This window comes from Vibrio sp. SCSIO 43137 (genome assembly GCF_028201475.1).
Taxonomy (GTDB): domain Bacteria; phylum Pseudomonadota; class Gammaproteobacteria; order Enterobacterales; family Vibrionaceae; genus Vibrio.
The window spans coordinates 2,537,544-2,652,886 of the sequence record NZ_CP116383.1 but is presented as its reverse complement, the minus strand read 5'-3'; the positions used below and the strand labels follow the sequence as shown (position 1 = coordinate 2,652,886).

At 46.4% G+C, this 115,343-nt stretch carries 104 protein-coding genes, 2 pseudogenes and 2 riboswitches (2 of these 108 cut by a window edge); of the genes and pseudogenes, 54 read left to right on the top strand and 52 right to left on the bottom strand.

The genetic code is table 11. The features are described 5' to 3' along the window. A protein-coding gene (gene deoD / locus PK654_RS12420; protein ID WP_271696088.1) for a purine-nucleoside phosphorylase crosses the window boundary here: on the top strand, nucleotides 1-28 show its 3' portion. The gene continues 692 nt to the left of window position 1, outside the view; the window shows 28 of its 720 coding nt (coding positions 693-720); the start codon falls outside the window, past its left edge; the stop codon is at nucleotides 26-28. An 87-nt stretch (nucleotides 29-115) separates the two neighbouring features. Here deoD and PK654_RS12415 read toward each other — a convergent pair whose 3' ends face one another. Then, nucleotides 116-730: a YtjB family periplasmic protein gene (locus tag PK654_RS12415; RefSeq protein WP_271698873.1), complete on the bottom strand. Its 615-nt coding sequence runs from the start codon at nucleotides 728-730 to the stop codon at nucleotides 116-118. A 106-nt stretch (nucleotides 731-836) separates the two neighbouring features. Between PK654_RS12415 and serB the strand changes: the two genes are divergently transcribed. Further along, nucleotides 837-1,787, top strand: coding sequence for a phosphoserine phosphatase (gene serB, locus PK654_RS12410; protein WP_271696087.1), 951 nt, complete (start codon nucleotides 837-839; stop codon nucleotides 1,785-1,787). Between the two features lie 41 nt (nucleotides 1,788-1,828). On the opposite strand, the gene PK654_RS12405 is transcribed toward serB, so the two are convergent. Then, nucleotides 1,829-4,177: a PilZ domain-containing protein gene (locus tag PK654_RS12405; protein WP_271696086.1), complete on the bottom strand. Its 2,349-nt coding sequence runs from the start codon at nucleotides 4,175-4,177 to the stop codon at nucleotides 1,829-1,831. A gap of 144 nt (nucleotides 4,178-4,321) precedes the next feature. Here PK654_RS12405 and radA point away from each other — a divergent pair, with 144 nt between their 5' ends. The 3 genes from radA to PK654_RS12390 all read left to right on the top strand — a co-directional run bounded on the left by radA (nucleotide 4,322) and on the right by PK654_RS12390 (nucleotide 8,661). Further along, nucleotides 4,322-5,701, top strand: a complete 1,380-nt coding sequence (gene radA / locus PK654_RS12400; RefSeq protein WP_271696085.1) for a DNA repair protein RadA — start codon at nucleotides 4,322-4,324, stop codon at nucleotides 5,699-5,701. 212 nt (nucleotides 5,702-5,913) lie between these two features. Continuing rightward, nucleotides 5,914-8,001: an elongation factor G gene (fusA, locus tag PK654_RS12395; protein WP_271696084.1), complete on the top strand. Its 2,088-nt coding sequence runs from the start codon at nucleotides 5,914-5,916 to the stop codon at nucleotides 7,999-8,001. A gap of 189 nt (nucleotides 8,002-8,190) precedes the next feature. Beyond that, nucleotides 8,191-8,661 carry an ASCH domain-containing protein gene (locus PK654_RS12390; protein ID WP_271696083.1) on the top strand — a complete coding sequence of 157 codons (471 nt, stop codon included), beginning with the start codon at nucleotides 8,191-8,193 and terminating at the stop codon, nucleotides 8,659-8,661. A 60-nt stretch (nucleotides 8,662-8,721) separates the two neighbouring features. Here PK654_RS12390 and PK654_RS12385 read toward each other — a convergent pair whose 3' ends face one another. Both PK654_RS12385 and PK654_RS12380 read right to left on the bottom strand, forming a co-directional pair. Beyond that, nucleotides 8,722-10,431 (bottom strand): AMP-binding protein, encoded by a 1,710-nt coding sequence (locus PK654_RS12385; protein WP_271696082.1) that lies wholly within the window; start codon nucleotides 10,429-10,431, stop codon nucleotides 8,722-8,724. A gap of 160 nt (nucleotides 10,432-10,591) precedes the next feature. Then, nucleotides 10,592-11,362, bottom strand: a complete 771-nt coding sequence (locus PK654_RS12380) for a helix-turn-helix transcriptional regulator (RefSeq protein ID WP_271696081.1) — start codon at nucleotides 11,360-11,362, stop codon at nucleotides 10,592-10,594. 172 nt (nucleotides 11,363-11,534) lie between these two features. On the opposite strand from PK654_RS12380, the gene PK654_RS12375 reads away from it, so the two are divergent. The 15 genes and pseudogenes from PK654_RS12375 (at nucleotide 11,535) to PK654_RS12305 (ending at nucleotide 24,746) form a co-directional block, all read left to right on the top strand. Then, nucleotides 11,535-11,693: a Flp family type IVb pilin gene (locus tag PK654_RS12375; protein WP_271696080.1), complete on the top strand. Its 159-nt coding sequence runs from the start codon at nucleotides 11,535-11,537 to the stop codon at nucleotides 11,691-11,693. Between the two features lie 598 nt (nucleotides 11,694-12,291). Next, nucleotides 12,292-12,492, top strand: coding sequence for a Flp family type IVb pilin (locus PK654_RS12370; protein WP_271696079.1), 201 nt, complete (start codon nucleotides 12,292-12,294; stop codon nucleotides 12,490-12,492). A gap of 97 nt (nucleotides 12,493-12,589) precedes the next feature. After that, nucleotides 12,590-13,087 carry an A24 family peptidase gene (locus PK654_RS12365; protein ID WP_271696078.1) on the top strand — a complete coding sequence of 166 codons (498 nt, stop codon included), beginning with the start codon at nucleotides 12,590-12,592 and terminating at the stop codon, nucleotides 13,085-13,087. 18 nt (nucleotides 13,088-13,105) lie between these two features. After that, nucleotides 13,106-14,452 (top strand): ATP-binding protein, encoded by a 1,347-nt coding sequence (locus tag PK654_RS12360; RefSeq protein WP_271696077.1) that lies wholly within the window; start codon nucleotides 13,106-13,108, stop codon nucleotides 14,450-14,452. Beyond that, the gene (gene cpaB, locus PK654_RS12355; RefSeq protein WP_271696076.1) at nucleotides 14,449-15,201 is read left to right on the top strand and encodes a Flp pilus assembly protein CpaB; all 753 of its coding nucleotides are present in this window, start codon (nucleotides 14,449-14,451) and stop codon (nucleotides 15,199-15,201) included. Before PK654_RS12360 ends, cpaB begins: the two co-directional genes overlap by 4 nt. A 12-nt stretch (nucleotides 15,202-15,213) precedes the next feature. Next, complete coding sequence (locus PK654_RS12350) at nucleotides 15,214-16,665, top strand: type II and III secretion system protein family protein (RefSeq protein ID WP_271696075.1); 1,452 nt, start codon at nucleotides 15,214-15,216, stop codon at nucleotides 16,663-16,665. 8 nt (nucleotides 16,666-16,673) lie between these two features. Beyond that, nucleotides 16,674-16,952 carry a hypothetical protein gene (locus tag PK654_RS12345; RefSeq protein ID WP_271696074.1) on the top strand — a complete coding sequence of 93 codons (279 nt, stop codon included), beginning with the start codon at nucleotides 16,674-16,676 and terminating at the stop codon, nucleotides 16,950-16,952. Between the two features lie 19 nt (nucleotides 16,953-16,971). After that, nucleotides 16,972-18,186, top strand: a complete 1,215-nt coding sequence (locus tag PK654_RS12340; protein ID WP_271696073.1) for a pilus assembly protein TadG-related protein — start codon at nucleotides 16,972-16,974, stop codon at nucleotides 18,184-18,186. 1 nt (nucleotide 18,187) lies between these two features. Beyond that, on the top strand, nucleotides 18,188-18,607 hold the full coding sequence (locus PK654_RS12335) for a TadE/TadG family type IV pilus assembly protein (protein WP_271696072.1): 420 nt from the start codon (nucleotides 18,188-18,190) through the stop codon (nucleotides 18,605-18,607). After that, nucleotides 18,604-19,095, top strand: a complete 492-nt coding sequence (locus PK654_RS12330; protein ID WP_271696071.1) for a TadE/TadG family type IV pilus assembly protein — start codon at nucleotides 18,604-18,606, stop codon at nucleotides 19,093-19,095. The genes PK654_RS12335 and PK654_RS12330 overlap by 4 nt, the downstream gene beginning before the upstream one ends. An 11-nt stretch (nucleotides 19,096-19,106) precedes the next feature. After that, the gene (locus tag PK654_RS12325) at nucleotides 19,107-20,321 is read left to right on the top strand and encodes a nucleotide-binding protein (protein ID WP_271696070.1); all 1,215 of its coding nucleotides are present in this window, start codon (nucleotides 19,107-19,109) and stop codon (nucleotides 20,319-20,321) included. A gap of 161 nt (nucleotides 20,322-20,482) precedes the next feature. Then, nucleotides 20,483-21,793 (top strand): annotated as a pseudogene (locus tag PK654_RS12320) (CpaF family protein); the annotation flags it as partial. A gap of 9 nt (nucleotides 21,794-21,802) precedes the next feature. Further along, nucleotides 21,803-22,768, top strand: a complete 966-nt coding sequence (locus PK654_RS12315) for a type II secretion system F family protein (RefSeq protein ID WP_271696068.1) — start codon at nucleotides 21,803-21,805, stop codon at nucleotides 22,766-22,768. 1 nt (nucleotide 22,769) lies between these two features. Further along, on the top strand, nucleotides 22,770-23,720 hold the full coding sequence (locus tag PK654_RS12310) for a type II secretion system F family protein (protein WP_271696067.1): 951 nt from the start codon (nucleotides 22,770-22,772) through the stop codon (nucleotides 23,718-23,720). Between the two features lie 15 nt (nucleotides 23,721-23,735). Beyond that, nucleotides 23,736-24,746 carry a tetratricopeptide repeat protein gene (locus tag PK654_RS12305; protein WP_271696066.1) on the top strand — a complete coding sequence of 337 codons (1,011 nt, stop codon included), beginning with the start codon at nucleotides 23,736-23,738 and terminating at the stop codon, nucleotides 24,744-24,746. 329 nt (nucleotides 24,747-25,075) lie between these two features. Here PK654_RS12305 and PK654_RS12300 read toward each other — a convergent pair whose 3' ends face one another. Further along, nucleotides 25,076-26,230 (bottom strand): HD domain-containing phosphohydrolase, encoded by a 1,155-nt coding sequence (locus tag PK654_RS12300; RefSeq protein ID WP_443088711.1) that lies wholly within the window; start codon nucleotides 26,228-26,230, stop codon nucleotides 25,076-25,078. Between the two features lie 303 nt (nucleotides 26,231-26,533). Beyond that, nucleotides 26,534-27,619, bottom strand: coding sequence for an ABC transporter ATP-binding protein (locus PK654_RS12295; RefSeq protein WP_271696065.1), 1,086 nt, complete (start codon nucleotides 27,617-27,619; stop codon nucleotides 26,534-26,536). A 303-nt stretch (nucleotides 27,620-27,922) separates the two neighbouring features. Between PK654_RS12295 and PK654_RS12290 the strand changes: the two genes are divergently transcribed. The 9 genes from PK654_RS12290 (at nucleotide 27,923) to galM (ending at nucleotide 41,287) form a co-directional block, all read left to right on the top strand. After that, nucleotides 27,923-28,843, top strand: a complete 921-nt coding sequence (locus PK654_RS12290) for a carbohydrate ABC transporter permease (RefSeq protein ID WP_271696064.1) — start codon at nucleotides 27,923-27,925, stop codon at nucleotides 28,841-28,843. Then, nucleotides 28,843-29,694: a carbohydrate ABC transporter permease gene (locus PK654_RS12285; RefSeq protein WP_271696063.1), complete on the top strand. Its 852-nt coding sequence runs from the start codon at nucleotides 28,843-28,845 to the stop codon at nucleotides 29,692-29,694. The genes PK654_RS12290 and PK654_RS12285 overlap by 1 nt, the downstream gene beginning before the upstream one ends. 194 nt (nucleotides 29,695-29,888) lie before the next feature. Beyond that, nucleotides 29,889-31,115, top strand: a complete 1,227-nt coding sequence (locus PK654_RS12280; RefSeq protein ID WP_271696062.1) for an ABC transporter substrate-binding protein — start codon at nucleotides 29,889-29,891, stop codon at nucleotides 31,113-31,115. Between the two features lie 156 nt (nucleotides 31,116-31,271). Further along, nucleotides 31,272-33,389 (top strand): alpha-galactosidase, encoded by a 2,118-nt coding sequence (locus PK654_RS12275; RefSeq protein WP_271696061.1) that lies wholly within the window; start codon nucleotides 31,272-31,274, stop codon nucleotides 33,387-33,389. Between the two features lie 12 nt (nucleotides 33,390-33,401). Then, a complete protein-coding gene (locus PK654_RS12270) occupies nucleotides 33,402-36,533 on the top strand; it encodes a beta-galactosidase (protein WP_271696060.1) in 3,132 nt (1,043 codons plus the stop codon). A 331-nt stretch (nucleotides 36,534-36,864) separates the two neighbouring features. Then, nucleotides 36,865-37,875, top strand: coding sequence for a UDP-glucose 4-epimerase GalE (gene galE, locus PK654_RS12265; protein WP_271696059.1), 1,011 nt, complete (start codon nucleotides 36,865-36,867; stop codon nucleotides 37,873-37,875). A gap of 53 nt (nucleotides 37,876-37,928) precedes the next feature. Next, a complete protein-coding gene (locus PK654_RS12260; protein ID WP_271696058.1) occupies nucleotides 37,929-38,984 on the top strand; it encodes a UDP-glucose--hexose-1-phosphate uridylyltransferase in 1,056 nt (351 codons plus the stop codon). Between the two features lie 59 nt (nucleotides 38,985-39,043). After that, a complete protein-coding gene (gene galK / locus PK654_RS12255; RefSeq protein WP_271696057.1) occupies nucleotides 39,044-40,198 on the top strand; it encodes a galactokinase in 1,155 nt (384 codons plus the stop codon). Nucleotides 40,199-40,228: 30 nt separating this feature from the next. After that, complete coding sequence (gene galM / locus PK654_RS12250; protein WP_271696056.1) at nucleotides 40,229-41,287, top strand: galactose-1-epimerase; 1,059 nt, start codon at nucleotides 40,229-40,231, stop codon at nucleotides 41,285-41,287. Nucleotides 41,288-41,345: 58 nt separating this feature from the next. On the opposite strand, the gene PK654_RS12245 is transcribed toward galM, so the two are convergent. From PK654_RS12245 to PK654_RS12215, 7 genes are all read right to left on the bottom strand, one after another. After that, nucleotides 41,346-41,759, bottom strand: a complete 414-nt coding sequence (locus PK654_RS12245; RefSeq protein WP_271696055.1) for a C-GCAxxG-C-C family (seleno)protein — start codon at nucleotides 41,757-41,759, stop codon at nucleotides 41,346-41,348. Continuing rightward, nucleotides 41,759-42,760, bottom strand: coding sequence for a substrate-binding domain-containing protein (locus PK654_RS12240; protein ID WP_271696054.1), 1,002 nt, complete (start codon nucleotides 42,758-42,760; stop codon nucleotides 41,759-41,761). Before PK654_RS12240 ends, PK654_RS12245 begins: the two co-directional genes overlap by 1 nt. Before the next feature lie 250 nt (nucleotides 42,761-43,010). Further along, nucleotides 43,011-44,147: a glycerate kinase gene (locus PK654_RS12235; protein WP_271696053.1), complete on the bottom strand. Its 1,137-nt coding sequence runs from the start codon at nucleotides 44,145-44,147 to the stop codon at nucleotides 43,011-43,013. A gap of 116 nt (nucleotides 44,148-44,263) precedes the next feature. Then, nucleotides 44,264-45,400, bottom strand: a complete 1,137-nt coding sequence (locus PK654_RS12230) for a sugar diacid recognition domain-containing protein (protein ID WP_271696052.1) — start codon at nucleotides 45,398-45,400, stop codon at nucleotides 44,264-44,266. Nucleotides 45,401-45,596: 196 nt separating this feature from the next. After that, nucleotides 45,597-46,628 (bottom strand): 2,3,4,5-tetrahydropyridine-2,6-dicarboxylate N-succinyltransferase, encoded by a 1,032-nt coding sequence (dapD, locus tag PK654_RS12225; protein ID WP_271696051.1) that lies wholly within the window; start codon nucleotides 46,626-46,628, stop codon nucleotides 45,597-45,599. A 211-nt stretch (nucleotides 46,629-46,839) separates the two neighbouring features. Next, entirely contained in the window at nucleotides 46,840-47,481 is a 642-nt protein-coding gene (locus PK654_RS12220) for a MarC family protein (protein WP_271696050.1), read from the bottom strand. Nucleotides 47,482-47,664: 183 nt separating this feature from the next. Next, nucleotides 47,665-47,967 carry a YebG family protein gene (locus PK654_RS12215; RefSeq protein WP_271696049.1) on the bottom strand — a complete coding sequence of 101 codons (303 nt, stop codon included), beginning with the start codon at nucleotides 47,965-47,967 and terminating at the stop codon, nucleotides 47,665-47,667. A gap of 204 nt (nucleotides 47,968-48,171) precedes the next feature. Further along, nucleotides 48,172-48,316: riboswitch (FMN riboswitch) on the top strand. Between the two features lie 116 nt (nucleotides 48,317-48,432). Between PK654_RS12215 and ribB the strand changes: the two genes are divergently transcribed. From ribB to recD, 4 genes are all read left to right on the top strand, one after another. Next, nucleotides 48,433-49,095 (top strand): 3,4-dihydroxy-2-butanone-4-phosphate synthase, encoded by a 663-nt coding sequence (gene ribB / locus PK654_RS12210; RefSeq protein WP_271696048.1) that lies wholly within the window; start codon nucleotides 48,433-48,435, stop codon nucleotides 49,093-49,095. Between the two features lie 284 nt (nucleotides 49,096-49,379). Next, nucleotides 49,380-52,805: an exodeoxyribonuclease V subunit gamma gene (recC, locus tag PK654_RS12205; protein WP_271696047.1), complete on the top strand. Its 3,426-nt coding sequence runs from the start codon at nucleotides 49,380-49,382 to the stop codon at nucleotides 52,803-52,805. A gap of 16 nt (nucleotides 52,806-52,821) precedes the next feature. Then, nucleotides 52,822-56,484 carry an exodeoxyribonuclease V subunit beta gene (recB, locus tag PK654_RS12200; protein WP_443088747.1) on the top strand — a complete coding sequence of 1,221 codons (3,663 nt, stop codon included), beginning with the start codon at nucleotides 52,822-52,824 and terminating at the stop codon, nucleotides 56,482-56,484. Next, entirely contained in the window at nucleotides 56,477-58,369 is a 1,893-nt protein-coding gene (recD, locus tag PK654_RS12195; protein ID WP_271696045.1) for an exodeoxyribonuclease V subunit alpha, read from the top strand. Before recB ends, recD begins: the two co-directional genes overlap by 8 nt. A 614-nt stretch (nucleotides 58,370-58,983) precedes the next feature. On the opposite strand, the gene argA is transcribed toward recD, so the two are convergent. Then, a complete protein-coding gene (gene argA / locus PK654_RS12185) occupies nucleotides 58,984-60,321 on the bottom strand; it encodes an amino-acid N-acetyltransferase (protein ID WP_271696043.1) in 1,338 nt (445 codons plus the stop codon). A 160-nt stretch (nucleotides 60,322-60,481) separates the two neighbouring features. On the opposite strand from argA, the gene PK654_RS12180 reads away from it, so the two are divergent. The 4 genes from PK654_RS12180 (at nucleotide 60,482) to csdE (ending at nucleotide 63,450) form a co-directional block, all read left to right on the top strand. Further along, entirely contained in the window at nucleotides 60,482-60,901 is a 420-nt protein-coding gene (locus tag PK654_RS12180) for a DUF2850 domain-containing protein (RefSeq protein ID WP_271696042.1), read from the top strand. Nucleotides 60,902-60,931: 30 nt separating this feature from the next. After that, a complete protein-coding gene (gene mltA, locus PK654_RS12175; protein WP_271696041.1) occupies nucleotides 60,932-62,080 on the top strand; it encodes a murein transglycosylase A in 1,149 nt (382 codons plus the stop codon). A 109-nt stretch (nucleotides 62,081-62,189) separates the two neighbouring features. Beyond that, nucleotides 62,190-62,999, top strand: coding sequence for a tRNA cyclic N6-threonylcarbamoyladenosine(37) synthase TcdA (gene tcdA, locus PK654_RS12170; RefSeq protein WP_271696040.1), 810 nt, complete (start codon nucleotides 62,190-62,192; stop codon nucleotides 62,997-62,999). 31 nt (nucleotides 63,000-63,030) lie between these two features. Next, entirely contained in the window at nucleotides 63,031-63,450 is a 420-nt protein-coding gene (gene csdE / locus PK654_RS12165) for a cysteine desulfurase sulfur acceptor subunit CsdE (protein ID WP_271696039.1), read from the top strand. On the opposite strand, the gene csdA is transcribed toward csdE, so the two are convergent. The 8 genes from csdA to PK654_RS12125 form a co-directional block, all read right to left on the bottom strand. Beyond that, on the bottom strand, nucleotides 63,445-64,653 hold the full coding sequence (gene csdA / locus PK654_RS12160; RefSeq protein ID WP_271696038.1) for a cysteine desulfurase CsdA: 1,209 nt from the start codon (nucleotides 64,651-64,653) through the stop codon (nucleotides 63,445-63,447). The genes csdE and csdA overlap by 6 nt on opposite strands. Before the next feature lies 1 nt (nucleotide 64,654). Beyond that, nucleotides 64,655-65,251, bottom strand: a complete 597-nt coding sequence (locus tag PK654_RS12155) for a DJ-1 family glyoxalase III (RefSeq protein WP_271696037.1) — start codon at nucleotides 65,249-65,251, stop codon at nucleotides 64,655-64,657. Further along, entirely contained in the window at nucleotides 65,248-66,141 is an 894-nt protein-coding gene (gene panE / locus PK654_RS12150; protein ID WP_271696036.1) for a 2-dehydropantoate 2-reductase, read from the bottom strand. Before panE ends, PK654_RS12155 begins: the two co-directional genes overlap by 4 nt. Nucleotides 66,142-66,251: 110 nt before the next feature. Then, nucleotides 66,252-67,052, bottom strand: coding sequence for an outer membrane protein OmpK (locus PK654_RS12145; RefSeq protein ID WP_271696035.1), 801 nt, complete (start codon nucleotides 67,050-67,052; stop codon nucleotides 66,252-66,254). Between the two features lie 647 nt (nucleotides 67,053-67,699). After that, nucleotides 67,700-69,049, bottom strand: coding sequence for an AmpG family muropeptide MFS transporter (locus PK654_RS12140; RefSeq protein ID WP_271696034.1), 1,350 nt, complete (start codon nucleotides 69,047-69,049; stop codon nucleotides 67,700-67,702). Nucleotides 69,050-69,138: 89 nt separating this feature from the next. Beyond that, entirely contained in the window at nucleotides 69,139-69,687 is a 549-nt protein-coding gene (locus tag PK654_RS12135; RefSeq protein ID WP_271696033.1) for a peptidylprolyl isomerase, read from the bottom strand. Further along, nucleotides 69,687-70,259, bottom strand: a complete 573-nt coding sequence (locus tag PK654_RS12130; RefSeq protein WP_271696032.1) for a YajG family lipoprotein — start codon at nucleotides 70,257-70,259, stop codon at nucleotides 69,687-69,689. Before PK654_RS12130 ends, PK654_RS12135 begins: the two co-directional genes overlap by 1 nt. Before the next feature lie 48 nt (nucleotides 70,260-70,307). Continuing rightward, complete coding sequence (locus PK654_RS12125; protein WP_271696031.1) at nucleotides 70,308-71,447, bottom strand: methyltransferase; 1,140 nt, start codon at nucleotides 71,445-71,447, stop codon at nucleotides 70,308-70,310. A 193-nt stretch (nucleotides 71,448-71,640) separates the two neighbouring features. On the opposite strand from PK654_RS12125, the gene bolA reads away from it, so the two are divergent. From bolA to PK654_RS12065, 12 genes are all read left to right on the top strand, one after another. Beyond that, nucleotides 71,641-71,949: a transcriptional regulator BolA gene (gene bolA / locus PK654_RS12120; protein ID WP_271696030.1), complete on the top strand. Its 309-nt coding sequence runs from the start codon at nucleotides 71,641-71,643 to the stop codon at nucleotides 71,947-71,949. Nucleotides 71,950-72,446: 497 nt separating this feature from the next. After that, nucleotides 72,447-73,787: a Na(+)-translocating NADH-quinone reductase subunit A gene (locus PK654_RS12115; RefSeq protein WP_271696029.1), complete on the top strand. Its 1,341-nt coding sequence runs from the start codon at nucleotides 72,447-72,449 to the stop codon at nucleotides 73,785-73,787. A 3-nt stretch (nucleotides 73,788-73,790) separates the two neighbouring features. Further along, entirely contained in the window at nucleotides 73,791-75,032 is a 1,242-nt protein-coding gene (locus tag PK654_RS12110) for an NADH:ubiquinone reductase (Na(+)-transporting) subunit B (protein WP_271696028.1), read from the top strand. After that, a complete protein-coding gene (locus PK654_RS12105) occupies nucleotides 75,022-75,792 on the top strand; it encodes a Na(+)-translocating NADH-quinone reductase subunit C (protein WP_271696027.1) in 771 nt (256 codons plus the stop codon). The genes PK654_RS12110 and PK654_RS12105 overlap by 11 nt, the downstream gene beginning before the upstream one ends. Next, nucleotides 75,792-76,427 carry an NADH:ubiquinone reductase (Na(+)-transporting) subunit D gene (locus PK654_RS12100; RefSeq protein WP_271696026.1) on the top strand — a complete coding sequence of 212 codons (636 nt, stop codon included), beginning with the start codon at nucleotides 75,792-75,794 and terminating at the stop codon, nucleotides 76,425-76,427. The genes PK654_RS12105 and PK654_RS12100 overlap by 1 nt, the downstream gene beginning before the upstream one ends. A 5-nt stretch (nucleotides 76,428-76,432) precedes the next feature. Further along, entirely contained in the window at nucleotides 76,433-77,029 is a 597-nt protein-coding gene (nqrE, locus tag PK654_RS12095; RefSeq protein ID WP_271696025.1) for an NADH:ubiquinone reductase (Na(+)-transporting) subunit E, read from the top strand. Between the two features lie 35 nt (nucleotides 77,030-77,064). Continuing rightward, nucleotides 77,065-78,291, top strand: coding sequence for an NADH:ubiquinone reductase (Na(+)-transporting) subunit F (gene nqrF / locus PK654_RS12090; RefSeq protein WP_271696024.1), 1,227 nt, complete (start codon nucleotides 77,065-77,067; stop codon nucleotides 78,289-78,291). A 125-nt stretch (nucleotides 78,292-78,416) separates the two neighbouring features. Then, nucleotides 78,417-79,421 (top strand): FAD:protein FMN transferase, encoded by a 1,005-nt coding sequence (locus PK654_RS12085; RefSeq protein ID WP_271698870.1) that lies wholly within the window; start codon nucleotides 78,417-78,419, stop codon nucleotides 79,419-79,421. A 27-nt stretch (nucleotides 79,422-79,448) separates the two neighbouring features. Next, a complete protein-coding gene (nqrM, locus tag PK654_RS12080) occupies nucleotides 79,449-79,703 on the top strand; it encodes a (Na+)-NQR maturation NqrM (RefSeq protein WP_271696023.1) in 255 nt (84 codons plus the stop codon). 215 nt (nucleotides 79,704-79,918) lie between these two features. After that, entirely contained in the window at nucleotides 79,919-80,995 is a 1,077-nt protein-coding gene (gene dinB / locus PK654_RS12075; protein ID WP_271696022.1) for a DNA polymerase IV, read from the top strand. Further along, nucleotides 80,992-81,474, top strand: a complete 483-nt coding sequence (locus tag PK654_RS12070; protein ID WP_271696021.1) for a transcription elongation factor — start codon at nucleotides 80,992-80,994, stop codon at nucleotides 81,472-81,474. The genes dinB and PK654_RS12070 overlap by 4 nt, the downstream gene beginning before the upstream one ends. Nucleotides 81,475-81,544: 70 nt before the next feature. Further along, complete coding sequence (locus tag PK654_RS12065; protein ID WP_271696020.1) at nucleotides 81,545-82,297, top strand: DUF2884 family protein; 753 nt, start codon at nucleotides 81,545-81,547, stop codon at nucleotides 82,295-82,297. A 121-nt stretch (nucleotides 82,298-82,418) separates the two neighbouring features. Here PK654_RS12065 and PK654_RS12060 read toward each other — a convergent pair whose 3' ends face one another. The 15 genes and pseudogenes from PK654_RS12060 to metN all read right to left on the bottom strand — a co-directional run bounded on the left by PK654_RS12060 (nucleotide 82,419) and on the right by metN (nucleotide 95,041). Beyond that, on the bottom strand, nucleotides 82,419-82,610 hold the full coding sequence (locus PK654_RS12060; protein WP_271696019.1) for a DUF4250 domain-containing protein: 192 nt from the start codon (nucleotides 82,608-82,610) through the stop codon (nucleotides 82,419-82,421). A 2-nt stretch (nucleotides 82,611-82,612) separates the two neighbouring features. After that, nucleotides 82,613-82,816 (bottom strand): YaeP family protein, encoded by a 204-nt coding sequence (locus PK654_RS12055; RefSeq protein ID WP_271696018.1) that lies wholly within the window; start codon nucleotides 82,814-82,816, stop codon nucleotides 82,613-82,615. Nucleotides 82,817-82,957: 141 nt separating this feature from the next. Further along, nucleotides 82,958-83,641, bottom strand: coding sequence for a tellurite resistance TerB family protein (locus PK654_RS12050; RefSeq protein ID WP_271696017.1), 684 nt, complete (start codon nucleotides 83,639-83,641; stop codon nucleotides 82,958-82,960). Between the two features lie 281 nt (nucleotides 83,642-83,922). After that, nucleotides 83,923-85,638 carry a proline--tRNA ligase gene (locus tag PK654_RS12045; RefSeq protein WP_271696016.1) on the bottom strand — a complete coding sequence of 572 codons (1,716 nt, stop codon included), beginning with the start codon at nucleotides 85,636-85,638 and terminating at the stop codon, nucleotides 83,923-83,925. A 91-nt stretch (nucleotides 85,639-85,729) separates the two neighbouring features. After that, nucleotides 85,730-86,428, bottom strand: coding sequence for a tRNA (N6-threonylcarbamoyladenosine(37)-N6)-methyltransferase TrmO (gene tsaA / locus PK654_RS12040; RefSeq protein ID WP_271696015.1), 699 nt, complete (start codon nucleotides 86,426-86,428; stop codon nucleotides 85,730-85,732). Nucleotides 86,429-86,516: 88 nt separating this feature from the next. Beyond that, nucleotides 86,517-87,140: a thiamine phosphate synthase gene (thiE, locus tag PK654_RS12035; protein WP_271696014.1), complete on the bottom strand. Its 624-nt coding sequence runs from the start codon at nucleotides 87,138-87,140 to the stop codon at nucleotides 86,517-86,519. Between the two features lie 90 nt (nucleotides 87,141-87,230). Next, nucleotides 87,231-88,035 (bottom strand): annotated as a pseudogene (gene thiM, locus PK654_RS12030) (hydroxyethylthiazole kinase). 13 nt (nucleotides 88,036-88,048) lie between these two features. Beyond that, complete coding sequence (tenA, locus tag PK654_RS12025) at nucleotides 88,049-88,717, bottom strand: thiaminase II (RefSeq protein WP_271696013.1); 669 nt, start codon at nucleotides 88,715-88,717, stop codon at nucleotides 88,049-88,051. A 14-nt stretch (nucleotides 88,718-88,731) separates the two neighbouring features. After that, complete coding sequence (locus tag PK654_RS12020) at nucleotides 88,732-89,709, bottom strand: ABC transporter substrate-binding protein (protein ID WP_271696012.1); 978 nt, start codon at nucleotides 89,707-89,709, stop codon at nucleotides 88,732-88,734. 32 nt (nucleotides 89,710-89,741) lie between these two features. Next, nucleotides 89,742-90,497: an ABC transporter permease gene (locus tag PK654_RS12015; protein ID WP_443088746.1), complete on the bottom strand. Its 756-nt coding sequence runs from the start codon at nucleotides 90,495-90,497 to the stop codon at nucleotides 89,742-89,744. 52 nt (nucleotides 90,498-90,549) lie between these two features. Continuing rightward, a complete protein-coding gene (locus PK654_RS12010; RefSeq protein ID WP_271698869.1) occupies nucleotides 90,550-91,296 on the bottom strand; it encodes an ABC transporter ATP-binding protein in 747 nt (248 codons plus the stop codon). Between the two features lie 7 nt (nucleotides 91,297-91,303). Next, complete coding sequence (thiD, locus tag PK654_RS12005; RefSeq protein WP_271696011.1) at nucleotides 91,304-92,128, bottom strand: bifunctional hydroxymethylpyrimidine kinase/phosphomethylpyrimidine kinase; 825 nt, start codon at nucleotides 92,126-92,128, stop codon at nucleotides 91,304-91,306. Nucleotides 92,129-92,210: 82 nt separating this feature from the next. Next, nucleotides 92,211-92,333, bottom strand: a riboswitch (TPP riboswitch). Nucleotides 92,334-92,470: 137 nt separating this feature from the next. Beyond that, complete coding sequence (locus PK654_RS12000) at nucleotides 92,471-93,280, bottom strand: MetQ/NlpA family lipoprotein (RefSeq protein ID WP_271696010.1); 810 nt, start codon at nucleotides 93,278-93,280, stop codon at nucleotides 92,471-92,473. Between the two features lie 59 nt (nucleotides 93,281-93,339). Further along, on the bottom strand, nucleotides 93,340-94,017 hold the full coding sequence (locus tag PK654_RS11995) for a methionine ABC transporter permease (RefSeq protein WP_271696009.1): 678 nt from the start codon (nucleotides 94,015-94,017) through the stop codon (nucleotides 93,340-93,342). After that, on the bottom strand, nucleotides 94,007-95,041 hold the full coding sequence (metN, locus tag PK654_RS11990) for a methionine ABC transporter ATP-binding protein MetN (RefSeq protein ID WP_271696008.1): 1,035 nt from the start codon (nucleotides 95,039-95,041) through the stop codon (nucleotides 94,007-94,009). Before metN ends, PK654_RS11995 begins: the two co-directional genes overlap by 11 nt. A gap of 291 nt (nucleotides 95,042-95,332) precedes the next feature. Between metN and gmhB the strand changes: the two genes are divergently transcribed. The 4 genes from gmhB (at nucleotide 95,333) to treC (ending at nucleotide 100,320) form a co-directional block, all read left to right on the top strand. Continuing rightward, entirely contained in the window at nucleotides 95,333-95,890 is a 558-nt protein-coding gene (gmhB, locus tag PK654_RS11985; RefSeq protein ID WP_271696007.1) for a D-glycero-beta-D-manno-heptose 1,7-bisphosphate 7-phosphatase, read from the top strand. A gap of 40 nt (nucleotides 95,891-95,930) precedes the next feature. Next, nucleotides 95,931-96,875 (top strand): trehalose operon repressor TreR, encoded by a 945-nt coding sequence (gene treR, locus PK654_RS11980; protein WP_271696006.1) that lies wholly within the window; start codon nucleotides 95,931-95,933, stop codon nucleotides 96,873-96,875. Nucleotides 96,876-97,124: 249 nt separating this feature from the next. Next, entirely contained in the window at nucleotides 97,125-98,549 is a 1,425-nt protein-coding gene (gene treB, locus PK654_RS11975; RefSeq protein WP_271696005.1) for a PTS trehalose transporter subunit IIBC, read from the top strand. Nucleotides 98,550-98,646: 97 nt separating this feature from the next. After that, nucleotides 98,647-100,320: an alpha,alpha-phosphotrehalase gene (gene treC / locus PK654_RS11970; RefSeq protein WP_443088710.1), complete on the top strand. Its 1,674-nt coding sequence runs from the start codon at nucleotides 98,647-98,649 to the stop codon at nucleotides 100,318-100,320. Here the strand turns inward: treC and PK654_RS11965 are convergent. Together PK654_RS11965 and PK654_RS11960 are read right to left on the bottom strand one after the other, a co-directional pair. Next, complete coding sequence (locus tag PK654_RS11965) at nucleotides 100,317-101,468, bottom strand: amidohydrolase (RefSeq protein ID WP_271696004.1); 1,152 nt, start codon at nucleotides 101,466-101,468, stop codon at nucleotides 100,317-100,319. The genes treC and PK654_RS11965 overlap by 4 nt on opposite strands. A 68-nt stretch (nucleotides 101,469-101,536) precedes the next feature. Further along, on the bottom strand, nucleotides 101,537-102,145 hold the full coding sequence (locus PK654_RS11960; RefSeq protein WP_271698867.1) for a YitT family protein: 609 nt from the start codon (nucleotides 102,143-102,145) through the stop codon (nucleotides 101,537-101,539). A gap of 327 nt (nucleotides 102,146-102,472) precedes the next feature. On the opposite strand from PK654_RS11960, the gene glyA reads away from it, so the two are divergent. Beyond that, on the top strand, nucleotides 102,473-103,723 hold the full coding sequence (gene glyA, locus PK654_RS11955; protein ID WP_271696003.1) for a serine hydroxymethyltransferase: 1,251 nt from the start codon (nucleotides 102,473-102,475) through the stop codon (nucleotides 103,721-103,723). 82 nt (nucleotides 103,724-103,805) lie between these two features. On the opposite strand, the gene PK654_RS11950 is transcribed toward glyA, so the two are convergent. The 13 genes from PK654_RS11950 to leuS all read right to left on the bottom strand — a co-directional run. Then, nucleotides 103,806-104,132, bottom strand: coding sequence for a hypothetical protein (locus tag PK654_RS11950; protein ID WP_271696002.1), 327 nt, complete (start codon nucleotides 104,130-104,132; stop codon nucleotides 103,806-103,808). A 173-nt stretch (nucleotides 104,133-104,305) separates the two neighbouring features. After that, nucleotides 104,306-105,271 (bottom strand): lipoyl synthase, encoded by a 966-nt coding sequence (gene lipA, locus PK654_RS11945; protein ID WP_271696001.1) that lies wholly within the window; start codon nucleotides 105,269-105,271, stop codon nucleotides 104,306-104,308. Then, nucleotides 105,268-105,927: a lipoyl(octanoyl) transferase LipB gene (gene lipB / locus PK654_RS11940; RefSeq protein ID WP_271696000.1), complete on the bottom strand. Its 660-nt coding sequence runs from the start codon at nucleotides 105,925-105,927 to the stop codon at nucleotides 105,268-105,270. The genes lipA and lipB overlap by 4 nt, the downstream gene beginning before the upstream one ends. 219 nt (nucleotides 105,928-106,146) lie before the next feature. Further along, nucleotides 106,147-106,416, bottom strand: a complete 270-nt coding sequence (gene ybeD / locus PK654_RS11935; protein WP_271695999.1) for a DUF493 family protein YbeD — start codon at nucleotides 106,414-106,416, stop codon at nucleotides 106,147-106,149. A 137-nt stretch (nucleotides 106,417-106,553) separates the two neighbouring features. Next, entirely contained in the window at nucleotides 106,554-107,726 is a 1,173-nt protein-coding gene (locus PK654_RS11930; RefSeq protein ID WP_271695998.1) for a serine hydrolase, read from the bottom strand. A gap of 125 nt (nucleotides 107,727-107,851) precedes the next feature. Beyond that, nucleotides 107,852-108,640 carry a septal ring lytic transglycosylase RlpA family protein gene (locus tag PK654_RS11925; protein WP_271695997.1) on the bottom strand — a complete coding sequence of 263 codons (789 nt, stop codon included), beginning with the start codon at nucleotides 108,638-108,640 and terminating at the stop codon, nucleotides 107,852-107,854. A 12-nt stretch (nucleotides 108,641-108,652) separates the two neighbouring features. Then, nucleotides 108,653-109,774 carry a rod shape-determining protein RodA gene (gene rodA, locus PK654_RS11920; protein WP_271695996.1) on the bottom strand — a complete coding sequence of 374 codons (1,122 nt, stop codon included), beginning with the start codon at nucleotides 109,772-109,774 and terminating at the stop codon, nucleotides 108,653-108,655. 3 nt (nucleotides 109,775-109,777) lie between these two features. Beyond that, on the bottom strand, nucleotides 109,778-111,661 hold the full coding sequence (mrdA, locus tag PK654_RS11915) for a penicillin-binding protein 2 (RefSeq protein WP_271695995.1): 1,884 nt from the start codon (nucleotides 111,659-111,661) through the stop codon (nucleotides 109,778-109,780). Nucleotides 111,662-111,667: 6 nt separating this feature from the next. Beyond that, complete coding sequence (gene rlmH / locus PK654_RS11910) at nucleotides 111,668-112,138, bottom strand: 23S rRNA (pseudouridine(1915)-N(3))-methyltransferase RlmH (RefSeq protein ID WP_271695994.1); 471 nt, start codon at nucleotides 112,136-112,138, stop codon at nucleotides 111,668-111,670. A 3-nt stretch (nucleotides 112,139-112,141) separates the two neighbouring features. Then, on the bottom strand, nucleotides 112,142-112,459 hold the full coding sequence (rsfS, locus tag PK654_RS11905; RefSeq protein ID WP_271695993.1) for a ribosome silencing factor: 318 nt from the start codon (nucleotides 112,457-112,459) through the stop codon (nucleotides 112,142-112,144). A gap of 53 nt (nucleotides 112,460-112,512) precedes the next feature. Continuing rightward, nucleotides 112,513-113,550, bottom strand: a complete 1,038-nt coding sequence (gene holA / locus PK654_RS11900) for a DNA polymerase III subunit delta (RefSeq protein ID WP_271695992.1) — start codon at nucleotides 113,548-113,550, stop codon at nucleotides 112,513-112,515. A gap of 9 nt (nucleotides 113,551-113,559) precedes the next feature. Next, on the bottom strand, nucleotides 113,560-114,129 hold the full coding sequence (locus PK654_RS11895; protein ID WP_271695991.1) for an LPS-assembly lipoprotein LptE: 570 nt from the start codon (nucleotides 114,127-114,129) through the stop codon (nucleotides 113,560-113,562). A 132-nt stretch (nucleotides 114,130-114,261) separates the two neighbouring features. Next, nucleotides 114,262-115,343: the end of a leucine--tRNA ligase gene (leuS, locus tag PK654_RS11890; protein WP_271695990.1), read on the bottom strand. The gene runs 1,492 nt beyond the window's last position; the window shows 1,082 of its 2,574 coding nt (coding positions 1,493-2,574); its start codon lies off the right edge, out of view; it ends in the stop codon at nucleotides 114,262-114,264.

Genomic DNA, 115,343 nt, shown 5'->3' with positions numbered 1-115,343 from the left:
TTCTGTTCTTCTGGGTGACGAAGAGTAATCTTCTGACATCCTGAAATGTAGCTGGTTTAGCTAACTATAAATAGAAAATACCCCCGCTTTTCAGTGGGGGTATTTTTTTACTCTGTTACTGTGGTTTTTTCAGGTTTTGTAGTAGTAAGTTATCACCGCGAACTTTGGCTTTACGCCGCAGGATCAGGGTAATCAAAACACCACTGATAAAGCTCATTATGATCATAAGATACATATAGCGGTCACTTTTTCTGTAGTGGTGATCCGAAATGGCGGTTACCATTCCTTTCTCAAACGTAATCCTTACATAACCAATCAGCCGGTCTTCATCCAGAATCGGTTCAACCAACTGAAGGCGGCCTATACTGGCGGTCTCAAGCGGGGTATCCAGTCCGAGGATCTCTCTGGCAGATTTAGCATCAGAGCTTGAGGCCAACTTTACCCCTTCCGAATTATAGATGGTGGCATCAAATACCAACCGTTCTTGGGCTAGCTGGTTGGTCAGTTTCAGCAGACGTTCCTGATCACTACCGGCTATCATACTACTGGCAGACATAGCGGCTTGAGTGGCAAGCAGTTTTGTCAGGGTTTCCAGTTGGCGGGACTGAATCTGTTCGTTTCCCTTACTGATACGCACGCTATTCTGGGCAGTATAAGCAAACATCAGAATCAGCAGTAAAATCGCGATTCCTTTAAGAAACAGTCGCAGGGAGAACAGAGAGGTTTTCATAGGCATTTAACGGTATTAGGCTCTTTTTTTAAGCTTTGAACATATTGGCGCTTGCCTTTTGAAATTGCAATAGGGTAACGTTCTATTAATTGTAAAACTGATAGGCATGGATGCAGTGAATAAACTCGATATTAATAAACCAACTGAGCTTAAAGAGCGTTTCCCGTTAACCCGCTTCTCCTTCAGAACCGAAGAACGCGGAGCCGAATGGATTCTGTTTGCGGAGTCTATCCCGTCCAAACTGTTTGAAGAGATGGATTTTGAACTGGGCTGCTACAACCCTGTCGCTGATATATGGACAGTGGGTAAGTATGAAGTGGCATTAATGGCCGGCGAAATAACCTCGCAACATGAGCATTTTCTGCAGTTGAAAAAGATTGATTATGCAGCCTTAATCGATATTCCCGATCTCACTGAACCCGGTTTAGTGGTGTTCGATATGGACTCTACTGCTATTCAGATTGAGTGTATTGATGAAATTGCAAAGCTGGCTGGTGTTGGTGAGCAGGTTTCTGAAGTGACAGAAAGGGCAATGCAGGGCGAGCTGGATTTTGAGCAAAGCCTGAGAGAGCGGGTGGCTACCCTAAAGGGAGCGGATGAGAGCATACTGCAACAAGTGAGAGAGAGTTTACCTCTGATGCCTGATATGGCGGAGTTGATTATCAGCTTCAAACAGTATGGCTGGAAAACGGCTATTGCTTCAGGAGGCTTTACTTACTTTTCTGATTACCTCAAAGATATTCTTGATCTGGATTTTGCCCGCTCTAATGTTTTGCAAATTGAGCAGGGAAAGTTAACGGGTAAGGTATTAGGTGATGTGGTCAGTGCCCAGACCAAGGCCGATATTCTGCAAATGTTGGCCGAAGAGAACGGCATTGCATTAGAGAACACTATCGCGGTTGGTGACGGGGCTAATGACCTGCTGATGATGGGCAGAGCAGGACTGGGTATCGCTTTTCATGCTAAACCTCGGGTTGAACAACAAGCTCAGGTATCCGTCCGTTACACCGGATTGGGTGGGGTAATGTGTATTCTCTCTGCAGGGGCTATAAACTAAGGTTTTGGGTTACACCTTATTCAGGTGTAACCTTTTTGATATCAGGTTAGTTCGAGCCGGATCAACACTTCTTCTGTAATATCAATAAACTCACCACAACCGACAATAGCAGCAAATTCCTTTTCCAGAGACTTAGCCTGATGGAATGTCGTTGAAGCCAGTTCGGTGAGTTTCTTAGCCAGAATTTTGGTTACTGCACTCTCTACCGGAATAGCGGAAATACGTAGTGCATAGAAATCGCCCAGCTTTTGAGATTTCTTAATAAAGCGTATTCGTTCCTGTAGGTTAGTAAACTCGCTTTCCAGTTTGGTATGTATAGTATCTATTTCACCAAACTGGTTTTTAATAACCGCAATGTAGATGTTGTTATAAGTGACGCCGGCACCAACAACCGGCCTCAGGGGATCTTTTAATAGGCGTGCACTACGTTTTCTGAATATAGGCTTCAGAGTGAGCTTACCTTTCTGCCCCAATGTCTGAAACGCTTTCAGAAGTGAGGATAATGGGTAGTTCACCCCAACGGCAGTCAACTGAAGGGCACCACTATGCTTGGCGGCATAATAAGGTGTACTGACCAGCCGGGTGAGTACAGCATCGTAGGTGATAGTGAGCATCTCTTCCGCCGGCAGCGTTTCACTTACCGGTTCAAGCTTGTTTCTGTTGTGAGCAATCAGCTTTTTAAGAAAATTGGTTGTCCGGGCCGTCTTGCTGCTGTCCTCAATGGCAAGATGCATATTCAGGCCGTCAGTGCTGATACAGACCAGCTCATAGGGAACTTTGGTAAGCGGCGCTTTTTCATCATAGAACTGCAGCTCACTAAAACTGACTTTGGTAATCTCTTCTGCCTTAGCTTTGACAGGAGAGTTTAACTGTACGTACAGTCCCTGTGAGGAGAAGTTAACTGTAGTACCTGTTACCACTGGACCTGAACTCAGCTCAAGTTCAAGGGGGGATTTAAACCAGAACCTTGGCTCCTTTCTGCGAGATTTTGTATCAAAATAGATTCCGCTGGGTCTGCCCTCAATTCGTCTGGAGTGGCGGAATTTATTCAGAACAGATGTGTTTAGATCCGGCTTCTCGGTAAGCTGGTAATCTCTTTGTGAACTAACGTCTGATATTTCCTGCAAAATACCCAGGTGAGTCAGAGTATTTTCTTCCAGATCAATATCAGGGCTAGAGTTAGCAAATCTGGCTCTCTCTTCATAGGTCAGTTCATACATGTGGATGCGGAATACCTTCCAGCTGCTACGCCTTGCACCTGTATGCCAGAACAATTGTCGCTCTTCCCGGTTGGCTTCCGGTAGCATCATGGAGTAGAACAGGGTCTTATCCTGATGCTCATGGGTGAAGGAGTAGATCACGTTGCTGGAATTTTTTACTCCCGGCTTGGCCAGCTCAGCCATTCTGTCCGGATTGAACAGTGTTCCCAGAGCCTGTTGGAAGCGTTCGTCATGCCAGTAACTCCATGTCTGGTAGTTTTTATCATTTAACAGGGCATATCTGAGCTGGTTTCCGTTAAACAGAAGAGGAAGGTTAGGCGTGTGCTTTATATAGGTATGTTCGTAACCGTGGGTTCGGGCTTGTAATACCTTATCCTGATTATCGTGGTTAGCTTTTTTGCCGTTGGTATCCAGTGCTAATTCTATCGCCCGGCCGATAATGTCTGTATCTGATAAGCGAAGTGCCCTTAACCAGCGAATACTCTCATTTTCGTAGCACTCATCAATGCCAATGATTCGGTAGTTAATGGCTTTATTCAGGTCTGACAACTCGGTTTGCTGCGCCAGTTCGATAAACTGTGCCTGAACCACTGCGCCAAGGCTATATTCAAATGCGCTTGGCACTTTTAGTTTTACGCCTGAGTTGGAGAGATCGACACTAGTGGCATGGATTTGCTGGTCTCCCGGCAATGTGAGTTCAACCTGACTTGATATCTTTAATCGCTTCTCCTGCCGGTTTAGGACAAAGCCTAGTTTAATCGCTTCAACGGAAAACGGGCTCTCTTCATCGGTTGTATTAGAGAGCTGTCCTTCTTTTTCTTTCTGTTGCATCACCCGGAAATTATTGCGGGTGTTGACCATAGCTTCATACACCCCTTCGGTGTATCCGCCGAAACGCTTTATCTTTTTGTGATAGGAGTTAATGGCAACATCATCAAGCCAGTGAGTGCGACCATCTAGCTGGTACTCCCGACACTCTCCCTGAACTTTTCCCCGTAAGTCGATAGATTTTGTACACGGAGCCATCAGGCGATTCAGCTCCATTTTCGCAATCACTTTGGCAGACGGTGGGGCGTCCTGTGTCAACTGACCCAAGACAAGATCGAAATCCGGCGCCCCGTAAACCGGGATAAGCTTTTCTACTAATGAGAGTAATTCAGATTGCTGCATTATTTTGATAGAGTTCTGCTAATATGTCGTCTCTTAATTAGAACTATCGGCCAACAGGCTGATAAGTTTAACAGTTTGTATAACGGACAGTATCACAGAGATAATGTTCCTTAACTATCATTATAATGCTTTTCTTGAGGTCCCATGGCAAAAGTAAAACGAGCTTACGTATGTAATGACTGCGGTGCGGATTTTCCCCGCTGGCAGGGGCAGTGTAATGCCTGTGGATCATGGAATACCATTACAGAAGTGCGTATGGCGGCTTCACCTCAGGTTGCCAGAAATGAAAGGCTGTCAGGTTATGCTGGTTCGGCGACAGAATCTACCGTTCAGGTTCTTTCGGAAATCGACCTTCAGGAGGTTCCGCGCTTTACCAGTAGTTTCAATGAACTGGATAGGGTGCTTGGTGGGGGAATCGTTCCGGGTGCGGCTATTTTGATAGGCGGTAGTCCGGGCGCTGGTAAGTCTACCTTATTGCTTCAGACCATGTGCCGCCTGTCTGCGCAGATGTCTACCTTGTATGTAACCGGTGAGGAGTCCTTACAACAGGTGGCCATGCGGGCATCACGACTTGGCCTGCCAAAAGAACATCTGAAAATGTTGTCGGAAACCAATGTAGACAAAATTATTCAGGTTGCGGAAAAAGAGCAGCCGCGCATTATGGTGATTGACTCCATTCAGGTGATGCACGTTGCTGATGTGCAATCCTCCCCCGGTAGTGTTGCTCAGGTGCGGGAGTCAGCAACAGCACTGACCCGTTACGCCAAAATGAACAATGTAGCGGTCTTTATTGTCGGTCACGTAACTAAAGACGGCACACTGGCCGGACCAAAAGTACTGGAGCATATTATCGACTGCTCTGTGCTACTGGATGGCGGCACAGACAGCCGTTTCCGAACCCTTCGCAGTCATAAAAACCGTTTTGGTGCGGTAAACGAGTTAGGCGTGTTTGCTATGACTGGGCAGGGGCTGAAAGAAGTGAGTAACCCGTCTGCTATTTTTCTCTCCCGGGGAGAAGAAGACACCTCAGGTAGTTCCGTAATGGTGGTCTGGGAAGGGACCAGACCCCTGCTGGTGGAGATTCAGGCTCTTGTTGACTATTCGCAACTGGCTAACCCGAGAAGGGTAGCTGTCGGGCTGGAGCAAAACAGGCTGTCACTTCTATTAGCTGTTCTGCACAAACACGGTGGTTTGCAGATGGCCGATCAGGATGTGTTTGTCAATGTTGTTGGTGGCGTTAAGGTGACAGAAACCAGTGCCGATCTGGCGCTGATAATGGCGCTGCTATCCAGTTTCCGTGACAGGCCACTGGCTAAAGATGTAGTGATTTTCGGCGAAGTTGGTCTTGCCGGAGAGATTCGTCCTGTTCCTAGTGGGCAGGAGAGGCTGATGGAAGCCTATAAACACGGCTTTAAAAAGGCAATTGTTCCTATCGCCAATCTACCAAAAGGTGGTATTGAGGGAATGCAGTTGCACGGGGTAAAGAAGTTGTCAGAAGCGATAGAAGCTTTTGATGAGCTTTGATTATCAACGCCCAGAAAGACGAAATCAGCGATTTCAAAAGAGCTTGAACTGAGCGTTTTTTACAGGAAAGGCTATTATTTCCTTACTAGACTGCCCGTGGCGTGGTAGTATAAAAAACTTTTTTTTAACATGTACGCTTGCAAGGGTATCAGTCCTCTGGGATTGTGATATACTCTGCGCGCATTTTTATACCTTATTAACAGAGTAAGACAATGACTGACTTATCAAAATACAGAAACATTGGTATTTTCGCGCACGTTGATGCGGGTAAAACTACCACAACTGAACGTATCCTAAAACTGACCGGTCAAATTCACAAGACTGGTGAAGTACATGATGGTGAATCAACTACTGACTTCATGGAACAGGAAGCAGAACGTGGTATTACGATTCAGTCAGCTGCTGTAAGCTGCTTTTGGAACGATCACCGTCTAAACGTTATCGATACTCCTGGACACGTTGACTTTACAGTAGAAGTATACCGTTCTCTTAAAGTACTAGACGGTGGTGTTGGTGTTTTCTGTGGTTCAGGTGGTGTAGAACCTCAGTCAGAAACAAACTGGCGTTACGCGAACGAATCAGAAGTATCTCGTCTGATCTTCGTAAACAAACTAGACCGTATTGGTGCTGACTTCTTCAACGTAGTTGAGCAAGTTAAGAACGTTCTTGGTGCAAACCCACTAGTTATGACTCTGCCTATCGGCCGTGAAGATAACTTCGTAGGTGTTGTTGACGTTCTTACTCGTCAAGCATACGTATGGGATGACTCAGGTCTTCCAGAAAACTACGAAATCAAAGAAATTCCAGCTGACATGGTAGATGACGTTGAAGCATACCGTGAAGAGATGATCGAAACTGCTGTAGAGCAAGACGACGATCTAATGGAAGCGTACATGGAAGGTGAAGAGCCTTCTATCGAAGATATCAAGCGTTGTATCCGTAAAGGTACTCGTGACCTTGCATTCTTCCCAACATTCTGTGGTTCTGCATTTAAGAACAAAGGTGTTCAACTGGTTCTTGACGCAGTTGTTGACTACCTGCCTGCACCAACAGAAGTTGATCCTCAGCCTCTGACTGACAAAGAAACTGGTGAGCCAACTGGTGAAGTTGCAACTGTTTCTCCAGACGAGCCACTACGTGCTCTTGCGTTTAAGATCATGGATGACCGTTTCGGTGCCCTGACCTTTATCCGTATCTACTCTGGTGTTATGAACAAGGGTGACACTATTCTTAACGCTGCTACTGGTAAAACAGAGCGTATCGGCCGTATGGTTGAAATGCAGGCGGATGAGCGTAACGAACTGACTACTGCACAAGCTGGTGACATCATCGCTGTTGTAGGTATGAAGAACGTTCAGACTGGTCACACTCTATGTGATCCTAAGCACGAATGTACTCTTGAACCAATGATCTTCCCTGATCCAGTAATCTCAATCGCGGTAGCACCTAAAGATAAAGGTTCTACTGAGAAGATGGGTATTGCTATCGGTAAGATGGTTGCAGAAGATCCATCATTCCAGGTTGAGACTGATGAAGATTCAGGCGAAACAATCCTGAAAGGTATGGGTGAACTTCACCTGGACATCAAGGTTGACATCCTTAAGCGTACTTACGGTGTAGAACTGACTGTTGGTGCTCCACAGGTTGCTTACCGTGAAACAATCACTCAAGCTGTTGAAGATAGCTACACGCATAAGAAACAGTCTGGTGGTTCTGGTCAGTTCGGTAAGATCGACTACCGTATCAAACCAGGTGAGCCAAACTCTGGCTTCACGTTCTCTTCAACTGTAGTTGGTGGTAACGTACCTAAAGAATTCTGGCCTGCAGTTGAGAAAGGTTTTGCATCTATGATGGAAAACGGTGTTCTTGCTGGCTTCCCGACTCTTGACGTTGAAGTTGAACTGTTCGACGGTGGCTTCCACGCAGTGGATTCATCTGCAATCGCATTTGAAATCGCAGCGAAAGGCGCATTCCGTCAGTCTATGCCAAAAGCTGGTGCACAGCTTCTTGAGCCAATCATGAACGTTGACGTGTTCACTCCGGAAGATCACGTAGGTGATGTTATCGGTGACCTTAACCGTCGTCGTGGTATGATCAAAGACCAGCAAGCTGGTGCAACTGGTGTTCGTATTAAAGCTGACGTTCCTCTATCAGAAATGTTTGGCTACATCGGTCACCTGCGTACAATCACTTCAGGTCGTGGTCAGTTCTCTATGGAGTTCGCTCACTACGCACCTTGCCCGGCAAACGTTGCTGAAGCAGTAATTGCTAAAGTTAAAGAAGAGAAAGAGAAGAAGTAATTCTTTTAATCTGATTAACTAATAAAACCCGGAAGTGAAAACTTTCGGGTTTTTTGTTTCAGGCAAAGGAAACCAGCTTGCGTCTGGGGTATCTTTGCTCTCCCCTTATCACCCTAAAGCAGAACTTAAGCCAGATTAGCCTAAAATTATATTGTCAGGCGGACTGTTTTGAACTGCGGAAATGAGAACATGAAAGCACATCATCAAGCTTATTTAGAGCAATACTTACAAACCCTCTCAGAGGATGAGAAAGGTAAAATTGGTCAGGTAGTTGCTGAATATTTCTGCGCCGATGAATGGAATGCCAATGAGTGCGCAAAACTGGTATTAGAAGGGATCAAAACCGCCACCTGTAGCCTGCATGCTGCGTATGCGGTTGATGGCGAGCCTTTACCCGAGAAAGGACGACTGATGATCGTACTCGACTGGGAAGAGCAGCCAGTGTGTATTATAGAGACCACAGAAGTAACAGAAGTGCCTTTCTATAAGATTACCGCCGAATTTGCTTATGCTGAAGGCGAAGGTGACCGAAGCTATGAGAGCTGGCGTAAAGCTCATATCGGCTTCTTTGAGTATGTTTGTGAAGAAGTAGGGCTGGAATGGAGTGAAGATAAACTTATTGTCTGCGAACGTTTTAAAGTGGTTTATCGCGGAGAATAACTAAAAAACCGAGCTCAGGTTAAAAAGGCTGGCATAAATGCCAGCCTTTAGTTAGCGAAATTACTCTTCCCAGATCACCACTTTATCCGATGGCCAGTTAGCGCCTATTTCATGGTATTTCTTTTCAAGCACATGGCGTTTTATTTTAAGTGTCGGCGTCAGAATACCGTTTTCAATGCTCCACGGTTCCTTAATCATTAGCACCCCTTTAATCTTCTCATGAGATTCAAGATCCTGATTCATCCGTTTTATCACCCGCGCCGCCCGGCGTTCATATCTCTCTTTATCAAAGTTTGGGAAAGCGTGCGGGACGGCAAGCAGGATAGGTGCAGGCATACCGAGACCGATAAGGCACATCATCTCTACCCGGCTATACTCGTACAGTTTTTTCTCGATAGGTACAGGCGCGACAAACTTACCTTTGGCCGTTTTAAAGGTGTCCTTTTTACGCCCCTGAATTGTCAGGTAGCCTTCGCTATCTATATCACCAATATCGCCGGTATGTAGCCAGCCTTCTTCATTAAAGGACTCCTTGGTCGCCTTTTCATTTTTGTAGTAACCGGCAAACAGCCCCTCACTTTTCACCAGAATTTCGTCGTCATCGGCTATTTTGATTTCAATTCCCGGTCCCGGATTACCAACACTGCCTATTTTGTCTGCCCTGAATGGATAATTAAGCGTGCTGTAAGCAAAAGACTCCGTCATCCCCCACGCTTCGGTAATATTAAGCCCGACACTGTGGTACCACTCCAGCAGTGCAGGAGATACCGGAGCAGAACCGCAGCCGAGTACCCGGCCCTGATCTAAGCCGAGACCTTCGGCAATTTTCTTCTTGATTAAGCCGTTGACGAAAGGAATTTTCAGCAGGAAATTGAGCTTTTTCTGCGGCAGTTTATCCTGAATTCTCTGCTGGAACAGAGCCCAGAGACGCGGCACAGAGATAAATAGTGTCGGTCTGTGCATCTTTACATCTTCGATAAAGGTATCGAGTGATTCAGGGAAAGCAGTCTGAATACCACCGGCAATAGATGAGCCGAAAATGTAAACCCGCTCAGTAATGTGAGCAAGAGGCAGATAAGAGAACAGGCGGTCGCCCGGCTCTATGCCTATGTGCTCTATTAACTTTTGTGAAGACCAGCTAAAAGCGCCGTAAGTGAGTAGGGCACCTTTTGGTACGCCAGAGGTGCCTGAGGTATAGACGATACTCATCACCTTATCATCATAGTGCTGAGGACGCGATTCACTTGGCACTGACTGTTCGATCAACTGGTTAAACTGGTACTGGCATTCAGCGGCACTGTCATAAGGAAGAGAGATGGTCAGTAGCTGAGGCATCTCTTTAATTACCTCTGCAACGGCATCACTGCTATCAAGCTTTCCGACAATCAGTGCCTTACTCTCACTGTGTACTGCGCAGTATTCGATAGTCTCTGCGCCGGCAGTAGGGAAAATCGGCACGCTGACATAATCACCCAACATTAATGCGAGGTCAGTGATAAACCATTCAGCACAGTTTTTAGAGACAAGGGCTATCTTATCGCCCGGCTGCAGACCTTTTTCACGTAGTGCAGTTACCAGTCTCAGGGCTTTATCGGCAACATCTGCATAGCTGTATTCGACAAACTGCCGGTTTATGATCTGTTTTAGGTAGATTTCATCTGAACGGGTCTCTGCCCACTTCAGTATCAGTTCATTGGGGGGCGGAAGGGTACATTTGGGCTGAATAACGTCATCTTGTCCGTTGGTATTAATCGCTTGTGTTTGGTTCATGCTCGTTCCATCCATGGCTAACGGTCTTTTGTTATAAAAATGTTAACATAAGTGTAACACACTACAATAAAAGCAGTTATATTTAAACGTTTGTTTGAAAAAAATATCGGGAGCAGCCGTGCTTCCGGTTAAGTAAGCCCATAGCCGCTATAGCTAGCTTTTATATATGAGAGTGGGGATGTTGGTTGATTTTGCGGTAGTTTCCCGGTGTCATACCTGTTTTTTTCTTAAAGATACGCGAAAAATAAGAGACATCGTTGTAGCCACACTGATAAGCAATAGAGGCGATTTTCTCGTTGTGCTGTCTGGCAAGAAGGTGCTTGGCTTTGTTTATTCTTTTACTGGTCAGGTAATCTCTGAAGCTGATACCGATAACACTATGAAAAAGTTTAGAAAAATAACTGACAGAGTAGTGGCATAAATCGGCGACATCCTCTTCCCTGATATCTTTTTCCAGATTCTCCTCTATATATTTAAGGGTTCTGAAGATATCAATGCGGTTACCTGACTGTGAGTTAACCCCTTCTGTGGCGGCGATTTCTGTCACGGCTTCAGGCTTCATATTTGAGTGCTGCAGAGAAAGCTGCAAGGCGCGGGCTTTAATGCGGTTAATGGCATCAGGTTCAGAGAGATCTATCTGCTCTTCTACAACTTCCTGATAAGCCTTGGTTCTGGGCAGTTGTTCGTAGTGTAGTATGATAATTCGCTTGTTCAGGTTTAAAGCGATTTTAAGGGCGGTATTTAATAATTTGTTGTTATTATCAGTAAGATAGAACAGAACGTAATTAATGTCCGGGTCGGTAAGAACGGAGATATCATCCTGACAATCGAAGAGAGAAAACTCCTGTTGTAAAACAGAAGAAAAGCGTTCAGGCAGTGACTCTATGGTGGGGCCAATCCAGTATCCATAAGGGGCATGAAACAATTCCATAAAAATAATTTTGTGGCGATCTATATCTTGAGCCTAGTTTATGGATAAGAATGTGCAACTTTTTCCGATAAATGTCCTAACTCATGCAGCAGCCGGGTTCTAACCTGAATTTAGGGACGTCTATTCTACCGTCTCCTTAGGTAACATAACGATAAAACAGGGAAGCGATACTATGAAACGCGCAATTTTAAAGTTTATTCATGACGAACAAGGTTTGACTGTGGTCGAGTATGTAGTGGGAGCCGGAAGCATGGTGATCGGCTTTTCGTTACTGTTTTCAGATTTCTCAACCATATTGAGTAACACAATGAACGATCTCTTCTCTGAATAAAGATTGGAGTAGTCATACTAAGGTAGACACCGCTTCCAAAACTACCAATCGTGTAGCAAAAGCTAGTTTGAACGTCAGAAAAAACGGATGTTTTCCGCTTTTTCTGACGTTGGCTGGCATTTTTCGTTTTATTAATAATGTAAAGCTTCTTATTTAACTTGTTGATTTGGTTAAACTAAATTAGAAAATAATTGAAAGCTAAATTGATATTGAAATGCTGTGCAATAAATTATCATTAATAAGAATATCAACAATTATGTAATCCTGTTTGAGAACAGGTTTTCTTGAGTGAATATAATAAAATGAAACTGATTTCTTATGGTGGTTTTTTTATTTTTATATGAAAAGTTTTCTTTGAAATTAGTAGTTTAGCTTTTCTAGTTGAGTATTTATTCTAGTTTTTATTTTCTATTTTTGAATTGAGAACAATATTAATACTTATTTAAACAAAAATATTTATAAGGCGTGTCTGGATAAAAAAATCCTAGTGCATAACAGAAAAGTCCTAACCTAAATTTAGCCATGATCCTAGATTAAAAGTGAAGTCATCAGAAAGCATGACAACTATGTAACTATTCAGAATCAGGAGTAACAAGTTATGAGTAAGTTTATCAAATTTTGTCAGGATTTTTATCGCGATGAAGAAGGTCTGACCGTAGTGGAATACGTAGTAGGTGCTGGTTTGCTGGTAGCTGGTTTCTCCGTACTGTTTAGCAGCTTCAGTAGTACTCTGGAAAGTAAACTGGGTGTTATCGCAGGTAATATCAACGACGGTGGTACTACTTCTAGTACACCTTAGTAACTGGGAAAACCTTCTAAACAATATAGTCTTTACTATAGCTTAAGAGACTCTGAACAATACTCTTGTTCAGGGTCTTGATTTCTGGAGAAAGACATTGCAAATAATTTGGTTGTCTTGCTGGGGAGTATTATTCGCTATCTCTCTGGTCGATCTAAAAGAAAACCGGATTCCAAATCGTCTGGTTGCAATACTGTTTATTCTCACTCTGGTCGGTAATGCACTTTCAGCTTCTCAGGGATGGATTCTCGATTCAGTTTTAGGTGGTGTTGCTATTTTCGCCCTTGGCCTATTTTTCTATTTTGTAAAAGCGATGGCTGCCGGGGATGTAAAATTATTAGCCGTTATTGGATTCTGGCAGGGATGGAATAATCTTCTGGACTTGAGTTATTACATTATAATTGCCTCAGCCATAGTCGGAAGTTTCTATTTTATTTACAACAGTATCTATTTTGGTTCTATGCTTAATTTACGCAAGTTAGCTTATTTGACCAATAAACAGACTCGTCAGTATGTAGATGTGCATTTAACAAAAATGCCTATGGCTCCATCCATAGCGATTGGGATGGCGATGTACAGCTACTTTACACTTTAACGGGTGAGGAGAGACATTATGGGCGCTGGCATGGAAGCAGGGTTTAAACCCAAACTAACTCCTCAGGTAGAGCCGCCTAAGGTGCCGGTTTCAGTTGAAGAGCTGGATGTACCTGCTGCTGTACTGGAAAACTTGGTGATCAAACATTTGGCGGCTTACCCTAAGTCTGATGTTCTGGAGCTGTCTGCTTATCTTGGTGTGATCAGTCATTTTGTCGAAAATATTCTGGCGGTGCTAAGAAAACGCTCCATGGTTGAAGTGTTTCAGGCAGAGTCCCATTCGCTGTTTGCTGACAGTGCGAAAGGCAATGTACGTTATGCTTTATCAGAGTCAGGGTTCGCTGAAGCTGATAATGCCTTTAAAAAAGATGCCTATCTGGGGCCAATGCCCGTTTCATTGAAGCAATATACCAAAATGGTAGAAGAACAGGACGTAAGAGCTCAGTTTGTTACCAGAAAAGATGTTGATCGTGCTTTGTCTGATGTTTATGGCTCGGAACGTTTGGCATCTGTGCTGGGGCCGGCAATCAACTCGGGCAGGGCGCTTCTTCTGTACGGGCATGCTGGTACAGGTAAAAGTTATGTGGCGGCTAGAATTCTTAATTCTCTCAACACATCGGTTTATATTCCTTACGCTGTATTTGCGGCCGGAAATATTATGCGGGTGTTTTCTCCCCAGCATCATATTCCTATCAATAAAAACTATACCGAGCAGTCAGCCTCCCTTAAAGATCAGCATGACAGGCGCTGGGTACTTTGCGAACGGCCCAATGTTCAGGTGGGTGGTGAGCTGACCATGGATATGCTGGAAGTAAACCATACTGAACACAGTAAGGTCTGGCTGGCACCACTGCAGATGATGGCCAACAACGGCATCTTTATTATCGATGACCTTGGCCGTCAGCCAATGCCGGTGGACACTATTTTGAACCGCTGGATTGTGCCTATGGAATACAATATTGACCACTTAGGCCTGCCTAACGGTCAGCAGATATCGGTTCCCTTTATTTTAACTCTGGCATTTTCAACCAACCTGAATCCGCAAAAAATTGCTGACCCTGCTTTCCTGAGGCGATTAGGTTACAAAATTCAGTTTTATGCCCTGAGTGAAGAACATTACCGCCAGTTATGGGGGACGGTTGCCGACAAGATAAAGCTTACCGTTCTGGACGGAGCGTTAAAAAAACTATTCGAATTACATCAGAAAAACAGTGTCGGGCTTTACCCGTGCCTGCCAAAAGATATAGCGGGAATTGGCAGGGATATCGTGGTGTTTGAAGAGCTGGAACCGATAATAACACCCGAAATTATGGAAAGAGCATGGGATCTTTATTTTACCGCTGACGAACAAGGAGAGACATCATGAGCCGAACTCAAGTGATTTTCCTGCTTCTCTTATCGATTGTATTTGGTTTGGCTGCAGTGTTTGTTGCCCAGCAGTGGATGGAAGAGCAGCGACAACCTGAAACCAAGGTAGAGGTGATTGAGAGGCACCCTGTCGTGGTCGCTGCACAGGATATTCCGGCAGGTGTTGAGATGAATGAGAACCATCTCACCACACGATTAATGGAGATCGGCTGGATCTCAGATAATAACTATGCTGCACCGGAAGAGCTGTACGGATTGATTAGTAAAGACAATGTTTTCTCCGGAGAAGTAATTAATGCACAGCGGATGGCCGGGCCGGGTGAGGGAACCACTCTGGCCTCCCTGATACCGGAAGATAAGCGGGCGATTACCATAAGGGTTAACGACGTTATCGGGGTGGCGGGCTTCCTGTTACCGGGTAATAAAGTGGATATTCTGAACACCATTAAGTACAGCGATACCTATGTAAAAACCTCCACTATTTTAAAAGATATCAGGGTGTTGGCAGTGGATCAGACAGCGCGTACCGACGATAACAAACCAGTTATTGTTCGGGCAGTAACACTGGAGCTAAGCCCGGTACAGGCAGAAAAGCTTCTGTCTGAGAAGAATAAAGGCAGTATTCAACTGGCGTTGAGGAATCCGAAAACCATCGAAAAACGAGTGGTTCGCAGAAAGTATGTACCTAAACCCAGCGTAACCATCATCAAGGGAACAGAAACTACTAAAGTGAATGTCAAGGATTGAGGAAACTAAGCCATGAAAAGAATAATAGTACTACTGAGTCTGTTGATGTTCTCCTGGTCTGTCATTGCGGCTCAGACCGGCAGAACCATCACTATTCCTCACCATAAATCGGTGCAGATTAAGTTACAGGGAAAGGCAGATAAAGTTTCCCTGGGTGATCCTGAAGTCTTGGATATTGTAATACTGAAGTCGAGTGAGCTGTTTCTGATTGGTAAAAAGCTGGGATCTACCAATCTAAGTGTCTGGGACCGAAGCGGCCGCCTGATTGAAACGCTCAATATTGAGGTTTCTCATGACCTTAATAATCTCAAGGCTAAGTTATATGAGTTTTTGCCTGACGAGACCATTAAAGTACATAGCTCTAAGAAGAAACTGATCCTAAGCGGTCAAATCAGTAATCAGGAGAAGATGAATCTGGCGTTGAAAATCGCCGAGACGTATGCGGGTGGCCTTGCAGCTGATACGGAAGCCAAAAAACAGGTGAATACTTCCAGTATTATTAATCTGATGACCATAGGTGGTGCCCAGCAGGTGATGCTGGAAGTTACTGTTGCAGAGGTGCAAAGAAGCCTGACTAAGCGCTTTGAATCCAATTTCAACGTCTTCCAGAACAACGGTAACTTCGATATTGGTGGTGGTACTGTCGGTGGTAATTTTGTCACTGAGAATTCAGTACTGAAACCGGTATTTGGTGTACCGGGCTTTGAGTCCAGCGGTTTGCTGAGTTCCTTTGTTGATGGTGACACACTATTTACTCTTGCCCTTGATATTGCTAAAGACAACGGAATTGCCAAGGTGCTGGCTGAACCTAACCTGACCACCTTAAGCGGCTCAAAAGCTGAGTTTCTGGCTGGTGGCGAATTTCCGATTCCTGTTCCTGATGAGGACGGTATTGTTATCGACTACCGTAAGTTTGGTGTCGGAGTGAACTTTATTCCTACCGTTCTGAGTGATAAGAAAATCAATCTTAATATGTCGGTATCAGTTAGTGAACTAAGCAGTAGTAATGCCGTTTCTCTTGCAGGTGGTACCACTAATGCTACTTATATTATTCCGGCACTGACCATTCGCTCTGCCTCTTCAACACTGGAGCTGGCTGACGGACAGACCATAGGTATTGCCGGCCTACTAAGTGAAAATACCCGTGAAAAAGTGAGTAAAGTACCGGGGTTGGGTGATATTCCGATTCTGGGGCAACTGTTTACCAGTAAAGAGTTTGTTTCCGGTGAAACGGAACTGGTTATTCTGGTGACACCAAGGCTGGCGAAACCTATTGACCGTAGCAAGGTGACTCTGCCAACCGATGGTTTTGTTGCTCCTTCAGATGTGGAATTCTATCTGCTTGGTAAGAACTCACACTTTGAAAAACAGAAAAAAATGGTGATGCCGAATCAGGTAGAACAACTGGCACCGGTATCAACTGAAACAGGTGGTTCGGAAGGAACCTTCGGCCACAGCTTATAGGGGATGAAATGATGAAATTAGCAGTGTATCGAATGGCGGGTGTGATTGTGACCTTACTGTTAGTTGGTTGTGCCAGTAATCACCCCCCTATGGGCAGTTCTGTCGCTCTGTTACGGGCGGAACAGACCTACAATCCAAATGCGACCGTTGAGAATATGAATGTGATTCCTACCGGTAGCGGAGAAAGAATGCAGGCAACATTAGATATCTATCATAAAGAAACAGCCAGTGATAAGAACGACTCTATCAGTGCAGAGAAAATTCTTGCGATTCCGATATCAAATTAATGCCTGAAGGAAGGCAAAGATGAACAGGCGAAAAAAAGTACCATCCAGTTATCGCCGGCAGGCAGGATTAGTATTGGTTCTGGTTACGCTGGGGATGACAGTACTGTTAGGGTTTGCGGCTCTCAGTATTGATATTAATCATGCACTGCTGAACCGTTCGAAACTGCAGAATGCAGTCGATGCGGCTGCGCTGACGGCGGCATCCCTTGCAGATGAACTGGATGATACTGTCGCGGCTACTACGGCAGCAAAGCAGACCTTTACTAATATAGCCGGTGCTGGTGGTGGCGGTGAATTTGATACCACAAAGGGAATATTCTCGTTTACCTATACCAATGATCCAGAGGTGTTTCCTGATAATACTTTTACCACGACTGAAGATATTTATGTACGAATATCGGTAAGCAGCTACCCGCTAACCAGTTATTTTTTGCAGATATTCGGCATCAATAAAGAGGTGACAGTAAGTGCCGTTGCCGGCCCCAGTCCGGGCGCCAATAAGATATGTAATATCGTACCTATGGCGGTTTGCAATAATGGTGGTTCTGCTGAGGATGGCTGGGGATATGGAACGGGAAACATTACCGCTCTTAAGCTGCCAGATAGTACATCCAGTCCTATGGGTTCAGGAAACTATCAGTTGCTGGACTTCGGTTCCGGTGGTTCGGATGTAAAAAACTACCTGGCGGGTGACTATGCCGGTTGTGTCGATATTGATGGTGATGTAACCACTAAGCCGGGTAATACCATTGGCCCTGTTGGTCAGGGGCTGAATACCCGCTTTGGTGATTATGGCGGCGGACTATCTTCATCCGATTATCCTCCTGATATTTATGTTGGTGAGCCTACAACTGAAATTACGGTTGATACCAATGGTGTCGTAGTAAATCCTGACAACTGGACATCGGCTGATTATGAAAGTGGTAAACAAGCCTGTCTGAACGGTAGTGGCTCTTCCTGCAGTAGTAACCCGGGGATAGATCGCCGTATGCTGGCAGTACCTGTTATTGATTGTGCTAACCCTTCCGGTGGGGTAAACGACTATCCTGTTGATGGTGTAGGTTGCTTCCTGTTGATGCAGAGAGCACCAAATAATAATGGTGGTAAACAGCATGTATTCGGGGAGTTTCTGAAGGATTGTACCGCGGATAACTCCTTCAACAACGGCAGTTCTGATGCGGAAGGAATTTATAAGATTGTGTTATATGAAGATCCGTTAAGAGAGGGCTCTTAATATGAAACAGTCTAAACAAAAAGGCATGGCTGCCATAGAGTTTATCTGGTCACTGCCTGTGTTGTTGCTGATTTTGGCCGGAATATTTGATTTTAGCCGGGCATTTATTGAATACACCGTTCTGGATAAAGCTGTGCGTAGCGGAGGTCGTTACGCCATTGTAGGTAAACCTAATACAGCCAGTACCATTGCTGACATATCTGAAATTGAGAATATGGTGGTTTACGGAAATATAGCCGGAACAGGTGATACAAAGCTTAACGGGTTAACCACCGCTGGTGTAAACGTGGTTGAATCTACAAACTATGTCACGGTAACGGCTACTTACCAGTACTCACCGCTGTTCTCTCCGATTCCTTATACCGGTATCACTCTGGATATACCTCTGGTGGCTTCTTCTGTGATGAGGACAAAACCATGAACAGAATTCATAGCAAGGTACGGCAATCAGGTATCGCAGTGATTGAATTTACCATAGTGGCAACGGTGCTGTTACTGGTTTTGTTTACCATAATGGATGCCGGCAGATATATGTATACCTCGCAAATTCTTAACGATATGACCCGGCAGGCCGCAAGGCTGGCAACAGTTTGTCAGGTTGGCGATCCTGATATCGCCACCAATGCCAGCGTAACAGCCAATGCGCCAAGTTCATACCAATCAACCAGTATGGTTATCGAGTATCTGGACAAAGATGGCGTTAAGTTAACCTCGCCAGAAACAAAATATGATGAAATTGCGTTCGTACGAGCTACAGTTAAAGATGTGGGGTATCAATCTTTTTCATTATTACCTCTGTTTACTTCCAGTGATGCATTTCCGGATTATGTAACAGAAATTCCGGCAGAGAATTTGGGAGTGCTTAGGGAAACCAAAAACCGAACGGGTGATAAAAAAACGGATTGCTAGGGAGAACCTATATGGGTGAAGCGGTGAAGCTATCAATAAATGAAGATAAAAAGTTTACATTAAAAGCAAACTTATGTGTCTGGCTGGTTTATGCGACAGAAGTGTTCCGTAACCATATGCAGGCCGAGTTAGCCCAGTGCCGCAATCTGAATGTTGAACTGATACCACTCTCTTCATTTACTGTGGATGGTATCTCATCTAAAACCCAACCGGATATTGTCTATATTGAAACCGGGGTGAACTGGGCTAAGAAGATCATCGATTTGCAAAATGAAGATTCAAACCTGCAAGGCCATGAAGCTTCTTTAGTGGTGTTTGGTAACGAGGCTGACAACGGTGCGTTGCGGATTGCCCTGCGTATGGGGGCATCGGACTTTCTTTCTGATAAAGCTAGCATTGGCGAACTAATGCCTATGCTGAAAAAGACCGCAGAAGAGAAGGTGGCCAGCAGGAACCTTGGTGATCTGATCTTATTTATCAATACCAAAGGGGGCGCAGGTGCTACCACTCTGGCACTGAACACCGCCTGCGAGATAGCCAGTTATCATAAGGAAGAAGTACTGTTGGTGGATCTTGACCTGCAGTTTAGTGTGATCCCCGAGTATCTGGATGTAAAACCCAAATACGGTATTGTTGATATTCTGGATGTACTACCGGAGCTGGATGAGGTGTCACTGGACTCCATGGTCTCTAAACACAGTTCAGGCGTCCATTCACTTAGTTTCCTTCCCGGGACGGCATCGGACAACTATAAACATGCCAAAAATTTCAGCCGTCTTCTGCCGTTGCTGAGACAGTTTTACTCTTATGTGGTGGTAGACTTGTCTCGGGGCATAGACAGCACCTTTGCCTCTATCGTTGCGCCTGCAACTGATATCTATCTGATTGCTCAGCAAAACCTTATCTCAATTAAACGGACTAACCAGCTTATCAACGCTCTGCAGTTTGAGTATGGTCAGCCTAAAGACAATATTGAAGTGGTTCTTAACCGGTTTGAGAAGAGGTTGCCTATTCGACTTAAAGATATTGAAAACACCGTTGCTGATGTTCCCCTTCACCTTGTTCCCAACGAGTATAAGGTAGCAATTGAATGTGCAAATCTTGGTCAACCTATTGTTATAAATAAGAAAAAAAGTGCTATAGCAAAATCTGTTGTAGAGATTTCACACCATATTTCATCACCAGTCCGGGAGAAAAAAGGCTGGTTTGGACGCCTGTTCTCGTAACCGGCTAAGGGGCGAAAATGTTTTTCAAAAGAAAAAACGTCAATCCAGAATTTGAAGACAAGATGCAGCAAACAAGTATACAAGAAGCGAAAGAGATGAAGCAGGAGCTGGATGAAGCCAACTCCGGTGAGAGTGCGTTAGATAAGAAAATCCGTGAGCGTGAAGAGAAAGAGAAGGCCATCGATGAGAGCCGTAAGATCATTGAGCAGGAACTGGATACTAAACACTACTTTCATAAGCGTTTGTTAGAGACTCTGGATCTCGGCCTTCTGGCGAATCTGGATGAGCGCAGGGCAAAAGCCGATCTGCATGAAGCCATTGTGCACCTAATGTCCGATGACAATACTCATCCCCTGAGTGCGGAAGGGCGTAAGCGCATTATCAAGCAGATAGAGGATGAAGTATTTGGTCTGGGGCCGCTGGAACCTTTACTGGCAGATTCAACGGTTTCCGATATTCTGGTAAACGGCCCGAAAAGCATCTATGTTGAACGTTTCGGTAAGCTGGAGAGAACACCACACACCTTTTTAGATGATCGCCACTTGCGTAATATTATCGACCGGATCGTAAGTCAGGTTGGCCGTCGTATTGATGAATCATCGCCTATGGTGGATGCCCGCTTGCTGGATGGCTCCCGTGTCAACGCCATCATTCCTCCTCTGGCCATCGATGGCCCGTCTGTCTCTATACGTCGCTTCGCCGTTGATAAACTGACCATGGAAAACCTGCTTAGCTATAACTCTCTCTCTCCTGAGATGGCGAGGTTTGTTGAAGCCGCGGTAGAAGGGGAGCTAAATGTACTTATTTCTGGCGGTACTGGTTCGGGAAAAACCACTACCCTTAATATCTTCTCCGGCTTTATTCCCAGCGATCAACGCATTATCACTATTGAAGACTCGGCGGAGCTACAACTGCAGCAGCCCCACGTTATCCGTCTGGAAACACGGCCAGCTAACTTAGAAGGCAAAGGCGAAATTGGTCAGCGTGAACTGGTAAAAAACTCGCTGCGTATGCGCCCTGACCGAATCGTTCTTGGTGAGGTGCGCGGTAGCGAAGCGGTAGATATGCTGGCAGCGATGAACACCGGTCACGACGGATCACTGGCAACGATTCACGCCAACACCCCGCGTGATGCCTTAAGCCGGGTAGAGAATATGTTCTCCATGGCTGGCTGGAATATCTCCACAAAGAACCTGCGTGCTCAGATTGCCTCTGCCATTCACTTAGTTGTACAGATGGAACGTCAGGAAGATGGTAAACGTCGCATGGTAAGCGTTCAGGAGATAAATGGAATGGAAGGGGAGATTATTACCATGTCAGAGATTTTTAAGTTTCAGCGTCAGGGAATTGATGAAGAGGGCAATATTATTGGTTTCTATACTGCCACAGGTATTGTGCCTGCCTGCCATGATCAGCTAAGGCGACGCGGACTTGACCTGCCATTTGATATTTTTAATGAGTCAAATCAATAGGAGCAGAGCATGCAAGACACAACTCTATTTCTGATACTGCTGTTTTTCTCTATTGTATTTATCTCTCAGGCACTGTTATTACCAGCCGCTGGTCAGAAGGCGAAACATAAAGAGCTGGCAGCTCGCTTACGGGAATCACAACGGGATCTGGATGAAGAGAGTAAATCTCTGTTGCAGGAACAGTATCTTAAGGGATTAACACCGTTTGAAAAACGACTGATAAAATTTACGTTTTTTTCCGATATGAAAAAAATGCTGGAACTGTCCGGTACTGGCTGGGGGTTAAGTAAAACTCTGGGATCAACCCTTTTAATCAGCCTGATTGTGGTACTGCTTCTGATTTTAATTGGCCAGGTTTGGATCGTGGCGTTGGGGGCGGGTATTTCAGTCTGGATCCTGATGTTTGTTTTCCTTAATAAACGAATATCCGGCCGGCTGGCCATGTTTGAAGAGCAACTCCCTGAAGCGTTGGATATTATTCGCCGTGTCTTGCAAGCCGGGCAACCCCTCAATCAGGCTTTTAATGAGGTGGGTGAAGAGATGCCGCCGCCAATCGGCGTGGAGTTTAAGAACACCTTTAACCTGCTTAACTACGGTTATGATCTCAGGTTGGCAATTCTGCAGATGGCTGACCGCACACCTACGGTATCCATGCTGGCCTTTTCCAGTGCAGTGCTGTTACAGAAAGAGACCGGCGGTAACCTGACAGAGAACCTTCAGAAGGTATCTGATGTGTTGCGCGGGCGCTTTAAACTGGCAAGGAAAATCAAAACTTTGTCTGCTGAAGCACGGATGTCTGCATGGATTCTGACACTCTCTCCATTTATTCTTTATCTGGGCTTACGTCTTGTCAGCCCTGATTATGTAGCGCCGTTGCACGAAGAGCCGATAGGTCTTCAGATGGTAATGGGCGGCATCGTTTTGCTGTTTTTAGGCTCACTCTGGATACGTAAGATTATTAATATAGGGGTGTAGTATGGACAGACTATTCGGATTGCTCAGTCAGATAGATCTTAGTAGCTACGGCCTGAATCAGCAGTGGGTAGTACTCGGCGCCATTCTTCTGGCCACCTCGCTGTTAGTTATCTCTATTGGTTTTCTGTTTATGGGGGTAAAAAACCCGCTGAAAAGAAAGTTAGAGGAAGCCTCTGCCGCTGAAATAAGTAAAGCGAAAAAAGCGCATAAGCTGGAGAATACTCTTGAGTCCCTCTCTCCGGTATTTACTCCTTCAAGCAGCAAAGAGCGGGAAACGGTAAGCGTAAAACTGATGAATGCCGGATTCCATCAGAAGAGTGCCCTTTCCACTTACTATGCGATTAAAACTCTCACAGGGGTAATGGGGGTGGTTATTGCCGGGCTGATCTACTACTACCTGACGGATTTTAAATACACCAATCTGCTTATTATCGTAACTCTGGCTGCCGGCTTTTTCCTGCCTAACTTTATTCTGGAGAAGTACGTTAATAAACGTAAAGAGAAGATGCGCGCAGCAGTACCTGACGCTCTTGATTTGCTGGTGGTCTGTACCGAATCTGGTCTTGGCTTTAATGCTGCTATGCAGCGGGTGGCCAATGAGCTAACAGTTTCACATCCTGATTTTGCTGATGAGCTGGATACGGTTTGTGTCAAGATTCAGGCAGGCGTTTCGATAAAAGATGCTTTCAATGAGTTGATTCGCCGTACCGGCTTAATTGAGATTACCGGCTTAGTGAAAATGCTTAACCACGCTTCAAGGGTCGGGGGCAGTCTGGCGAAAACTCTGCGTGATTATAATGAAGATTACCGTGACCGACGCCAGCAGGAGGCGGAAGAGGTGGCGGCAAAAATACCGACTAAGATGCTATTTCCTATGATTCTGCTGATTTGGCCCTGCTTCTTTATTGTGGCTATCGGACCGGCATTGATCACCATCTTCACCCAACTATAAAGTACAGAGGTCAATATGATTATGATGAAAAGGATTTTAATACTGTTTTCGACCGTTCTGCTTATGACGGCATGTGCCTCTAAAGACGATAATATGTCTGCTTTTGACAGCGAGCTGTACGATGGTGATCCGATAGAGAGCCTGTTGGCAGAAGAGCCGCCTCTGAATGAAGTTGAAGCGATTCAGCGTGGCGATTCAGCTCTCGAAATACGCAATTACGATCTGGCTCTGTATGAGTACCTCCGCTCTGTTAGCTATCCTGATGCTAAGTTTCAGGATCGTAGCCTACATACCGTCGGAGAGATCCATAAAATTCGTGGCAATCAGACATTGGCAGAGAAGGCCTTTCTTAAAGCTCTGGAATATAACCCAAATAATGTAAAAACATTGGAGAGTCTTGGGGTTTTATACAGTAAAAGAGGCATGATTCCTGAAGGCAAAGACTACCTGTTCCGCTCAATCAGTGTTGATCAAATCCGGCTGGATAATCCGAATATGGTTGAACGCTACGAGTTGCTGATTGAATCTGATGTGGCCAGCCTGAATGTGGATAATGAATCACCAGAGAAAAGCTATATGGGGCTGGGAGTCCTTTCTGATATTGATGCCAGAAACGACCTTGCAAAACGCTTTTATGAAAAGGCTCTGGAGATAAACCCCAGATCCACTCAGACCATGATAAATTTAGGTTACTCCCACTATATGAGTGGCAACTATCATATTGCTAAACGGCTGATGACATCAGCACTACAGTTTGAACCGGATAATGAACGGGCTCAGAACAATCTGGCACTGACTCACCTTGCTTTAGGTGAAACCAATAAGGCATTGAATGTGTTTATGCGTCAGATGGGACCGGCAGAAGCACTAAATAATGTCGGCTATTTCCTGATATTGCATGGCAAACCTGAGCAAGCTATCCCTTATCTTGAAGAAGCGATAGATAAAAAACCGTCTTACTATAAAGTGGCCAACGAGAACCTGAACCGTGCGTTGGCAGAAGTGAGGGCAAAGGCAGCTAACTAGTTTTCAGTTTGATATTTATCGCTCCTTTGCACGTGCACAGGAGCGATTTTTATTGAATCTCTCTAGCTCCAACTGCATGTATTTTTCCTCGCTCTCATGTTCTTGAAGTGGCCTCGTCAGATTGTTTAGATTTTTTGGATATTGGCAGAGCATATTAAGTTCTGACCCACCTATTTGTTTCGCCCTTGTCCGGGCGAGTAACTTTTGCCTGCAGCGGCACTTTTTGGCTACTTTTTCTTGCTGAAGAGAAAAAGTGGCTCGCTCCCCGAAGGGGAGTGAAATACCAATAACGGAAAGGCTTTATTCAACTAACAGAAAATAAATAGAAACTAATGCATATCACAAGGATCCGACTCAGGGTGCTGACGAATCACATCACTCAGGTACTGCTGGTGGTATCGCAGGGCAGAAACACAGTTGCCGTCCAGCTTTCCTGCCGAAACCATCTTCTCCAGCTCCAGAAGGGCTGAGGCGACAGAGCAGGCCTGTTTATAAGGTCTGTGGCTGGTCAGGGCATCAAAGATATTGGCGACTGTAGTGATTCTGGCCGGAATGGGGATATCGCTATGGCTAAGGCCGTTCGGGTAGCCGGAACCGTCGAGAAACTCCTGATGGCAGGCAATAATACCTTTGAGTACTTCGATACAAGGGTGGATAGGGGAACCAAGGTTTTCAATAATCTTATCCACCAGTTCGATGCCATCTTCGACATGGTTGCGCATTTTGGCTTTTTCATCGGATGCCAGTGAATCAGGTTTAAGCAGGATATCTGTTGGTAACGCAGCTTTGCCAATATCGTGCAGACGTGAGAAGAGGTGAATAGTTTCAATCATCTCATCATCAAGTTGATAGAGATCGGCCACCTCTTTTGCTATCACTTTCGCATAGCAACTGATGCGCTCCATATGCTCTTTCGACTCTCTTTTATAGCCGGGTGACAGCTCTCTGGTTAGTTCAGCAGAAGCAACAATGGCATGAAGCAGGGAGTACTCAGCATTCACTACAAAGCTAATCAAATCACAGAAAGGAGTCAGTTCAAGCTGAACTTGTTCGGTGAACAAGTCCTTTTTATGAGAGTTAAAAAACACAAAACCGATAAACTGCTGAAAGTTGTATATAGGGACGGTATAAGAAGAGCGATACCCTTGCTCAATCAGCCATTTAGAGTGAACAGAGTCAGGCTTAAGCACCGCCGGGATATCATTTATAACCCGTGGTTCAGAGTTTTCCGCACACTGCTTCAGGGCGGCACTCTCCGCAAGAGGGAACTCATGATGAGAAAACAGATCCAGAGCCTGAGTACTTTCTGCATAGGTTTTCAGGTTATCGGTTTTATGGTCATAGGCGACAACGGCAATACGGTCTAACTCGGGCACTTTTTTCATCACTCTGGCGTGTAGATCCGCCAGCTCATGGTGAAGAGAGTTAAGCTGATTCGGATGTGAATGCATTAGATTGAGTTTATTATCCTTGTCTGTGCGCATAGTTCCTGCCTAAAACATCAGGTAAAGATTCCGTTTTAATGGCTGTTATTGATAAAAATGTAATAAGCCTAATTAATTTTAGTCCTGAATCTGGAATAGTGACCAGTTTTCCCACTGGTTATTGGTTAACTCTTGCGCTGGATCTAGTTTAGTGCAGGTTGCCCTTAATAGGCGTTGCCCGGGCTGATTAAGTTATTCCGCAGGGGAAGCTTCTTTCTGTTTTATATCAGACAAAAAAAGGCGGACATCAATGTCCGCCAAAACGTAGAGAAAAATACCAACCTTGTAACCCAAACAAATTTCTTAACTGGTGATACAGACACCATCAGAATTAAACAGGTGTACATCACTGCCTGCACAACTCAGGGCGACCTTTTCAAAACTGTTTACTGCCTGATCGCCCGGCAGGTGTACTTTAAAGTTGTCGACACCTGATGACTGACCAAACATATAGGTGCTGTTACCCAGTCTTTCTACCACTTCACTCTGGAAGTTGATTTTGATTTCTCCTTCATTATGAATAAGCAGGTGTTCAGGGCGGATACCAAAGGTGATCTGCTCGTCAACGGCCACTGTCTGCTCAGGTTTGGCTACCTCAAACTGCTGATTATCTAAGGTGGTCAGGGTAATGCTCTGCTCATTTACCGCGCTAACCGTGGTCGGAATAAAGTTCATTTTCGGCGAGCCGATAAATCCGGCCACAAACTCATTGGCAGGTTTGTGGTACAGATCTAATGGTGAGCCGACCTGCTCAACACGCCCGTCACGAAGCACCACAATTTTATCCGCCAGCGTCATGGCTTCTACCTGATCATGGGTTACATAAATCATGGTGTTTTGCAGTTCCTGATGCAGTTTGGCTATTTGCAGACGCATCTCTACCCGCAGTTCTGCATCCAGGTTAGAGAGAGGTTCATCAAACAGGAATACCTTAGGATTACGCACAATGGCACGGCCGATTGCTACCCGCTGACGCTGACCACCGGAAAGTTCTTTTGGTTTTCTTTTGCGCAGATGGTCCAGTTGCAGAGTTTTGGCTGCCATAGAAACTTGTTTTTCGATTTGCTCGGCCGGTACCCCATTCATTTTCAGGCCGAATCCCATATTCTCTTCCACCGTCATATGCGGATAGAGAGCATAAGACTGGAATACCATGGCGACCCCACGTTCGGCGGGATCAACATCATTAACCAGTGTATTTCCGATATGAATCTCACCTTCAGTGATCTCTTCCAGTCCGGCAACCAGACGTAACAAAGTGGATTTACCACAACCTGACGGGCCGACAAATACAACAAACTCGCCGTTTTCAATCTCTAGATCTACACCATGAATGGTCTGTACATCACCAAAACGTTTAATGACTTTCTTTAACGTAATGTCTGCCATTACTGACTCCTTTGTTGCAGTTTGGCGGTTGCTCTGTGTTTGTATAAAACATACTCGTTTTGTTAAGTTTTGTTAGCAGAGGAATGTGAATTGTTGATCTTTGTCATACTTCTTACACGATATTGATCGTTTTTTGTGGAAACGTTTACAAAATGACATCTTGGCTGTGCAAATTTTCTACCCCGGTTCTATTATAAATTCGTAAGCTGTCGAAACTATGGCTGTAACTAACTTATATCAGCGATATTTGAAGCAGAATTCCAGTGTATATAAATTCGGCAAATTTAGTGGGAGCGTCGGAAAATGGAGCCTTCAGTGAAAACGATATACCCGGAGAACCGTATGCCTTCGGTCAGTAAGAAAAGGCGAGTCAGTTCTAAGTTATCGCCTTGGCTGTTCTTAGCCCCCGCCATGGTGGTATTTGCCATCTATGTGGTTTATCCGATCATCGACAGTATCCTGCTCAGTTTTTATGACTGGGATGGACTGGGTGAGAAAACCTGGGTAGGTCTGGCGAACTACGAGGAGCTATTCGACTCAGAAGCGTTTTATACCTCTCTGAAAAATAACTTTTTATGGCTGGTGTTTTTTATGCTGGCGCCCCCTATCGGTATGGCGATAGCCCTTTTCCTTAACCAGCAGGTTAGAGGCATACGGGTGGTTAAGTCGCTGTTCTTCTTCCCTTTTGTTATTTCTCAGGTGGTAGTAGGTTTGGTGTTCGCGTGGTTTTATGACCCGAGCTTCGGCTTGCTTAATATTGCCCTTGGCTGGTTTGGTATCGAACCTATTTCTATTCTGGCCAATGAGGAGTATGTCACCTACGGCATTATCGTTGCCGGCCTCTGGCCGCAAATCTCTTACTGCATGATTCTTTACCTTACAGGTCTGAACAATCTGGACCCGGAGCAGTTGGAAGCTGCACGTCTTGACGGAGCTAAAAAGCTAAAGATGCTCTGGTACATAGTGATTCCTCAGCTTCGTCCGGCCACCTTTATCGCAATTGTGGTTACCGTAATCGGAGCTCTGCGTTCCTTTGACCTTGTCGCCACCATGACGGCCGGCGGCCCGTGGGGCAGCTCTACGGTACTGGCTTACCAGATGTATGAAGAGTCTATTTTTAACTATCGTATGGGTTACGGTGCTGCTGTCTCTGTTGTTCTGTTCCTAATCATGGATGTTTATATCGCTTACTTCCTGTGGCGTATGTTGAGGAGTGAAAAATAATGTATCCGCAACCAATTCAAAAATCAGGACGCTTTACCAATATCAGCTATCGCGTCGCTCTGCCTATCTCTATTGTGATGTGGCTGTTGCCTCTGATTGCCGTAATGATGACCTCGATTCGCTCGATGGAAGATATCAACAAAGGTAACTACTGGGGCTGGCCGAGTGAGATTCAGTTTATTGAGAACTACACTCAGGTATTTACAGCCACTCCTATGGGGCAATACTTGCTGAACAGCCTGATGATCACGCTTCCGGCGGTAGCAGGTGCGGTCGCTCTTTCAACTCTGGCGGGCTTTGCGCTGGCGAAATATAACTTCAAAGCCAATATCTGGATTTTTGCCATGTTTATCGCTGGTAACTTTGTACCTTTCCAGATTCTGATGATTCCGGTGAGGGACCTGACCATCAGTTTTGGTCTGTATGACACTCACTGGGCACTGATCTTTTTCCATATCGCCTTCCAGTCGGGCTTCTGTACCCTGTTTATGCGTAACTTTATCGTCGGTATTCCTGATGCCCTGATAGAAGCGGCGCGGGTAGAAGGGGTGAACGAGTGGAAAATCTTCTGGCACGTAGTTCTGCCGCTGGTACGTCCGGCTCTGGCTGCACTGTCTGTGCTGGTATTTACCTTTATCTGGAACGACTTCTTCTGGGCACTGGTACTGGTGCAGAGTGATGAAGTACGTCCGGTTACGGCGGGGTTGAGCTCACTGCAGGGGCAGTGGCTGGCATCATGGCAGTTTATGTCTGCCGGTGCGGTTGTCGCAGCGATTCCGCCAGTAGTGCTGTTCTTTACTATGCAGCGCCACTTTATTGCAGGATTAACTTTAGGTGCAACCAAAGGGTAATCGGACAGGGCTGACAGAGGATGCCAGCCCGCCGAACGTTGTACTGATACCAGAAACCTTGCCCGTATTACTGGCTTCAACTGTCAATGAAAAGCAATGGTTTCAGTGTATTAACCCAGTCGTTGAGAAATGAAAGCTAAAACATAATTAGTTGGACCAACATGAGCTCAGGCTCTAATAACAAGGACCTCAATATGAAATATGTGAAACACATTGCCACCTCAGCAATGCTAACGGCAACTCTGTCAGCAACCTCCTACGCGGGGACTCTGGTGATTAACTCGGATGCCTCTGACCCTGCGCCAAAGCAGGCGTGGGCGGAAATCGTTAAACGTTTTGAAGCAGAGAACCCTGACATCACGGTTAAGTACAACCTGTATGACCACGAAGCGTACAAGACAACCATACGTAACTGGCTGGTGACTTCTCCGCCGGATGTGGTGTTCTGGTATGCCGGTAACCGTATGAAAACCTTTGTTGACCGCGGTTTGTTTGAAGATGTCAGTGATATCTGGGCTGAAAACAATATGCAGCAGGACTTTAAGTCAGCGGCACCGGCAATGACGGTAAACGGTAAGCAGTGGGGTGTGCCTTACACTTATTATCAGTGGGGTGTCTACTACCGCAAAGACCTGTTTGAGAAGTACGGCATTGCAGAGCCGAAGACATGGGAAGAGCTGAAAGCGGCAGCAGCAACTCTGAAGAAGAATCAGGTTGCTCCGTTTGCTATCGGTACCAAATATCTGTGGACCGCAGCGGGTTGGTTTGACTATATCAATATGCGTACCAATGGTCTGGACTTCCATATTGAGCTGATGGACGGAAAGGTTCCTTATACCGATGAGCGTGTTAAGAAGACCTTTGAAAACTGGAAAGAGCTGGTTGAGCCTGGCTACTATCTGGATAACCACGCTTCATACTCATGGCAGGAAGCGCAGCCGTTCCTGTATAACGGTAAAGCCGCCATGTACCTGATTGGTAACTTTATCACGCCGAGTTTCCCGAAAGAGCTTGACGGTAAGATGGGCTTCTTCCAGTTCCCTGTGATCGACGCTTCAGTTCCTCTGGCAGAAGATGCGCCTATGGATACTATCCATATCCCTAGCAAGGCGAAAAACAAAGCTGACGCCCGTAAGTTCCTTGAGTTTGTTGCCCGCGCTGAAACTCAGCAGCTAATCAATGAGAAGATGCTGCAGATTCCGACTAACAGTAAAGCCAAAGCTAAAGACAATGAGTTCCTGAACAAAGGGGTAACTATGCTGGGTTCAGCAGCAGGTACAGCTCAGTTCTATGACCGTGATACTTCTCCGGCAATGGCGAAAGAAGGCATGAAAGGATTCCAGGAATTTATGGTGAAACCTGAGCGTTTGACCAGCATCCTTAACCGTCTGGAAAAAGTACGTAAGAGAGAGTTTAAATAAGCTCACTTCAAGCCGTGGTGTAATGCCACGGCTTTTTCAGTCACTCCACTCAACAGCAATTTTTTCATCGTGAGAATAGTGATTTGATTAGCGAACTGGGGAGTATCCAGTTTATTAATTCAATTATTATTTCCCGCAAACTCAGGCCAGAAGATTATGGATAGTCAACCCGTTCATATGCGCTGCCGGCAAGTCAGCCTTGTTATTAACCCTCAACCTTTCCCGCAAATTATCTACTGGGGTAAACCGCTTTCCAGTGTCGATGAGTCCCTGTTTACCATGGCAGAGAGAGCCGTGCCACAGGCGCGTCTGGATATGGATATCCCATTGACCCTGTGCCCGGAAAATGGTCGCGGGCTGTTTAGTAAGCCGGGAATCGAAGGTTTCCGCAGTGATAAATCGGGTCGCTCGCTGGACTGGGCTCCGGTGTTTAAAACGGTTTCTCAACAGGTAAAAGATAATCAGGTGCGATTTCTCTGTAGTGATGAGCAGGCAGAGATTGAGTTGGTTATTGAACTCTCCCTGAGTGATTCCGGCGTACTGAAAAAGAGCATGACTCTGACCAACTTGTCGCAGCAGGGCTACCAGCTTGCCCATCTTGCTAATACGCTGCCGTTGCCGTTAAGAGCCAGTGAAGCGATGAGCTTTTACGGTCGCTGGAGCCGGGAGTTTCAGAGTCAGAGGGTTAAACTGGATCACGGTGCATTTGTTCAGGAGAACCGCAGAGGCAGAACCTCGCACGAATATTTCCCCGGAGTATTGATGGGAAGTGACGGCTTTACCGAGCAGGCCGGCGAAGTGTGGGGTTTTCATCTTGGCTGGAGTGGCAACCATCAGATCCGCTGTGAAACTAAAAGTGACGGCCGGCGGTTTGCCCAGCTGGCAGAGCTTCTTCTGCCCGGTGAGGTTCAACTGGAAAAGGGAGAAAGCTATACCACACCTGAACTTTTCGCCTGTTACAGCCAGAGCGGTATAAACGGAATTCGCCAGCAGTTTCACCGCCACGTCCGCCAGCATATTGTCCGTTTCCCTGCAGAACAAACCCGTCCGGTACATCTGAACACCTGGGAAGGTATCTATTTTGACCATAACCCTGAATACATAAAGCAGATGGCAACACAGGCAGCAGAGATAGGCGTTGAGCGTTTTATTATCGATGACGGCTGGTTTGTCGGCCGTGATGGTGAAAGAGCTGCACTGGGAGACTGGTACCTCGATAAGGAGAAATACCCTGATGGATTGGAACCTGTTATTGAGCATGTCAACCAATGCGGTATGGAGTTTGGATTATGGGTTGAACCTGAGATGGTCAATAAAGATTCGCAACTCTACCGTAATCACCCTGAGTGGCTGTTAGGTATTGAAGGCTATTCTCAGCCAAGTGGCCGCTGGCAGTATCTGCTGGATCTGCAAAATCCTGACTGTTTCCGTTATCTGTTCCGCTGTCTGGATGATCTATTGAGCCAATACAATATCGGTTACCTGAAATGGGACATGAACCGCGAGCTGGTACAGCCGGCTCATCTCGGCTCGCCGGCGGTGCACGGCCAGACCAAAGCTTACTACCAGTTGATTGATAAGCTGTCAGAGAAACACCCTCTGGTGGAGATTGAATCCTGTGCGTCTGGTGGTGGCCGGATAGATTTTGAAGTACTTAAGCGGACTCAGCGATTCTGGACTTCAGATTGTAACGACGCCCTGGAAAGACAAACCATTCAGAAAGGGATGAGTACCTTCTTCCCGCCGGAAGTGACCGGTGCCCATATCGGTCCTTATGAGAGCCATACTACACGGCGTAAACACCATATTAACCTGAGAGGTATCACGGCTCTGGGCGGCCATATGGGAGTAGAACTGGATCCGGTTAAGGAGAGCCCGCAGGAGCTGGAACGTTTCTCCCGCTATATCGGGCTGCATAAAAGTTACCGGGATCTGCTTCACTCTGGTGAGCAGTTTTATCTTGATAGCCATGATGGCAGCAGAAATGTGTATGGTGTGAAAAATGACCATGAAATGTTGCTGACCGTATGCCAGTTGCGTATGCCTGACTTTGCCTTGCCTGAGCCGGTAAAACTAAGTTACCTGCAAAATGACCGGCGCTACCGGGTTAAGGTGGTTGAATTTCCTGAGTCGAGTAAATCTCTGATGAAAAAACTGCCGCAATGGATGGAAGAGGAGTGCGAGCTCAGTGGTGAATTACTGAATGAAGTTGGATTAGCTATGCCGGTACAAGATCCGGAAACCGCCATGCTTATTTATATAACAGCGGTATAAGGAGTAACCTCTATGACAAGTTTTGAATCTGTAATTGCCCGTCGTGACTGGGAAAACCCGCTGGCATTTCAGCATAACCAACTGGCAGGACATAGCCCGCTGAACCATTATGTTACTCAGGAGCACGCCTTGAAGGGGGAGAACTCTTCCCGGGTGAGCCTGAACGGTGTCTGGAACTTTTTTTTATACCCACAGCCGGAAGTGGTGCCGGCGGAATTTATTCAGCCCGGATTTGATGATAGCCACTGGCATAAAATAGAGGTCCCTTCTAACTGGCAACTTCAGGGAGAATCTCTTAATCAGCTTGGTGACGGGAAAGTTGATAACCCTATTTATGCCAATATCAAATACCCTTTTGAGGTCAATCCTCCCTATGTACCTAAAGATAACCCAACGGGATGTTACCGCACCCGTTTCGAGGTGAGTCAGGCGGAACTTGAGCAGCAGACGCGCATTATCTTTGACGGAGTAAACTCAGCATTTCATCTCTGGTGTAACGGCCGTTGGGTCGGCTACTCTCAGGACAGCCGGTTACCGGCAGAATTTGATCTGTCTGATTTTGTACAAGCGGGAGAAAACAGCCTGTCGGTAATGGTGCTGCGCTGGAGTGACGGCAGTTATCTGGAAGATCAGGATATGTGGTGGCTGAGTGGTATTTTCCGTGATGTAACCTTGCTCTCTAAACCCCATCATCAGATCCTTGATGTCTTTGTTACTCCGCAACTGGATGCCTGTTACCGTGATGGCAAATTGAGTGCTGAAGTGACCATTCAGGCAACGGCTGAGCATAAGGTTCAGATACAGCTGTTCGACGGCTTGACGCCGGTAACCGAACTGGCCAGTGCCTCTGTTCAGAACCGTATTGTTGATGAGAAAGGGGGCTGGGACGATAAGGTGTTCCTCTCCCTCGGTATTGAACGGCCTAAGCTCTGGAGTGCAGAGTCACCAAATCTTTACCGTTGCGTAATTACCTTGCGTGACGCTGAAAATAAGGTGGTGGATATAGAGGCCTATGACGTTGGTTTCCGTCAGGTTGAAATAAAGTCCGGCCAACTGATGCTTAACGGAAAACCCTTGTTAATTAAAGGGGTAAACCGCCATGAGCACGATCCGCTAAAAGGCCATGCTATTGATGAAGAGAGCATGCTGGCTGATATTCGTTTACTGAAGCAGTCAAATTTTAATGCGGTGCGAACTGCTCATTATCCCAATCATCCCCGTTGGTATGAACTTTGTGATCAATACGGACTTTATCTGGTGGATGAGGCGAATATTGAAACTCATGGCATGTTCCCTATGGAACGTTTATCGGCCGATCCTCAGTGGGCCGCCGCCTATATGATGCGTTTTACCAAGCTGGTGGAAAGGGATAAAAACCACCCCAGCGTGATTATCTGGTCGCTGGGTAATGAGTCGGGGCAGGGTAGTAACCATAATGCTATGTATGCATGGGCTAAGGATCGTGACCCTTCCCGCCCTGTGCAGTATGAAGGGGGCGGTGCCGATTCAGCGGCAACAGATATCATCTGTCCTATGTATTCCAGAGTGGATCAGGACCAGCCGTTTCCTGCGGTGCCTAAATGGGCGATTAAAAAGTGGATCAGTATGCCAGATGAAAACAGGCCTCTGATTCTGTGTGAGTACGCCCATGCCATGGGTAACAGCTTAGGCAGTTTTGATAAGTACTGGCAGGCATTCCGTCAGTATCCGCGACTGCAGGGCGGCTTTATCTGGGACTGGGTAGATCAGGGAATAAGCAAAACCACTCCCGAAGGCGAGAGCTATTGGGGCTACGGCGGTGACTTTAATGATAAGCAAAATGATCGCCAGTTCTGCATCAATGGCTTGATCTTTCCTGACAGAACGCCGCACCCGACCCTGATGGAAGTGAAATATTGTCAGCAGCCGTATCAGTTTAAGCAGGTTACCTGTGAGCAGAAATCAGACTCTGTGAGCTGGCAGGTTTCGGTAACCAATGAACAGCTATTCCGCAGCAGTGATAATGAATCCTTTGTCTGGACTCTACTTGAAGATGGTATGCCGGTAGCAATGGATGCCGATACATTACCATTGAGTGCAGATTCAGAGCAGATGTGGGCGATTCAGTGTAACTATGCGTTAAAAGCGGGTTGTGACTACTACCTGAATCTGGATGTAAAACTGCAACAAGATACAGCGTGGGCAGAGAAAGGGCATGTTGTCGCCACTGAGCAATTTAAGGTTGATAACCCAGCCAGCCTTGTTATTGATAAAGGGTGTCGGAAGCTGGCAGAGATAGAGCTTAGGGAAGAGCCACAGCAATGGCTGGTTACTCTGGGGCAGCAGCAGTGGTGCTGGTCTAAACTGACCGGAGAGCTGTCGCAGTGGCGCAGCGATGGTGAATCTTTGCTTTCAGAACCACTGAGAGATAACTTCTATCGTGCACCATTGGATAACGATATCGGCACCAGTGAGGCTGATTTTGTCGATCCTAATGCCTGGGTGACCCGCTGGCAGTCTGTTGGATTGGGAAGCTGGGAGAAAGAGCTGCTTAGTTGCATTGCTTCACATCGTGGTGATGAAGTAGTGCTGTGTAGCCGTTTTGCCTACCGCTATGGTGAACAGTTGATGGCGATAACGGAATGGCGCTATAGGCTGGATCAATCTGGCAAGGTCACTCTGGATGTTGAAGTGAAGTTAAGTGAACAGTTGCCGCCTATGCCGCGTATCGGTGTCGAGATGGCAGTGAGTGCTTCTCTGGGTGACAGTGTTGCCTGGTATGGTCTCGGCCCATGGGAGAACTATCCGGACAGGCTATCGGCTGCAAGGGTTGGTTACTATCAAAGCTCAGTGAATGAATTGTTTACCCCTTATATATTCCCGACAGATAACGGTCTGAGATGTCATACCACAAACCTGCAAGCCGGAAAGCTAGCGGTTAAGGGAGATTTCCATTTCTCTGTCAGCCGCTATTCTCAGCAGCAACTGGCACAAGCTAAGCATCCGGTAGAGCTGACGGAACAGCCACATCTGTATTTGCGCTTAGATCATCAGCATATGGGCGTTGGCGGAGACGACTCATGGAGCCCGAGTGTTCATAAGGAGTTTCTTGTTGAGCAAAAATGTTATCGCTACCAGCTTAGTTTTGCTGTGAGTAACGATTAGCAGAAATTAGTCACTCAGCCGGCTGCTTATAAACGGCATGCCGGCTGATTAAGTGAAAGTTAAAACAGGGGTTATAAGGAAAACCGTTACACTTAACAGCATCATTTTTCTTTTCTTTTCAAGCCTAAGTCCAGCAAGTGTTTTGTTAGTTATTGTTTTAACCGCATTATTATCAATTAAGGCTAAATGTGATTTTTTGTGGAAACGTTTACACAACTTTGATTTTGATCACAGCATATCGAACGGATAGACTCTAAACTTCATACTGTTCTATAAAGCAGCAGTTATAGATTAAACCAATTGCATGCAAGTCATGCGAAGAGAGGCGAATGTGAAAGTTTTAGTGACAGGCGGAATGGGCTACATAGGCAGCCATACATGTGTACAAATGCTGGAAGCCGGTATTGAGCCCATTATTGTAGACAACCTGAGTAACAGTAAAACTGAGGTACTGGACAGAATCGAAGCATTAAGTGGATCCCGTCCGGTGTTTTATCAGGGAGATATTCGTGATGAATCTCTGCTGGATAGCATTTTCAGCGAACACAGCATCTCTTCCGTTATTCACTTTGCCGGTCTTAAGGCGGTTGGTGAATCTGTCGCCAAGCCTCTGGAGTATTACGACAACAATGTAAACGGCTCACTGGTACTGGTCCGTGCTATGCGTAAAGCCGGAGTTAAAAGTATCGTGTTTAGTTCTTCTGCGACGGTTTACGGCGATCCGGAAGTGGTGCCTATTACAGAAGACTCACCGGTTGGTGCCACCACAAACCCGTACGGCCGTAGTAAATATATGGTGGAAGGTGTACTGAGTGACTTCTTTGAAGCTCAGCCGGACTGGAGCATTACTCTGCTGCGTTATTTTAACCCTGTAGGTGCTCATCCTTCAGGAACAATGGGAGAAGACCCTCAGGGTATCCCGAATAATCTGATGCCGTTTATTGCTCAGGTTGCTGTCGGAAGACGGGAAAAATTATCGGTGTTTGGAGACGATTATCCGACTCCCGACGGAACAGGTGTACGCGACTATATCCATGTTATGGATCTGGCTGACGGCCATATTGCTGCCCTTAACGCTGTTGGTGAGAAAGCCGGACTGCATATCTATAACTTAGGTACGGGCAAAGGTTCCAGTGTTCTTGAAATGGTACAGGCGTTCTCTGACTCCTGCGGTAAACCGGTGGCTTATGAGATTTGTCCACGCCGTCCGGGCGATATTGCCGAGTGCTGGGCAAGTACCGAGAAGGCCGAGAAAGAGCTGGGCTGGAAAGCGACCCGCAGCGTAAAAGAGATGACCGCTGATACTTGGCACTGGCAGTCAAAAAATCCTAAAGGGTACTAATTCCTCCGGCTGCCAGCCCGGCGGCCGGAAAATCTATCTTATTGAGAACTAGTATGTCTGATATGAAATTTAATCCTGTAGATCATCCTCATCGTCGTTATAACCCGCTGACAGGACAGTGGATTTTAGTCTCACCTCACAGGGCTAAACGCCCATGGAGTGGTCAGGACGAAAAGCCGGCAACGGAACAGCTGCCTGCTTATGATGAAAACTGTTTTCTTTGTGCGGGTAACAGCCGGGTTTCCGGTGATAAAAACCCGGACTACAAAGGGACTTATGTGTTTGCAAATGACTTTGCTGCACTGATGGTTGATTCTCCGGATGCTCCTCAGTCAGACAATCCTCTGTTTAAAGTGCAAGGTGTACGCGGCCTTAGCCGGGTGATCTGTTTTTCACCTGATCACAGCAAAACGCTTCCTGAACTGCCGGTCGATAAAATTCGTGCCGTTGTTGATACATGGGATGAACAGATCGAAGAGCTGGGTAAAGACTTTATCTGGGTACAGGCTTTTGAAAACAAAGGTGAAACCATGGGCTGCTCTCAGCCTCACCCACACGGTCAGATTTGGGCCAACAGCTTTTTGCCAAATGAAATCGAGCGAAAAGAGCAGCACCTGAAAGCTTATTACCAGCAATACGGCAGTAACTTGCTGCTGGACTATGCTCAGGCGGAAATGAAAGATGGTGAGCGTACTGTGGTGGAAACAGAACACTGGCTGGCCGTTGTTCCTTACTGGGCGGCATGGCCGTTTGAAACCATGTTGTTGCCTAAGACACATATCCGCAGACTAAGTGAGCTCTCTTCCGAGCAGCGTGATGACCTTGCACTGGCGATTAAAAAGCTGACTAGCCGCTACGACAATCTGTTCCAGTGCTCTTTCCCTTATTCAATGGGCTGGCACTATGCGCCTTTCTTTGAAGAAGGCACGGATACGGATCACTGGCAGCTACATGCCTTGTTCTATCCGCCTCTACTTCGTTCCGCCACGGTGCGTAAGTTTATGGTGGGTTATGAAATGCTGGCTGAATCACAGCGTGATCTGACAGCAGAGCAGGCAGCACAAAGGCTAAGAGACCTTAGTGACGTGCACTATAAAGAACAGAAGTAACGCTATTTAAGGCCTGCGCTTTATTGGCGCGGGCCGCAAAAGATAGAAGAGATATGACAATGATGACTTTAACAGACAGTGTAAATGCAGCCTTTAGTCAGGTGTTTGGCTATCAGGCCAGCCATGAAATTCAGGCGCCGGGACGGGTGAACCTTATTGGTGAGCATACCGACTATAACGACGGCTTTGTGCTTCCGTGTGCTATCGATTACCAGACCCTAGTTGCTGCGGCGAAGCGTGATGACAGTATAGTGCGGGTAATCGCCGTTGATTATGGCAACGAAGTTGATGAGTTTGATCTTACTCAGCCGATTGAGTTTCAGCCGGATCGTATGTGGGCAAACTATATCCGCGGTGTGGTTAAATGTCTGTTGGAGCGTGGTTATCGTTTTAATGGTGCAGATATCTCTGTCAGCGGCAACGTTCCTCAGGGAGCCGGGCTAAGCTCTTCTGCAGCGCTGGAAGTGGTTATCGGTCAGACCTTTAAAGAGCTTTACCAGCTTGATATTTCTCAGGCAGAAGTTGCCCTGAATGGCCAGCAGGCAGAGAACGAGTTTGTTGGTTGTAACTGCGGCATTATGGACCAGCTGATTTCTGCAGAAGGCAAAGAAAACCATGCCTTGCTGATAGATTGCAGAAGTCTTGAAACTAAAGCCGTCTCTATGCCTGACGATATGGTGGTAATGATCATCAACTCGAACAAGAAGCGTGGATTGGTAGATAGCGAATACAACACCCGTCGTGAACAGTGTGAAGAAGCCGCACGTATTTTTGGTGTTAAGGCACTGCGTGATGTTTCCATTGAACAATTTACTGCCCGTGAAAGTGAGTTGAGCGAGCTGGTGGCTAAACGTGCCCGCCACGTTATTACTGAAAATGACCGTACGGAAGAAGCTGCGCTGGCACTCAGCCGTGGTGATATTAAACGTATGGGCGAGCTGATGGCTCAGTCTCATGCCTCTATGCGTGATGACTTTGAAATTACCGTTAAGGAAGTCGATACCCTGGTGGATATGGTAAAAGAGGTTATCGGAAATGAAGGCGGTGTACGTATGACCGGCGGCGGCTTTGGTGGCTGTATTGTTTCTCTGGTTCCGCCATCACTGGTTGATAACGTAATCAAGGCAGTAGAGGAAGGCTATCAGGCTGCAACTGGACTAAAAGAGTCCATCTATATCTGCAAAGCAAAAGATGGTGCCGGCTTGGTCAAGTAACCTGAGCCCGGGCTAAAGTAGGGAGCCGTTATGGCAACAAGTTTACTGGAAACAATGACTGAGCAGGTGGCCTTTGACGGCCAGCCTGCCAGATTATTCAGGTTGGTTAACAGCCAAGGCATGTCCGTCACTCTGATGGATATCGGTGCAACCTGGTTAAGCTGTACTCTGCCGGTTAACGGAGAAGAAAGAGAAGTACTGCTGGGCACATCCGACATGGAAGACTTTAGCAGTATGAAAGCTTACATGGGCGTTACAGCAGGCCGTTATGCTAACCGGATTACCGGCGGACAGTTTGAACTGGATGGTGAGCAGTATCAGCTAGAGGTTAATCATGCCGGAAATACTCTGCATGGCGGCGTAAAGGGGTTTGATAAATATCGCTGGAGAGTGGATAGTCAGGGTGAAAACTTTGTAGAGTTCTGCCATTACTCGCCTCATGGCGATCAAGGCTTCCCCGGTAACCTTAAGGTTAAGGTTCGTTATACCTTGTCAGAGCAGAATGAAGTGATTATCCGCTATCAGGGTAGTACTGATAAAGCGACTCCTTGTAATCTGACTAATCACGCTTATTTTAATCTGATGGGGGAAGATTCTCAGACCGACTGTCTGTCCCATCAACTTGAGATTAAGGCCGATTACTATCTGCCGACCAACGAGAACGGTATTCCGCTCGGCGGGTTGGAAGAGGTCTCGGGCACCAGTTTCGATTTTCGTACTGCTAAAGCGATTGCAAAGGATCTAATGTCCGATGAGCAGCAACGCAATGTCAGCGGTTATGATCACTCTTTCTTGCTGAATCCGGAAACTGTCGATGCTGGCGACTATATTGCCAAAGTAATAACGGAAGACGGAGCGGTTAGTATGGAGGTGTTTACTGATAAGCCTGCTGTTCAGCTCTATAGCGGTAACTGGATGCAAGGGGAGCCAAATCGTCGTGGAGAGATGTATCAGAACTACGCAGGGTTAGCTCTTGAAACTCAGTTTCTGCCTGACTCGCCTAACCACCCTGAGTGGCCGCAAGCGAGCTGTATTCTGCTGCCGGGGGAGAAATATCACTCACAGACCAGCTATAAGTTTGAGTTTTAAACCAATTGGATTTTTAAACAACCGGCTAACCTGTTTAAGCAGAAACGGGTTAGCCTTGTTACTCCTTTACCTGAGGAAGCATTTCTACCTCTCTTTTCTCTCTGGAGCTGCGGTATTCTTCATCTTCACCGTCCACCTTTTCCAGATAAGGTGTTGTCAGTTCACTGACCATGCTGACAAAGTTACGACAGCCACATTCCGTTTTTCTGATATCACTACAACGGACTGAACCGGTATTTTTCTGAAAAGACTCCGTAATTTCATCACTGGCGTCACCCGGTCCCAGAATAATCTGAGCCGCGTAAAGGGCGCCACACACACCATCTTTAGCCCGCCCGCCTCCGGCAACCGTTGCAGATCGAATTGTCAGTTCTGACATACCTGATTCCGGCTGGAAGGCTTTCAGTACGGCCTGAGCACAGTTGTAGCCCTCTTCGCCATGAAAATAGTGTGCAGCTTGTTTCGATTTCATCAACTGGTCTTCTCTACAGAGTCGCGCCTCACAATGGTGGGTGAGAAGCGATTGGCTTCGGGCTCAATATCCTCTTCTTTGGCGAGGGACAATGAGAGTTTTGCCGCTTTCTCAGCCATCAGCTGAATCGGGTAGCGGATGGTAGTGAGTTTAGGATGGACATAGCGGGCGATCAAGCCGTCATCGAATCCGATAATAGACATCTGCTTCGGTAACTGGATACCGTTCTCCTCAAATACGGAGATAGCACCAGCGGCCATATAGTCGTTATAGGCCACTACGGCACTAAACTGGACAGATTTGGTTAACAGGTTAGTTGCGGCGTATTCGCCTCCTTCACTGTTAGGTTCGCCATACTCAATATAGCTTTTTGGTGCTTTAAGGCCATTGTCATGCATGGCCGCCAGATAGCCTTTAATACGTTCATCGGCATCTTCAATTTGATGAGATGAGGCGATACAAGCGATGTTCTTATGGCCATGACGGATAAGAAACTCAGTGGCCAGATAGGCACCTTTCTGGTTATCAAGGGAGATACAGCGATCCGCTAACTCAGGAATAAAGCGGTTTACCAGCACCATTCCCTTTACTTCTTTGGCAAAGCCGATTAACTCTTTATCAGACAAGCTTTTGGCGTGGACAATAAGTGAGTCACAACGGCTGTTAATCAGTAGCTCAATGGCTTCTTTTTCTAAAGCGGGATCGTGATAGCCGTTACAAATAAGAATATGTTTGCCATTGGCTTGAGCAATGGTGTCTATCGCCTTGACCATGGTGCCGAAAAAGGGGTCAGACACATCACCCACCAGTACACCAACGGTATTAGTGCTCTGATTAACTAAAGCTCTGGCATTGGCATTAGGGCGGTAACCAAGTTTGCTCATGGCTTTCTTTACCGACTCTACGGAAGCAGCACTCGCTTTCGGTGATTTGTTTATCACCCGGGAAACCGTTGCAACAGAGACACCGGCCTCTTTTGCTACATCTTTAATTGTGGCCATAGTTACCTTACAGCTATTGTTTCTGCGGGTCAGCTAAGTCGCAGAAAGTAGGGAAGTTATTAATATCTGTTATTAAACTATGTGTATGAAAATAACGCAACGACAAGTGTCGCACATCATAAAACTTATTGTAACTAAATGATTATAAAGAAAATAATGGTGTGTAAACGTTTCTTTTATACCCTTGGGCGATAAAAAAGGCTATCACCTTGTACAAAGTGATAGCCTGTTAGCTGTATCCCTGTGCAGATTAACGGTTTGCTACGCTCCAAGTGCGGGCAATATTTTCAGCCTGATTAGCAAGGTTTACCGATGCTTCTGCAAAAGCGGCCGGTAAATCCATTGGTCGCGGCAGTGCGGTAAATACTGCATCAATGCCGCACTTATAAACTGCCTGATAGTCATCGCCTACACAACCGGCAATGGCGATAACCGGGATGCTATATTTCTTTGCAGCCTGAGCTACTCCCATAGGCGTTTTACCGTGTGCCGTCTGCCAGTCAATTCGGCCTTCACCTGTAATAACAAGATCGGCGCCTATCACTTTCTCTTCCAAACCGACGGTTTCTACAACAATATCGATGCCAGGCTTTAAGCGTCCGTCAGTAAAGCCAAGGAAAGCGCCACCCATACCACCGGCGGCTCCGGCTCCCGGTACATCAAGAATATTACGGTTTAACTGCTGCTGAACCTTAGCGGCAAGATTTTTTAAACCGGCATCCAGTAGATTAATATCTGCTTCAGTAGCGCCTTTCTGAGGGCCGAATGTGGCAGATGCGCCACTAGCACCACAAAGGGGATTATCCACATCGCAGGCGATCATAATTTCACACTCTGCCAGACGGCTGTCCAGTGCGGAAACATCAATAGAGTCAACCTGGTTAAGGCCAGCACCATTGGCGGTTACCGGGTTAGCGTAACTATCTAAGAAACGGGCACCCAAGGCCGTCAGCATACCGATACCGCCGTCATTGGTGGCACTGCCGCCAAGACCAATAACAAGACGATTGATACCGTTATCCAGAGCGTGGCGGATTAGTTCACCGGTACCAAAGCTGGAAGTCAGTTTCGGGTCTCTTTTTTCCGGGATGACATGATGAAGGCCGCTGGCTGCTGCCATTTCAATGGCTGCGGTTTTTCCGTCGCCGAGAATACCGTAGAACGCATCAACCTTTTCATCCAGAGGCCCCTGAACCTGTAGCTCAACCAGATGGCCGGCTGTCGCGTCTACAAGAGACTGAACAGTACCTTCACCACCATCAGCAACAGGAACGTGAAGGATTTCGGCGTCCTGCCACACACGTCTAAGTCCGTTTTCAATGGACTGGCAAACTTCTTTGGCGGAGAGGCTCTCTTTAAATGAATCTGGTGCGATAACGACTTTCATGATATTTCCGTCTGTTTAATTGGGGAGTAGCAATAGTGTCTGACAGAACAGAGATAAATACACTGTGCAAATTAATAAATAATAAGGTTATTTATGTCTTGTTTTTGTGCCTTTTGTTAATCTTGCTGAAGTTTGGCTAACTGGCTGGCAAGATAAAGTTCAACCAGACCAGAGAAATCAGAAGTATCGATACCAGTAACTTGCTCAATTTTTGCAAGCCGGTATCTGAGGGTGTTGCGGTGAATCGATAGAGTTTCAGCGCACTGCTTCAGGTTACCGCTCTGTTCAAACAGGGTATTGAGGGTTCTTTGTAGCTGGCCGTTTGTATCACAGGCAATCAGTTTTTGATAAGGAAGCATAAGCTCCTTCTCCTGCCACTGATTTTTAATAGGAGATATCAACATTGCCATACGGTAGTCGTTGAACAGGTGACACTGCTTAGAGGGGAAATGTGATTCGCCGAATGCCATTACCTGACGGCTGCTTTTAAAGGCAAGGTGCAGCTGTGAAGCGTCAGCAAAGCTCTGGCCAAGAGCCAGCTTAAACTGGTAACAAAGACTCTGGCTAATTTGTCGGTAGAGTTTTTCCAGCAGCTGCTGTTCTCCTGCTTCTGGTTTTGCTGGCAATGTCTTAAGCAGAACCACTTCATCAAGGGAGATCATAGCAATAAGGGAAGATGTTTCGTTTCGCTCTAACAGGCCGATAAGTTGCCTTACGGCGTTTTGTTGCTGTGCAACGGAAGGGGCGGTAACTTTAATTAGTATTGCCAGCCGGGGAGAAGCGACATCTATCTCCAGCATGCTAGCCTGATGTTCCAGCTGGCTGGCGGAGAGTTGATTGTTAATCCAGCTTACAATCAACTCTTGTTTGTGTCTTTTATCCCATTGCAGCTGCTCGGTGAGGCTGGCTTGTTCAATGGCCATCTCTGCGGTCATTTTTACCAGTCTGGCGTAATTTTTCAGTGTCACCGGGTCACCGGTAATACCAACTACACCGATAATATCGTCATTGTGTTTTAGTAGCAGGTTAACCCCTTGTTTTACACCTTTTAAAGCATCGCTGCTCTGCCGGGTTACCTCTACGGTATCCTTTCGTTTAAGTGCAAGTAAGGCTCCATCGTGCAGTTCACCGATTCTCTGCTTATCTCCGCTGGCAATAATGATTCCGGCCTGATTCATCACATTAATATTGTTGTCGATGATCGCCATAGTGCGATCGACAATTTGCTGAGCCAGTTGATGGTCTAAAATCATAGCTGCCGGAGATAGTGGGGTAATGGTGATGTTATAGCGACTGGCTGGTTAAAAGTCTAGAAGAGTGTAAGGGTGATACAGAATAGTGTGCCCGGAATAAAAAAGAGGCTGATTTTTCAGCCTCTTTTAACATCATGAATGGTGTTACATGTGTTTGTGTTCGCTATTTGCCATAGTGACTCATATTCAGCAACAGTTAGTTATTACTATGCAGTTCACTGTTTAGCTCTACCGCAGATTTATTGGTCAGGCACTCAATCTGACCTGTTACTGAGTTGCGGCGGAACAGAAGATCTGGCTTACCAGCCAAATCACGGGCCTTAACGACTTCAACCTGCTCGCCGTTTGCGTCCAGCATGGCAACTTTCGAACCGGCAGTTACATACAAACCCGATTCGATAGTACAACGGTCACCCAGTGGGAAGCCAAGGCCGGCGTTGGCACCAAGCAGGCTGTTTTCACCGATAGAAACCACAACAGTACCACCGCCTGACAGAGTACCCATAATTGAGGCGCCGCCACCGATATCTGAACCGTCGTTAACCACTACACCTGCTGAAATACGACCTTCAACCATGCTTACGCCTGTAGTACCGGCATTAAAGTTGATAAAGCCTTCGTGCATAACCGTGGTGCCTTCACCTACATGAGCACCAAGACGTACACGTGAAGTATCAGCAATACGGACACCGGCCGGAACCACGTAATCGGTCATTTTCGGGAACTTGTCTACACAGTCTACGGAGAGTACTTCACCAGCCAGACGTGCTTCGATCTGACGATCAGCCAGTTCAGGAAGGTCGATAGGGCCCTGATTGGTCCATGCAATATTGTGCAGCAGACCAAAAATGCCATCCAGAACTGTGCCGTGTGGCTGCACAAGGCGCTGTGAAATAAGCTGTAGTTTAAGGAAGCCTTCAGCAACAGACTGTGGTTTGTCATCGGATTGCAGAATGACCAGTACTAACGGTGCTTGTGAAGAGGCGGCTTTTTCAGCAAAAGCTGCGTTAGCAATATCACCGTTAGCTGCAAATGCGTTTGCTACTTCAGTGCTTAGCTCATTGCTGATTTCAATTGCCTGATTTCCCTCTTTGTAGCCGGAAACTTGTGCCAGAGCGGCAACCAGAGACTCGCTCGGGTTAAGTACCGGGCTAGGGAAGAAAGCTTCGATGATTTTACCGTCGCGGTTTTTGGTCGCGCTACCAAATGCAAGAGAAAAGTAAGCCATGATATCTCCATATAATGAACTGTCTGATTTTGTTGCGACCATGATAAAGAGAGCCGTCAGCAGAGGAAAGAGCAGAAAGGGATAAAGTCTGCAATTTGATACTGTTTGTCTTTTTGAAGATATATTTCCTTAAAAAGAAAATACAGGCGAGTTGGCATGTTAATCTGGGATATCTGCTGGCAGATATCCCGGACGGACAGAAAGGAGGAAACTAGCTAAAGGTTTTTACTGCCTGCTCAATACCTTCAATCAGCATCTGCACACCAATTACAGCCAGAATTAATCCCATCATCTTGGTGATCACATTCATTACATCCGGGCCGATGGCTTTAACCAGTTTTTCACCGGAAATAAAGATGAAGTAGGTCATCAGGCAGAGAATGGCAAAACAGATAATGGTGATAATGGCTTCGCCGTTACCTGGTGCAGAGGCAAAGTTCATTGCCGTTGCTATAGTACCGGGGCCAGCCAGAATCGGCATAGCCAGCGGAGATACGGCGATACTCAAAGCAGCCTGCTTCTGGGCTTCACCGTTATCTCCCTGAGCAGGAGAGTGAACTTCAGAAGAGCGTCCCTGAAGCATATGGAAACCAATCTGAAATACCAATATACCGCCGGTAATTCGCAGGGCGTAAAGGGTTATACCGAACAGATCAAAAATCAGTTTTCCGCTAATGGCAAAAAGGGCGATAAGAATAAAAGCGACCAACACGGAGCGAAACGCGATGGCTTTAACCGTTTTTCGATCTTCATTGCTGGTTAAGCCGAGAAAAATAGGTGCATTGGCAATGGGGTTCATTATGGCAAAAAAGCCCATAAACACAGTTGCGCCATGAAGAATAAGTTCCTTCATTGTAAATTCCTGAAAAGTGGAGTGTAAACTCCTGATGATAGCTGAAAATAGAGGGATCGGTTAAAACAAGTTTTGTTAAATATATTTAAGTTGACAGTCAGGGTGGGCAGTTAAGGGAGGTACACAAGGCGGACACAAAAAACGCAGCATAGTGCTGCGCTTATCATTGAGGTATCAGGGCAATCAGGCTGCGTCTTCTTTGCTCTCTTCAGCAGTGTCGACCGCTTCGATTTTTTTGGCTTTTTTCGGTGCGGGTTTGCGTTTTGCACCAAGAGCAAACAGAACATCCTCTTTATGCTGGGCAAGAAACAGGGAAAGCTCTTCCTGTTTACCTTCATCTTCGATCAAGTCACTTTTCCCGATTAGCTCGAAAAGCTCATCGGCCATATCCAACATTTTATCATAAGCGTCAGCTTCAGCTTTAGAGGTAAAAGTCATCTTTTCTTCTCCGTTGCGCTCCACCACGTACTTGACGATTACAGCCATGGTTATCCCTCAGACAAATTAATAAATTACTGTGTGTTTATACAGTTTTATAGTTGATAAGTCTAGCGGTGATAACGGTTCTGAGAGCTTAAGCAGACAATGTATTGATTTGCCTCTTGGTGGCGGATATTAAAAGGTGTATGCTTTGTGCCGCTTAAGTCAGGGACACAATCGCGCCGGACTTAAGCAAAAACGAAATCAATTTAATATTCTCAGGGCGGGGCGAAATTCCCCACCGGCGGTATACCTCTACAGGTGAGCCCGCGAGCGCCTGAACTTAGCTTCAGGGTCAGCAGATTTGGTGAGATGCCAAAGCCGACGGTTATAGTCCGGATGGAAGAGGATGGATGCACTGCATAGATCTGCCTGTAAGGCAGTGGTTGCGGTGTATTTTGTTTTGGGCAGCTAAATAGGCTGCCTCCCTTCGTGATGCCCTGATTCTGGTAAAAATATTGGAGTAATACCATGAATCAGTCCCCAACGTCTCTTTTAGAAAAACTCGGTTCACCGGAACAGAGAGTAGAAAACGCTTTGACCGCATTAAGAAATGGTCAGGGAGTTTTGTTACTTGATGATGAAGACCGTGAGAATGAAGGCGATATTATCTGTTCTGTCGATCACCTGACTAACGAGCAGATGGCGCTAATGATCCGCGAATGCAGCGGAATTGTCTGCCTCTGTATTACCGATGAACATGCCGCTAAGCTTGATCTTCCGCCAATGGTGCAAAACAACAATAGCGCTAATCAGACTGCCTTTACCGTTTCAATTGAAGCGAAAGTAGGTGTTACTACCGGTGTTTCGGCTGCCGATCGTGTGGTCACCATAAAAACCGCCTGTAATCCTGATGCACAACCTACTGATCTGGCAAGGCCGGGTCATGTATTTCCGTTGAGAGCCCGTCAGGGTGGCGTGCTGAGCAGAAGAGGGCATACCGAAGGCACCGTTGACCTGATGACCCTTGCTGGTTTGTCTCCGTTTGGTGTGCTTTGTGAAGTGACTAATCCTGATGGCACTATGGCCAAGACAGCAGAAATTGTCCGTTTTGGTGAGCTGCATAATATGCCGGTTCTTACTATCGAAGATCTTGTCCAGTATCGTCTGGCCAGAGAAGAGAAAATCGCCTGATCATAGGGTTGAGCAGAATTAGTTTCTGAGTCAAACAGGTATAGAGCGAACACAAACACGCGTAAACCTATCTGTGGGGCTCCGCCGCGCCATCCTAGGCGCGGAGGGGCTCTTTCCTTGATGATCTATTTTCTTGATGAAAAAGCTGTCTGACAATCAATGTTGCAGCGTAATTGACAGCCGTTATTTAGTTAAATGCACAACTCACAAATTAGCTAAGCACTTAAGTGGTTGAATATGCTAACCTGACAGCTAAACGTTACTTTGTTATCTGCAGGTGTGCTTTGTTTACGGTTTATCATTCTAATCAGGTCGACATACTGAAATCCCTACTTGTTGAACTGATCAAATCATCCCCCCTGAACAGCCCGTTTAAGAAAGAACAGATTCTGGTGCAGAGTCCGGGAATGTCGCAGTGGCTGAAAATGGCTCTGGCCGATGAACTGGGTATTGCTGCCAATATAGAGTTTCCTCTGCCTGCCACCTTTATCTGGAAAATGTTTGTTACCGTTCTGGATGATGTTCCGGAAAAAAGTGCCTTTAACAAAGAGGCGATGACATGGAAAATCGTACAAGTTCTGCCGGAGAAACTGGAGCTGGCGGAGTTTTCAGCGTTAAAAAAATACCTTTCCGATGATACGGACGGTTCCAGACTCTACCAACTGGCTGAGAAAATCGCTGATGTATTTGATGGCTATCTGGTTTATCGCCCGGAGTGGATAGCCAGTTGGGAAGCCGGCAAAGCCGTTGCTGAACTTGAAGATGAACAGCCGTGGCAGCCCATACTTTGGCAGGCTCTGTACGATCATACCCTGATGTTGAATCAGTCCCCTTATCACAGAGCTAACCTGTATGAAGAGTTTATCGATAAGTTAGAAAACTATACGGGTAAGTTTACCGATTTGCCTGAGCGGCTGTTTGTATTTGGTATCTCTTCACTGCCGCCCCGCTATATAGATGCCCTGAAGGCACTGGGTGAACATATGGATGTCCACCTTATGTTTACTAACCCTTGCCGTTATTACTGGGGCGAAGTAAGGGATCGTAAGTTTCTGGCCAGACTTGAAGCCAACAGCAGAAAGCACCTTGAGTGGTGTGAAGACCATTCAGAGCTGAGTGGTGAGTCGCTGCAGCTAAAAGGTACTCTGGAGCAGAATCTGGCTGATGAGCTACATACTCATGTGATCGGTAACGGCCTGCTTGCCTCTATGGGTAAGCTGGGACGCGACAATATGTACCTGCTTTCCCAGCTCGCTTCTAATGAGATAGAAGCCTTTGTCGATATCGACAGAGAGTCACTTTTACAGCAAATTCAGGCTGATATTCTTAATCTGGAAGAGCGGCAGGATGATGAAAACCTGCTCTCCAGCAGTCATAAAAACTCAATTGATATAAACGATTTTTCCCTTACTCTGCATGGTTGTCATAGCCCGGTAAGGGAAGTGGAAGTATTGCATGATTCTCTGTTGAGAATGTTTGAGCAAAATTCACAGCTGAAGCCACGGGATATTATTGTGATGGTGGCGGATATCAATGCTTACAGCCCGGCGATTCAGGCGGTATTTGGTAATGCCGCTTCAGACAGGTATATCCCTTACTCTATTTCTGACCGGACTGCAAAGCAGGAGAGTCCGGTACTGAGCAGCTTTTTAGAACTGGTTGGCCTGCCTTTTAACCGCTGTCACGCTTCTGAGCTACTTGAACTGCTGGAAACGCCTGAAATTATGGCCCGCTTTGATCTTTCTGATGCTGAGTTTGGCCGGTTAAGGCTATGGATCGAAGAGGTAGGAATTCGCTGGGGAGTCGACAGTGGTACTGCTACTGAGTTTGATTTACCAGAGATGGAACAGAACAGCTGGCTATTCGGTATTCAGCGTATGCTGATGGGCTACGCTATGCATGAGAGCAGCGGCTTTTATCAGTCCGGAGAGCATATTATTGCTCCTTACAATGAGGTTCAGGGGTTAGATGCCGAACTGGCCGGAAAACTGGCGGAGTTTATCAGCCGTATAGCCCACTACAGAAGCGAGCTGGCTGGTGAGAAAACCGCGTCACAGTGGCAGGCTTGCCTGTACCAGTTGAGTGACGACTTTTTCCTTGTGCAGCCGGAAGGAGAAATGGCGGTACAAACTATCCGCGATACCCTTCAGCATCTTAGTGAGCAACTGGAGAGCGCCTGTTATCAGGATAAAATATCCCTGCCGGTTCTGACGGAATATCTTCAGGGTAAGCTCTCTTCTTCCTCTGTTAGTCAGCGTTTTCTGGCCGGGCAGGTGAACTTCTGTACCCTGATGCCGATGCGCTCCATTCCTTTTGATGTGGTCTGCCTGTTGGGAATGAATGACGGTATCTACCCCCGTACTGTTGCGCCGGAAGGATTTGATCTGATTAACGGCCGGGTAAGAGCGGGTGACCGCAGCCGCAGAGATGATGACAGATATCTATTCCTTGAGGCCTTGTTGTCTGCCCAGAAAACTTTGTATATCAGCTATCTTGCCCATTCGATTCAGGATAATAGTGAGTTGGCACCTTCCATTCTGGTTTCGGAACTGCTTGAGTATTGTGGTGCCAATTTCTGCCTTAAAGGTGATGAGCAACTGGAGTCGGACAGCTCCGCACAACGGCTAATCAGTAACCTTACTTATCACCATCCAATGGTGCCCTACAGCAGGCAGGCGTTTAGTAGTGACAAGCCAAGTTATGCTGCTGAGTGGCTGCCTGTGGCGGCTGGTGTGAGCTCAGTGAAAAAAGCCTTTGTTCAGCCTCTGGATGACTATTTAGCCAGTGTTGAGCAACCGGCAGAACTCCCTCTGGCTGAGCTTCAGCGTTTCTGGAAATTACCGGTACGTTACTTTTTTAACCGCCGCCTGAAAGTCTATTTTGAGTCTGCCGCGACTGACATTGTGGATGAAGAGCCGTTTATCCTCAGCGGACTGGATAGTTACCAGCTCAGGGAGGAGATGCTTGCGGCCATGATTGGTGCTTCGGAAGATGAACAGCTTAAGCACAAGCACCAGTTCCATTCTCTTCAGAGAGCAAAAGGGCGCTTACCGGTGGGCGCCTTTGGTGAGCTTGAGTTCGAAAGTAATAGTGAGATGACACAAGCTCTGGCGGCTAAACTGAATGAGCTTTGCTATCAGCCGGAGAGTGACGGGGAAGTTAATCTTGAAATTCCACTGGATGAAAATAAAACCAATGTTCGTCTGACAGGATGGTTAAAACAGCGTTATACGTCAGGACTTGTTCGTTACCGTTGTGGCCGGATACGCAGTCAGGACTGGCTGTCAGGCTGGCTGGATCACCTGTGTGCTGGGGCATCAGGCCTTACTTTGTCGACTCATCTGATTGGATACGATAACAAAACTGGTATTGAACATAAGTTACTTAAGCCGGTGGACAAAGTGCAGGCGTTGCAATGGTTATCCGAGCTGACAGAGCTTTACTATCAGGGAATGAATCAGCCGCTGGCCTATTTCCCTAAAACCGCCTTTACAGGTATAGAATGGCAACTAAAAGGTAAAGAAGATACAGAGAGTAAGATGTCTCAGGTGTTTAACGACAGCTACTCTTTTGCCGGTGAAGGGAGCGATATCTATATCTCCCGTGTCTGGCCGGAGTGGAATAATGCTCTGTATCAATCGCTAATGGGTAATGCACAACAAGTGCTATTGAATGTTCTGGCTTGCAGTGAAGATAAACAAGATGTCTGACAATCAAAATACACAAATAACCGGACAGAGTGGCGCCGAGCAACTGGAGACCATGACGTTTCCTTTGCATGGTGCACGGCTGATTGAAGCTTCTGCCGGTACGGGTAAAACTTTTACCATTGCCGGTCTTTATCTGCGCCTGCTACTTGGTCACGGCAGTAAAGAGAGCAGGCATAAAGAACCATTGCGGGTAAGCCAGATCTTGGTGGTGACCTTTACTGAGGCTGCTACCGCCGAGCTAAGGGACAGAATCCGCAGCAGAATTCATCTGGCCAGAATTGCCTTTTTGCGCAATGAGAGTGATGACCCTGTCGTTCAGCCGCTGCTAGAAGAGATTGAAGATCACCAATGGGCTGCCAGAGTTCTGCTAAATGCAGAGCGGGAGATGGATGAAGCCGCTGTGTTTACCATTCACGGCTTCTGTCAGAGAATGCTGACCCAGAATGCCTTTGAGTCCGGCAGCCGCTTTAGTAATGAGTTTGTTACCGATGAAAGTAAGTTAAAAGCACAGGTTGTCTGTGACTACTGGCGCAGCCAGTTTTATGGATTAAATCAATCTCTGGCGGCGGAGATCAGAAATATCTGGCCTTCACCGGATGCCTTACTGGGGCAGATAGCCGGTTATCTGACCGGAGTGGAAGTTCACCTTAATGTTGAAGCTATGCCCCACGGGCTGGATGAACTGCATCAGTCAAATCTGCAACGAATAAGCGGTCTGAAAAAGGTATGGAGTGAAGCTTCTGCTGATGTCACTGATATTATCAACGCTTCTGATGTAAGTAAGCGTTCATTTACCAAGAAAAACCTGCCTAACTGGATTGCTGAGCTGGATCGCTGGGCAGAGTCGGAAACCACAAACTATCAGTTGCCTGATAAGCTGGAAAAATTCCGCTACGGCTTTTTACAGGAAAAGACACCTTCAGCTAAACAGATACCTGAGCATGATGTTTTTCATCAGATTGAAGCCTTTATGCAGACTGCTCCTTCCCTGCGTGAACCCCTGATGGCTCATGCGGTGAAGCATTGCAGAATTAGACTGCAACAGGCGAAACAGCAGAAGCAATGGCTCTCTTTTGATGACCTGTTGCTGCAACTCTCCGTGGCTATCGATACGGATAGTGAAGGGATACTGACTGAACGTATCAGCAGCTTGTATCCCGTCGCCATGATTGACGAATTTCAGGATACTGACCCTCTTCAATACAGTATCTTCAGCCGTATTTATCTGCATAAGCCGCAAACAGGCTTGTTTATGATCGGTGACCCGAAGCAGGCGATTTACGCTTTTCGCGGTGCTGATATCTTTACCTATATCCGCGCCCGTAACGAAGTACAGGACCACTACACACTAGGTACCAACTGGCGTTCAAGTTCCGCCATGGTAGAGGGCGCCAACCGTTTATTCCGCAATGCGGATTCCCCCTTCCTTTATGAACAGGATATCCCATTCTACCCGGTTTCGTCCCGTCCGGGAGGGAATGAGGCTTTCTGGCAACTGGAAGGTAAGCGTCAGCCTGCAATGAACTTCTGGCTGATGGAAAGTGAACAACCGCTGGCGAAAGCCGATTATCTTGCGCAAATGTCTCAGGCGACGGCAATTAAGATTAAATCGATACTAAAGCTCGCTTCGCAGGGCAAAGCCTCATTTAATAAAAACAGTAAACAGAAAAGCGCCATTCAGGCCGGTGATATCGCCGTATTGGTAAGAACCGGAGCTGAAGCGGCTTTAGTCAGGCAGGAGCTGACCAAGCTGGGTATTTCAAGTGTCTACCTGTCCAACCGCGATAGTGTATTTACCAGCCCGGTAGCTTGCGAGCTAAGAATAATACTTGAGGCACTACTTAATCCCAATGACGAAAGGGCAATAAAGTCAGCCCTCGCCACAACTCTGATGGACAGAGACAGTGCAGAGCTGGACAGGCTTAACCTTGATGAGTTGTTGCTGGAAAGCGTCAGTAATCAGTTCCAGCTTTATCATCAGTTATGGAAGCGGCGTGGTGTTATGTCCATGCTGAGAACCCTGATGAACCATGAAAGTATGGCGGTAAGGTTACTGTCTGCTGAGAACGGAGAACGCTACCTGACGGATTATCTTCATCTTGCTGAGTTACTACAACAGGCTGCACAGGAACTGGAGAATGAACACGCGCTGGTCCGCTGGTTCGGTGAGCAGATTCAGTCAGCCCTTTCCGGTGATAGTGGCGTTTCAGATGAGCAAATCCAGCGTCTGGAGTCGGAACAAAATCTGGTTCAGATTATTACCATCCATAAGTCTAAGGGACTGGAATACGATTTGGTGTTTGTTCCCTTTGTCAGTGCTTACCGTGAAGCAAAAACAGCCAGATATCATGATCAGCAGAAACATGAGACAGTGCTGGATCTTTATAAGGCAGATGAGTCATTAGAGAAAGCCGATCAGGAACGTTTAGCCGAAGATCTACGCCTGCTGTATGTGGCCGTTACCCGTGCTGTTTATGGCTGCTATATCGGTCTGGCACCTTTACGAAGAGGACTGTCAAGAAAAGACCCCAGCAGTGCCCACCTGAGTGCCATTGGCTATCTATTGCAAAACGCAGAAGCACTGGCGAGCAGTGAGTTGAGCCGTAGCCTAAGCCAGTTTGTGGATGCTTCTGCCGGTGATATTTCATGGCAGCCGATTCCGCAGGCTATTGATCTGCAGGAGCAGATAGGTCTGTTTGATCATGATGAGCTTTTTGATCATAGTGAGCTAAAAGATCATCATGATCTAAAAGCTGCAAAAATGCAGGCGCTGATTGATGCTCAGTGGCGTATCAGTAGTTACTCCGGGCTGGCTTCTCACTCTTCAGCAACAAAAGAGGAGTTGATTGCTGACAGCAGTAAGGCTGATGTTGTTATTGAGACTTCTGGTTCAGACAGTGAGCCTGACTGGTCGTTAGCAGATGCTGAAGCCGAAGAGGCAGCGCCTTCTATTTTCACTTTTCCGAAAGGAGCCCGGGCCGGTACCTTCCTGCACACCCTGTTTGAAGAGATAGATTTTACTTTAGCAGTGGATAGCCAACAGACTACAGAAACGGTTGAGAAACTATTGCAGTCTCATCAGTACGAAGCGCACTGGCTGCCTGTGCTGCAATCTATGATAGATAATGTGCTTAATGCAGAGTTGTCCGGCGGGCTCAGGCTGAAGGATAAAGACAGCAGCAAAGTGCTGGTGGAGATGGAGTTTCTATTGCCGGTAAATCATCTGGCTGCTCCGCTGCTTACTCAGTTATCACGCCAGTATGATGATCTGTCTCAACAGGCCGGAGAGCTGGACTTCAACACTCTAAAGGGGATGCTGAAAGGGTTTATTGACTTGATTTTTGAGCATGACGGAAAGTATTACGTACTGGACTGGAAATCAAACCACCTTGGTGACCAGACAGAAGATTATAATCAGCAGGCACTTGAGCAGGCTATGATTGACCACAGATACGATCTTCAGTACCAGATATACTCTCTTGCCTTACACCGTTTTCTGGCGTCACGCATAGAAAACTATAGTTACCAACAGCACTTTGGCGGGGTTTATTACCTGTTTCTGCGTGGCGTAAATAAAGAGAACTGTGACGGAGTAATTTACCGTAAGCCCGATGAAGAGTTCCTGCAGCAATTTGATGTGCTAATTGCTGCACCTGCCGGAGATCAAGCCGATGATTAATATTCTGCAAATGTTAAATAGCAAAGGGGCGATAAGAGCTCTGGATCATCAGTTTGCCCTTTTTATCGCTTCACTGGAAAAAAATAACCCGCAACAACTGGGGTTTATTGCCGGGCTACTGAGTATTGAACTCTCCAGAGGGCATGTCTGTCTGGATATAAAAAACTTAACCCTTGCGGGGCTGCCGGCACTGACCTCTCAGAAACGAGCTGAGCTGAATCAGCAGCTTGATTCTGTTGACTGGCCGCAGCTGTTCGCAGAATCGACAGTGGTGAGTGACGGTAGCACAAGTACCCCGCTGGTGTTTGATGGTGAGCGGCTCTATCTGCAACGTTACTGGCACTATCAACAAGGGCTGGCTGAGCGATTAATAAATCTGGCATTGCCGGCCGGGTTGGACAGTAGCTCTATGGATAACCTTACTCAGCTACTCTCTAAGCTGTTTCCTGAAACGGAACAGGATAACGAAGAGATTAACTGGCAGAAGGTGGCAGCAGCAGTGGCGCTGACCAGAAAGCTGGCGGTGATATCCGGAGGACCGGGAACCGGAAAGACCACTACGGTCACTAAGCTGTTATCTGCTTTGGTTCAGCAGGGGTTAGATAACCAATCTGTTCCTGAGATAAAGCTGGTAGCACCTACAGGAAAAGCCGCAGCCAGACTGACTGAATCTATCGGCAACGCTGTCGGCAGGCTGGATATTCCGCCTGAGGTGCGTGAACAAATCCCTACCAGTGCCAGCACTATTCACCGGTTATTGGGTGCACTGCCTGATCGTGCCGAGTTCAGGCACAATCAACATAACCCTCTGCATCTGGATATATTGGTGGTGGATGAGGCCTCAATGGTGGATTTACCTATGATGTACAAACTGATCACTGCCATGCCGGATAAAGCCAGACTGATACTGCTTGGCGATAAGGACCAACTGGCCTCCGTAGAAGCAGGGGCAGTATTAGGTGATATTTGCTCTTTTAGCCGCTATGACTATAGCCGGGAGCAGTTTAACCAGTTGACTGTTTTAACCGGCTACCAGAATTTACCTTGCTCAGATAGCGGAAACCCGGTAACAGATTCACTCTGTATGCTGCGGAAAAGCTTCCGTTTTGATGAAAAATCAGGAATAGGGCAACTGGCGGCTAAGGTTAATCAGGGGGACAGAACGGCTGTCAGACAGGTATGGAAATCTGGTTACTCTGATATCAGCTATGTTGCTTTATCGACGGAAAGCTATCAGCAATTAATCACTAAGCTGGCGAAGGAATATTCTCTTTATTTAGAAAAACTAGAGAGTGCGGACAGTGATGATCTCAGCAGAGCCCGTTCAGCATTAAAAGCGTTTTCCCGTTGCAGATTACTCTGTGCTAACCGGGAGGGAACCTTTGGTGTTTCCGGAATTAATATGCGTATTGAACAGGCTTTGGCAAGCCAGAGAAAACTGCCGGTCAGAAGAGAGCTTTGGTATCACGGCAGACCAATTATGGTGACCCGCAATGAGCATAGTCTCGGTCTTTATAACGGCGATATTGGTATCTGCATGCTGACAGAAGATGAAAGCGGTGAGCAGAGGCTTAAAGTATTTTTTGAGCTGGCAGATGGTTCAGTCAGAGAAGTTCTGCCGGGGCGGGTTCCGGAACATGAAACCGCCTTTGCTATGACCATACATAAATCTCAGGGAAGCGAATTTGAAACCACTTATATTTTGTTGCCTGATGAGCACTCGCCGGTATTAACCCGGGAGTTGATTTATACAGGCATTACCAGAGCCAAAAACAAGCTGGTTGTTTGCGCAGATGAACAGGTTTTGATGAGAGCGGTGGCAAGTAAAACAGCGCGACTGAGTGGGCTGCAATCTGCTTTAGAGTTATTTACTGAAAGCAATTAGATATTCAGCATTGTCAGACATATATTCAGTCAGTTTAATTGTTTTTTTATGGATTAATCAGTAAATACAATAGGTTATTTATTACCCTTGAACTTATTAATTAAATAGTTATGGTGAGCTGATTAGAAAAAATAAGGGCTTAGCAACGCTAAGCCCTCTATACCCTTGAGTATAATAAGTAGTTAACTACTTTTTGCTACGGTTTCCGAAAAGGAAACCTGCTTAATGCTGTGTCGTCTCTGACAGTGCATAATCATTTTCTTTACACTTTCATTGGCGTGAAACACGCAGTGTACATTCAATCCTTTGAGAAAATCATTTTCGGCCATGTCGATAAAACTTTGCACCGAGTTACAAATAATGGTTCTCATAAAAATTCGCTCATCAAGATAAACACTTTGATGTTTCAGACGTTTAACTGTTAATAAATCGGTTCTCACTGTTGTCTTGAGCCAACTGAGAAAGCCTATTTTACCAGCGATTGTACAAAAATATAGCAAAATTATTATTAACTTGTTATTTAATGAAAATAAATAGAGCTATGTTTCTGATTTTAAAAAAAGAAGTCAGCACTATTTTTTTCTGTTTGAGTAGGCGAATTTTTAAGCAAACGTTTATACGTCAAGTTGCAGTATCTTAGAGCGTCGTTGAAAGTTATAAAGGTCTTGCTTTTTCATCGGCAGTGCGGAAACTTCTACTTCGTAAAAGCCTTGCTCCCTGAACCAGTGCAGACTGTGGGTAGTCAGAACAAAAATCTTTCCAATACCCATGCTTTTTGAACGTTGCTTCATTTTATTCAGTAGATCAACACCGCGGTTGCCGTCCCGGTAATCGGGGTGAATAGCCACACAGGCCATCTCTGCCATTTTTTCATCTGGATAAGGATAGAGCGCCGCACAGCCAATGGTCAGTCCATCTTTCTCGGCAATAATAAACTGATGGATCTCCTGCTCCAGTTGTTCTCTTGAGCGCCTGACCAGAACACCCTGCTGCTCCAGCGGACGGATAAGGGATAGAATACCGCCGATATCATCAATATCAGCGTTGCGGATTCTCTCTGCACTGGCCATTACCACTTGAGTACCAATACCATCGATGGAGAAAAGCTCCTGAATCAGGGCGCCGTCAACGTTATAACTGATTAGATGGCTTCGTCTGACACCGGCACGGCAGGCGGATACGGAGCCGCGTAAAAAGCGCAGTGTCCCGGAACTGTTGCCGTCGTTCGTTAAGTTGTCTGATTCAAGCTTTTGCAGTATATGTTCTGCATGGCTGGGGAAAAGCTCCGCTATTACCTGACCATCATCATCAAGAATCCCCTGTTCTGAACAGAAACCGATTAGCTTGTCGGCATTCAGCCTGATTGCCACCTGAGTGGCGACCTCCTCAGAGAGAAGGTTAAAACTCTCTCCGGTCACAGAGCCTGCAACCGGGCCAAGCAGAACAATAGAGCCTTGATCCAGAATCTGGTTAATAGCCTCTGTGTTTATTCTTCTTACTTTTCCGCTATGGCAGTAATCAACACCATCATCTACACCAAGTGGCTGGGCAATAACAAAATTACCGCTGACTACATTGAGCTGGGTACCGGCCATAGGAGTATTGTTCAGGCTCATTGAGAGGCGGGCCGAGATAGTCAGTTGCAACTGACCGGCTGCCTGCATAACTAAGTCCAGTGCTTTTTCGTCAGTGACCCGGATACCCTGATGATAAGGCGTGTGGCAGTCACGCTCGTCCAGAATGCGGTTAATCTGAAGCCTCGCTCCGTGGACAATCACTATTTTTACACCAAGGCTATGTAGCAGGGCGATATCACTGATAATGCCGGAAAAGTTGTTAGCGTCAACGGCTTCACCACCAAGCATAATCACCATGGTTTTTCCACGGTGAGCATTTACATAGGGAGTTGACTGCCGGAAACCTTTAACCAGTGCGGTATTTCTAATCTTCATAGTGACTCTTGGTGAATTATTATTTGCTAATAATGAATTAAAATTCAAAAGTTGGCAATAAGCAATTTCGCTTATGCACCTTGATTGCTAAATAAGATTACCTAATCGGTGTTATCTGTATTAGTATCGTTGCGCATAAAAGAAACTTGCGGGTTTGACATTGAGTAAGCAATACAGAAATACTGATTTAAAAGTGAAACGTGCTATTGTTATCGTGGTTTCACTGCTGCTGATAATGATTCTGGCTGTTGCTAGTGCATTGATTAGCCGCCAGATAGATATTCAGACCGATCACTCTGTTGTGTTTGGTACATGGGATGAGCAGAATGTGCCCGATTATGCGCGGGATAGCTTCACTGTCAGAGAAGAAGGCATCTATATTAATGAGCGAGTGGTAGATGTGGATTACTCTTTTGACGGAAGTACGCTTATGTATGAGTATCAGGATCAGAAGTATATCTATGTTATCCGTGATGAGCATAATACCGTGCTGCAAAGAGTGGCTCCGCTGCATTATGAATCAACCTTCCACTTGCGTGGAAAATATCAGCCAAAACCAGAGCCGGCTACTGATGAGTAGCCGTTGTATTTTTTAATTAGGATTGATTGCGTGTATAAAGTATTGCTTCCGGCCTTTAGCCTGATGTTTCTGTTTGGCTGTGCTCAGCCGACAGACAGGGCTCAACAGTATTATGAGCATAAGTTTGATTCCAACCTGAACAGAGTTGATAGTATAGAAACAAATAAGCCAAGGAATTTTACCGCTTTTGCACAACAGGCAGAACAGGTGGTACAGGGCTCTCCCTCTCTGGCTGCGAAATTTCAGGGTTTGTATGAACAGCTTAATGCCTGGGTATTACAGAGTGGTAAGCCGCAAGACCTAGCCAACTTCGGGGTCGAACTTGCCCAGCTTGGTGGCGGTGATAAGCAGGGAAATGTGCTGTTTACCGGCTACTTCTCTCCGGTTATAGAGCTGCGTCATCAGCCGGATGACAAGTTTAAATATCCTCTTTATGGCTTGCCTGAGTGCGAAACGAGTTGCCCGACACGTGCTGAAATCTATAACGGAGCGCTGCAGGGAGAAGGGTTGGAGCTTGGTTATGCTGCCAATATGATCGATCCATTTATTATGGAAGTTCAGGGCAGCGGTTTTGTTCACTTTGAAGATGATGACACCCTTCAGTACTTTGCTTATGCGGGAAAAAACAACCAGCCATATGTCAGCATAGGTAAAGTATTGATTGAAACCGGTGAAGTTCCCCGGGCAGAGATGTCCCTCAAAGCGATTAAAAAGTGGGTGATGGAGAACGATGAACAGACAGTACGGACTCTACTGGAGCAGAATCCATCATTCGTATTCTTTGACCCGAGAGATGATAATGCAGTAAGGGGCACTGCTGGCATTCCTCTGTTGCCATTGGCATCCGTGGCCGGCGACCGGGCATTGTTCCCTATGGGCACGCCGATTCTTGCGGAAGTGCCCCTGCTTAATGCCGATGGTTCATGGAGCGGTGCCCATCAGCTAAAACTGCTGATCGTGCTGGATACTGGTGGTGCGGTAAAAGAGAACCATCTGGATCTTTACCATGGCATGGGGCCGAGATCCGGTACAGAGGCAGGGCACTATAAACACTTTGGTAGGGTCTGGAAGCTTGGCTTACAAAACAGCCCGTCTGCCTCGCCGTGGCTGAACAGTCAGCAGCAGGCTGAAAAACAGGCTGCCGGCGAAGCAGAACAGCAGAGTAGCAGCAACCAGTAAGCTTTCCCTGCGACCATATTGACCTTTCCCCTAAGAGTGCGTATAAAACGCACTCTTATTTTATTAAGGCTTAGTCGAACTTAATAAGCCGATTCAGGGTCCGGAACTTATGCGCGAACTTACCACTCCAGCTTCAGATAGCTATGAACAACGATTTGGCGGCACCAGAAGGCTTTATGGCAATCAGGAAGTTGAGATTCTTCGTGCGGCTCATGTCTGTGTGATTGGTATAGGCGGGGTAGGTTCATGGGCAGCGGAAGCGTTAGCCAGAACCGGCATCGGTGAAATTACCTTAATTGATATGGATGATGTTTGTGTTACTAACATAAACCGTCAGATTCATGCCATGTCGGGCACCGTGGGCCAGAGCAAAATAGAGGTAATGGAGCAGCGAATAGCTCTGATTAACCCTGAGTGTAAAGTTAACTTAATTGATGACTTTATTACCCCGGACAATATCAGTGAGTATGTAACAACTGAGTTTGATTATGTACTGGATGCCATTGATAGCATTAAACCTAAAGCAGCGTTACTGGCCTACTGTAAAAGAAATAAAATAAAAGTGATTACAACCGGCGGCGCAGGCGGACAGGTAGACCCGACTCAGATTCAGGTGGCTGATCTGGCACGTACCATTCAGGATCCATTGGCGAAAAAGCTGAAAGACAATCTTCGTCGCTTTTATAACTTTAGTAAAAACCCTCAACGTAAGTTTGCTATTGAATGTGTATTCTCTACTGAACAACTGAAATACCCTCAGGCGGACGGCACTGTTTGTGCGACAAAATCGACCGCAGAAGGTCCGAAGCGAATGGATTGTGCCAGTGGTTTCGGTGCTGCAACGGTTGTTACTGCAACCTTTGGTTTTGTGGCTGTTTCCCGTATTGTCGCTAAACTAATCGAAAAACATAGCAAATAATCATTCTGTTTTACTGCCAGAGATAAAAGATATGACATTTCCTGCTTCTCCATTTGGTACCGAGATTGATGCAACCACAGTCGTTGAGACTATGCAGTCGTTAAAGGGCTGGGAAGAGAGATACCGCCAGTTAATCCAGTGGGGTAAACTACTGCCTAAAATGGATGAAAGCTTTAAGAGTGATACGGTGGCTATTTCGGGTTGCGAAAGCCAGGTCTGGCTGGTGAGTAAAGAGGTTGATGGGATCTGGCATTTTCATGCCGATTCAGATGCCCGTATTGTTCGTGGTTTGATTGCTCTGGTTCTGGCTGCCTACGAAGGGAAAACCCGTCAGCAGATAAGCGACTTTGATATTGATGATTATTTCGCTAAAACCGGATTGATTGCGCATCTTAGCCCGTCCAGAGGTAACGGGCTAAGGGCCATCGTGGAGACGATTAGGCAGCTATAAAATATCCATGGCCTTTTCTACCGCCTGTACCAGCTTATCTACATCTTGCATCGTGTTATAAATCGCGAAAGAGACACGGACGGTGCCTTTGATATTCAGGGCATCCATAAAAGGGTGCGCGCAGTGGTGGCCTGAGCGAACCGCGATATTCTGCTGATTAAGCAGAGTGTCGATATCCTGATGGTGTACGCCATCGATTACAAAGCTGAGAACGGAACTGTCCTTTTGAAAGCCGATAATCTTAACATCTTCAATGGCGGATAACTTATCGAAGGCATACTGCTGCATGCTATGAATATGGCTTTCTACTTCCTTCTGATCGAACTGAGATAGCCAGTTAATGGCTGATTCAAGGGCGATAGCGCCGGCGATATTCGGTGTACCCGCTTCAAACTTACCCGGTAACTGAGAAAAAGTGGTTTCAGCAAAGGAAACCCGTTCAACCATTTTGCCACCACCGTGCCACGGAGGCATTTTCTCCAGCAGCTCTTCCTTACCGTATAGAACACCGATTCCGGTGGGAGCGTAGATCTTGTGTCCTGAGAAAAGATAGAAATCAGCGTCCAGTTCGGCCACATTTACCGCTTCATGCACAATACCTTGTGCGCCATCAATAACCGTTATGGCGCCGACTGCCTTGGCCTGCTGAATCATCTGCTCTATCGGGTTGCGTGTAGCGGTAACATTGCTGATATGAGCAACAGCAACTATTTTACATTTGTTACTGAGTAGTGTTGAGAATGCCTGCATATCGAGCGTACAGTCTGCAAGCATGGGGATTTTTACTACCTTTGCGCCGGTCTGCTCAGCCACAATCTGCCACGGAACAATATTGGCGTGATGCTCCATTTCGCTCACCAGAATTTCATCTCCCGGCTGAAGGGCATTGCGGGCATAGGTCTGAGCAATCAGGTTAACGGCTTCTGTCGCTCCTCTGGTCCAGATGATTTCCTTACTGTCACTGGCTCCGATAAACCTGCGAACCGTTTCGCGGGCAGATTCAAACTGTGACGTTGCCTGAGCGGTCAGGGAGTGACTACCGCGATGAACATTCGCGTTGTGACTGCGGTAGTAGTTTTGAATGGTATTAATAACCGCTTCTGGCTTCTGGGTGGTTGCCGCACTATCCAGATAGACAAGCTGCCCGGTTGCCTGACTTGATAATGCCGGAAATTGTGCACGAACTGAGTTTATATCCAGCATACTAGTTTCCAAGAATATGATAGTGAAGCGTCGGCAGTGTCACCATAGGTTCCGCTATTGACCATGCGTGCGCTTTTCCGGAGAGCAGAATAACAATCTCCATAGCAAACTCCAGAGCGGTAGCCGGTCCCTGACTGGTGACCAGCTTATGAGTGACATCAATGGTTACCCGCTTAGGGCGCCAGTTGTTTTCAGCAATAGTACTCTGAAATGAGGGGTGGCAGGTCATTAACGCATCAGGGTAAAGGTTATGTGACTGCAAAACCAGAGCAGGTGCAGCGCAAATCGCGGCGACCCAGCGGCCATCATATTTTTGCTGTTTTATCATTTCAGTCAGCAGGGTACTGTCGCGGAAATTTTCCGCACCCTGAACACCACCAGGAAGGGCTATAACATCGAACTCCTCATCTGCCACATCAACCAGTTTGCAGTCTGCCGTCAGTGTTACTCCTCTGGAGGCCTTCACCGATAAGGCTCCGTTAAAATCTACGCTGGCAACGGTCACCTTGTATCCTGCCCGGACAAAAATATCGATCATGGTGATCGCTTCCATCTCTTCTGTTCCCGGAGCGATAGGGACTAAAATATTGTGGTTCATAAGTTATCCTGATGGTTTTCCAGTTGCCTGATTTTTTTGTACAGGGTTGAGTTTGCCGGTACGGCTATTTGGTGCTGTTCTGCTTTTCTGCACAGGTAGCCGGTTATATAGTCTATCTCTGATGGTCGCTGATAATAGATATCCTGATGCATTGAAGAGAAGTTCTCTGCGGTGGCATTAATCACATCCATTACTTTATTGAACAGAATTGAGAACTCAACATCAATCTGTTCGGCCTGCATAACCTGAGTGACCTCTTCTATTATCTGAATAAGCTCTGCTTTATAGCTGTCAGAGGCCAGCTCACCATTTTTACACTGATAAAGTGCTGTCAGAGGGTTAATCGCACAGTTAACTGCCAGCTTGTTCCACAACACCTTATTAATATCCTTGTCCCACTGTACTTCAGGTAAGGCACTGTTGAGCACATCGGCTAAAAACTGGCACTGTTTCCCTTTGCTGTTATAACCGCCGAGCAAGGTTATCCCTTCACCGGTATGCAGTACTTTTTCAGGGCTCTGTTTCAGTGCGCCATGAGTGGTTGTGGCCAGAACCACAGGGTGAGCAGATAGGCGGGAATAAACTTCGTCTATGCTACCCATTCCGTTATGCATAAATAGCAAAATGGTGTCAGGGTGAAGCTTATCTGCGATGGAGTCTATAGCCGTTTTTACCTGACCTGCTTTGACGGTTACCAGCACAAGGTCGGTTTCAGCCAGGAAACTGGTGCGGTTTGCCTGGAACGACACGGCCGGAGCGTTATCGACTGAGCGTAACAGAACTTGTTCGTCTTGGCTGCGAGTCTGCAGTTCTATATGGTGTCCGGCCTGCTTTAAATAAAATGCCCATAGAGTACCTATTGCTCCGGCACCCAGCACAGTAATATTCAAGTTGAACATCTCCATTTGAGTTTGCACAAAGCATAGCGATCAGTAAACGGATTGCAATAAAAAAGGCGCATTGAGCGCCTTTTTAAAGTGGATTATTTTTTAAGCTTTACTTAGAAAGCGTACTGCAGACGGTAGATTACGATATCCTGGTAATCTCTGCGGCCCAATTTGTTTACTGTGTAACGGTAAAGAACACCAGTAGACCAGTTTTCGTGGAAGTTCCACATTGCGTTTACACTACCGTTAAGACCCCAGCTCTCGCTGCCTTTGCCGTTTGCAAACTCAGTGCTTTGTACGTCTGAGTATCTCTTATTGCGAGCAAATTCTAGCTCACCCCAAGTAGAGAAAGTAAACTTCTCGCCACCAATTTCTGTGTTGTAGTAACCAACCCAGCCAGCCATACCGCCGTTGTTACCAGTGATTGCAGGGTTAGCGTCGCTGCCTTCAGTGTTAATGTGATGAACACCTAAGAAAGTAGATACTCCCCAGCCGTCACCTTTAAGACCAGTGTAGCCCAGACCGATTACACGGTTCTGCTCGTGCAGTGTAGGACCTTTATCTTTATCTGTATTGTAAACCTGAGCGTATAGAGTTACGCCTGAGTCAGTCAGGTTATAGTGGATAGTACCTTTCGCTGAAGCACCACGGTTGTCGCCACCACGGTCAACACCTTCGTAGTCGTAGAAGCCGTAGATTTGACCCCAGTCAAATACAGCACCGCCATCGATACCGATTACTGCCTGGTTGCGATCGTCGATTTCCTGACCAAAGTTAGATTTGTCGTTACCAATACCGTGGTTCCACATTTGGTAATCAACATACATGTTACCAAAACCGAATAGATATTCTGCTTGTGCAGGAACAGCAGCAGCCGCTGCCATTACGCCAAGAGCAATGATTGATTTGCGCATAAGGGGATACTCTTCAAAAATTGTTAAATTAAGTAGCCAGTTCCATGGGCTGCTTATATGTCCGTAGGTGGCGAATAATAGCGGTAAAAGTTCAAATGAAAAGTGAGATCCAGTGCAAAAATGGAAATAATTTGTGATGAGGTTCAAGTAAATAAGATCTGTTGGGGAACTAAATTAGTTTACCGTTTGCGTTACATTTGTTTTGCATTGATAGCGTGAGGTGGATCTTATTATTCATTGCATATATTACACGGAAAATATTACTAACAGGTGTGTTAGTTGGCAGTATTAGTTTTAACTAATCTAAATTAGAGCTTTTAAACTAAAGGCTTGTAGGGATATTTTTAGTGTAGTGTCTGAATATTTATACTTATGTTACCTGTAACTGTTGTTTTTGCGTTTGCAAATGCAGCAATTGATATTGTGATATTGGTAGAGTTTAGTTTGTTTTTACCATGTCATCAAAGTGATACGTAAATAATAAAATTGAACAATAAATAATCCTTTGGATATTTTTATCAGTTATTGTTGAAAGGTTCAGTGTGAAACAACGAAAGCCGTTTAAGTATGGATATAAAAAAGCGAACGAGTTTAAAGTCGTTCGCTTAGATATGATTTGATGATTGTAAGTCTGGACTATTTAAAGATTAGCCCTGATGATTTTTTGCTTTTTCCAGTAAATCAGCAAAGTAATGACGCAGTGAGTAAAGCATTATCAGGCTTGGAATCACCATTACCGCGGTCAGAATAAAGAATAATGACCAGTCATTAAGGTAGTCTGCCAGTTCGCCACTAAAAGAGGCTAGCGTGGTTCGGCCAAAGTTACCAAGGGAAGCTAGCAGGGCGTACTGTGTTGCAGAGAAAGCCTGTCCTGTTAACACTGTCAGGAAGGAGACAAAGGCAACCGTAGAGAATGCGGTGGTAAAGTTATCGACAATAATCGTAGCAAGGAACAGGTTTTCACTTGGTCCGGCTGAGGCGATCCAGGCAAACATCAGGTTACTGGAGGCCATAGCGATACCGCCTATCATAAGCCCCCGTACAATACCGAACTTGACATTGAACATACTGCCGACCAAGGTAAAGAAGATGGTGACCCACCAGCCGATAAGCTTAGAGTAATGGCCTATCTGCTCATTACTAAAGCCGACCTCTTTGTAAAAGGTAATCGACATTCTGCCAAGGAAGGCTTCACCAATTTTAAACAGGAATACAAATAGCAGCAGGGTAACCGCAACCTGAACACCGTTTCGTCTGAAGAAGTCGAGGAATGGTTCTACTACCGTTACACTAAGCCACGCCACCAGTTTTGAGCCGACCACCTTATTATGTCGCTCTTCTGCCATATGTTGCAGTTCATCTCTGTTGGTTTGTGGCTCGCCTACCAGCAGGGTAAATAGCATAAGCACGCCGACAATCATCGCCATACCGTAGTAAACGCCATTCCAGCCGATGCTGTCCGCGTTGATAAAGGCGAGATACCCCGGAAGTGAGTAACCTGTCCACCAGCCTATTACCGCCATAGCAGAAGCCTGCGGCAGTTTACTGGAATCAGATTTAGGGAAGGTATCGATACGGAAGGCATCTATAGCGATATCCTGCGTGGCAGAAGCGATAGCAATCCCCAGTGCCAGCATTGAGGTAAACATCAGATCATTTGCAGGGTTAACACCGGCAATAAATAGAGTGGCGACCAGGATCAGTGACTGACACAAAAATATCCAGCTTCTGCGTTGTCCGAGAAGCGCGGTTAGCAGCGGAAGCCTCACCCGGTCAACCAGAGGGGCCCAGAGAAAGTTAATAGCATAGACGGCAAATACTGAGCCGAAGTAACCAATAGCAGCGCGGGTCAGTCCTGCATCTTTCAGCCAGCCGGACATATTTGAGCCAATGAGTACCCATGGAAAGCCGCTTGAGCAACCCAGCATAAAGACCCAAAGTAGTTTTTTATCCAGATAACTTTTTACTGTTTCCAGCCAGGTGATTTGTTGTGTCATTTAACTATCCCTGTTTTTATAGTCCGGTAATAATAAAGCCCGGTAACAAAAAGAGCCGAATAAATCGGCTCTCTATTTTAAGATTGAGTTTACTTTTTAACGGTAACTTTGTTGATTACAATAGCAGTAGCCGGAACATCATGGTAACGGCCTAGTGACTTAGTCGGCTGTTTGGCCATCTTCTGTACATTCTCAAACCCTTCAGTTACTTTACCGAAAACAGCGTACCCCGGATTTGCTGACTCTTTATAATCAAGAAAATCGTTGTCGTTATAGTTAATAAAGAACTGACGGGTTGCAGAGTCAGGATCAGACGTTCTTGCCATCGCAATAGTGGCCACTCTGTTTTTTAATCCGTTGCTGGCCTCGTTTTTAATCGGTTTATTCGCAGCGACTTTTTTCATATCTGTATCAAAGCCGCCACCCTGAGCCATAAAGCCGGGGATAACGCGATGGAAAATAGTGCCTTCATAGCTGCCGTCTTCTACATAGCTAAGGAAGTTTTTAGTGGTAACAGGCGCTTTTTCTGAATCCAGCTCTATAGTGAAGTTCCCCATAGACGTTTCAAAAATGACCGATGGTGCAGCCATTACAGAGGCACTAAACAGACAAGCCAGTGAGATAAGTAGTTTCTTCATCAGAAGCGTTCCTTCATATAGTTGTTAAGCTCAGGGTCGTTGGCAATCTCTTTGAGAACCAGACTAGTAATATCGTTCAGTACTTCTTCAATCTGAGCATCTGAAGCGCTGAAGGTGCCCGATTTGCTTGCGCTACCGTTATAGGTTTTTACCAGTTTACCGGCAGGGGTTTCAGCCGTTAGCTGAAGAGTAACCTTGGCTTCCATCTCGTTAGACATAACGCTGTGTCTTACATTGATCAGCAGCTCACGAATTTCAAGAGCAAGGGTGTTCGGGCTGTTTACAGAGATTCTGTATCCCTGAGCATTCAGTTGGTCGTTCAGGGCAGATTCCAGCGTTATGCGTACATTTTGCTTAGCATGAATCGGTAGGATATTGTTACGGCCGCTATCTACCAGAGCTACATACTGGGCAGAACGGGCATCCCTACTATCCAGACTTAGTGTCAGGTTATCAACGACTCTGTTCTGACTGGTGGTTATCTGAGGCATGAAGTTTACCTGAGGCTCTTGCGGAGATGAGGAGCAGGCAGCAAGCAGCACAACAGAGGCTGCTAGTATCAGTTTTTTCATGATTCATTTCCTTTTTATATTCACGCCTTTAAGCTGGCAGGCTGTCAGTTATTTAGTTGCTTGTAAAATAACAAATTTACGATTTGAAGCAATCAGTTTTACTTGCTGCTTTCCAAACAGTCGGCTGAGCTTATTATCGTAGCTCAGGTGGCGGTTACCGATAACCAATAATTGTCCGTTGTTGTTGAGAACATGCTTGGCATCACAGAACATTTGCCACGCTATATGGTCAGTAATGGCATTTTGCTGATGAAACGGAGGATTACACAGAACAAGGTCTGCGCTCTCTGCTGCAAAACCGTCCAGACAGTTGTTAGCAACAAAGCTGGAGTTGTGCTCTTCACCCAGTGCTGCCTGAAGGTTCAGTTTGGCAGACTCAACTGCCATAAAACTCTCATCCACACAGGTAATTTTAGCCTGAGGATTTTGTTGTGCTGCTTTCACTGACAGCACACCGTTGCCACAACCAAGATCAATAATATGTTTGTACCTATCATTTGACGGAATATGGTTAAGCATAAACCGAGCACCGAGATCCAGACTTTCTCCGGAATAGACATTAGGGTAGTTCTTAAGGTGATAGTTTTCGCCATCTACCTGCCACTCGGTCACTGGATTAATCATTGCTCCGGCCTTGCTATCAGCTTTGGAAAAAACCAGCCTGTGCTTCTTTTTTGCCAGTGAGGTTTGAGTTGTCCCCAGGTGTTTTTCGAAAAGTTTCAGGGTAGAGCTATGAATATCCTTAGCCTTATTTACAGCAATGACCGGACAGTTGCTATCTAAGCGGGCTCTTAACTGGCTTAGCTGCCATGTAAGTAAGCGGTTACTTTTTGGTAGCTTAAACAGCACTAAATCGATTTTTTCTGGTAAATCATCCAGTGCGTTTAACTGAGTGATTGCGTTACACTGGTTCAGTTTCAGGTTGTCAGCCGTACCCTGACAAGCAAGAAAAGAGTCGCTGACCATGGTGACATTATGTTTGGCGGAAAACCAGCAAGAGAGAGCACCGAACTGATCGTTAAGGATAACGATATTTTTGCCTTCTGCGAGTTGTAATTCTTCCACATGGCTAATCAGATACTCATCTCCGGCGTCCCATGCCTGTAATAGATCATTTGCCCGCTTTGGATAGCGGTAGAGGGTCAGGCTTCGTTGCTGAAAGAGTAGTTCTGTTTTTACTTCGCTCATATTCTTACTGTGTTCGGTTTTCTTCTGGTTGTGTATTGTCGCAAAAGCGGGGATGACAAGGAACTAAAACATACAGAGAAGTTTTGTGATAGTTGCGATAGTATTTACTCACAATTAGGTATTAAGGTTGCTTAGATTGATGCGTATTATTATCGCCGTCTAAACTGGCCTAGTTAGCTTCAGAGACAGGAATATGTTGCAAGAACAGATTGAAACCAAGCTTCACAATACGTTTTCTCCCATTCATTTACAGGTAGTAAATGAAAGTTATATGCACAACGTACCGGCCGGTTCAGAAAGTCATTTTAAAGTCGTTGTTGTTAGCGACGACTTTGAGGGTGACAGGTTGATAGGGCGGCACAGAAAGGTGAATCAGGCACTGGCACAAGAGTTAGCAGGTCAGATTCACGCTTTATCCATACATACGTATACACAGGCTGAATGGCAGGAACAAAATGGTTTGATTCCTAAAACGCCGGATTGTATGGGTGGTGGTAAGTAACTCTCCCCGCTGACCTTGTCCTTTCCCGAAATTTGTACTGCTGAGCAAAATAGAAGCGGAAATATTTCAGACTATGACAAAACAGTCTGCTAACAAAAGTCAGATTCCGCTTCAATGTAAAAATGATCACTATTATTAACATTAATGCAAGATAATCGATTTGCAGATAAGTTAAAATAATACGATTTTTAACAATTGTGCTTAAGTTAAAATTAAGTTGGTTCTAGATCTCATTCTTGCTTTTTTTAGCCCGAAAAAGAGTGATTCTAGGCAGAAATGGTATGCCCTAGGCAGAATTGGTATTGGCGCGAATGCGACAAAAAGTGCTAAACTACCGAACCTGAAAATTCCTCGCATTTAACCATGTGAAGAATAAATTAATAGAATGTTGCGATTTCGGCGATTTTTTGCGCGCCGGAACCGGACACAATTCATGTCGTGTCTAAATGTTACGCAATTAAAGAATCTTTTTTCCGATAAAAATAGTGCAAGTGCGTATGATTACAATAAAAAAGGGTTTAGATCTTCCGATTTCGGGAGCTCCTGCCCAGGTGATTAATGACGGTAATCCCGTCAAAAAAGTCGCCTTGCTAGGCGAAGAGTACGTGGGAATGCGTCCAACAATGCATGCTCGCGTAGGGGATGAAGTGAAAAAAGGTCAGGTTCTTTTTGCTGATAAAAAGAATCCTGGTGTTATCTTCACTTCTCCTGCAAGTGGTAAAGTTATCGAAGTAAACCGTGGTGCCAAGCGTGTTCTTCAATCCGTAGTGATTGAAGTAGCAGGTGATGAGCAAATCACGTTTGATAGCTACACGTCCGACCAACTGGTTTCTCTTGAGCGCGATGCGGTTAAGAAGCAACTGATTGATTCTGGTATGTGGACTGCTCTGCGAACTCGTCCGTTTAGTAAGGTTCCTGCTGTTGATGCTGAAACAAAAGCGATCTTTGTCACTGCAACGGATACCAATCCGTTAGCGGCTGATCCTCAGGTTATCATCAATGAGCAAGCTGAAGCCTTTGTTGCTGGTTTGGATGTTATTTCTCGTCTGACTGATGGCAATGTTTACGTATGTAAGCAAGGTACAAGCCTTCCAAAGAGCAATGCTTCTAACATTGAAGAGCATGTATTTGATGGTCCTCACCCAGCAGGGTTAGCGGGCACTCATATGCATCACCTGTATCCGGTGAACATGGAAAATGTTGCCTGGAGCATCAACTATCAGGATGTGATTGCCTTCGGTAAGCTGTTCCTGACTGGTGAAATTTATACCGATCGCGTTATCTCTCTGGCTGGCCCTGTTGTAACCAACCCTCGTTTGGTTCGTACTCAACTAGGTGCTGCAGTTGAAGATATCGTAGAGCGTGAAATTATGCCGGGTGAAGTCCGCGTTATCTCTGGTTCTGTATTGTCTGGTGTTCAGGCTGCAGGTCCTCATGCATATCTGGGACGTTATCATCAGCAGGTTTCTGTACTGCGTGAAGGTCGTGAGAAAGAGCTATTCGGCTGGGCTATGCCTGGTAAGAATAAATTCTCAGTGACTAAATCATTCCTTAGCCACCTGTTTAAAGGTCAGCTTTTCAATATGACGACATCGCTGAATGGCGGTGAACGTGCCATGGTGCCAATCGGCAACTATGAGAAAGTGATGCCTTTAGATATGGAGCCAACTCTGTTACTTCGTGACCTGTGTGCAGGTGATTCTGACAGCGCGCAACGCCTTGGTTGCCTTGAGCTGGACGAAGAAGATTTGGCATTGTGCACCTATGTATGTCCGGGTAAATACGAGTATGGCGTTATGCTTCGTGAAATCCTGGATACGATTGAGAAGGAAGGGTGATCCATGCTCAAGAAAATTATTGAGGACTTAGAACCGCATTTCGAAGCGGGCGGTAAGTACGAAAAGTGGTATCCACTTTACGAAGCGACCGCAACTCTGTTCTACACACCGGGTACCGTTACTCAGCGAAGCGCTCACGTTCGTGACAGCGTTGACCTGAAACGTATCATGATTATGGTGTGGTTCGCTGTATTCCCTGCTATGTTCTGGGGTATGTATAACTCTGGTCATCAGGCCATTGTTGCCCTGAACCACCTTTATGAAGGTGCTCAGCTTGCAGAAGTAATTTCAGGTAACTGGCATTACTGGATTGTTGAGGCACTTGGCGGATCACTGGGTAGTGATGCCGGCTGGGGCTCGATGATGTTGCTTGGTGCAACCTACTTCCTGCCTATCTACGCCGTTGTATTTGCAGTGGGTGGTTTCTGGGAAGTTCTGTTCTGTATCGTACGTAAGCACGAAGTGAACGAAGGCTTCTTTGTAACCTCTATCCTGTTTGCTCTTATTGTGCCACCGACACTGCCGTTATGGCAGGCTGCCCTGGGTATTACCTTTGGTGTGGTAGTGGCTAAAGAGATCTTTGGTGGTACCGGCCGTAACTTCCTTAACCCTGCTCTTGCAGGCCGTGCATTCCTGTTCTTTGCTTATCCGGCACAGATTTCAGGCGATGTAGTATGGACAGCTGCTGATGGCTTCTCTGGTGCAACTGCACTTAGCCAGTGGGCAACGGGTGGTAATGGTGCACTAATTAACAACGTAACAGGCGAAGCGATTACCTGGATGGATGCCTTTATCGGTAATATCCCGGGTTCAATCGGTGAAGTTTCTACACTTGCACTAATGATTGGTGCCGCAATGATTGTTTACATGGGCATTGCTTCATGGCGCATCATTGGTGGTGTAATGATCGGTATGATTGTTACGTCTACCCTGTTTAATGTAATCGGTTCTGATACTAACCCAATGTTCCAGATGGCATGGCACTGGCACTTAGTGCTGGGTGGCTTTGCGTTCGGTATGTTCTTTATGGCTACCGACCCTGTATCTGCTTCATTCACTGACAAAGGTAAATGGGCTTACGGTATTCTGATCGGTCTGATGTGTGTTCTGGTTCGTGTAGTTAACCCTGCATACCCTGAAGGTATGATGCTGGCAATTCTGTTCGCTAACCTGTTTGCACCGCTGTTCGACTACGTAGTGGTTGAGAAAAACGTTAAACGGAGGCTAGCACGCTATGGCAAGTAATAACGATAGCATTAAGAAGACGCTGTTTGTTGTTATCGCATTGAGTTTAGTGTGCTCAGTTGTCGTTTCGGCAGCCGCAGTATTCCTACGCGATAAGCAACAGGCAAATGCGTTGTTAGATAAGCAGAGCAATATCGTTGCTGTTGCTGGTCTGGCAGACAAAGAAGGCTCAATTCCTGAGCTGTACGCTGAGTACATTGAACCTCGTCTGGTTGACTTCAAAACCGGTGACTTTGTTGATGCGGATGCCGCTGCTTACGATCAGCGCAAAGCAGCAAAAGAGCCATCAACTTCAATCAAGCTGGCCGCAGATGATGATAAGGCTAAGATCCTTCGTCGTGCTAATGAAGGTCTGGTTTACCTTGTAAAAGAAGGCGATAAAGTTTCTAAAGTTATCTTGCCTGTACACGGTAACGGCCTGTGGTCAATGATGTATGCATTTGTTGCAGTTGAAACAGACGGTAACACAGTAGCTGGTATCACTTACTACGAGCAGGGCGAAACCCCGGGACTTGGTGGTGAGATTGAAAACCCGCGCTGGCGTGCACAGTTTGTTGGTAAGAAACTATTCGATACCAATAACAAACCTGCAATCAAGATTGTTAAAGGCGGTGCTCCGGAAGGTTCTGAGCACGGTGTAGATGGTCTGTCTGGTGCAACTCTGACGGCAAACGGTGTACAAAACACGTTTGATTTCTGGTTGGGTGATAAGGGCTTCGGTCCATTCCTGGCTAAAGTTCGCGATGGAGGACTGAAATAATGTCAGCTGATATCAAAGACATGAAAAAGCACCTTCTTGCTCCGGTAATGGATAACAACCCAATTGCCCTTCAGGTATTGGGTGTCTGTTCTGCTCTGGCGGTAACGACTAAGCTGGAAACAGCGTTCGTAATGACGCTAGCGGTTATTTTCGTAACAGCGTTCTCGAACTTCTTCGTTTCTGTTATCCGTCATCACATTCCAAACAGTGTACGTATCATCGTACAGATGGCGATTATCGCCTCATTGGTAATCGTGGTAGACCAGGTGCTTAAAGCATTCCTGTACGACATCTCTAAGCAGCTGTCGGTATTCGTTGGTCTGATTATAACCAACTGTATTGTAATGGGTCGTGCTGAAGCATATGCGATGAAATCTGAGCCACTTCCGTCTCTTATTGATGGTATTGGTAACGGTCTTGGTTACGGTTTCGTACTGATTACTGTAGGTTTCTTCCGTGAACTATTTGGTTCAGGCAAACTGTTTGGTATGGAGGTTCTTCCTCTCGTTTCTGAAGGCGGCTGGTATCAGCCAAACGGTATGATGCTTCTTGCACCATCAGCCTTCTTCCTGATTGGTTTCATGATTTGGGTTATCCGTATCCTGCGACCAGAACAGATTGAAGCGAAGGAGTAAGCGTAATGGAACATTATATTAGCTTGCTGGTTAAATCGATCTTTATCGAAAACCTGGCATTATCTTTCTTCCTGGGTATGTGTACATTCCTTGCGGTATCGAAGAAAGTAAAAACCTCGTTTGGTCTTGGTGTTGCGGTAATCGTAGTACTGACCATTGCAGTACCGGTGAACAACCTGCTGTATAACCTGGTTCTTAAAGACAGCGCGATTGTTGCTGGTGTGGATCTTAGCTTCCTGAACTTTATTACCTTTATCGGTGTAATTGCAGCGTTAGTACAGATTCTTGAGATGGTTCTTGACCGTTTCTTCCCGCCTCTATACAACGCATTGGGTATTTTCCTGCCGCTGATTACCGTGAACTGTGCCATCTTCGGTGGTGTATCTTTCATGGTTCAGCGTGACTACAACTTTGCTGAGTCTGTTGTATACGGATTTGGATCAGGTGTAGGTTGGATGCTGGCGATTGTTGCTCTGGCAGGTATTCGTGAAAAGATGAAATATGCTGACGTACCTCCGGGTCTGCGTGGTCTGGGTATTACCTTTATCACTACTGGTCTGATGGCGTTAGGCTTTATGTCTTTCTCTGGTGTTCAACTGTAAGTCGGGTAAACGACACAATTAATAAGGAATAGTCAATGCAAAGCATTATTCTTGGTGTAGTGATGTTTACCGTGATTGTACTGGCGCTTGTGCTAATTATCCTGTTAGCCAAATCTAAGCTGGTACCGTCAGGTGACGTTACAATTACCGTAAATGGTGATCCAGAGAAGAGCTTCGTTACTTCTCCGGGTGACAAACTACTGGGCGCTATGGCGGGCAGTGGTATCTTCGTATCTTCTGCCTGTGGTGGTGGTGGTTCATGTGGTCAGTGCCGCGTGAAAGTGAAAGCTGGTGGCGGTGATATTCTGCCGACTGAGCTTGACCACATCACTAAAGGTGAAGCGCGTGAAGGCGAGCGTCTTGCTTGTCAGGTGGCTGTGAAAACAGACATGGACATCGAACTACCTGAAGAGATCTTTGGTGTTAAGAAGTGGGAATGTGAAGTTCTTTCTAACGACAACGAAGCAACCTTCATTAAAGAACTGGTTCTTAAGATCCCTGAAGGGGAAGAAGTACCGTTCCGTGCCGGTGGTTATATTCAGATTGAAGCTGATCCTCACCATATCAAGTACTCAGACTTTGATGTACCTGAAGAGTACCGAGAAGACTGGGACAAGTTCGACCTGTTCCGCTATGAGTCTATTGTAAAAGAGCACTCAATCCGTGCTTACTCAATGGCTTCATACCCTGAAGAGAAAGGTCTGATCAAGCTTAACGTACGTATTGCAACTCCGCCGCCAAATGCGCCGGATGCTCCTCCGGGCGTTATGTCTTCTTACATCTGGTCACTTAAGCCGGGCGATAAGTGTACTATTTCTGGTCCGTTTGGTGAGTTCTTCGCTAAAGAGACGGATAACGAAATGGTATTTATCGGTGGTGGTGCAGGTATGGCTCCGATGCGTTCTCATATCTTTGACCAGCTGCTTCGTCTACAGTCTAAGCGTAAGATGACTTACTGGTACGGTGCCCGTTCTAAGCGTGAAATGTTCTATATTGAAGATTTCGATAAGCTGGCAGCGGACAACGACAACTTCGAGTGGCATGTAGCACTGTCAGATCCATTACCGGAAGATAACTGGGATGGTTACACTGGCTTTATTCACAATGTGATTTATGAAAACTACCTGAAAGATCATGAAGCACCTGAAGATTGTGAATACTACATGTGTGGTCCACCAATGATGAACGCAGCTGTTATCGGCATGCTGAAAGATCTTGGTGTTGAGGATGAGAACATCCTGCTTGATGACTTCGGTGGTTAAGCATCACCTGAGTAAGTAAAACGATTGTGGCTGGCTCTTATGAGTCAGCCATTTGTTTTTAAAATACTAGCTTAAATAACAAAAAGGAGAGGGCGATGAAGCCTAGCTCTGCATTTACTAAGCAAATGAAAACTCTGATATTTGCTATTTTTACTCTTGTGCTGGTTAGCGCATGTAGTGAAACCCGAGAGCAGATACATTTAACCGGCCCGACCATGGGAACCACCTATAACGTTAAGTTTATTGAAGCGAAAGGTGTTCCTTCCGGTGAAACTCTGCAGAAAGAGATTGACCGACTGCTTGAGCAGGTAAACGATCAGATGTCGACTTATCGAAAAACGTCTGAACTAAGCCGCTTTAATCAGTATAAGGGGTCAGATGCGTTTACTGTCTCAAAAGAGACTGCTTTAGTTGTTAATGAAGCGATACGCCTAAATGAACTGACACTTGGTGCACTGGATGTGACGGTTGGTCCACTGGTGAACCTTTGGGGATTTGGCCCAGAAGCAAGGCCTGAAGTGGTTCCGACTGATGAAGAGCTGGCGGCACGTCGCGCGAATGTTGGTATTCAGCACCTGAATGTAACTGATACCAGCCTAAGCAAAGATATTCCCGACCTTTACGTTGATCTTTCAACGATTGCTAAAGGCTGGGGCGTTGATGTGGTAGCAGACTATATTGAGTCTCAGGGCATCAGCGATTATATGGTCGAAATCGGCGGTGAAATCCGTCTGAAAGGCAAGAACCGTGAAGGCACAGGCTGGCGTATAGCCATTGAAAAGCCCGATGTTAATGAGCGTGCCATTCAGGAGATTATTGAACCAGGTGATATGGCGGTAGCTACATCAGGTGATTATCGTAACTATTTTGAGCGTGACGGTATTCGTTATTCTCATATTATCAATCCTGAAACAGGCAAGCCGATTAATCATAAGGTAGTCTCTGTAACAGCGATGCATCCGTCATGTATGACAGCTGATGGTCTGGCAACCGGTCTGATGGTTCTTGGAGAAGAGACAGGAATCAAAATTGCCAACGAACAAGGCCTTGCGGTATTTATGGTTGTTAAAACCGCTGACGGCTTTAAAGAAGTTTATTCAGATGCTTTCAGTAAGTACCTGAAGAAATAAACAGAAAGATAGGATAAAGGTTTTTAAGTGAGTACATTTCTTATCACATTTGGTGTGTTTTTATTGGTTATCACTGCCATGGCAGTGGGTTACATTTTCCAGAAGAAATCTGTCAGCGGTAGCTGTGGTGGTTTAGGTTCGGTAGGTATCGACAAGGTATGTAACTGCCCAGAGCCTTGTGATGCGCGTAAGCGACGTGAAGCAAAAGCGGCAGCCCGTGAAGAGAAAGCAGCGGCTCGTGCAGCCAAGCTTGCTGAATGGGATAAGGATAGAATCGCCTGATAACCGGGGCAGCCGGTAAAGGCTGTCTCTATCGTTATATTCAATAAGTAACTGGCGTGTTTCCGGTTACTTATTGCCGAAAATAGCATTGCTAAACAATGCTTCTATGAAACTTAGCTTCAGACACTCGTTCCCCAACCCTTCTATTTAATAGTTAAAGCCGGACAAAAGAGTTATACTGTTTATCTATACAGTTATACGTATTTTGTACCGCTATGGATAATCAGCAAAAGCAGCGAAAAATAATCCATGTTGATATGGACTGTTTTTATGCCGCTGTTGAGATGAGAGACAACCCTGACTATCGTGATAAACCCATCGCCGTCGGCGGACATGAAAGGCAAAGGGGAGTGATCAGCACCTGTAACTATGCGGCAAGAGCCTTTGGTGTTCGCTCAGCTATGCCGACGGGGCAGGCGATTAAGCTCTGTCCTCAGTTAGTTGTGGTGCCCGGAAGAATGCATGTTTATAAGTCTGTTTCCCGTCAGATAAGGGAGATCTTCGAGCGTTATACTCAGATTATAGAGCCGCTGTCACTGGATGAAGCCTTCCTTGATGTTACTGACAGCAGTCAGTTTAAAGGTTCTGCCACCCTGATAGCAGAGGCAATCAGAAACGATATTCGTACCGAACTCAACCTTACTGCCTCAGCCGGAGTGGCTCCCATCAAGTTCCTTGCTAAAGTCGCCTCTGATATGAATAAGCCGGACGGCATGTTTGTTATCCCTCCTCAGGATGTACAAAAGGTGGTTGATAAGCTGCCTTTAGGTAAAATCCCAGGAGTCGGTAAAGTAAGCCTTGAGAAGCTGAATCAGGCCGGTTTTTATGTTTGTGAGGATATAAAAAACAGCGATTACCGCGAGTTACTGAGAAAGTTTGGTCGTCTGGGGGCTTCTCTGTGGAAGAAGAGTCAGGGAATTGATAACCGCACGGTACAGACAGAACGGGAGCGTAAGTCTGTAGGGGTGGAAAGAACCTTTAGCCAGAATATCTCCAGCTACGAAGAGTGCTGGCAGGTGATATGTGACAAGCTTTATCCGGAGTTAGAGCAGAGGCTGAAAAAAGCAGACCCAAACAACGCCATTATCAAGCAGGGCATAAAGCTGAAGTTTGCCGATTTTCAGCAGACAACTATTGAACATCTGCATAGTGAGCTAGAGCTGGAAGACTTTAAGGTTCTTCTTCGCGATATCCTTAAAAGGCAGAAGGGGAGGGAGATTCGTTTGCTGGGATTAAGCGTGATGCTTAAGCCGGATGATCAAAACAGACAACTGAGCTTTAAATTGACGTGAACAAGCAAGAACTAAAACAGGTTATATTGCATAAACTGGAAACGATTCATCAGACAGCGCTTAATGCTACGCAAACCGCTATTGATGCGGCAACGGATGAAGAAACCATTCCTGAACATAAATATGACACGCTGGCACTGGAAGCCTCTTATCTGGCTCACGGGCAGGCAATGAGAGTGAAACAGTGTGAAGAGGATATTCGTCATTATCAGGCGCTGGTGATGAGAGATGCAACTAAAGTGAGCGGCGTTGGTCTGAGTAGTCTGGTTGTGTTGCTGAATGAAGAAGATCAACAGAGTTGTTTTTTTGTCGGCCCTTGTGCCGGAGGTGTCAGTTTTGAATATCAGGGAAAACAGATATCAATTGTGACTCCCTCAGCCCCGCTGGGAACTGCTCTGATAGGTAAACAAGCTGGTGATGAGGTTGAGCTGGAACTTGGCGGCAGACGCAGTTGGTTTGAGATAGATACGATTTATTGACTTAATATTGACGGTAAATTCAGATAATGCTGATATGCTCGGATAAAAAGCGGTCAGTTAAGAGGTAGTTATGAAAAAGACAGGCGTATTGCTCGCTTTACTATTTAGCCTGAATGCTCAGGCAGGTATACAGAATCAGTGTAAAGTTGATATACAAAACGAAGTTCATCTGGATGGTGCTCAGGTAGAGATCTACCAGCAAGATGCCCCTTCAGTCCTGATAGATAAAGATAATAATCTATTTATTAATGGTGAGAAGATCGATCTCGATGCCGTGCAGCGGGATGCGATAGAAGCTTATCGTCAGAGTTTGAACGAATACTTACCGAGAGCAAAAGAAATTGCCAGAAACAGTCTGGAACTGGCTAAATCCCTGCTGGATGATCTTGCTGTGAGCTTTAATAACTCAGAGGCATTTAATAGTGTAAAACAAGCTCTGGAAGCGTTTTTCGGTAAGCTGGAGAAACGCTATCAGAAAGGTAATGATTTTGTCCTTCAGGAAGCCGCATTCAGTGATGCCATCAGTAACTGGAAGCAGGACTTTGAAGACGCTAAATCCACCTTTAATGCCGAGTTTTTTTCCAGCGCGTTTAACGCCCTTTCTGAACAGATGAAAGGAGAAGGCGGAATTAACCTTACTGAACTGAAAAACAAGTTGGTTGAGCTACAGTCTAACCTTGATACTAAACTGCAAAGTGAGTCAAAAGAGATAAAGAAAGACGCACAACAGTACTGCGATGACCTTGAAAAAGTAGCAGAAGAGGAAAAAATGTTGCACGAGAAAATACCTGAACTGAAAGACTATAAGGTATTTTTAATCTGACGCAGAGGGTTTGCTTATCGATGCCAGCCTGAATTACAGAAGCACAGTGCAGCTTTTAGCTCAATATAAAAACAGAGAGGCCGGTAGAAATTACCGGCCTCTCTGTGTTCACAATACAGTTTTAGCGAAACTGCTTGGCTTCAGGCAAAAACTCAAAACCGGCCGTTGCCAGCTTGGCTTCTAATGCTGCACGGTCGATATCAAAAAACTTTACTAGCTCATCAAGATCACCGCTGAAATCGTCACGCAATTTCAGATTTACAATGCTCATCAGCATTACAGGATCCATGCTTTCAAATTTGGACAAATCCATCATTAATCCTCGAAGTCAGAAATAAGCAGGTTTGCGGCAGCAAAAGCGGCTTTTTCACGGACTTCCATTGGCAGGCTTTCGTCTGCAGCAATATCATTCAGTGCTTTAAGGGCACAGGTTATAGCCTGAGGAATATAGCCTTGGTCGCCACTGCCGATTTGTGCATACAGTTCACGAACCAGAGTGCAGCAGTCATATATCTTCATGTTAATTTTCCGCTAATTATTAAATCTGACAGAGAATATACATGCAACTGATAAGCAAAATAAAGCCCCTTTCTGTTCTGAAAAGGGCGTCAGAGTCTGTGGAGAGGAGTTAAGTATGCCCGAACCAGAGACAATAGATGTTTAGCCGTTTACCTGTGCTTCAAGCTGGGCAACAAGATCATCGGCTAGGCCAAGCTGGTTTGCCAGCTCTTTCAGGTAGGCCTTTTCCATAAAGTTCTGCTCATCGGCGACAAGTAATGAAGCAAGATAAACTTCAGCAGCCTGTTCCGGGCCTGAAACGCTACGGGCAACTTCAGCAGGATCCAGTGGTTTAGCAAGCTCGGCTGAAACAAGCTGACTTACTGAGCTGTCAGCTCCCATACTGGCGACAGCCTGTTCGATTTTCGCAGTCTCTTCGGCATCGACATGCCCGTCCGCTTTAGCGGCGGCGATCATAGCCTTGAGGATAAGTACGCTATGTTGGTTTTCATCCAGTTGATTGCTGTTGGGCAGTTCGGCCTGAGGGGCGGGTTGTACCTGACTGTTTTGGTTGGATTGCCAGTCATTATAGACTTTAAAAGCAAGAGCACCCAACGCGGCTGCACCACCGATACCAGCTGCCTTTTTGCCCATTTTGCGTGCTTTCTTTGACCCCATTAACATACCAATCAGACCACCACCCACAGCACCGGCACCTAATGCGGTAAGGTTACTTTTATCCTTGGTCATAGTGCTAAGACCTGAGGCGCCTTGTTGTAACGTACTTGAGCCTTGTTTAACGATATCTGAGTTAAGTGCCTGATTGAGTAAGCTTTTCAAATCCATAGTTCACCTCACTTTTAAATTAACCTAACCTCAACCTGAGGGCAGAGGGTAAATAACTCAATGATATTTACACTTTTATACAATTGCGCCGCCGTACCGGTTTAAGTTTTGTTGTTTTATTGATAACCAGAATGAGTAAATTATAGCTGCTGGTTCAGAGGCAGAGTGGCTTGTATGGTTTTAATCTGGTCACAGTAGAGGATGGCAGAAGAGTCAGAAGCTTTCCTGAAGTATAAAAAAAGCAGCCGTTTAACAGGCTGCTTTTTACGTTCTGGTATTGCTTATTTCAGCTGAGCTTTCAGGTGCTCAAGGATATCGTCCATAGCAACAGCAACTTTCTCGCCGTTACGACGGTTCTTATATTCGAAGTTACCTTCTTTCATTGAACGATCACCGATCACGATAGTGTGAGGAATACCGATAAGTTCCATATCAGAGAACATTACGCCTGGGCGCTCTTTACGGTCATCAAACAGAACTTCGATACCCATAGCCGTCAGTTCAGCGTACAGCTTCTCAGCGGCTTGTTTCACTTCTTCAGACTTGTGCATGTTCATAGGAACGATAGCCACCTGGAAAGGCGCTAGCGCGTCTGGCCAAATGATGCCGTACTTGTCGTGGTTTTGCTCGATTGCAGAAGCAACAACACGTGAAACACCGATACCGTAACAACCCATCTCAAGGATAACGTTCTTACCGTCAGGACCAAGCACGCCACAGTTCATCGCTTGTGAGTAAACGTTACCTAGCTGGAAGATGTGGCCAACTTCGATACCACGCTTAAGCTGAAGTGTCCCTTTACCACATGGGCTTGGATCGCCTTCTACTACGTTACGTAGATCTTCAATTTGGCCAAGCTCAACGTCACGACCCCAGTTAATACCGAAGTAGTGTTTGTCATCGATATTGGCTCCGGCACCGAAGTCGCTCATTGCAGCAACAGAGCGGTCAACGATAAATGGTAGTTTCAGACCAACAGGGCCCAGTGAGCCCGGACCGGCACCGATTAGTGCACGAATTTCTTCTTCGGTTGCCATCTCAAGAGGAGAAGCTACCTGAGCAAGGTTTTCTGCTTTCACTTCGTTGAGCTCGTGGTCACCACGAACGATAAGCGCGATGATGTCTGCATCTACTTCATCAGACGCTTTAACGAATAGAGTCTTAACCGTCTTATCAATTGGCAGACCGTGTTGCTCTACAAGTTCAGCGATTGTTTTTGCGTTTGGCGTATCAACTAGCGTCATCTCTTGGGTTGGCTGCGCACGTTCACCAGCTGGAGCTGCTGCTTCCGCTTTTTCGATGTTTGCTGCGTAATCAGACTCAGTAGAGAATGCGATTAGGTCTTCGCCACTTTCAGCAAGTACGTGGAACTCTTGAGAGCCGCTACCACCGATAGCACCCGAATCAGCCAGTACCGGACGGTATTCGAGGCCCATACGATCGAATGCTTTACAGTAAGCATCGTGCATCACCTGATAAGATTTCTCCAGACCTGCTTTGTCGATATCGAAGCTGTATGCATCCATCATGCAGAACTCACGTGCACGCATTACGCCAAAACGTGGGCGGCGCTCATCACGGAACTTAGTCTGGATTTGGTACAGGTTTAGCGGAAGCTGTTTGTACGAGCTTACTTCGTTGCGAACAAGGCTAGTGATAACCTCTTCAGCCGTTGGGCTAAGAACAAACGGACGAGTATGACGGTCAGTAAAGCGAAGTAGCTCAGGGCCCATCTTTTCAGAACGACCTGTCTCTTCCCAAAGTTCAAACGGCTGAACAACGGGCATCAGAGTTTCGACAGCACCTGCATTGTCGATCTCTTGACGAACGATGTTTTCGACTTTACGCAGTACACGCAGACCGGTAGGTAGCCAGGTATAAAGACCTGAAGCTAGCTTACGGATCATACCTGCACGTAGCATCAATTGGTGGCTGATGACTTCTGCGTCGTTTGGAGTCTCCTTCAGAGTAGAAAGAAGATATTTACTGGTACGCATTTATGGTATCCGTTTATCTAGGTTTATAAGAAAACTACCGCCTCAGCGATAGTGGAATTAAGCGGCTAATAATATCAGCCATTTGGCTTTGTCAAAAGCGTTCAATGGCGGTAACCGTTACTATTTCGTCGTTTATGATGAATTTTACGTTCAAATCGAACAGGTTGACGGCATATTCTTTGTCGTCAGGCTTGTTTTTCTTGTAGGCAGGGCGCGGATCCTGAGCCAGCACCTCTTTGATTACAGCACAAACCTGATTGCGGTTGGCGTGAAAACGTAACTGCTGCTCAGCATGTTGACTAAACAGCACGGGAAGAAGAGCCGGCTCTGATTTAGCGAAGCCTCCGTTGGCTTCGGCCACGGAATCAGAGTAGGGAATATAGGGTTTAATATCGATAATCGGGGTTTGATCAACAAGATCGACACTGCCCAGCTCCAGCCAGACCTGATCACCTTGCTGAGAAACGCTATTGAGTTTTACTGCTGACATACCTATAGCGTTTGGCCTGAACGGTGAGCGTGATGCGAACACGCCAACTCTTTCATTGCCGCCTAAACGGGGTGGCCGAACCGTCGGGTTCCAGCCGGACTCGATATTTTTATCGAACATAAACAGCAGCCAGACATGGCTGAACTGTTCAATGCCACGAACGGCCTCCGGTGAGTTTGCTTCTCCTGTCAGTTGCAGTCTTGAAGTGGCACTGGGAGCCAGCCCGGGCTGGCGGGGAACTGCAAATTTCTCTTTAAAAGGGGTGTGGATAATTCCTACCGGTTCTATTGAGTAACTCATCTGGCGCTTAAGTCAGTTAGTAAAACAGGCTACAAAATAGCATAAAAAGAGAAACTTATCGTTAGCGCACTTAACTAATTTAACGCACTTAACCAATTAACTCAGATAACTCCTGACTTGCTCTCTGCGGCAGAGGGTGATGGCAAATAGCAGAGACAAGGGCAATACCTGACGCTCCTGATTGCCAGACTGAGGCAATATTAGCTTTGTTGATCCCGCCTATAGCGACAATAGGCATGATGCAGTTTTGTGAGGCACTTTTCAGTCCTTCCAGCCCCCAATATTTTTTGAGATCGGTTTTACTCTCCGTCGGGAAGATTGCGCTTAGGCCGATATAGTCGATTGGCAGCGACCGGGCTTCGGATAGTTGTTGGTCATTTTCTACAGATAAACCAATAAGCTTATCGGCGCCTAATAGCTGACGGGCTACTGTTGCCGGCATATCGCTCTGACCCAGATGAACACCGTCTGCATCAACAGCAAGTGCCACATCGACTCTGTCATTGATTATCAGCGGGACGCCACTATTTTTCAGTAGCTGTTTAACGGCTTCGGCGCGGCGGATAAAAGCGCGTATATCACCGTGCTTTTCCCTGATCTGAACGCAGGTTACCCCGCCTTTTACTGCTTCTTCTATTACATGCAGCATAGTCTCTGTATCTTGCTGCTCGTCAGTTACCAGATAGAGGCGGTAAAGATTGCTGTTTGTCACTGTCGGTTTCTCCTTTTGCTGTCGGCTAAATTCTGATTCATTGTTACAGGCGGCGGATTTATAGAGCCTGCCGCCTGTGAGGTTATGACTTTAGAGAAGGTCGAATTGCACCCGCTTTAGCAGAGTCTCTTCATCAAGCTGGTAGAGGGCATCTAGCAGGTTTAGTTGCAGGCTTCCCGGCCCCTGAGATTTTTCGGCAGCAATTTCCTGCAACGCCAAGTACTGCCGTAGCAGCAAAACCGCTGTTGTCTCCCGCTGCGGCGAAGGCGCCGGTAAGGGCGGTATGAGAGCAGCCCATTCCGGTGACATAAGGCATCATGGCGCTGCCGTTTGACAGAGAAATGGTCTCTTTTTCTGTTACTACATAGTCGGTAGAACCTGAGATAACTACACTGCAGTTATGTTCGGCTACCAGATAGCGGGCTGCACCCAGAGCCTGCTCACTTGAGTCCAGTGCATCAACGCCTTTGCTCTGAGCCTGCTCTCCGGCCAGAGCGATGATTTCAGAAGCATTACCACGAATAATCAGTTTTTCTGCTGCTGTTGCCAGTTTTCTGGCCGTTTCTGTTCGCAGGCTACTCGCCCCGCAGCCGACAGGATCAAGTACAACCAGCTTGCCGTTTTTATTGGCTTGTTCAACGGCGTACTCCATCCGGGGAGTCCAGACACTGTCTAGGGTGCCTATATTGATAACCAGTGCACCGGCAAAACTCATCATTTCTACCATTTCCTGTTGGCTATGAGCCATTATCGGGGAGGCTCCGACAGCCAGCAGCGCGTTGGCGGTATTGTTCATTACTACGTAGTTGGTGATGTTGACTACTAATGGTTTTTGTTCTCTTACACTGTTGAGAAAAGTAGTAAGCTTGTTCTGATATTCTGTTTTATCTTGCATTGTGCTGTTCCTTTTATGATTTCGCTGCATCCAGCCCCTGTTGCCAGAAGGCGATTTCCATTCGTGTTGCGGTGCGGAATATGTCGCAAAGCCTGCGCCCTTGTTCACTGTCCGCATCTATTGCTCTTAACCGGTTATTTAGTTGATGTATGCTGGTTTCTGCGCCCGACTGAAACTCCTGCCCGCTATACATATCTATCCAGCTTTGATAAGGGTTATTGTCACGGCAGGTCTGTTTATCTGAAGCCAGTTGCGCTCCTATCTCGGCATAGCCGATAGAGCACGGAGCCAGTGCCACATAGAGGTCGGTCAGATCGCCGCTCATTCCTGTGTCCAGCACATAACGGGTGTAAGCAACGGTGCCGAACGCTTCTGCTTCCTGCTCCATCTCCTGTTCCGTTATCCCCAGCTTTTCGCAGTAGCTGACATGATGGGCTATCTCTTCACTGAGCAGTGCCTGCAAAGGAGCAAGGCTCATGCGCATCTCCTCAAGAGATTGAGTTTTATAGATGGCCAGTGCAAATGCCCGCGAATACTGCTTCAGAAACAGAAAATCCTGCTTCAGGTAATGAAGATAGGCTTGCTGGCAGAGCTCCCCGCCCGCCAGTTGCCTGACAAACTTATGTTGGGTATACGCCTGCCATTCAGGCAGACAAGCTTGTATTAAGTCCTGATGATTCAATTTGATTTCCCCGGTTACAGTGACGGCAGAAGAGATTTTGAATCTGGCTTAGAGTCAATAATCTTGTGCTCAAACATAAACTGGGTGAAGGCGTCGTATCTTTTCAGGTCGATGGCCGATGGTCTCAGGGCAAAGCGGGTAAGGGTGTCCTTCCACGCTCTGTGGTTAAGATCGTTGTTCAGTGTGTCCGGAGAGTAAGCGATAAACTCCTGCCAGGATTGCTCAGGATGATTGACGATATACGTGGTTGCCTGCTCTAGTGCAGTATTAAACTTGGCAATGGCTTCAGCATCGTAGTTTTTACCATTGGCGACTACCACAAGTTCATCATAAGAAGGAACACCGTGCTCTTCAGGGAAGAATGCCTTGGACTTGTAGCCTTCAATGGCTAGCTGGTTTGTTTCAAAGTTTCTGAAACCACCCCAGATAGCATCAACTTTACCTGATGCCAGAGAAGAGGAGAGTGCCCAGCCTACATTGATTATCTCTACATCTTTGTACTCCAGCCCGGCGGAGCTAAGCATGGTTCCAATAGTGGCTTCTTCGTTACCCGCGATAGCGATTCCCACTTTTTTTCCCTTCAGATCCGCCAGCGAGTTAATCTTGCCGTTATCCAGCACCATAAGGGTGTTCAGAGGAGTAGAGATCAGTGTCGATGCACGCACTAGCGGCAAGCCAGCTGCGGCATCAATGGTCAGGCTGGTCTGGTAAGAGATAGCTAAGTCAACTTTATCAGCAGCTACCAGTTTAGCCGGCAGGCTTGGATCAGCCGGCTCCTGAACGTTAATTTCTAAGCCTTGCTGAGCAAAGTAGCCTTTTTGCTGGGCGATAACGATAGGGCCATGGTTAGGGTTTACAAACCAGTCCAGCATCAGGGTTAGGGATTTTTCCTCTGCCAGAGAGGGCAGGGAAAGTCCGGCAGCAATCAGGCCGATAAGGCCTCTTTTTAGCCGTGCTTTAACAGACACTGAGTGGCTGAAATTCGTTTTCATATGGTATTCCTTTTGTTGTTTTTTATTTAGATTCAGAGCTGCCATGGGATAGCTCTTTTAAGTAATCGATCGGTGAAAAAATAGAGGGCGATAGAGAAGCTGGCCAACAGCAGCAGTGCGGCAAACATCTCATCAATCATCATGCGGGCGTTGGCTTGTAACATCAGGTATCCCAGACCTTCACTGGAACCGACCCACTCGCCGACTACCGCACCTATAGGAGCAACCACCACAGCAACCCGGATACCGGATGCGAGAGCAGGCAGTGCGGCTGGTAACCTGATATAGCGCAGTTGTTGCCACTTAGAGGCGGACATGGTTCTGGCCAGATCCAGATAGCCGGACGGCGTAGAGCGTAAACCGTCGTAGCAGCAGGTGGTCACGGGAAAGAAGATGATTAAAGCCGCCATTACTACTTTTGAGGCGATACCGTAGCCGAGCCAGAGCATCAGTACCGGTGCAATGGCAAATACAGGGATGGCCTGACTGGCAATCAGCAGCGGAAGCAACCAGCGTTTTACCGGCTTAAACAGCAACATCTGTAAGGCAAAAAACAGCCCGCAAGTTAGCCCGAGAGCTAAACCAAGCAGTATCTCTTTTGCTGTCACCAGTGTATGTGCCAGCAAAACGTCGTATCTCTGGTATAGCTTGCTAAGCACGGCTGCCGGAGAGGGCAGAATAAAAGCAGGCAGCTCAAGCAACGTGACAATTAACTGCCAGACAATAAGTAACACTATTACGGTTGTTATCAGATGAAATCCGCGCTTACTGCTTTTAGTAGCAGCCAGATAAGCAGATGATTGTTGTGTTTGCTTTTTACGTTTTTGAGTGTGTGTCAGCTCAGACATAGTCTTTCTCCAGCGTCTGAATAATCTCCTGCTGCGCAACAGCAAGAGAGGCATCCATATTTCGCGGGATAGCGCCCTGAGGTGAAGGGAGCTTAACTGCGCTGGCCGGCTGGCCGGTCATAATATAGATATGGTTACCGAGCCTGAGTGCTTCCTGTGGATCATGGGTGATCAGGATTACTGTCTTATTTTTCAGCAGGCGTGCAGAGAGGTTTTGCAGCTTATAGCGTGTCACTGCATCTAATGCTGAGAAGGGCTCATCCATCAGAATAACAGGCTTATCCTGCATCAGGGTTCTTGCCAAAGCTGCCCTCTGTCGCATTCCGCCGGAGAGTTGATGAGGAAGTTTTTCTGCGTGCTCTGACAGGCCAACAGCGTCAATCAGTGACAGGGCTTTTTGCTTCGCTAGTTGAGCATCGTCAGGTGTAGTGAATATCAGGCTAAGGCAGACATTATCTATCACCGACAGCCACGGCATCAGCAAATCCTGCTGCGCCATATAAGCAACCTGGCTGCTGTTTTCCGAATGCCAGATAACATCACCGCAGAAGTTCACTTTGTCAGATAACAGTCCGGCCAGATATCGCAGCAGGCTGGACTTGCCACAGCCACTTCTGCCCAGAATACAGTTCCATTGCCCCTGAAAGATCTGCATATCCAGTTTGCTGAATACCGGATATTGGCTGTCGGCATAGCTTAGTTCTGCCCGGCGGATATCAATCTGCACAGGATTGATCATGGTGCGGCTATCCATTGTTCTGGCTGGCAAAAAAGTGATGTACCGGCCCGTGACCCTGGCCGATATTGAGTTGGTCGGCGTGGGCTATGGCCTGTGATATGTACTCTTTACCTGACTGAACGGCCTGTTGCAGTGACTGGCCTTGTGCCAGGTAACTGGCGATAGCCGACGAAAGGGTACAACCGGTGCCATGAGTGTTTTGGGTGTTTATTCGTTTTTGGCTAAGGCGGCTAACTGTATTGGCTTGTATCAGTAGATCTGTACTATCTGATTCGTTCTCAAGGTGGCCACCTTTTAGCAGGACTGAGCGGGTATCAAGTTCTCTGAGTTTGTCCGTCAGAGTTCTCATTTCTGCTTCTGTCTGAGGCAGGGGCGAACCGGTAAGTGCTGCTGCTTCGGGAAGGTTAGGGGTAATCACTGATGCCAGTGGTAATAGTTCTGACTTAAGAGTTTCAATAGCCGATTGCTGAAGAAGTAGATCTCCGCTGGTGGCCACCATAACAGGGTCTAGCACCAGATGTTGTGGCTGGTACTGTCTTAGCTTTGCTGCCACTGCGCAGATTACTTCAGAATCAGCCAGCATACCTACTTTGACAGCAGAGATTGCCAGATCGGAAAAAACCGAATCTAATTGCTGAGAGACAAAGTCTGCATCAACGGGATAAATGCCGTCTACTCCAAGGGTATTTTGCGCTGTCAGAGCAGTAATAACAGAACAGGCATAACTTCCGGTGGCTGAAATGGCTTTAATATCGGCCTGAATACCGGCACCGCCGCCGCTGTCAGAGCCTGCAATTGTGAGAACAATGGGTGTGGAGTGATTCGCTGTCATAGTCTTTTCCTAAACATGGACGTATAGGAAAAACAGCTGCCTGAAAACGGAGAATGCTTAAGAGATCAAAGCATGGTCAGATGAGGCATCGCTATTAGTTCCCTACGTCAGTATTAACTGCATCAGGTTCAACGGGTCCCATTTTACTGGTCTCAGCTTGGGGCTTTTACTCTGGGTAAAAACCTTAGCTCCCCGACTAATATCTAGAATTTGTTCGCCACGCAGTGTAGCAAATCCAACTTTGAACGCAAGCTATGGTTTTAACCCGCGTTTAGTACAGAAATGAAAAAAGCCGGGTTAGCGGCTTTTTTCATTATGGGCGGTTACTGTAAAAGGAGGAGATTACCAGCCTTTAACTACGCCGCCTTTAAAGATGTCAGATGCCGCGTTATAAACATCTTCAGTCTGGTATGCCTTAACAAAATTCTGTACGTTTTCAGCATTAACATTCTCTTCGCGGGCAACGATCAGGTTTACATACGGAGACTCTTTATCTTCAACAAAGATACCGTCTTTCTGAGGAGTCAGGTCAATGCTGCTTGCGTAAGTTGTGTTGATGATAGACAGAGCCACGTCGTCAAGAGAACGTGGAAGCTGAGCGGCATCCAGTTCAACAATAGTGATGTTTTTCGGGTTTTCTACGATATCACGAACGGTACCCTGCAGGCCGACATTGTCACGTAGCTTAATCAGACCTTGTTGCTCAAGAAGCAAAAGAGCACGGCCAAGGTTTGTCGGATCATTTGGTACTGAGATACGTGCGTCGTTAGCGATTTCATCAACAGATTTAACCTGCTTAGAGTAACCGGCAATCGGATAGACAAAAGAGTTACCTGCGATTGACAGCTTGTAGCCACGGTCAACAATTTGCTGATCAAGGTATGGCTTGTGCTGGAATGCGTTGATATCAACTGAGCCATCATCCAGTGCAGCATTCGGTGTAACATAGTCTGTGAAAGTCACCAGCTCAACATCCAGGTTGTACTTCTCTTTTGCTACTTTAGCGGCAATCTCAGCAACCTGTGCTTCGGCACCAGCCATGACACCTACTTTGATTTTACTTGTGTCAGCTTGTTTCTCTCCGCAACCGGCAAGGATAAGGGCGGAAGCGGCGGTGGTTACGGCCAGTAGTTTCTTAAGGCTAAATTTCATCTTGATATCTCCTGTATAATTTTGAGCTGTTTTATCTCGTCTGTAGCAACAGCTTTGGTTTATCTGTGGTCTACCCGGCGAACAACGGCATCGCCAAGTGATTGAATAATTTGAACTAAAATAATAAGCATCACCACGGTGACGGCCATAATCACCACGTCATAACGGTGGAAGCCATAGCGGATAGCAACGTCTCCCAGACCACCACCACCAACGGTACCGGCCATAGCGGAATAGCTGACAAGGGTTACTAGCGTGATAGTTACCGAGTTCACTATGGTTGGTAGTGCTTCCGGCAGTAATACCTTGGTAATAATCTGAGTTGGCGTTGCTCCCATAGACTGCGCTGCCTCTACAAGACCAGACGGAACTTCCAGTAATGCGCCTTCAATCAGGCGGGCTACAAAAGGAATCGCACCGATAGTGAGGGGAACAATGGCGGCAGTTGTGCCGATAAAAGTACCCACCAACAGCTTAGTTACCGGAATAATGGCAACCATAAGAACCAGAAATGGTACAGAGCGGCCGACATTGACAATGGCACCCAGAGAAGCGTTCAGCTTAGGGTTTTCCGCAAGACCACCTTTTTTGCTGATATGCAGAATCACGCCAAGAGGAATACCAATGGCAAAGCCAACCAGACCGGAAACCGCTACCATATAGAGGGTTTCTCCTGTCGCGCCCAAAAGAAGTTTGCTGTTCAGGCTCAGCCATTCAGTGATTGTATTAATGGACATAACCCAGTACCTCTACTTTAACTTTGTGCTGCTTAAGGAAGTCGATTGCTGCCTGATCGTCTTTTTCACTACCAAACAGTTCTGCCACCATCATGCCGAACTTAACTCCGCCGGCGTAATCGAGATCAGAGCTCAGTATGCTGATATCGATATTGAATTTTCTGGAAATCTGGCTGACCAGAGGGGCGTCCACGGTTTCGCCGGTAAACTCAAGGCGTACAAGAGGGTAGCTTCCTTCACTCCTTTCTTGTTGTAGCCGCTCTCTGTAGTCTTCCGGAATGGAGAGATCCAGAGTTGAGCGGATAAATTGATGAGCCAGCTCTGTTTTAGGGTGGGCAAAAATTTCACCGACCGTGCCTTTCTCAACCAGTTCACCGTTACCGATAATGGCAACCTGATGACAAATGCTTTTCACCACATCCATTTCGTGGGTGATAAGTAAGATTGTGATGTTCAGTTTGCGGTTGATCTCTTTCAGCAGCTGCAGAATTGACTGAGTTGTTGCCGGGTCGAGGGCGCTGGTGGCTTCATCACAAAGCAGTACTTTAGGATCTGAAGCAAGAGCCCTTGCAATAGCGACTCGCTGTTTCTGGCCGCCACTCAGGTTTGCCGGATAGCTCTCTTTCTTGTCCGCCAGACCAACCAGAGAGAGAAGTTCAGTAACTTTTTGTTCAATGGCTTGTTTTGCCTGACCTGCTAATTCAAGGGGCAGGGCGACGTTGTCAAAAACCGTACGGGATGAAAGCAGGTTGAAGTGCTGAAAAATCATGCCGATATTGCGTCTGGCCTGACAAAGCTCTGATTGAGACAGAGTGGTCAGATCAACACCATCAACTATAACCTGACCGGAAGTTGGCGCTTCCAGCATGTTCACACAGCGGATCAGAGTGCTCTTGCCTGCACCGGATGAACCGATAACACCAAAGATCTGTCCCTGTGGAATGGTCAGGTTGATCTCTTTCAGAGCATTTATCGCTTTGTCGCCCTGATAGAAAACCTTGTTAACTTTGTTGATCTCAATCATTTGTTAAACCTGTTTTGCTAAACAATAGAATAAAATTTTGAACTTCGTCTCACTTGATAGGAGATGCTATTGTCTGTTCCGGATTCTGTCAATAGATATTTTTACGTCTAGACGTCTAAATGTATATATTTCTATATAGCTATTTGAAATGAGCTATGTTTTTGAGATCTTTCATTGGAAAAATAGTTATTTGGCTCTGGTTGATATGTGCTCAATAGCGGTGTTTGCGTAGTGCTATAAAAAGCAAAGCGTGTAATAATTACCGCTTAAATCCAACCCGGGGAAAGAGCCTTGAACAAACCTGCTGTATTTTTAGATCGTGATGGTGTTATTAATGTCGATCACGGTTATGTCCATGATGAGCACGACTTCGAATTTATTGAGGGCGTATTTGAAGCGACCAAAAAACTGAAGGAAATGGGCTATCTGTTGGTGTTGGTTACTAACCAGTCTGGTGTCGCCAGAGGCATGTTTAGTGAAGAACGCTTTCTTTCTCTTACTGAGTGGATGGACTGGAACTTTATCGATAACGGCGTAGAGTTTGACGGAATTTACTACTGCCTGCATCACGCTGAACACGGTATTGGTGAGTATAAGCAGGAGTGTAACTGCCGTAAGCCTAAACCGGGAATGTTTATCTCTGCCCGAGATTTCCTGAAAATTGATATGCAAAACTCAGTGATGGTCGGCGATAAGGCAGAAGATATGATGGCTGCTGAAGCGGCCGGAGTCGGTACTAAAATTCTGGTCAGAACAGGCAAACCGGTAACGGAGAAGGGTGAACAGCTGGCGACTACTGTGCTAAACAGTATTGCTGATGTACCTGATTATATTGCCGCAAGTCGTTAACTTTTGCCTATTATCTTCACTTTATAGCTGAACTGACAGTATGGATAAGAAACTCACCATTCATGATATAGCAAGGCTGGCCGGGGTCGGGAAGTCGACGGTGTCCAGGGTGCTGACTAATGACCCTAAGGTAAAACCTGAAACCCGTGAAAAGGTAGAGAAGGTGATTAGTGAGTCGGGCTATGTGCCTTCTAAATCTGCCCAGTCTATGCGTGGCGGCAGTCAGAAGGTGATTGGTGTGATTATCTCCCGTCTTGATTCGCCTTCAGAAAACCGTGCCGTCAGCAGTATTCTCGATTGCCTCTATTCTGCCGGTTATGATGTGGTGATTATGGAGAGCCAGTTCAACGCTGACAAAACCAATGAGCACCTGAATGTCCTGAAAAAACGCAATGTTGATGGCGTGATAGTGTTCGGTTTTACCGGCTGTGATACGGAAAGTTTGCTGAGCTGGAAAGACCGTATGGTGGTGATTGCCATGCCGATGCAGGGGGTCTCGTCCATTAACTATGATAACGCCGGTGTTATCGAAAAATCTTTAAACCATCTCCGTCAGAAAGAGATTAATCGTATCGCCTATATTGGTGTTGACCCTCAGGATAAAACCACGGGCGAGGCTCGTCTGAATGCTTATCTGGCCTGGTGTAAAGTCAATCAGGTAGAAGCCAATTATCAGACCGGCCAGTTAAGTCATGAAAGCGGCTATGCCCTTGTTGAAAAGGTACTTAGTACTGATGTTCAGGCTATTGCCTGTGCCAGTGACACACTCGCTCTAGGTGTCATTAAGCGCCTGCAGGAGTTAGGGCGTGAAGATGTACTTGTAACTGGTGTCGGTGGTAATTCAATGCTCTCTTTCCTGTTCCCCAACACTTACAGTGTTGATCCCGGTTACCAGCAGGCGGGCTATACCGCGGCTAACTTGTTGATTAAGCAGCTGTCCGGCGAATCTGAAGAGCAGCATTTAACCCAGCAACCAGTCAGTTAACCTAAGCAAAATTCCCTTAAATTAATCCGTTGTTTTTAATTGTTTTATCAAAAATGCTGTGATCTTGTTCAATTAATGGGACTGTTCCCATTTCTGTGTTTGTTTATTTAGTGCATTATAATAACAGTTTTTGGGACTGTTCCCATTTTAATGCCATCTAAGTTGGATGGTGTAAACTTAAATTTAGGAGCTATTGACCTTTCCCGAATGTGAAAGGTAAGCAGCCCCTAGCAATAACGGGTGAGAATTATGAGTAAGATTGCAAAACAAGACATTGCACGTCTTATTGAGCTGGTCGGTGGAAAAGATAATATCGCTAGTGTCAGTCACTGTCTGACACGTCTGCGTTTTGTTCTGAACGATACTGATGCAGCTGATGTTAAAGCGTTAGAAAAACTGAGCTTAGTAAAAGGTTGCTTTACTAATGCCGGTCAGTTTCAGGTAGTAATCGGTACAGAAGTAGATGAAGTTTATAAACTTCTTATCGAAATGGCAGAGAAAAAATCTGCTTCAAAAGATGAAGCAAAACAAGCTGCCCGTCAGAACATGAACATTCTGGAAAGAGGCATCTCCCATTTAGCCGAAATTTTTGTTCCTCTTCTTCCTGCCATCATTACCGGTGGTCTGATCCTCGGTTTCCGTAACGTTATCGGCGATATCAGAATGTTTGACGGCCAGACACTGACTCAAATCAGTCAGTTCTGGGCAACAGTTCACTCCTTCCTGTGGCTGATCGGTGAAGCGATCTTCTTCTTCCTGCCGGTGGGTGTTTGCTGGTCTACGGTTAAGAAACTTGGCGGTACGCCGATTCTGGGTATCACGCTAGGTGTCACTCTGGTTTCTCCTCAGCTGATGAACGCTTATATGATTGGTAAACAGGTTCCTGAAGCGTGGGACTTCGGCCTGTTTGTCATTGAGAAAGTGGGTTATCAGGCTCAGGTTATTCCGGCTATGTTAGCGGGTGTTGCGTTGGCATTTATTGAAACCAACCTGAAGCGTATTGTACCTTCTTACCTGTATCTGGTTGTTGTACCTTTCGTTTCTATCATTGTTTCCGTTGTTCTTGCCCACGCACTGATTGGTCCTTTCGGCCGTGTAATCGGTGATGGCGTTGCATTCGCTGCTAAAGCGGCAATGACAGGTGAGTTCGCTATTCTTGGTGCTATGGTGTTTGGTTTCTTCTACGCTCCTCTGGTTATTACCGGTGTTCACCACACAACTAACGCCGTTGACCTTCAGCTTATGCAGGAACTGGGTGGTACACCAATCTGGCCTCTGATTGCTCTGTCAAACATTGCTCAGGCATCAGCTGTCGTTGGTATCATCATCATTAGCCGTAAAGAAGGCGAGCGCGACATCTCTGTTCCGGCTGCTATCTCAGCTTACCTTGGTGTAACAGAGCCTGCTATGTACGGTATTAACCTCAAGTATAAGTTCCCTATGCTAAGCGCTATGGTTGGTTCAGCTGTTGCCGCAGCAATTTGTGGTAGTGCCGGTGTTATGGCCAATGGTATCGGTGTAGGTGGTCTGCCGGGTATCCTGTCTATTCAGCCACAGTACTGGACTATCTTTGCTATCGCTATGCTGGTTGCCATTCTGCTACCTGCTGCGCTGACACTGTTCTTCTACAAGCGTGCGCAGATGAAGGGCGAGCTGACAGTAGCTAACGCTTAATTCAGAACACATTTCTATTTTGAGTGGCCCTTTTGGCCACTCTATCTATATCAGTAAAAACCATCTATTTCGGTAAGAAAACGGCGAGAGAATTAACATGAGTGATATTGATCAGGCATGGTGGAAAACGGCGACCATCTATCAGATCTATCCAAAGAGCTTTTGTGATAGCGGCAGTAAGGGAACAGGCGATATTCGCGGTATTATTTCCAAGCTGGACTATCTTAAGCTGTTGGGTATAGAGGCTATCTGGCTGACTCCGGTTTATGAGTCACCTATGATAGACAATGGTTACGATATTTCTGACTACTACGCAATTAATCCTGATTTTGGCACCATGGACGATTTTGATGAACTGCTGGCAGCAGCACATCAGAAGGGTATCCGTATCATTATGGATATCGTAGTAAACCACACTTCAACAGAACATAAGTGGTTTAAAGATGCTTTAGGTAACAGTAACAGCCCTTACCGGGACTACTATATCTGGAAAGATCCTATCGACGGACAGGCGCCGAATAACTGGCAGTCTAAATTTGGCGGAAACGCGTGGAAACTGGATGAGAAAACAGGCCAATATTATCTTCACCTGTTTGCTGAAGAGCAGGCAGACCTTAACTGGGAAAACCCTGAAGTTCGCGAAGAAGTAAAACAGATTATCAGTTTCTGGGCTGAGAAAGGCGTTGATGGTTTCCGTCTGGATGTGATTAACCTAATCTCCAAGCAGCAGCACTTTAACAGTGACGACATTGGTGACGGACGTCGTTTTTATACAGACGGCCCGCGGGTACACGAGTATCTTCGGGAGATCAGCGAAGCGGTTTTCCAGAAGTATGGTTCGGTCACTGTGGGTGAGATGTCTTCTACAACACTAGAACATTGTCAGAAGTACTCTGCGCTGGATAACAGCGAGCTCTCTATGGTATTTAACTTCTACCATCTGAAGGTGGATTACACTAACGGAGATAAATGGACCAAAGCACCATTTGACTTCCTGCAGCTAAAACAGATTTTTAATCACTGGCAGACAGGCCTGAACGGCGTGGGCTGGGGAGCACTGTTCTGGTGTAACCATGATCAGCCGCGGGTGGTAAGCCGGTTGGGTGATGACAAAAACTACAGAGTTGAGTCAGCGAAAATGCTTGGGGCGTCAGTACATATGATGCAGGGCACGCCATATATCTATCAGGGTGAAGAGATAGGTATGACCAACCCGGGGTACACTGATATCAGCCAGTATCAGGATGTTGAAAGTACCAATATGTACGACATTATGGTCAATCAGCAGGGCGTAAGCCGTGAAGAGATGCTGGAGATTCTGGCGCAGAAGTCGCGCGATAACTCGCGTGCACCTATGCAGTGGAACAGTGAGACCAATGCTGGATTTACTAAGGGTAAACCGTGGTTAGAAGTCGCGGGCAATTATGATCAGGTAAACGCAGCTTTTGCCGTTGATGATCCCGATTCTGTGTTCTATTTCTATCAGAAGCTGATTGAACTAAGAAAACAGATCCCGGTGATTACTACAGGCGATTATCAGGATTTAATGCCGCAACATCCACAGTTGTTCTGCTATTCCCGTAGTGATAAAAATCAGACCCTTATCTGTATAAACAACTACTACGGCGAGACAGTGACGGCAGAGCTCCCTGAGCATCTGGATATGACTAATGCGAGATGTCTGCTGAGCAACTACCCTGTGGAAAGCTGCTCAGAGCACAAGCTTGAGCTTAAACCTTATGAGAGCCGGATTCTGCTGATCGAGGCTTAATTGCTACCGTGCAGGCTCTCTGCTATTGCGATAAACAGAGAGCTTGCCTTTTCCAGAACCTCATCAGGGAAGTCATAGTCCGGGTTGTGTAGTTGCGGGTGAGACTCTCCGCTACCGATACAAAACAGTGCGCCGGGCCATTTCATCAGAAATTCAGAAAAATCCTCTGACCAACGTATCGGCTCTGCCAGTGTTTTTACGTCCATTCCTAGTTTTTCCGCCTGTTCAGCGACGATAGCCACATGTTCAGCTGAGTTTACCGCCGCATTAAAAGGTTCATCCCATTTAAGAGTGACGGAAATTCCGCTATCCATCTCCAGTTTAGCCAGCATCTGCTGCAGATCACTCTTCATCTTGCTAAACGTTATATTGCAGTCGCTTCTTAATGTAGCCATTACCTTAGCGTAGCCGGGAGCAACCCCAAAGGCTTCTTCGCCCAGTCTTGCGTGAACAAGGGTGACCAGACTGAAGGCTTCAGGGTAGTGTGCCGGCATTGACTGCAGGTAAGCCGAGGTTTCCATCATAACATTTGCCGGACTCAGGCCGTTTTCGGGGCGGGCGGCATGAGAGGTTTTGCCTTGAAACTCAATGGCGACACCGGTTGAGGCGCAGGCAAAAGTGCCGGACTTAAGCACTATTCTGCCAAGTGGTTCGCCGGGAAGGTTATGGTAGGCAAATACAGAATCGATGGAGAGCTCTTTTAGCAGAGGGTTACGCAGCATGGCGGCAGCACCTGTGCCTGTCTCTTCCGCCGGCTGAAAAAGCAGGATAAGTTTGCCCAGTTTAATACCATGCTCAGCAAAGTGTTTAGCGACCAGCATCATTGAGCTGGTATGCCCGTCATGGCCACAGGCATGCATTACGCCGTCAGTTTCTGAAACATGGTCATGGTGTGCTTTTTCCTGTATCGGCAGGGCGTCGAAATCGGCTCTGAGCAGGGTAGTTTCCCCCTCTTTACCACTGTCTATCACACAGACGATACCATTACCTCCAATGCCTTTCTCCGGCTTCAGACCAAACGCTTTAAGCTGGTTGACAAGGGTTTCAGCGGTATTGAACTCGCATTCAGACAATTCCGGATGTTTATGTAGCTGATGACGAAATTGAACAGCATCAAATGATTGCAGGCTTGTAGGTTGGTAGGTCATAGAGCAGAGGTATACAGGTTAATAATGCTACTACTAGTATACCTTTTCTGCACAGAGTTCAATCTTTGTCAGGCGGTTTTACCGTATGTGACTTTGTAACGGGTTGGCTTATGATTCATACCAAGAACCAGATTAAGGACTGCCGCACCTAACACCGAAGTAATAATTATTTCAGGGCTAACAAAGAAGAAGGATGCCAGTAAGATAGAGCAGTCTATGGCAAGCTGAGTTTTTCCGACTGAAATACCCGTTTTGTCCTGAACCACCAGACAGAAGGCGTTAAAGCCACCAAGGCTGGATTTATGTCTGAACAGGATCAACATGCCCAGTCCCATCAACAGTCCGCCGGCAACGGCACAATAAATCGGGTTTGCGAAACCAAGTTGAATGACCAGATTCAGGTGATCGGCGAAGATTGACACTAAACCGCCGGAAATCGCACTATTTACTGCGAATTTCTTACCAAATCGTCTCCATCCCAAAAGATAAAACGGGCAGTTAAACAGGAAATAGAGAACACCAAAGGAGAGCGGCACTAACTGGCTTACCAGAAGAGCAAGGCCTGTTGTTCCTCCTGTAAGCAGATCGGCTGACTGCAGGAAGAATACGCCTTGAGCAGTTAAAAATGTGCCGGTCAGTATGGCGATCCAATCTTCCTTTATCGTATGTTTTTCCATCATGTTTAAATTATGTTACTGAGAATGGCGCAGATAATAGAGAAAAACTGCTTATTTCGGTAGCTTGATAAGGTATTTTAAAGTTAAGGTATGTATTCTACAATTTACACAGTGTAAATGCCTGAGTTGACACTTAGGCGTGTGGTATAGCATGAGCCTTTTTTCAAAGGAATATGAAGAAATTGCATGATTATTTTTTATAAGCAGGGTTTCTGAAAATCAGCAAATTATGTAGAATATCTTGCTTATAACGTCAACGAAAACGTTTGCTTATGAAATTTATGTGGTTTTTTGCAATTTAAAGATTATCTGAGTCAGGAGATACAGATGCTAAAGCGTGATATGAACATCGCTGATTACGATGCAGAATTATATGCTGCAATTCAGGAAGAAACTCTTCGTCAGGAAGAACACATTGAGCTTATCGCTTCAGAAAACTACACAAGCCCGCGCGTGATGGAAGCACAGGGCTCTCAGCTGACAAACAAGTATGCTGAAGGTTATCCGGGTAAGCGCTATTACGGCGGCTGTGAGTATGTAGATAAAGCAGAGGCTCTGGCTATTGAGCGTGCCTGTAAGCTGTTTAACTGTGAATACGCTAACGTTCAGCCTCACTCAGGCTCTCAGGCAAACAGTGCGGTTTATATGGCGCTTCTTAACCCGGGTGATACGGTGCTGGGTATGAGCCTTGCACACGGCGGTCACCTGACTCACGGTTCACCGGTTAACTTCTCTGGTAAGCACTATAAAGTCATTCCTTACGGCATTGATGAAGCGGGTCAGATCAATTACGACGAGATGGAGCAGCTTGCCCTTGAGCATAAGCCAAAAATGATTATTGGTGGTTTTTCTGCTTACTCTCAAATCGTTGACTGGGCGCGCATGCGTGAGATTGCCGATAAAGCAGGTGCTTATCTGTTTGTAGATATGGCCCATGTTGCCGGCCTTATTGCTGCTGGTGTTTATCCGACTCCGTTACCGCACGCTCATGTAGTAACGACCACAACTCATAAAACGCTGGCGGGTCCCCGTGGTGGTTTGATTCTGTCTAACGGCGGCGAAGAGATGTATAAAAAGCTGAACTCGGCAGTATTCCCGGGTGGTCAGGGCGGTCCGTTAATGCATGTTATTGCTGGTAAAGCCGTTGCCTTTAAAGAGGCGATGGAGCCAGAGTTTAAAGAGTATCAGGCGCGCGTAGTACTGAATGCTAAAGCTATGGTTTCTGAGTTTATTGCCCGTGGCTATAAGATTGTATCCGGCTCTACAGAGAACCATCTGTTCCTTGTTGATCTGATTGATAAAGATATTACCGGTAAAGAGGCGGATGCAGCCCTTGGTGCAGCTAATATTACGGTAAACAAGAACTCGGTACCCAATGATCCACGGAGTCCGTTTGTTACCTCTGGTATTCGTGTCGGTTCGCCGGCAATTACCCGTCGCGGCTTTACTGAGCAGGACGCCAAAGATCTGGCCGGCTGGATGTGTGATGTACTGGATAACATCAATGATGAAGCGGTGATTGAATCGACTAAGCAGAAGGTGCTGGATATCTGTAAGCGACTGCCTGTTTACGCGTAACGCTAATATCAGCAGATAACAAATAAACAAAAGGGTCAGGCTTGTAATAAGCCTGACCCTTTTTAGTATCTAATCTTGTCGGTTACTCTTTGTTGATACTCAGAGTCGTGCCTGATTTACACTGGAAAGAGTAGTAACGGCGGCTCTCGTTAAACTTAGAAAGGCCCTCTCCGGTACAGTAATCAATATTAATATCGCGCATGATTTCCAGAGTATCTTCACTATTCATCGTGAACTTAGAACCATCTGCACAGATAATACGTACCCTGCCGTCATCACTGACTGAATAGACGTTTACTTCTGTATTACAGAGTTCAAATGAAGCATCAAGATAGTTGTCCTGCTGTGTATTGTTGGAGCAGCCTGCTAACAGCAATGTCATAAATGCAATAAACCCTAGCTTTTTCATTGCAATGTTCCTTTTTATTTAATGTATAGCTCTATTGTAATGGGAAAATAACCATAGATAAAAGTTGAATGTGAGATTTCTTGAGAACAGATGTTTTTATCTGTCGAGAGTGTCTTTGCCAATAAAAAGAAAGCCTGTCACTGGACAGGCTTTAACGTTAAGTGTGAAGTGCACTATTTGACTTCTTCACCCATGGCCTGCATATCGGCATGGTATGAAGAACGTACAAATGGACCACAGGCTGCGTGAGTAAAGCCAAGCTCCAGAGCAATCTCTTTCAGTTCATCAAACTCTTCCGGCGGCACGTAACGCTCAACAGGAAGGTGATGGCGGCTTGGTGCCAGATACTGACCCAGTGTCAGCATGGTAACGCCGTGGGCACGAAGATCTTTAAGCACTTCGACAATCTCTTCCTTAGTTTCACCCAATCCCATCATTAGACCAGATTTCGTCGGTACGTCAGGGTGCAGGGCTTTAAACTCCTGAAGCAGCTTAAGGGACCATTTGTAGTTTGCCCCCGGTCTTGCCTTACGATACAGGCGCGGAGCAGTCTCAAGGTTATGGTTAAACACATCTGGCGGGTTATCGTTAAGAATTTCCAGTGCTGTGTCCATACGCCCACGGAAGTCAGGTACCAGAGTTTCTATCTTGATCGCCGGGTTCTTTTCACGGATTGCTTTAGTACAGTCGGCAAAGTGCTGTGCGCCGCCATCACGTAGATCGTCACGGTCAACAGAGGTGACAACCACATACTTCAGCTTCATATCACTGATGGTCTGAGCCAGATGTGCTGGTTCGTTGTTATCCGGAGCGATTGGGCGGCCATGGGCAACGTCGCAGAAAGGGCAGCGTCGGGTACAAATGGCACCCAGAATCATAAAGGTAGCTGTACCGTGATTAAAACACTCGGCAAGGTTAGGACAGGAAGCTTCCTCACACACTGAGTGTAGGGAGTTTTTACGCATCGCAGCTTTAATATCCTGAATACGTTTGCTATCAGAGGGAAGTTTTATCTTCATCCACTCCGGCTTGCGAAGAACCTCTTTTTGCTCTTCAGGCATGTTTTTTACCGGAATGAGTGCCATCTTGTCAGCGTCTCTGTATTTGACGCCCTTTTCCATTTGAATCGGTTTGCTCATGATAATTCGCTTTGTTTAATTATTTCGACATGCTCATAGCTCAGTAGGGTAGTGAGCTGTTTAATCAGTTCTTCGCTGATTGTTTCTATATTTTTGGGACCGCCAAGCTGTTTTACCTGAACCATCTCCATGCCCTGATAACCACACGGGTTAATTCTCAGGAAGGGGGAAAGATCCATATTGACGTTAAGGGCCAGTCCGTGAAACGAACACCCTTTACGGATTCTGAGACCAAGGGAACAGATCTTTTTACCATCAACATATACCCCCGGTGCATCTGGTCTGGCTGCCGATTCAATTCCGTAAGTATTGAGGGTGTTGATGACGAGGTTTTCTATATGGGTAACAAGGTCTCTTACCCCAAAACCTTTTCTTCGCAGGTTTATCAGGAAGTAGGCAACAAGCTGACCGGGGCCATGGTAGGTTACCTGACCACCCCTGTCACTTTGTACAACGGGAATATCACCAGTATTGAGAAGGTGTTCCTCTTTACCTGCCTGACCTTGTGTAAATACCGGATTGTGCTCAACCAGCCAGACTTCATCTAAGGTGTCGTCATTGCGGTTGTCAGTGAACTGATGCATGGCGTGCCAGACAGGCTGGTAGTCTTGCTGGCCCAGATATTTTACAACGAGTTTATCTTTACTACTTTGCAATCCAGATTCCTTATTGTACAGCCTGAGACTCAGAAGGGCTGAGCTGGTGAGCTTTCTGACCATCTGAGAATATAAAGAAAAAACATTATAAACTATCTACAGAGACAATGTGAAAATGTTTTTATCAGGTTAATAGAATGTATACTCAGTTGGGGTGGGTACAGAAGCAGATACAAAAACAGCGGCCATATGCCGCTGTTTCTCTGTTAATGACTCTGATTACAGAACCATACGTACGATTTCAATTTCGCCTAACTCTTTGTACAGAGTTTCTACCTGCTCAATAGAGGTAGCCGTAATGGTTACAGATACAGAGTTATAAGTGCCTTTTCCGCTTGGTTTAACAGAAGGGCTATAATCGCCGGGTGCATGTTTTTGAATAACAGATAACACCAATTCCGGCAGTTCTGGTTTGGCATAGCCCATTACCTTGTAGGTAAACTGACAAGGGAATTCCAGCAGATCTTTTAACTTAGGTTGTTCTTGCATGATTATATCCAGACTCGGTTTTTATCAGATGCGAGATATTACGCCCAAAATTTATCAAGTACAAGTACCCTAAATAAATGAAAAAGCCGCTGAGAAAGCGGCTTTTGCAATTAGTTTAAGCGGATACAGGCGGTTAGTTAAAACCAGTTTTTGAACAGCAGGATAATATAGTCGATCATACGGCTGAAGATGCCGCCTTTCTCTACATTTTCCAGTGCCAGCAGAGGGTACTCTGCAATATCTTCACCATCAATTTGGTAGTAAAGGGTGCCTACGACATCGCCTTCGCTAATTGGTGCTTTAAGTTCTTTTTCCAGAACGAAGTTGGCTTTGAGGTTTTTCGCCTGTCCGCGTGGCAGAGTAACATAAGTATCTTCCGCTACACCAAGAGCGACTTCCTCTTTTGAGCCCATCCAGATACGTTCGCTGACAAAGGTTTCACCAGCTTTGTGTGGAGCCACTGTTTCAAAGAAACGGAAACCGTAGTTAAGCAGCTTTTTACTTTCTGCTTTACGGGCATTGGCACTTTTCGTTCCCATAACTACGGCAACCAGACGCATTTTGCCTTCTGTCGCTGAACTTACCAGGCTGTAACCAGCGTTTGAGGTGTGGCCTGTCTTGATACCGTCAACGTTCATGCTCTTGTCCCAAAGCAGACCGTTACGGTTATATTGTGTAATGCCGTTATAAGTGAACTGTTTTTCTGAGTAGATAGCATACTCATCCGGTACATCACGGATTAAGGCTCTGCCCAGTAACGCCATATCGTATGGTGTTGAGTAAAGATCAGGGTTATCCAGACCGTGCACATTGGCAAAGTGGGTATTCTTCATCCCGATAGAGTTTGCCCATGCATTCATCAGGTCAACAAAAGCGTCTTCTGAACCGGCAACATGTTCTGCCATTGCGACACAGGCGTCATTACCAGACTGAATGATAATACCGCGGTTCAGATCTTCGACCTTAACGGTAGTACCTACTTCGATAAACATCTTCGATGAGTCAGGGAAGTTCTTTGCCCATGCATTTTTACTGATTACCACATCATCGTTCAGGGAGATGTTACCGCGGGCCAGCTCCTGACCAACAACATAACTGGTCATCATTTTTGTCAGGCTTGCTGGTGATAATTTGGTGTCTTTTGCTTTCTCTGCCAATACGGTGCCAGAGTTATAGTCAATCAGAACATAACCTTTGGCTGCGATCTGAGGGGGATCCGGAACAACGATTGGAGCGGAGTGTACAACGGGGGCAGAGATAACTGCGGTGGTGATAAGTAGTCTTTTCAGAATCCGTTTTGACTTAATCATTTGTATGTAATCAATGTTCATTTTTATAAAATTGCCCGTATCTTAACAGAATAGTGTGGCGACGCCATACTATTGATACTGAATCACTGCCGACAAATAAGTTCTCATAGATTAAAGCTTGAGAACTAGCGTCTGGTTTTGCGGATAAAAGCTTCGGGGTAGCCCTGAGTTTTTACGGTTTTCAGTACCTGTTCTGTCTGTTTATAGTCGTTAAATGGGCCCAGCAAAACCCGGTAGTTTTGACCGATAGCTTCGACGAAGCTGTCCACTGAGAATTTTTGACCGAGATTTTCCGCTAAAGTTCGGCTTCTTTGTTCATGATTTGAAGAGGCCGCCTGAATAATGTAGCGAATAGCGAGTTTTTGGTTTTTTTTATCCTGAGCGGACTCTGGTTTCAGCGTGGGAATATGTTCTATTTCCACGTTAGCAGTACCAGTACCGATAACACCGAGTTTGTATGCTGCAGCATAGCTAAGGTCGATAATCCGCCCGGGATGGAACGGGCCCCGGTCATTGATGCGCACAATGGTGGTACGGTTATTATCTTTATTGATTACCTTTACATAACTGGGGATTGGCAGGGTTTTATGGGCGGCGCTCATAGAGTACATATCATAGATCTCACCGTTCGAAGTGAGATGACCATGAAATTTTTTGCCATACCAGGATGCGATACCGCTTTGTTTAAAGCCCTGTGGATCTTTGATGATTTTGTAAGACCCGCCTCTTAGCTTGTAATCTCGGTTTCCCCCTAAGCTGTATGGTTCATATTTGGGGTTGGCATCTTCAATATGCTGTAAAGAGATGGGCTTTTCCGGTGCTACGTCATCAGAAATAGAGTAACGCCCGCTGCTGCTGCAACCTGCGATAATGGCTAAAAGCGTAAACGAGATAAAATATTGCATTGGCTTCATGGGTCGTGTCCGTCAGGTCGCTTTAGAGAGCATACTTCTGTGAGTATGTATCGACATCAGAATGCCGAAACCTGCCATCAGGGTCACCATAGAAGTACCGCCATAGCTGATAAGAGGAAGGGGCACGCCTACTACGGGAAGAATTCCACTCACCATACCTATATTTACGAAAATATAAACGAAGAAGCTGAGAACGATACTACCGGCCATCATTCTGCCGAAGGCGGTTTGAGCCTGACTGGCGAGAAACAGACCGCGACCAATAATAAACAGATACAGTGCCAGCAGACCAAGAACACCTATCATGCCCCACTCTTCAGCAATAACGGCGAAAATAAAGTCCGTATGCCTTTCCGGAAGGAACTCCAGCTGTGACTGAGTGCCATGTAGCCAGCCTTTCCCGGTCAGACCGCCTGAACCTATGGCAATTTTACTCTGAATGATATGATAACCGGCTCCCAGCGGATCCGATTCAGGGTTAAACAGGGTTCTCACCCGCACCTTTTGATATTCGCGCATAAGAAAGAACCAGAGCACAGGGGCAAAGGCGCCTACGGCACAGGCGGCGGCAAAGATGATTTTCCAGCTGATACCAGCCAGAAAGATAACGAAAATCCCTGATGCAGCGATCAGTATTGAGGTGCCGAGATCCGGTTGTTTAGCAATCAGTATGGTTGGAACACCGACCATAACCAGAGAGATAAACAGGGTTTTAAAGCTAGGCGGAAGTGGTTTTCTGCCTATGTAACGTGCCACCATAAGCGGAACCGCCAGCTTAAGCAGCTCTGAAGGCTGGAAACGGACAAAGCCCAGATTCAGCCAGCGCTGCGCGCCTTTTGAGGCTTCGCCAAAAAACAGCACCCCGAACAGCAGGGCGACTCCGACCACAAACAGAAAGGGGGCAAAGGCTTCATAGGTTCGTGGCGATATTTGCGCCAGTACGATCATTACCCCTACGGCCATAATCATACGCATCGCCTGACGATCCATCATCGCCATGCTCTGCCCGCTGGCACTGTACATGATTACCAGCCCGAACAGCATCATAGTCAGCAAGCCAAGCATCAGAGGCAGGTCGATATGAAAGCGTTCGAAAAAGACGCGACTTTTACCTGTAGAGGGGTCCAGTTTCATTTTCTACTCTGCCTTATCTTCTTTGTTCAGGATGACTTTATCAAAAATCTTACGTACTACAGGTGCACCGTTGGTTGAACCGCCACCGGCGTTTTCCAGTACTATGGTGGCAATAACCTGCGGATCTTTTACCGGAGCGAAGCCGGTAAACAGGGCGTGGTCCCTCAGGTGTTCTGCAATCTGTTCGGCATCGTACTCTTCGTCCTCTTTCAGGCCGAAGACCTGAGCGGTACCTGACTTACCGGCACTTTGATAGCCAAGCTTCTGGAAAGCACGTCTGGCGGTACCTTTCTTACCGTGGTTGACCAGATTCATCCCACGTACTGATATGTCCCAGAATTTATCCGGCACATTGGTAATTGGCGGATAGGTCTCTACCGGAACCAGTTGTTGGGTAGAAAGGGGCTGGTTATTATCAACGGTTGCCCTTAGCAGGTGAGGGGCAATAACCTTACCGCGGTTAACCACAACCGAAGTCGCTTTCGCTATCTGCATTGGGGTTGCTGTCCAGTAACCCTGACCAATACCCACGGGAATGGTATCACCCTGATACCAAGGTGTTCTGTGACGGCTCATCTTCCATTCACGGGTTGGCATATTGGCCTTACTCTCTTCGAATATATCGATGCCGGTAAAGTCACCAAAACCAAACTTCATCATCCATGTGGAGAGACGGTCAATCCCTAGATCATAAGCAACCTGATAGAAGAAAGTATCTACCGACTCTTCGATAGACTGAGTAATGTTGACCCGGCCATGTCCCCAGCGAAGCCAGTCGCGGAATGGCTTGGTTTTGGAGTTAGGAATCTTCCAGAATCCGGGGTCATTACGTGTGGTATAAGGGGTAACCACCTCTTCCTGCAGTGCCGCAACGGCGATAAATGGCTTTACGGTAGATGCCGGAGGATAGATACCTAACGTGGTTCGGTTTACCAGAGGGCGATTCTTGTCATCCAGCAGCTTCTTATAAGCTTTGCCTGAGATGCCTTGGACAAAAGCGTTCGGATCATAGCTGGGTGTAGAAACCATAGCCAGAATACCGTTGTCTTTTGGATCCAGAACCACAGCCGCGCCACGCCGGTTGTCGAGCAGGCGGTACAGATAGAGCTGGAGGTCGATATCCAGATTCAGTACCAGATCTTTACCGGGTACCGGCGGGACATACTTCAGGGTACGGATAATACGCCCACGACTATTAACTTCCACTTCCTGATAACCCGCGATGCCGTGCAGAAGGTCTTCGTAATAACGCTCAATGCCCAGTTTGCCGATATCATGGGTTGCCTGATAGTTGCTGTCTTTCTCTTCCCTGACAAGGCGGCGCATATCAATATCATTGATGCGCGATACATAACCGAGAACATGGGTAAGGGCTGAGCCATAAGGGTAGTAGCGTTTCAGCTTAGCGGTAACTTCTACTCCCGGGAAACGGTATTGATTTACCGAAAAAATGGCGACTTGCTCTTCTGTTAACTGTGTCAGCAAAGGCACAGACTTAAAGCGGCGTGAACGCCTTTTCTCTTTATTGAAACTGGCGATTTTCTCCGGTGATATCTCGAGGATCTGTTGTAAACGGACAATAGTCTCATCGATATCTTTAATTTTTTCCGGAATAAGCTCCAGATTATAGACAGGCCGGTTCTCCGCCAGAATTTTACCGTGTCTGTCGTAGATTAATCCGCGGTTTGGCGCAATAGGAACCACTTTGATTCGGTTTTCATTAGAACGGGTTTTGTAGTCCTGAAACTGATTAACCTGAATGTTATATAGATTGGCTATTAACAAGCCAATCATAAATATAATACCTACAAATGAGATAACGGCTCTGCTTTTAAATAGCATAGCTTCAACATGGTGATCCCGAATCTGAGTGCGTTGTCGCTTCATGCCCGCTTATTCTCTGTGATAAGGGTGGTTAGCCGTAATACTCCAAGCCCGGTACAGGCTTTCTGCCATAACAACCCGGACTAGAGGGTGGGGAAGGGTTAAAGGAGATAAAGACCAGCTCTGATCGGCTGCCGCTTTACAGGCAGGAGAGAGCCCTTCAGGTCCGCCGATCAAGATAGAGACGTCCCTTGCGTCTAACTTCCATTGTTCCAGCTGTCCGGCCAGCTGTTCTGTATCCCAGCGTTTACCGGGAATATCCAGAGTAACAATACGGTTGCCTTTAGGTACAGCGGCCAGCATGGCATCGCCTTCTTTCTGAAGAATTCTGGCAATGTCGGCATTCTTACCTCTTTTACCTGCCGGGATTTCTATCAGATCGAGAGGCATATCGTGAGGAAATCTGCGGCGATACTCCTGAAAACCTTCTTCTACCCATTTGGGCATTTTAGTGCCGACGGCAATTAGCTGAATTTTCAACGATTAGCTCCAGAGCTTTTCCAGTTGATAAAGTTCTCTCTGCTCTTCCTGCATAACATGAACCATCACATTACCCATATCCAGAACAACCCATTCGCCCTCGTTTTCACCGTCAACGCCGTAAGGTGTTAAGCCAACATTTTTAGCTTCGGTTGCGACATTATCTGCAATAGAAGTGACATGACGTTTTGATGTGCCGGTACAGATCACCATGTAATCTGTAACACTGGATTTACCGATAACATCGATAGTGACAATATCTTCTGCTTTCATGTCGTCGGCTTTATCAGCCAGAAATTTTTTTAGCTCATCAGTTTGCAAGGGTAACCTCGTTAAATCATTGTTTTTCAGATCTTAGTGAAGTATATCACTGTTTAGCTGTGAATAGGGTAGTTGCCGGCTATCGGGGCACTGGCTGAGCAAAACTGAAGCGAGATCTGACTAAGCAGCGGCCAGCATGATTGATCATACTGAGTTTTTACCAGTATTTCTGCTTTGCCCAACTGACCGATAAGTTGTTTAAGGCTAGATACAGATAGTCTCTGTAAACTGGCATTGTATAGGGGGCGCTTGTTTTGCCAGATGCGGAACTTATCAAATAATTGTCCGGCCGGAACAGTCGCACTCTCACTTTTTAGGGTAATCAGAAGCTGCAGTTCTTTTTGCAGGGTGCGGATAAGAATGACTGGCTCGACACCTTCCTGTTCAAGCTGATTTAGTATTCGTTGTGCACGGTGAGCTTTTCCGGCCAGCAGGGCATCCATCCACTGAAAAGGGGTGTAGTGGTTGTGACGACTGAGCGCCTGTTCCACCCTTAGCAGGGTTAACTGCCCGTCGGGGTAGAGCAGGGCAAGTTTGTCCAGGCTCTGTTTCAGCGCCAGCAGATTGCCTTCGTGCCATTGTGCCAGCATCTGCAGTGCTTCTCGGTCCGGAACAAGGTTTAGTTGCCGGCAGCGGGACTGAACAAACTGAGGAAGCCTCTGGATATCCGGTGTCAGGCAACTTACCCAGATACCAGATTGATTCAAACTCTTAAACCATTTGGCATTTTCCTGCTGACGGGTCAGTTTCTGGCCGCAGATCAACAGAAGAATATCCGGATTGAGTTGCTCTGAAAGCTCCAGCAAAGATTTTGATGCCGCAGCATTGATGCCGTTTTCCGGAACTTCTAGTTCAATAATCTGGCGGGAAGAGAACAGACTGAGGGTATTGCAGCACTCAAATACTTCATTCCAGTTCAGGGAGTTGTCTACGCTGAAGGTCTGCTTCTCCAGAAATCCATTGCTGCGCGCTACCTCAATAATGGCGTCACGGCTCTCCTGAAGCAGCAGAGGTTCATTGCCGAAGACAAGGTAAATCTGTTTAAGTTGCCGGCTCAGGTGGTCGGCTAATTTATCGGCAAAAACTCGCATCAGATAAACTTAGTGTACCTTCACCGTATTTTCTGTTTCCGCCACTAACTCTTCTTCCGTCAGCTTGTTAATCAGCTCGGCCTTAATTCTTGCCATCTGGCGCAGTATCTGAACTGATGCCTGCTCGCGCATCTCATCAACAATCAACTCGCGTTCAACGGATTTTGCCAGTGCGGTACGTGGGTTATCAAGATAGTTACGGGTAACCGTTGTAGAGTAAACCTTGGTGCCGCGTTCAGGTATGGTCACGCGGAAAGAGGAGGTATAAGTCAGCTGCTTCTCAGCGGCACGGGCGTTCTGGTACAGGGATAAGGTCCTTTCACCAACGCCTTCACTCACAAGGTGGATATTAGGTACGGTTTCAGAGGGTGCAACAATTTCAATATCATTGAGTCTCAGCTGCGAAGCAACGTCGCGGGTAAGCTTGCTGTACTGGTCAAAGCTGGTAAGCGAAACCTCTGAAATTTCAGCTGGTACCAGATAATTTCCGCGCAGGTGGAATCCACAAGCTGATACTGTGGAAGCTAGAAGAAGGATCAGAACTGTTTTAATGCTTGATTTGAAAGAAAATAGTTTCACAAAAAAGTACTCTCTGGTCGTTTGAGTCTGTATTTATCTAACCTCTGTCAGAGGGATGTTTGTGGTTTAACAGAGTTTAGATAAATATAAACAGGGTGTTTCCACCCTGTTTAAAGACCATTTACCGCGAACTTAGTTCGCTACAATGTTCAGAAGTTTACCCGGAACGTAGATAACTTTACGTATGGTTTTGCCTTCAGTGAACTTAATAACGTGTTCGTCTGAAAGGCCAAGCTCTTCAACCTGCTCTTTGCTTGCGTCTGCAGCCACAGTCAGCTTAGCACGTAGCTTACCGTTAACCTGAACCACGATAAGCTTCTCGTCTTCAACCATCGCCTTGTCATCTGCCTGCGGCCATACCGCGGTATCGACAGCGCTTTCACCCAGCGATTCCCATAGTTCAAATGAGATGTGCGGAGTGATAGGGTAAAGCATGCGAACAACTGCTTTCAGGGCTTCGTCCAGAATAGCGCGATCCTGAGCAGATTCCTGAGAGGCTTTAGCCAGCTTGTTCATCAGTTCCATAATCGCTGCAATGGCAGTATTGAAGGTTTGACGGCGTTCAATGTCGTCAGTTACCTTAGCAATGGTTTTATGAACGTCGCGTCGTAGTGCTTTCTGGTCGCTAGTCAGGGCACTGCTGTCCAGTGCTTCTACCGCCCCTTTCGCTGAGTGTTCACGAACCAGTTTCCAGACGCGTTTCAGGAAGCGGTTTGCACCTTCAACACCAGACTCCTGCCATTCAAGAGTCATATCAGCCGGAGAGGCAAACATCATAAACAGGCGAACGGTATCCGCGCCGTACTTGTCTACCATTTCCTGCGGGTCGATACCGTTGTTCTTAGACTTAGACATCTTAGTCATACCTGTATGTACAACTTCGTTGCCCTCATTGTCAGTCGCTTTGCTGATACGGCCTTTTTCATCACGCTCAACAGTGACATCTGCAGGAGAAACCCAGATCTTGGCACCTTTGTCATTGGTGTAGTAGTAAGCGTCAGCCAGTACCATACCCTGACATAGCAGCTTCTTAAACGGCTCGTCGCTGGTTACCATTCCTGCATCACGAAGCAGTTTATGGAAGAAGCGGGAGTAAAGAAGATGCATACAGGCGTGTTCGATACCACCGATATACTGGTCTACAGGAAGCCAGTAGTTTGCTGCTTCTGAATCCAGCATCTCATCTGCTTGTGGTGAACAGTAACGGGCGTAGT

What these genes read in the sequence shown, in the direction of transcription:
- thiD (WP_271696011.1), bottom strand. Translation starts at nt 92,128, where the DNA reads ATGACAGCGAATCACTCCACACCCATTGTTCTCACAATTGCAGGCTCT.
- PK654_RS12240 (WP_271696054.1), bottom strand. Translation starts at nt 42,760, where the DNA reads ATGGCCACAATTAAAGATGTAGCAAAAGAGGCCGGTGTCTCTGTTGCA.
- bolA (WP_271696030.1), top strand. Translation starts at nt 71,641, where the DNA reads ATGTTGCAAGAACAGATTGAAACCAAGCTTCACAATACGTTTTCTCCC.
- recD (WP_271696045.1), top strand. Translation starts at nt 56,477, where the DNA reads ATGATTAATATTCTGCAAATGTTAAATAGCAAAGGGGCGATAAGAGCT.
- PK654_RS12230 (WP_271696052.1), bottom strand. Translation starts at nt 45,400, where the DNA reads ATGATTTTAGACCATCAACTGGCTCAGCAAATTGTCGATCGCACTATG.
- PK654_RS11950 (WP_271696002.1), bottom strand. Translation starts at nt 104,132, where the DNA reads ATGAAAAAGCTAGGGTTTATTGCATTTATGACATTGCTGTTAGCAGGC.
- PK654_RS11960 (WP_271698867.1), bottom strand. Translation starts at nt 102,145, where the DNA reads ATGGAAAAACATACGATAAAGGAAGATTGGATCGCCATACTGACCGGC.
- serB (WP_271696087.1), top strand. Translation starts at nt 837, where the DNA reads ATGGATGCAGTGAATAAACTCGATATTAATAAACCAACTGAGCTTAAA.
- PK654_RS12245 (WP_271696055.1), bottom strand. Translation starts at nt 41,759, where the DNA reads ATGAAATCGAAACAAGCTGCACACTATTTTCATGGCGAAGAGGGCTAC.
- PK654_RS12390 (WP_271696083.1), top strand. Translation starts at nt 8,191, where the DNA reads ATGAAAGCACATCATCAAGCTTATTTAGAGCAATACTTACAAACCCTC.
- PK654_RS12065 (WP_271696020.1), top strand. Translation starts at nt 81,545, where the DNA reads ATGAAAAAGACAGGCGTATTGCTCGCTTTACTATTTAGCCTGAATGCT.
- cpaB (WP_271696076.1), top strand. Translation starts at nt 14,449, where the DNA reads ATGAGCCGAACTCAAGTGATTTTCCTGCTTCTCTTATCGATTGTATTT.
- holA (WP_271695992.1), bottom strand. Translation starts at nt 113,550, where the DNA reads ATGCGAGTTTTTGCCGATAAATTAGCCGACCACCTGAGCCGGCAACTT.
- lipA (WP_271696001.1), bottom strand. Translation starts at nt 105,271, where the DNA reads ATGAGCAAACCGATTCAAATGGAAAAGGGCGTCAAATACAGAGACGCT.
- rodA (WP_271695996.1), bottom strand. Translation starts at nt 109,774, where the DNA reads ATGAAACTGGACCCCTCTACAGGTAAAAGTCGCGTCTTTTTCGAACGC.
- PK654_RS12125 (WP_271696031.1), bottom strand. Translation starts at nt 71,447, where the DNA reads ATGAGCGAAGTAAAAACAGAACTACTCTTTCAGCAACGAAGCCTGACC.
- dinB (WP_271696022.1), top strand. Translation starts at nt 79,919, where the DNA reads ATGGATAATCAGCAAAAGCAGCGAAAAATAATCCATGTTGATATGGAC.
- mrdA (WP_271695995.1), bottom strand. Translation starts at nt 111,661, where the DNA reads ATGAAGCGACAACGCACTCAGATTCGGGATCACCATGTTGAAGCTATG.
- galK (WP_271696057.1), top strand. Translation starts at nt 39,044, where the DNA reads ATGATGACTTTAACAGACAGTGTAAATGCAGCCTTTAGTCAGGTGTTT.
- PK654_RS12335 (WP_271696072.1), top strand. Translation starts at nt 18,188, where the DNA reads ATGAAACAGTCTAAACAAAAAGGCATGGCTGCCATAGAGTTTATCTGG.
- galM (WP_271696056.1), top strand. Translation starts at nt 40,229, where the DNA reads ATGGCAACAAGTTTACTGGAAACAATGACTGAGCAGGTGGCCTTTGAC.
- PK654_RS12085 (WP_271698870.1), top strand. Translation starts at nt 78,417, where the DNA reads ATGAAAACTCTGATATTTGCTATTTTTACTCTTGTGCTGGTTAGCGCA.
- PK654_RS12300 (WP_443088711.1), bottom strand. Translation starts at nt 26,230, where the DNA reads ATGCGCACAGACAAGGATAATAAACTCAATCTAATGCATTCACATCCG.
- tcdA (WP_271696040.1), top strand. Translation starts at nt 62,190, where the DNA reads ATGCGCGAACTTACCACTCCAGCTTCAGATAGCTATGAACAACGATTT.
- PK654_RS12310 (WP_271696067.1), top strand. Translation starts at nt 22,770, where the DNA reads ATGGACAGACTATTCGGATTGCTCAGTCAGATAGATCTTAGTAGCTAC.
- PK654_RS12135 (WP_271696033.1), bottom strand. Translation starts at nt 69,687, where the DNA reads ATGAAGAAACTACTTATCTCACTGGCTTGTCTGTTTAGTGCCTCTGTA.
- PK654_RS12325 (WP_271696070.1), top strand. Translation starts at nt 19,107, where the DNA reads ATGGGTGAAGCGGTGAAGCTATCAATAAATGAAGATAAAAAGTTTACA.
- PK654_RS12315 (WP_271696068.1), top strand. Translation starts at nt 21,803, where the DNA reads ATGCAAGACACAACTCTATTTCTGATACTGCTGTTTTTCTCTATTGTA.
- PK654_RS12330 (WP_271696071.1), top strand. Translation starts at nt 18,604, where the DNA reads ATGAACAGAATTCATAGCAAGGTACGGCAATCAGGTATCGCAGTGATT.
- ribB (WP_271696048.1), top strand. Translation starts at nt 48,433, where the DNA reads ATGAATCAGTCCCCAACGTCTCTTTTAGAAAAACTCGGTTCACCGGAA.
- PK654_RS12155 (WP_271696037.1), bottom strand. Translation starts at nt 65,251, where the DNA reads ATGAACCACAATATTTTAGTCCCTATCGCTCCGGGAACAGAAGAGATG.
- PK654_RS12145 (WP_271696035.1), bottom strand. Translation starts at nt 67,052, where the DNA reads ATGCGCAAATCAATCATTGCTCTTGGCGTAATGGCAGCGGCTGCTGCT.
- argA (WP_271696043.1), bottom strand. Translation starts at nt 60,321, where the DNA reads ATGAAGATTAGAAATACCGCACTGGTTAAAGGTTTCCGGCAGTCAACT.
- PK654_RS11995 (WP_271696009.1), bottom strand. Translation starts at nt 94,017, where the DNA reads ATGTCCATTAATACAATCACTGAATGGCTGAGCCTGAACAGCAAACTT.
- PK654_RS12215 (WP_271696049.1), bottom strand. Translation starts at nt 47,967, where the DNA reads ATGGCTGTAATCGTCAAGTACGTGGTGGAGCGCAACGGAGAAGAAAAG.
- PK654_RS12020 (WP_271696012.1), bottom strand. Translation starts at nt 89,709, where the DNA reads ATGAAAACGAATTTCAGCCACTCAGTGTCTGTTAAAGCACGGCTAAAA.
- PK654_RS12405 (WP_271696086.1), bottom strand. Translation starts at nt 4,177, where the DNA reads ATGCAGCAATCTGAATTACTCTCATTAGTAGAAAAGCTTATCCCGGTT.
- csdA (WP_271696038.1), bottom strand. Translation starts at nt 64,653, where the DNA reads ATGCTGGATATAAACTCAGTTCGTGCACAATTTCCGGCATTATCAAGT.
- PK654_RS12280 (WP_271696062.1), top strand. Translation starts at nt 29,889, where the DNA reads ATGAAATATGTGAAACACATTGCCACCTCAGCAATGCTAACGGCAACT.
- PK654_RS12290 (WP_271696064.1), top strand. Translation starts at nt 27,923, where the DNA reads ATGGAGCCTTCAGTGAAAACGATATACCCGGAGAACCGTATGCCTTCG.
- nqrE (WP_271696025.1), top strand. Translation starts at nt 76,433, where the DNA reads ATGGAACATTATATTAGCTTGCTGGTTAAATCGATCTTTATCGAAAAC.
- radA (WP_271696085.1), top strand. Translation starts at nt 4,322, where the DNA reads ATGGCAAAAGTAAAACGAGCTTACGTATGTAATGACTGCGGTGCGGAT.
- PK654_RS12220 (WP_271696050.1), bottom strand. Translation starts at nt 47,481, where the DNA reads ATGAAGGAACTTATTCTTCATGGCGCAACTGTGTTTATGGGCTTTTTT.
- PK654_RS12345 (WP_271696074.1), top strand. Translation starts at nt 16,674, where the DNA reads ATGATGAAATTAGCAGTGTATCGAATGGCGGGTGTGATTGTGACCTTA.
- PK654_RS12100 (WP_271696026.1), top strand. Translation starts at nt 75,792, where the DNA reads ATGTCAGCTGATATCAAAGACATGAAAAAGCACCTTCTTGCTCCGGTA.
- PK654_RS12285 (WP_271696063.1), top strand. Translation starts at nt 28,843, where the DNA reads ATGTATCCGCAACCAATTCAAAAATCAGGACGCTTTACCAATATCAGC.
- tsaA (WP_271696015.1), bottom strand. Translation starts at nt 86,428, where the DNA reads ATGAGTTACTCAATAGAACCGGTAGGAATTATCCACACCCCTTTTAAA.
- PK654_RS12260 (WP_271696058.1), top strand. Translation starts at nt 37,929, where the DNA reads ATGTCTGATATGAAATTTAATCCTGTAGATCATCCTCATCGTCGTTAT.
- PK654_RS12105 (WP_271696027.1), top strand. Translation starts at nt 75,022, where the DNA reads ATGGCAAGTAATAACGATAGCATTAAGAAGACGCTGTTTGTTGTTATC.
- PK654_RS12295 (WP_271696065.1), bottom strand. Translation starts at nt 27,619, where the DNA reads ATGGCAGACATTACGTTAAAGAAAGTCATTAAACGTTTTGGTGATGTA.
- ybeD (WP_271695999.1), bottom strand. Translation starts at nt 106,416, where the DNA reads ATGCAAGAACAACCTAAGTTAAAAGATCTGCTGGAATTCCCTTGTCAG.
- PK654_RS12340 (WP_271696073.1), top strand. Translation starts at nt 16,972, where the DNA reads ATGAACAGGCGAAAAAAAGTACCATCCAGTTATCGCCGGCAGGCAGGA.
- PK654_RS12350 (WP_271696075.1), top strand. Translation starts at nt 15,214, where the DNA reads ATGAAAAGAATAATAGTACTACTGAGTCTGTTGATGTTCTCCTGGTCT.
- glyA (WP_271696003.1), top strand. Translation starts at nt 102,473, where the DNA reads ATGCTAAAGCGTGATATGAACATCGCTGATTACGATGCAGAATTATAT.
- PK654_RS12055 (WP_271696018.1), bottom strand. Translation starts at nt 82,816, where the DNA reads ATGAAGATATATGACTGCTGCACTCTGGTTCGTGAACTGTATGCACAA.
- PK654_RS12045 (WP_271696016.1), bottom strand. Translation starts at nt 85,638, where the DNA reads ATGCGTACCAGTAAATATCTTCTTTCTACTCTGAAGGAGACTCCAAAC.
- metN (WP_271696008.1), bottom strand. Translation starts at nt 95,041, where the DNA reads ATGATTGAGATCAACAAAGTTAACAAGGTTTTCTATCAGGGCGACAAA.
- PK654_RS12235 (WP_271696053.1), bottom strand. Translation starts at nt 44,147, where the DNA reads ATGAAAGTCGTTATCGCACCAGATTCATTTAAAGAGAGCCTCTCCGCC.
- PK654_RS12000 (WP_271696010.1), bottom strand. Translation starts at nt 93,280, where the DNA reads ATGAAATTTAGCCTTAAGAAACTACTGGCCGTAACCACCGCCGCTTCC.
- PK654_RS12050 (WP_271696017.1), bottom strand. Translation starts at nt 83,641, where the DNA reads ATGGATTTGAAAAGCTTACTCAATCAGGCACTTAACTCAGATATCGTT.
- csdE (WP_271696039.1), top strand. Translation starts at nt 63,031, where the DNA reads ATGACATTTCCTGCTTCTCCATTTGGTACCGAGATTGATGCAACCACA.
- PK654_RS12130 (WP_271696032.1), bottom strand. Translation starts at nt 70,259, where the DNA reads ATGAAAAAACTGATACTAGCAGCCTCTGTTGTGCTGCTTGCTGCCTGC.
- PK654_RS12380 (WP_271696081.1), bottom strand. Translation starts at nt 11,362, where the DNA reads ATGGAATTGTTTCATGCCCCTTATGGATACTGGATTGGCCCCACCATA.
- PK654_RS12115 (WP_271696029.1), top strand. Translation starts at nt 72,447, where the DNA reads ATGATTACAATAAAAAAGGGTTTAGATCTTCCGATTTCGGGAGCTCCT.
- PK654_RS12360 (WP_271696077.1), top strand. Translation starts at nt 13,106, where the DNA reads ATGGGCGCTGGCATGGAAGCAGGGTTTAAACCCAAACTAACTCCTCAG.
- PK654_RS12110 (WP_271696028.1), top strand. Translation starts at nt 73,791, where the DNA reads ATGCTCAAGAAAATTATTGAGGACTTAGAACCGCATTTCGAAGCGGGC.
- PK654_RS12270 (WP_271696060.1), top strand. Translation starts at nt 33,402, where the DNA reads ATGACAAGTTTTGAATCTGTAATTGCCCGTCGTGACTGGGAAAACCCG.
- treR (WP_271696006.1), top strand. Translation starts at nt 95,931, where the DNA reads ATGGATAAGAAACTCACCATTCATGATATAGCAAGGCTGGCCGGGGTC.
- dapD (WP_271696051.1), bottom strand. Translation starts at nt 46,628, where the DNA reads ATGGCTTACTTTTCTCTTGCATTTGGTAGCGCGACCAAAAACCGCGAC.
- PK654_RS12060 (WP_271696019.1), bottom strand. Translation starts at nt 82,610, where the DNA reads ATGGATTTGTCCAAATTTGAAAGCATGGATCCTGTAATGCTGATGAGC.
- treB (WP_271696005.1), top strand. Translation starts at nt 97,125, where the DNA reads ATGAGTAAGATTGCAAAACAAGACATTGCACGTCTTATTGAGCTGGTC.
- PK654_RS12415 (WP_271698873.1), bottom strand. Translation starts at nt 730, where the DNA reads ATGAAAACCTCTCTGTTCTCCCTGCGACTGTTTCTTAAAGGAATCGCG.
- PK654_RS12375 (WP_271696080.1), top strand. Translation starts at nt 11,535, where the DNA reads ATGAAACGCGCAATTTTAAAGTTTATTCATGACGAACAAGGTTTGACT.
- PK654_RS12010 (WP_271698869.1), bottom strand. Translation starts at nt 91,296, where the DNA reads ATGATCAATCCTGTGCAGATTGATATCCGCCGGGCAGAACTAAGCTAT.
- PK654_RS11930 (WP_271695998.1), bottom strand. Translation starts at nt 107,726, where the DNA reads ATGATTAAGTCAAAACGGATTCTGAAAAGACTACTTATCACCACCGCA.
- PK654_RS11965 (WP_271696004.1), bottom strand. Translation starts at nt 101,468, where the DNA reads ATGACCTACCAACCTACAAGCCTGCAATCATTTGATGCTGTTCAATTT.
- PK654_RS12275 (WP_271696061.1), top strand. Translation starts at nt 31,272, where the DNA reads ATGGATAGTCAACCCGTTCATATGCGCTGCCGGCAAGTCAGCCTTGTT.
- PK654_RS11925 (WP_271695997.1), bottom strand. Translation starts at nt 108,640, where the DNA reads ATGAAGCCAATGCAATATTTTATCTCGTTTACGCTTTTAGCCATTATC.
- treC (WP_443088710.1), top strand. Translation starts at nt 98,647, where the DNA reads ATGAGTGATATTGATCAGGCATGGTGGAAAACGGCGACCATCTATCAG.
- PK654_RS12370 (WP_271696079.1), top strand. Translation starts at nt 12,292, where the DNA reads ATGAGTAAGTTTATCAAATTTTGTCAGGATTTTTATCGCGATGAAGAA.
- fusA (WP_271696084.1), top strand. Translation starts at nt 5,914, where the DNA reads ATGACTGACTTATCAAAATACAGAAACATTGGTATTTTCGCGCACGTT.
- PK654_RS12305 (WP_271696066.1), top strand. Translation starts at nt 23,736, where the DNA reads ATGATTATGATGAAAAGGATTTTAATACTGTTTTCGACCGTTCTGCTT.
- nqrF (WP_271696024.1), top strand. Translation starts at nt 77,065, where the DNA reads ATGCAAAGCATTATTCTTGGTGTAGTGATGTTTACCGTGATTGTACTG.
- PK654_RS12140 (WP_271696034.1), bottom strand. Translation starts at nt 69,049, where the DNA reads ATGACACAACAAATCACCTGGCTGGAAACAGTAAAAAGTTATCTGGAT.
- PK654_RS12385 (WP_271696082.1), bottom strand. Translation starts at nt 10,431, where the DNA reads ATGAACCAAACACAAGCGATTAATACCAACGGACAAGATGACGTTATT.